Here is a 115,343-nt window from a genome sequence, read left to right as displayed (position 1 = left end):
GGCGACGAAGTCCTGCTCGCGGTAGTTGATCAGGATGTCCGCGCCCAGTTCGGCGCAGCGTTCCAGCTTCTCCTTCGTACCGGCCGTCACCGCGACCTCGGCCCCGACGGCCTTGGCGAGCTGGATCGCCATGGTGCCGATGCCGCTGGACCCGCCGTGCACGAGCAGCGTCTCGCCGGGCCGCAGATGGGCGATCATGAACACGTTGGACCAGACGGTGCACACCACCTCGGGAAGTGCGGCCGCCTGCTTGAGATCGACGCCCTCGGGCACGGGCAGCAGCTGCCCGGCGGGCACGACGACCTTCTCTGCGTACCCGCCGCCCGCGAGCAGCGCGGCGACCTCGTCGCCGACGGCCCAGCCGGACACTCCGGGGCCGAGCGCGGCGATCCTGCCGGAGCACTCCAGGCCGGGATAGGGATCGGCGCCGGGCGGCGGGTCGTAGAAGCCCTGCCGCTGCAGGATGTCGGCACGGTTGACGGCGCTGGCCACCACCTCGACCAGCACCTCGCCCTCGCCGGGCACCGGGTCGGAGACCTCCGCCCACACCAGTGCCTCGGGACCACCAGGTTCGGGAATCGTGATCGCATGCATGCCTGTGACGCTACTCCCCGCAGATGCCGTCTCCAGGGCAGACCCGCTCGCTCCCGGAAGTCCGGCGCGCCGTGTCAGCCGCGGGGCAACGGCCGTATGCCCGGGGTGCCCCGGGTCCCCGGGCTCGCCCGCACGATGGTGATCAGCCGGTCCGTCAGCTGCAGCGTGCCGACCGCCGGGTCGTCGTATCCGAGCACCCGATGCCCTCGTAGGACGCTCACCACCAGGTCGTCGGTCTCGCGCGCCCGCTTGCCCACCTCGCCGCGCACCACCGGACGCTCGACGAGGTCCAGTCCGCTGCCCTGCTGGATCAGGTCCTCCATCACCATGCCGGCGGCGGGGCTGAGCACGGAGAGACCGAGCAGCCGGCCGGCCGCGCTGGCGGAGGTGATGACGGCGTCGGCACCGGACTGCCTGAGCAGCGGGGCGTTCTCCTCCTCCCGCACGGCCGCCACGATCTTCGCGGTCCGGTTGAGCTGCCGTGCGGTCAGCGTGACGAGGACGGCGGTGTCGTCGCGCTGGGGGGCCACGATGATCTGGCGGGCCTTGTGCACCTCGGCACGCTTGAGCACGTCGCTGCGGGTCGCGTCGCCTATGACCCCGGCGTAGCCCTCGGCGGTCGCGGCGTCGACCGCCTTGGCGCTCGGGTCGACCACGACGGCCTGCTCCTTCTTCAGCCCCGTCGCGCAGATGGTCTGGATCGCCGACCGTCCCTTGGTGCCGAAGCCGATGACGACGGTGTGATCGCGCAAGGCGGACCTCCAGCGGTTCACGCGCCATTCCTCCCGGGTGCGTTCGGTGAGGACCTCCAGCGTGGTGCCGACCAGGATGATCAGGAACAGCACGCGCAGGGGAGTGATGACGAAGATGTTGGTGAGCCGGGCGCCGTCGCTGACCGGGGTGATGTCGCCGTATCCGGTGGTGGAGAGCGTCACGGTCGCGTAGTAGAAGGCGTCGAGCAGATCGACCGAACCATCGGCGTTGTCGTGGTAGCCGTCGTGATCGGCGTAGACGACCAGCGCGGTGGCGACCAGCACGAACAGGGCCATGAGCAGCCGTTTGGCGACCTGGCGGATCGGGCGCTCCACCACTTTCCTCGGGAGTTTCACCCCCTGGGTCACCAGATGCTCGCCCGCTTGGCGGGCGATGGCGTCATGGCCCGGAAGTTTCACGTGAAACACACCTCGATACCGGCCGCCGCCCATGGCAGGTCCAGTAGCTCCGTCTCCTCGCCCTGCCGGGCCCCGCCGGGCGGTACGACGGCCAGCGCGTCGGCGGCGGCGATGCCGCGGAGCATGGCCGGACCGTTGTAGTGCAGCGGTACGGCACGGTCGCCGCGCAGCACCACGGGGATCAGCCGGGTGTCGTGCGGGTGGCCCTGCACCGCCTCCTGCAGGGGCAGCGTGTACGGCTCGGGGGCCGGGTGGGCGGCCAGGGTGCGCAGCAGCGGCTCGGCGAGCGTGAGCAGGCCGGAGACGGCCGCGAGGGGGTTGCCGGGCAGGCCGACGAGGTGCCGGTCGTCCTTGGTGCGGGCCAGCAGCATGGGGTGACCGGGTCGCACCTTGACGCCGTCGACGAGGAGTTCGGCGCCGATGCGTTCCAGGACGGGATGGACATGGTCGACGGGTCCGGCCGCGGTGCCGCCGGTGGTGACGATGAGGTCGGCCTCGGAGCCGGTGACGGCCTTGCGCAGGGCCTTGGCGTCGTCCCCGATCCGGCGCACCGCGACGACCTCGGCGCCGAGCGCGCGCAGCCACGGCGGCAGCATGGGGCCGAGCGCGTCCCGGATCAGCCCGTCGTGCGGCCGTCCCTCGGTCAGCAATTCGTCGCCGAGCACGAGGACTTCGGCACGCGGACGCGGTACGGCGGTGAGGGTGTCGTACCCGGCCGCCGCGGCGAGTCCCAGCACGGCGGGGGTGACCCGGGTGCCGACGGGCAGCAACTGATCGCCGGTGCGGCATTCCTGGCCACGCGGGCGGATGTCCTGGCCGTGCACGATCTCCCGGGTGGCGTGGAGCCGGCCCTGTGTGTCGGTACGGCCGTGCTCGCTGCGCAGGACCGCGGTGGTGTCGGCCGGGATGCGGGCACCGGTGGCGATGCGGACCGCCTCGCCGTCGATGAGCGGCTCGGGCTGGGCGTGCCCGGCGAGCACTCCCTCGTCCCGCACCTCCCAGGGACCGGGCCCGGCGACCGCCCAGCCGTCCATCGCGGAGGTGTCGAAGGAGGGCAGGTCGGTGAGCGCGTCGAGAGGGGCGGCCAGGACCAGGCCGAGGGCGTCGCCGAGCGGCACGGAGACGGGGGCACGGCGGACCCGGGCACGGGCGGCGCGTGCGGCGATCTCACGGGCCCGGGGCCAGGGGGTGGCCCGGTGCCGCTCGCCGTGTGCCGCGGGCGCCGGGGCGGGCACCTGGCCCGGGTGGTCGCCCCGGGGCTCTCTCACGAGGGCGAGGGCCTCCTCGACGTCGAGTTCGTCGCTGTCCTGGGCGGGCGTCCCGGCCCGGGTCACGCGGGCGGTCATCCGGCGTCCGGGGCGCCTGGGCCCCCGCTGTTCTCTGCGCTGTTTCCGCTGTTCTCTTCCTCCCAGCGCAGCGCGAGCGCGGCAGCCTTGCGGGCGGCCTCGGCGACGGCCTCGGGGCCTCCCTTGCCCTGGGCCGCGGCGTATCCGACGAGGAAGGTGGTCAGCGGGGCGGCGGGCCGGGCCACGCCGTGCGCTGCGTCACGGGCCAGGTCGAGCAGAACGCCGGTGTCGACGTCCAGGTCGATGCCCAGCTCGTCCTTGACTGCGGAGATCCATTCATCCAACACGTGCCCATGCTCCCTGATGCGTGCCCTGGCGTTGACGAGGTCGTCCCAGGTGTCGCAGTCGAAGGACGCGAGCGGGTCCGGGACGCGGGTGAGGCGGAGGGCGCCGGTCAGCCGGCGCAGGGGCAGTCCGGTCAGGCCGTCGGGTCCGGCCCCGAGGACGGTCAGCTCGCGGCGGAGCGCGGCGGTGCGGTAGGCGGCCACGAGCGGCTGGTCGCGGCCGTCGGCGTCGGTGAGCAGCGCGCCGTCGGCCCCGGTGTCGCCGAGGGCGGTCAACAGGCGGTGAAGGGTGTCCGGCCGGAGGAAGGGCAGGTCGGCGGAGAGAACCACGGCGTACTCGGCGGTGGTGAGCCGCAGGCCGGCTTCCAGCGCGGCGACCGGTCCGGCGCCGGGCGGTTCCTCGCGCACCCAGCGCACCGGCCGCGCGATGGGCCGCCGGTCGGCCACCACGACGGTCGTCCCGGCGCCCGCACAGGCGGTGAGCACCCGGTCGATGAGCGCCCGGCCCCCGACCCGCAGACCGGGCTTGTCGGCCCCGCCGAGCCTCCGGGCGGCGCCGCCGGCCAGCACGACGGCGTCGTACGGCACCGGCGTCCCGGGGGCGGCGTTGTCAGTCACCCCCCGAGTATGTCCCGAGGGGTGCCGCTTGTATCGTCCGCGGGGCCTTGCTCACGGGCCCCGCGTGCGTCACAGGGTGCGCAGGAGCACCGCCGGCTGTTCCACGCAGTCCGCCACGTACCGCAGGAAGCCGCCTGCCGTGCCGCCGTCGCACACCCGGTGGTCGAAGGTGAGCGAGAGCTGGACCACCTGGCGCACCGCCAGCTCGCCTTCGTGCACCCAGGGTTTGGGCACGATCCGTCCGACGCCGAGCATGGCCGCCTCGGGGTGGTTGACGATCGGGGTGGAACCGTCCACGCCGAAGACCCCGTAGTTGTTCAGTGTGAAGGTGCCGCCGGTGAGTTCCCCGGGCGTCAGCGTCCCGGTGCGGGCGGCCTCGGTGAGCCGGGCGAACTCGGCGGTCAGTGACTCCGCGTCGCGCGCGTGGGCGTCCCGGACGACCGGCACCACCAGCCCGCGCTCGGTCTGCGCGGCGAACCCGAGGTGGACGTGGTCGAGCTGGACGACCTCGCGGGCCTCGACGTCGACATAGGAGTTCAGCTCGGGGAACCGGGCGAGGGCGGCCGTGCAGACGCGGGCGAGCAGCGCGAGGAGGGAGATCTTCGGCCCTCCGGCCGCGTTCATGGCGGCACGCGCACGCATGAGTTCGGTCGCGTCGGCGTCGACCCAGCAGGTGGCGTCCGGGATCTCCCGTCGGCTGCGGGAGAGCTTGTCGGCGACGGCGCCCCGTATGCCCTTGAGGGGGATGCGAAGACCGCCCTCGGGGGTCGTGGCGGGGCGCACCGGCTCGTGCGCGGTGAGGGCGCCGGCGGACTTCCCCCGCCGCAGGACGTCCTCGACGTCGGCACGCAGGATCAGCCCGTCGGGGCCCGAGCCGGACAGCTGCCTGAGGTCCAGGCCGTTGTCCCGGGCGAGCCTGCGGACGAGCGGGGAGATCACCGGGACCGGTCCCTCGGCGGGCGCCGGTGCCGTCACGCGCGCGGGGGGCGCGGCGGCGGCCACGGGCTGCCGGGACCGTTCGTTCCGCTCGGTCCGCGCCTCACCGGTGGCCTCCGCTCGCCGGGCCCGACCGTTCAGCTCGGCCGGGCCCAAGGACGCGGCGCGTACCCGGCGCCGCCGGGCCGCGGGGGCCTGCGTGCCGTAGCCGACGAGGACGTTTCCGGAGCCGTCCGGCTCGGCGGCGGGCGCCGATTCGCCCACGGCCACCGTCAACAGCGGTGCACCGACCGGCAGTTCGGTGCCCTCCTCGCCGAAACGTGCGGTGACCACACCACCGTACGGACAGGGCACCTCGACCGTCGCCTTGGCCGTCTCGACCTCGACGACCGGCTGGTCGACGGCCACGACGTCACCGACCTGGACCAGCCAGCGGACGATCTCCGCCTCGGTGAGCCCCTCACCGAGGTCGGGCAGCTTGAACTCCAGCACCTGTGCCATCAGCCCTCGGCCTCCCACTGCAGCCGGGCCACGGCGTCCAGGATGCGGTCGACGCCGGGCAGGTGGTGCCGCTCCAGCATGGGCGGCGCATAGGGGATGTCGAAGCCGGCCACCCGCACCACCGGCGCTTCCAGGTGGTGGAAACAGCGCTCGGTGATCCGGGCCGCGATCTCGCCGCCCGGCCCGCCGAACCCGGTGGACTCGTGGACGACGACCGCGCGTCCGGTGCGTCGTACGGCCGCGCAGACCGTCTCGTCGTCGAACGGCACCAGGGAGCGCAGGTCGATCACTTCCAGGTCCCAGCCCTCGGCCTGCGCGGCCTCGGCGGCCTCCAGGCAGACCGGCAGGGAGGGGCCGTAGGTGATCAGCGTGGCGCTGCGGCCCTGGCGGCGCACCACCGCACGGCCGATGGGCTCCACGTCCGTGGGCTCTTCGGGGTTCCAGGAGTCCTTGGACCAGTACAGCCGCTTGGGCTCCAGGAAGACGACGGGGTCGTCGGAGGCGATGGCCTGGCGCAGCAGGCCGTAGGCGTCGGCGACCGTCGCGGGCGTGAGGACGTGCAGTCCCGGCGTGGCCATGTAGTAGGCCTCGGAGGAGTCGCTGTGGTGCTCGACGCCGCCGATGCCGCCGCCGTAGGGGACACGGACGGTGATCGGCAGGGGCATCCTGCCGCGGGTACGGTTGCGCATCCGGGAGACATGGCTGATGAGCTGCTCGAACGCCGGGTAGGCGAACGCGTCGAACTGCATCTCCACCACCGGGCGCAGGCCGTACATGGCCATGCCGACGGCGGTGCCGAGGATGCCGGCCTCGGCGAGCGGGGTGTCGGTGCACCGGTCCTCGCCGAACTCCTTGGCGAGGCCGTCGGTGACCCGGAAGACACCGCCGAGGGTGCCGACGTCCTCGCCCATGACGTGCACGGCGGGGTCGGCGGCCATCGCGTCGCGCAGCGCGCGCGTGAGGGCCTGCGCCATGGTGGCGGGCTTGACGGCGACGGTGGTCATCGGGCGCCGCCTTCCTGCACGCCGTGCTGCTCCTGCTCGGCTTCCAGCTCGGCCCTGAGCAGGGCGCGCTGTTCGCGCAGTTGGGCGGTGGTCTCGGCGTAGACGTGGTCGAAGAGGGCCATGGGGTCCAGTTCGGGGTCGCGGTTCATGTGCTCGCGCAAGGAGGCCGCCATCTCCTCGGCGTCCTGCCGGGCGGCCTGGATGCCGGCCTCGTCGAGCAGTCCACGCGCGGTCAGCTCCGCCTCCAGCAACTCGATCGGGTCGTGGGCGCGCCAGGCCTCGACCTCGGCGTCGCCGCGGTAGCGGGTGGCGTCGTCGGCGTTGGTGTGGGCGTCGATGCGGTAGGTCACCGCCTCCACCAGGGTCGGGCCGCCGCCCGCGCGCGCGTGTCGTACGGCGTCGCTGAGGACCTCGTGCACGGCCGCCGCGTCGTTGCCGTCGACCAGCCGGCCCGGCATGCCGTATCCGACGGCCTTGTGGGCCAGGGAGGGCGCGGCGGTCTGCTTGGCGAGCGGGACGGAGATGGCGAAGCCGTTGTTCTGCACGAGGAAGACGACCGGGGCCTGCCAGACGGCGGCGAAGTTCAGCGCCTCGTGGAAGTCGCCCTCACTGGTGCCGCCGTCGCCGACCAGGGCGAGCGCGACCACGTCGTCGCCCTTGAGGCGGGCGGCGTGCGCGAGACCGACGGCGTGCGGCAGCTGGGTGGCGAGCGGGGTGGAGAGGGGGGCCACGCGGTGGGCGTAGGGGTCGTAGCCACTGTGCCAGTCGCCGCGCAGCAGGGTGAGGGCCTCCACGGGGTCCACGCCCCGGGCGACGACGGCGAGCGTGTCGCGGTAGCTGGGGAAGAGCCAGTCGCGTTCTTCCAGGGCCAGGGCGGCGGCGACCTCGCAGGCCTCCTGGCCGGTGCTGGAGGGGTAGACGGCGAGGCGGCCCTGCTTGGTGAGCGCGGTGGCCTGCGTGTTGTAGCGGCGGCCACGCACCAGCTGGGCGTAGAGCCGGCGCAGCAGGTCCGGGTCGGCCTTGGCCGCCGCCTCGGTGCCGAGGACGCGGTAGGGCTCGGCGTCGGGCAGCAGCGGCGCGGGATCCATGCGGGGCTGCCAGGCGGGCGGCGGGGATGGCCGGTAAGCGCCCCGCTGCTCCATGACCGTCATGACGGCACCTCCTCGTGGGAGCGGCTACGGGAGACGGGTCGTCTGTGACTCGCCTCACCAACCGATTGTTCGGTCGCCGGCACATTTTGGCTACAGCCCCCTTCAGGCTGTGGACAAACGGTTCTCCACAGCCTGGAATGAATGCAGGACGTCCACGGCGAGGGAGCGGGGGGCAATGGCAGCTGAACAAATGGCCGACGGACCGCAGGACGGACCCGCGCTGCCGCCTCCACGCCCGCTGGACGCCATCGACCAGGACATCCTGAAGATGCTGCAGGCGGACGGCCGTGCCTCGATACGGTCCGTCGCCGAACGCGTCCACGTCTCGCGCGCCAACGCCTACGCGCGCATCAACCGGCTCGTCGAGGACGGCGTCATCCGCGGGTTCAGCGCGCGCGTGGACCACGAGCGGGCGGGGCACGGCACGTCGGCGTACATCACGCTGAAGATCGTCCAGAACAGCTGGCGCACGGTCCGCGAGCAGCTCAGACAGCTGCCCGGCGCCTCCCACATCGCTCTGGTGGGCGGTGACTTCGACGTGCTGCTGCTGGTGCACACGCCCGACAACAGGGCGCTGCGCGAGCTGGTGCTCACCCGGCTCCAGGCGATCCCCGAGGTGCTCAGCACCCGCACGCTGCTGGTGTTCGAGGAGGAGGACCTGGAGCCGGAGGCGTGACCGTGGGGGTGCCGTCGGCGTGACGTGCCTCAGGTCTGCTTGAGACCCGCGAAAACCAGGCGGACCACCGCGTCGGCCACCTCGCGTTCGCCGGCGCCCCGCGGATCGGGCCGGTACCACTCCACGATCGAGTTGATCATTCCGAAGACCAGCCGGGTGGCCAGCCGGACCTCGACGTCGCCGCGTACGTCCCCGTCGGCCGCCGCGGCCTTCAGCAGTTCCGCGACCCGGTGATCGAAGTCACGCCGCCGTTCCAGCGCCCACCGCTCGGTCGCGGTGTTGCCGCGCACGCGCAGCAGCAGCGTCACGTACGGCAGCTCGCCTATGAGCACCTCGACCATGCGCCGTACGACGTGCTCCAGCCGGTCGACGGACCGCCCCACGCGCGCGTGCTCCTCCTCCAGGATGGCGAACAGGCCGTCCAGGGCACGGCTGACGGCCCGGCGCAGCAGTTCCTCCTTGCCGCTGACGTGGTGGTAGATCGACGACTTGGAGATACCGGCCGCCTTGGACAGGTGCTCCATGGAGGTGCCGTCGTAACCGCGCTCGTTGAAGACCTGGACGGCCACGGCGAGCAGCGTCTCGGGCGTGTACGTGTCGCGCCTGGCCGTGGTCATGGAGTGCCCTCCCGCTTGTCTTCGATGGCGCATGCGTGGCGGTAGAGCGCGAGGGACGGCGCATAACGGCCGGAGGGGTCGCGCTCGTGCATCTCGTCCAGGACGTCGAACGCGAACTCGCGGCCGAGCCTGCGGTCCCACTCGAACGGGCCGAGCGGGTAGTTCACGCCGAGGCGCATGGCCGTGTCGACGTCCTCCTCGGTGGCGACGCCCTTGGCGACGGCGTCGTGGGCGAGGTCGATGATCCGGGCGACGGTGCGCGCGACGATCATGCCGGGGACGTCGCCGATGACGCTGACGTCCTTGCCGAGGGCCTGGAAGAGGCCCGTGGCCTCGGCGAGGGTGCGCGGCGAGGAGTCCTGGGAGGCGGACAGGGCGATGCGGGTGGCGGTGCGGTAGTCGAGGGCGAGGTCGAAGTAGACGACGTCGCGGAACTCCACGGCGGTCTGGCCGTCGGCGAGCGCCAGCCGGCCGCCGCTGGGCAGCACCAGCCGGGTGCCGTTGTCCTCGTCCTCCTCGCGGACCTGGATGCCCGCCTCGCGGATCAGCGTGAGCAGCTCGGCGGCGGGGCCGAGGCGGCCCTCGGCGACGACGTAGGCGGGCGGCTGCTCCTTGTCGGCGGTGTGCGGCTCGGGCCGCTCGGCCCCTTCGGAGTGGTCGTACCAGCCATGGCCGGTCTTGCGGCCGAGGCGGCCGGACTCCACCAGGCGGCGCTGGGCGAGGGACGGGGTGAAGCGCACGTCCTGGAAGAAGGCCTGCCACACGGAGTGGGTCACGGACTCGTTGACGTCCTGCCCGATCAGGTCGGTCAGCTCGAAGGCGCCCATCCTGAAGCCGCCGGACTCGCGCAGGACCGCGTCGACGGTGGCCGGGTCGGCGGCCTGGGCCTCGTAGACGGCGAAGGCCTCGGCGTAGAACGGCCGGGCGATCCGGTTGACGATGAAGCCCGGGGTGTCGGCGCAGGCCACCGGGGTCTTCCCCCAGGCGCGGGCGGTCTCGTACGCGCGCGTGGCCGAGGCGACGTCGGTGGCGAACCCGGAGACGACCTCGACCAGCGGCAGCAGCGGGGCCGGGTTGAAGAAGTGCAGGCCCACGAAGCGGCCGGGATGGCGCAGGGCTCCGCCGATGGCCGTCACCGACAGCGAGGAGGTGTTGGTGGCGAGCAGGCAGTCCTCGGCGACGATCTCCTCCAGCTCGCCGAAGAGCTGTTGCTTGACGTCGAGCCGCTCCAGTACGGCCTCGATGACCAGCCCGCAGTCCGCCAGCTCCGCAAGGCTCTCCGCGGGATCGAGGCGGGCGCGGGCCGCGTCCCGGTCGGCGCCGGTGATCCTGCCCTTCTCCGCGAGCCGGTCCAGGCGGGCGCCGATCGCCGCGGCCGCGTCCCGGGCACGCCCGGCGACGACGTCGTACAGCCGCACGGGGTGTCCGGCGACCAGCGCGACCTGGGCGATGCCCTGGCCCATGGTGCCGGTGCCGACGACCGCCACGGGGCTGCTGAGGTCGAGTGCTGTCATGTCCGCGATCCTCCCGCACGACGTTTTCCACAGATGCGGCGGACCCCCTTGTCCCGACCGATCGTTCGGTTACTCTAGCTCTGACCGCCCGATTCCGCTGCCCTTCCCGCAAGGTCACGAACTCGACGACGAGTTCTCCAGACGAGGAGTTGGTCCCGCATGGCCGCCGAACTGACCGCCCACGACCTGCTCGCGAAGCACCGGCCCACCCTTGACCAGGCCCTGGAAGCGATCCGCACGCGCGCGTACTGGTCCCCGCACCCCGAGCATCCGAAGGCCTACGGCGAGAACGGCAGCCTGGACGCGGCGGCGGGCAAGGCCGCCTTCGACGCCCTGCTGAACACCCGCCTCGACCTCGGTCAGCCCGGCACGGACGACTGGGTGGGCGGCGAGGTCTCGCCGTACGGCATCGAGCTGGGCGTCAGCTATCCGCACGCGGACGTGGACGTGCTGATCCCGGCGATGAAGGCCGGGCAGCGGGCGTGGCGGGAGGCGGGCGCGGAGGTCCGGGCGATGGTGTGCCTGGAGATCCTCAAGCGGATCAGCGACCGGACGCACGAGTTCGCGCACGCGGTCATGCACACCAGCGGCCAGGCCTTCATGATGGCGTTCCAGGCGGGCGGCCCGCACGCCCAGGACCGCGCCCTGGAGGCGGTGGCCTACGCGTACGCGGAGCAGGTCCGCACGCCCGAGACGGCCGAGTGGACCAAGCCTCAGGGCAAGCGCGACCCGCTGGCCCTCACCAAGCAGTTCACGCCGGTCCCGCGCGGCCTCGCCCTGGTCATCGGCTGCAACACCTTCCCGACCTGGAACGGCTACCCGGGCCTCTTCGCCTCGCTGGCCACCGGCAACGCGGTCCTGGTCAAGCCGCACCCGCGCGCGGTCCTGCCGCTCGCGCTGACCGTGCAGGTCGCGCGCCAGGTGCTCACCGAGTCGGGCTTCGACCCGAACCTGGTGGCGCTGGCCGCCGAGCGCCCCGGCGAGGGCATCGCCAAGACCCTCGCCACTCACCCCGAGATCCGGATCATCGACTACACCGGGTCGACGTCCTTCGGCGACTGGCTGGAGGCCAACGCCCGGCAGGCGCAGGTCTACACCGAGAAGGCCGGCGTCAACACCGTGCTCGTGCACTCCACCGACAACTACAAGGGCATGCTGTCCAACCTGGCGTTCTCGCTGTCCCTGTACAGCGGCCAGATGTGCACCACCCCGCAGAACCTGCTCGTCCCCCGGGACGGCATCCGCACCGACGAGGGCCCCAAGACCTTCGACGAGGTCACCGCCGACCTCGCCCGCGCGGTCGACGGCCTCCTCGGCGACGACGCCCGCGCGAACGCCCTGCTGGGCGCGATCGTCAACCCGGACGTCAAGGCACGCCTGGAGGCCGCCGCAGGCCTCGGGGAAGTCGCCCTCGCCTCGCGGGAGGTCACCAACCCGGACTTCCCGGGCGCGGTGGTCCGCACACCCGTGATCGTCAAGCTGGACGGCGCCAAGCCGGACGACGAGGCGGCCTACATGAGCGAGTGCTTCGGCCCGGTGTCCTTCGCCGTGGCGGTCGACTCGGTGGGCGACGCGGTGGAGTTGCTGCGCCGCACGGTCCGGGAGAAGGGCGCGATGACGGTCGGCGCCTACACCAGCGACAGCGAGGTGGAGCAGGCCGTCGAGGAGGTGTGCCTGGAGGAGGCGGCCCAGCTGTCGCTCAACCTGACCGGCGGGGTGTACGTGAACCAGACCGCCGCGTTCTCCGACTTCCACGGATCAGGGGGCAACCCGGCGGCGAACGCGGCCCTCACCGACGGCGCGTTCGTGGCCAACCGGTTCCGTGTGGTCGAGGTGCGCCGGGAGGTCTAGGAAGCCGGGACCGCGCCCCCGGTCGCACTCCAGTGGTACAGCGTCATCGCCACGCTGGTGGCGAGGTTGTAGCTGGAGACCTGGGGGCGCATCGGCAGCCGCAGCAGATGGTCGGCACGCGCGCGCAGTTCGGCCGACAGGCCGCTGCGCTCCGATCCGAACGCGAGCACGGCGTCGTCGGGGAGCCTCACGCCCCGGATGTCGTCGCCCTCGGGGTCCAGTGCGAACACCGGCCCCGGGGGCAGTTCGTCGACGCCCAGCCGCACCACCGCGGTCGCGAAGTGCAGGCCGGCGCCGCCGCGCACCACCGTGGGGTGCCAGGGGTCGAGCGTGCCCGTGGTGACCACCCCGGTCGCCCCGAAGCCGGCGGCCAGCCGGATCACGGCACCGGCGTTGCCGAGGTTGCGCGGGTTGTCCAGGACCACCACGGGCGCGGTGCGCGGGGTGTGGGCGAGCCTGCGCAGACCGGCCTCGCGGGACGGCCGTACGGCGAGCGCGGCCACGCCGGTCGGGTGGGGCCGCGGGACGAGCGAGGCGTACGTCTCCGCGGGCACCTGTGCGAGCAGCGCGTCCAGGGCGTCGCGGACGTCCCCGGCCAGTTCCTCGGCGAGGGCGAGCGCCGCCCCTCGGTCGGTGGTGACGGCCACCGGGACCTCGGCCCCGAAGCGCAGCGCGTGCTTGAGGGCATGGAAGCCGTCGAGCAGCACGGAGTCATCGGCGTGCGCGCGCCAGCGGGCCAGCGGGTCGGTCATGCGGTGAACCCTTCCCCACGCTCTGCTGCGCTCGCACGAGGCGACTCCCATCGGCCCTGCGGGCTCTCCTCCGGGGTGCGCGGCGCGGGCACCGTACTGTCCGCACGCCGGACGGACCGTTCACACGCGCGTGCGACGAGCGCGCCCAGCCGGCGCAGGAACCCCGTCGGCAGGAAAACGGCGTCCGCGCTGATCATCGCCAGCGAGAAGAACGGCAGGCCGAGCACGACCGCGATCACCGAGTGCTCGATCATCAACAGCACCAGCAGGACGTTCTTGACCCGCCGGTTGAACAGGGTGAACGGGAAGGCGACCTGCACCATGACCGTGCCGTAGGCGACGACCATCATGATCGTGCCGCTGGAGGACATCAGGTCGGCGAGTCCGGGCCAGGGCGAGAAGTAGTCCAGGTGGAGCGGGTAGTAGACGGCCGTGCCGTCCTGCCAGCGCGAGCCCTGGATCTTGTACCAGCCGGCCGTCGCATAGATCAGGCAGGCCTCCGCCATGATCACGAGCAGGGCACCGTTGTGCAGGACGTTGGCGACGACGTCCAGCAGGATCCGCGGCTCCGGCGACGTCGCCCGGCGGTCGGCGGCCCACCACAGGCCGAGCCCCACCCACGCCGTCCACAGCAGCGCGGGGATCAGCCAGCCGTTGTCGAACCGGCCGGTGAACGTCACCAGGACGAGCGCCAGACCGCACACCGCCCACAGCGCCGGCCCCACCCTGTCGGCGGAGACCCGCTGCCCGCGCGCGCGTGCGGCCTCGACGCGCGCCGCCCGTCGCGCGTCCAGGGACCACACCTGCCCGCAGCGCGTGAAGACGAGATAGAAGGACATCAGGTGCAGGACGTTGTCGCCGCCGTCGCCCACGAAGACGCTGCGGTTCTGCAGCGACAGCACGCCCACCATGAACAGCACCGACGCCGTCCGGGTGCGCCACCCGAGCAGCAGCGCGGCGCTCGCGAGGATCGCCAGCAGGTAGAAGCACTCGAACCACGGCTGCCCGTCGGACCACAGCAGGGCCGTGAAGGCGTGGTTGTCGGCGGTGAGCTGCTTGGCGAGATTCCAGCCCCAGGGCCCCGCCGGACCGTACAGCTCCTGGCGGTGCGGGAACTCGCGCAGCAGGAACAGCAGCCACGTCCCGGCGAACCCGATGCGGATCACGGCGCTCTGGTACGGCCCGAGAGCCGCCTCGGTGACCTTGGCGATGCCGCGCGAGAGGGTCAGGGAGAACCTGTTCACTTCACACCTCCCGCTGCCTCGTCGGCCGTCACGGTCCACCAGGGCAGCACGCGGTAGACAGGCTTGTCGGACACGCGCTCACCGCTCCACCCGGGCGGCTGCACATTGGTGGTGCTGGAACGGATCTGCACACGCTGGATGACGCCGTCCCGGCCGGCCGGATACGTCCGGTACAGGCGCATCACCACGGTCCGGCGCAGGTACTGCTCGGAGAGGGAGCCACGCAGGCCCACGGGACGGTTGTCGGCGCTGTGCGTGGCGGTGAAGAAGTCCCAGGCGCGGCGCAGCTCGTTCTGCTGGGTGTGGCTCGGCACCAGGTTGCCGTCTATCGCGGCACCGTCCTGGGCGGACAGGTCGGTCCACCCGATGGTGCGCAGCCCGCCGTCCCTGGCCCGCACCACGGCGCGCACCTGGACGGCGATGTTCTGCTGCAGCGGGTTGGGCGCGAACAGCTTCCAGTTCTGCTCGAACTCCGGGTACACCCACTCCTCGACCGCCTTGCCGTGCTGCTTGGTCACGGTGTTGGCGGGGGCGAGGCTGAGGAACACCATCAGCAGATGCACACAGGCGGCGACCCCGACCACCGCGAGCGTCACGGCGGCGACGACCTGGTAGCGGGGGGAGAGGGCGGCCACTCCGGTACGGGGCCGCGGGGGCGGCGCGGGTGCGTCGCGCCCTGGGGCCCCCGCGGGTGCGTCGGGCTCGGGGGCCGTGACCGGCGGGGCGGCCCTGCCCGGACCGGCCGGCCCCTCCGGCGCGGCTGCCTGGGCCGACCCCGCGCCGTCGGGGCCCTCAAGGCCCTCGTCCGCCGCCGCGTCCGCGCCGCCCGTGGCATCCGTGCCAGTCGGGGAAGCCACGTCAACCGGTGAGGCCTCCGGGAGACGCGCCCCGGCCGATCCGCCGGGGTCGGGCCTGACCCCCGGGTCCTCGTCGTACGCGTCCATTCCGCCCCGTCCCCCGTTTCGGCTCAGTCGTTCGGCTCAGTGATGCGGCGCCGCCACGGGCGTCCCATGCTCCACGTACGCCGCTCCTCGGCGTAGCACGGAACGGTACTCAGCCCCGGCCACCGGGCGCAGCCCCGGGTACACGCGACGGCCGTGGTCCTCGCCACGCGGCACGGCGCCGGTGCCGGTCGTACCCGCCTCCCGCACCCCTCCCGCACGTTGTCCACAGCCTGCCCGCGGGAGTTTTCCACAGCGGTTGGCGCCTCCCGCCGCCCCGGCACAGCAGGACCACACACGGGCCGAACGATCGATCGGTCGGTCGGTCGGTCGAGGCGGCTCCACGGAGTCCGGACAGGGGGATCGCATGACCACGGCGGCGGGCCGGGTGCCCGGCGGCCGGCTGGATCACCCGCGCACTCCCTGCCTGCGCCGCAAGGCGACCCTGGGGGCCAAGGCCCAGGAGGATGAGAGGCTCCCGGGAACACCGAGACCCCGCACCATTCCCTTCTCCTAGAACCTGTTCTATCTTGACGCCCCGTCAGCTCACCGACCCCGTCGGAAGGACAGGCCGTGGACTTCACCTTCACCGAGGAGCAGCGGGCGGCGGCCGAGGCGGCGCGCGGGGTGTTCGCCGGCGTGGTACCGGACGCGGTGCCCAGCCCGGCGCTCACCGCCGGCGCCGTGGCCGATGGCTTCGACCGGCAGCTGTGGTCCCGGCTGGCCGAGGCGGACCTGCTGAGTCTGCTGCTCGACGAGGCGTACGGCGGTTCAGGTCTGGACGCGATCGCGCTGTGCCTGGTGCTCAGGGAGTCCGCCAAGGTGCTCGCCCGGGTGCCGCTGCTGGAGCACAGCGCGGCGGCAGTTGCCGTACAGGCCTTCGGTGGCCCGGAGTTGGCGGAGCGGCTGCTGGCGCGGGCCGGCCGGGGCGAGCTGGTGCTGACCGTCGCGGCACACGGGCGCAGCGGCCACGACCCGGCCGAACTGGCCGTCGCCGCACGGCGGGACGGTACGGCATGGGTGCTGGACGGGATGCAGACGGCGGTGCCGTGGGCGTACGACGCGGACCTCTTCGTGGTACCGGCGCATCTGGAGGGGACGACGGCCGAGCGGACCGTGCTCGCGCTGGTCCCGCGCGATGCGGAGGGGTTGGTGCCGGCCGAGCAGGTGTCCACCAGCGGGGAGCGGCTGGCGGAGCTGCGGCTCACGTCCGTACGGATCGACGCGGGCGATGTCATCGAGGCGGACGGCGCCTGGGAGTGGCTGCATGCACTGCTCGCCACCGGTATCTGCGCGCTGGCGCTCGGGCTGGGCGAGCGGGTGCTGGGCATGACCGCCGAGTACACCGGCAGGCGCGAGCAGTTCGGATTTCCGATCGCGTCCTTCCAGGCGGTGGCCGTGCAGGCCGCGGACCGGTACATCGATCTGCGGGCCATGGAGGCCACTTTGTGGCAGGCCGCGTGGCGGATCGCCTCGGGTGCGCCGGGGGCGCTGCCCGCCGCCGGGGACGTCGCCGTGGCGAAGATCTGGGCGGCGGAGGGGGTGCGCCGGACGGTGCAGACGGCACAGCATCTGCACGGCGGGTTCGGCGCCGACACCGACTGCCCGCTGCACCGCTATCACGCCTGGGCCAAGCACCTGGAGCTGGCGCTCGGTCCGGCGGCGGCGTACGAGGAGCGGCTCGGGGACCTGCTGGCGGCCCATCCGCTGGGCTGACCGCGCCCCCGGACACGGCAGCGACGACGGCGACGAGCTGCCGGCCGGACTCGGCGTGCTCACCGCCCCGACGCGTTACAGGACGAAGCCGGGCTGACCGTCGTCCGTGATCACCTGGCGGCCCGCGGCCTGCCAGACCTGCATGCCGCCGTCGACGTTCACCGCGTCGATGCCCTGCTGGACCAGGTACATGGTGACCTGCGCCGAGCGGCCTCCGGAGCGGCAGATGACGTGGACGCGGCCGTCCTGCGGGGCGGCCTCGGTCAGCTCGCCGTAGCGCGCGACGAACTCGCTGATGGGGATGTGCAGGGCTCCTTGGGCGTGGCCCGCCTGCCACTCGTCGTCCTCGCGGACGTCCAGCAGGAAGTCGCCGTCCTTGAGGTCCGCGACCTCGACCGTGGGTACACGAGCTGCGAAGTTCATGTCCCCGACGCTACCCGAAGGCGCCGGGGTCACCGGTCCTGTCCCAGCAGGGCCGCGAGCTCCGCCTCACGCTGGGCGATGTCGGCGCGCAGCCTGCCGGCGATCTCCTCGAGGAGCCCGTCGGGGTCGTCCGGGGCGAGGCGGAGCATGCCGGCGATGGCGCCGTCCTCCAGTTCCCGTGCGACGAGGGTGAGCAGCTCCTTGCGCTGGGAGAGCCATTCCAGCCGGGCGTACAGCTCCTCGGCCGGGCTCGGGCGCCGCTCGGGCGGCAGCGGGCCGGCCGCCCATTCCTCGGCCAGTTCCTTCAGCAGTGCTTCGTCGCCGCGGGCGTAGGCGGCGTTGACGCGGGAGAGGAATTCCTCGCGCCGCTTCTGCTCCTCTTCTTCCTGCGCGAGGTCGGGGTGGGCCTTGCGGGCCAGCTCGCGGTAGAGCTTGCGGGCCTCCTCGCTGGGCCGCACCCGCTCCGGGGGGCGTACGGCCTGGTCGGTGAGCATGGCGGCGGCTTCCGGGAACAGGCCCTGGCCGTCCATCCAGCCGTGCAGCAGTTCCTCCACGCCGGGGATCGGCAGGACCCGGGCGCGGGCCTCCTCGGCGCGGCGGATGTCCTCCGGGTCGCCGGTGCGGGCGGCCTTCGCCTCGGCGATCTCGGCGTCCAGCTGCTCGATGCGGGCGTAGAGGGGGCCGAGCCGCTGCTCGTGCAGCCGGGCGAAGTTCTCGACCTCGACGCGGAAGGTCTCCACGGCGATCTCGTACTCGATCAACGCCTGCTCGGCGGCCCGTACGGCCTGCTCGAGCCGTTCTTCGGGCCGCGGTGCCTGTTCGGCTTCCGGAGTCGTCACCACCCGGCCAGCGTAGCCGCTGCGCTCGGCCAGGTCCGGGGGTGCGGAGTCTCGCCGTTGGGCCCTCGGGGGATCAGCGGGGTGGGTCCCCTTGTGGTTTCTCGCGCCCACGCGGCGAAGCCGCACCTCGCTGCCCCGCGTGCCGCGACGGACTGCGGTGCCGCGGCTTCACACCCCCAGCTCGGCCGCGACCCGCCCCGCCCTGATGCCCGCCACCAGCTCGGCGTGGTCCGCCTCGGTGCGGTCGGCGTAGGCGACGGCGAAGGCGGCTGTCGCCTCGTCCAGTTCCTCGTTCTTGCCGCAGTAGCCGGCGATCAGGCGGGGGTCGGCGCTGTGGGAGTGGGCGCGGGCCAGCAGGGCGCCGGTCATACGGCCGTAGTCGTCGATCTGGTCTGCGGCGAGGGCGGCCGGGTCGACGCTGCCCTTGCGGTTGCGGAACTGGCGTACCTGGAAGGGGCGTCCGCCGACGGTCGTCCAGCCGAGCAGGATGTCGCTGACCACCTGCATGCGCTTCTGGCCGAGGACCACCCGCCGGCCTTCGTGTTGCACCGGTGGGGTGGTGAAGCCGGCGGTGGCCAGATGGGGGACGAGCGCGGAGGGCCGGGCCTCCTTGACCTGGAGCACGAGGGGCTGCTCACGGTGGTCGAGGAGCAGCACGACGTAGGACCGGGTGCCGACGCTGCCGGTGCCGACGACCCGGAAGGCCACGTCGTGCACGGCGTGCCGGGCGAGCAGGGGGTGCCGGTCTTCGCTGAGCGTGTCGACGTAGGCCTCCAGGGAAGCGGCGACGGCCGCGGCCTCGGCGTCCGGGATACGGCGCAGGACCGGTGAGGCGTCCACGAACCGGCGTCCGCCGTCGGCCACCGTCTCCGTCGCCTTCGCGGCGAACCGGCCGCTGGTGTTGGCACGGGCCTTTTCCGAGACCCGCTGCAGGGTGCCGAGCAGATCGTGGGCGTCGGTGTGGGAGACGAGTTCCTCGTCCGCGATGGCGTTCCACGCGTCCAGTACCGGCAGCTTGGCCAGCAGCCGCATGGTGCGGCGGTAGGCGCCGACCGCGTCCTGGGCGGCCGCGCGGCAGGTGTCCTCGTCGGCACCGGCCTCCCGCCCGGCGAGCACCAGGGAGGCGGCGAGCCGTTTCAGGTCCCACTCCCAGGGGCCGTGGACGGTCTCGTCGAAGTCGTTGAGGTCGATGACGAGGTCGCCGCGGGGGCCGCCGTACAGGCCGAAGTTGGCCGCGTGCGCGTCTCCGCATATCTGGGTGCCGATCCTGGTCATGGGGGTGCGCGCCAGGTCGTAGGCCATGAGTCCGGCCGAGCCGCGCAGGAACGCGAAGGGGGTCGCCGCCATCCGTCCGACGCGGATGGGGGTCAGCTCCTCCATGCGGCCGGCGTTGGACTCGATGACCGCGGTCACCGCGTCGGGGCGGGAGGCGTCCAGGTCGAACGTGCGGTGGGCGCCGCGCGGGACGCTCGACCGCAGCGCCTTGCCCTCCTCCTTGGGCGAGCCCTGCCGTGGCCACTGGGCGAACCCGCGCACCCACGGCAACCGGCGCTTCTCCCGGTCCACCGCGTCCGCCACCACTTCCACACCGGCTCCGGTCACCGCGACCGCCTCCCCCACCCGTCGGCACGAACATCAACTCGTGCAGACCGTACAACCGGCGCCCGGAACGCGTCAGACCCTGTGGATAACCCTCTGTGGACAACCCGTGCCGCTCAGCGAGCCACCGCCACCGGGCCGGGCGGACGTGTGAGGAAGCTCTCGTCCGGCCGCCGACGTCGTCTGTACTCCGTCCGGCTCGGAGGCGAGCACGAGGAGGCGGTGTGCGGCAGCCTGGCGGCAGGGGGCAGCAGCCACCTGACGGGAGGCCGGCATGGGACCGGTACGAAGGGGCGCCGGCGCCGCCCCGGACCAGGAGTGTCCGCACGGGGAGACGGCTGGGGTGGGTCCGAGCCGCCCCCGGGTCTCCCGTCGGAGTGTGCGCCGTGCCTGAGCTGCCTGACGTCGAGGGTTTCCGCAGGGTGCTCGTGTCCTGCGCGAAGGGCAGGGTCATCCGCCGCGTCGACGTGCGCGACACGGGCGTCCTGCACGGAGTGGACGCGCGGCGACTGCGCGACGCGCTGGAGGGCCGGCGGTTCACCGAACCGGAGCGGCACGGCAAGTGGCTGCTCGCCCACACCGGTGGCCCCACCCTGCTGCTGCACTTCGGCATGACCGGCCGGCTCCTCTGCGCCGGTCCCGACGACGCCGTCCAGGCCCACGACCGCGTCCTGTTCGACCTGGGCGGCGACCGCCGGTTCCGCTACCGCGACCAACGCAAGCTGCAGGGCCTCTGGCTGGCCGACGACGACTCCGCCGTTGCCCGGCTGCTGGACCGTCAGGGCCCCGATGCGCTGGCCGTGGACCGTGAGGACTTCGAGGCCGCGCTCTGCGCACGCCGTGGTCACATCAAGACCGCGCTGACCGACCAGTCCGTGCTGGCCGGTCTCGGCAACCTGCTCGCCGACGAGATCCTGTGGCGAGCCGGGCTGCACCCCGGCACCCGGGCCGCCGATCTGACGGAGTCCGAGCGGCGGCATCTGTACACGCAGATGCGACGCACGCTGCGTTCCGCGGTCACCGCCGGCTGTGTCCCGCCGCGCGATTCCTGGCTCACCGGCCACCGTGACGATCCCGACCCGGCCTGCCCCCGCTGCGGCACCCACCTGCGCCGCACCCGCCAGGCGGGCCGCGGCACGGTGTGGTGCCCGCGATGCCAGCCGGACGGAGGCTGAACCCCGGCTCCCCGCAGGGGCGGCGCGATCAGGGCGGGCGGGGCAGGGCGGCGGGCGCCAGGACTGGCCGCCCGGGCGTCCCTGGATCGCCATGACCGCTGCGTCGGCGTCGTCCCGCCCGACCTCTGGGCGGGGCCGGTGACCTGACGGGCCGTCCGAGACAAGCGGCCGAGCGGGGCGCCCGTGAGATACCTCACCGAAGGGGGGTGGCCACGCCTCGCCGCGCGGCTGTGCGATCCCTCACAACGCCCGATACATGCGAAACGGGCCCCTGCCGTGACTTCCGTCACCGGCAGAGACCCGTCTCGTCTCTGTGCGCGAGGGGGGAGTTGAACCCCCACGCCCTTGCGGGCACTGGAACCTGAATCCAGCGCGTCTGCCTATTCCGCCACCCGCGCATTGGGTGCGTCTTCCGGTCCCGGCCCTTTCGGGCTGGCCCCTTCCGACACCCAGAACATTAGCACGTCGTAGGGGGTGGGTTCACATCCCTTCCCCACCGCCCCGGACCGGCCAGGGAGCGGGCAGGGAGCGGCCCGTGACCGTCCAGGACCGGCCGCCGTCCTCGCCCCCCGTTCCCGCTTTCCCGTGCGCGCCCGGCGGCCGAGCCGCCCTCTCCTACCCGGCCTGTGCGCCGCGCACGTATCAAGGAGACCCGCCTCACGTATCAACCTCGTACCGGTACCCGGCATCTGCCCAGGAGGCGGGGCAGGTCCACAGCCAGGTGCGGGACACTGGTCTTCGCCCCCCTCTACGATCCATGGCAACAGCAGTGCGCACCGGGAGTTCGAAGGGGAGCCGCTGGGGGAACCGGCTGATTGCCCGGCGCGTAGATACGATCAGTGAGCGGTACCCGCACGACCGGGCAAGGCAGCGCACACAACAGGCAACACAACGGCAGGGACGGAGGAGGTGCCCCATGGGAGTTCTGAAGAAGTTCGAGCAACGTCTCGAAGGTCTGGTGAACGGCACCTTCGCCAAGGTCTTCAAGTCCGAGGTCCAGCCCGTGGAGATCGCCGGCGCGCTCCAGCGTGAGTGCGACAACAACGCGACCATCTGGAACCGCGACCGGACCGTCGTACCGAACGACTTCATCGTGGAGCTGAGCGCGCCGGACTACGAGCGCCTCAGCCCCTACTCGGGCCAGCTCGGCGACGAGCTGGCCGGCATGGTGCGCGACTACGCCAAGCAGCAGCGCTACACGTTCATGGGACCGATCAAGGTCAACCTGGAGAAGGCCGACGACCTCGACACCGGCCTGTACCGGGTGCGCTCGCGCACCCTCGCCTCCTCCAGCAGCCAGCAGGCCGCCCCGGCCCCCGGCCGCCCCGCGCAGGGCGCCCCGGGCGGCGGCTACGGCTACCCGCCCGCCGCGCCCGCCGGCGCGCCCCCGATGCCGTCCGCGCCGCCGCCCGGCGCCCGCCCCGGCGGTTACGGCTACCCCCAGCCCGCCACCCAGCGGCCCGCGGCCGCTCCGATGAGCGGCGGGCGCACCCGCTACTGGATCGAGATCAACGGCACCCGCCACCAGATCTCCCGCCCGACGCTGGTGCTGGGCCGCAGCACCGACGCCGACGTGCGGATCGACGACCCCGGCGTCTCCCGCCGGCACTGCGAGATCCGGACCGGAACGCCCTCGACGATCCAGGATCTCGGTTCCACCAACGGCATCGTGGTGGACGGGCAGCACACCACCCGCGCTACGCTCCGCGACGGCTCGCGGATCGTCGTGGGCAGCACCACCATCATTTACCGGCAAGCCGAAGGGTGAAGCGGGGGCAATGTCAGAGCTGACCCTCACGGTCATGCGGCTGGGTTTCCTGGCCGTACTGTGGCTGTTCGTGATCGTGGCCGTGCAGGTCATCCGCAGCGACCTGTTCGGTACGCGCGTCACCCAGCGCGGATCGCGTAGGGAGGCCGGCCGCCAGCAGCAGGCACCCCGGCAGCAGGCGGCCGCGCCCCCGCAGCAGCGCAACCAGCAGCGGGCCCAGCAGGGCGGTGGCCGGCGCGGCCGCAACGCCCCCACCAAGCTGGTGGTGTCCGAGGGCACACTGACCGGCACCACGGTCGCGCTGCAGGGCCAGACGATCACGCTGGGCCGGGCGCACGACTCCACGATCGTGCTGGACGACGACTACGCCTCCAGCCGCCATGCCAGGATCTACCCGGACCGCGACGGTCAGTGGATCGTCGAGGACCTCGGCTCCACCAACGGCACCTACCTGGACCGGTCCCGGCTGACGACTCCCACGCCGATCCCGCTGGGCGCCCCGATCCGCATCGGCAAGACCGTCATCGAGCTGCGGAAGTAGTACGACAATGAGCGAGCGGAGCGAGCACGCAGCGGCAGGCCGCCACCCGGCCGCCGGCGCGCTCCCGACCGGAGGGTGGGCAGTGTGGCTCGACACGACCGGCTGCATTCGGAGCCGACGGGCGAGGTGCGCATGAGTCTGTCACTGCGCTTTGCCGCCGGTTCGCACAAGGGCATGATCCGCGAGGGCAACGAGGACTCCGGTTACGCCGGTCCCCGCCTGCTCGCCATCGCCGACGGCATGGGCGGTCAGGCGGCCGGCGAGGTCGCCTCCTCCGAGGTCATCTCCACCCTGGTCACGCTCGACGACGACGTGCCCGGCTCCGACATCCTCACCTCGCTCGGCACCGCCGTGCAGCGCGCCAACGACCAGCTGCGTGCCATGGTCGAGGAGGACCCCCAGCTGGAGGGCATGGGCACCACGCTCACCGCCCTGCTGTGGACCGGGCAGCGGCTCGGCCTGGTGCACGTCGGCGACTCGCGCGCCTATCTCCTGCGTGACGGAGTCCTCACCCAGATCACCCAGGACCACACCTGGGTGCAGCGGCTCGTGGACGAGGGCCGGATCACCGAGGAAGAGGCCACCACCCACCCGCAGCGCTCCCTGCTGATGCGCGCCCTCGGCAGCGCCGAGCACGTCGAGCCCGATCTGTCGATCCGCGAGGTGCGGGCCGGCGACCGCTATCTGATCTGCTCCGACGGGCTGTCCGGGGTCGTCTCCCACCAGACGTTGGAAGAGACCCTCGCCAGCTACCAGGGCCCGCAGGACACCGTGCAGGAGCTGATCCAGCTCGCGCTGCGCGGCGGCGGCCCCGACAACATCACCGTCATCGTCGCCGACGTCCTCGACCTGGACACCGGTGACACCCTCGCCGGTCAGCTGTCCGACCAGCCGGTCGTGGTCGGCGCCGTCGCCGAGAACCAGCACCACCTGCACGACAACGGCATCATGCAGACCCCGGCCGGCCGCGCCTCCCACCTCGGCCGCCGGCAGCCCGGACACGGCGGCGGCGAGTTCGGCCCGCCCGGCTCCGGCGACACCACCGGGTACGTCCCGGCGGGCAGCTTCGACGACTACGCCGACGGCGACTTCACCAAGCCGCGCGGCGGACGCAGGTGGCTGAAGAGATCCCTGTACGGCGCCCTCGCCCTGGCCGTCGTCGGCGGCGGCCTCTACGGCGGCTACCGCTGGACGCAGACGCAGTACTACGTCGGTGCCCAGGGCGAGCACGTGGCGCTGTACCGCGGGATCAGCCAGGACCTGGCCTGGGTGTCGCTGTCGAAGGTGGAGAAGGACCACCCCGAGATCGAACTCAAGTACCTGCCGCCCTACCAGCAGAAGCAGGTGAAGGCCACGATCGCCGCGGGCGGCCTGCAGCAGGCCCAGGCGAAGATCGAGGCACTGTCCGTCCAGGCCTCCGCGTGCCGGAAGCAGGCGGAGCGCACGGCCGCCGAGTCCGAGCGGAACGCGCAGACGGGCCAGGGCGAGGCCGGAGGCACCACGGGAACCACCCGTACCGCCTTCACGTCCAAGGCATCACCGACGCCGAACCCGTCGACGTCGAAGAAGCCCCCGACATCGTCCTCGAAGCCCCCGACCCCGACCGCCACTCCGAACCCCGGCCCGAGCCTCTCCGAGGATGAGCAGAAGGTCGTCGATCAGTGCGGCAAGCAGTAGCGACGCCGCGAGAGGCCCTGTCACACGATGAGCAGTACGACTAACTCGCCGACACACCACACCTCCACGATCGGCGCGATCGGCGCGCCGAGCCGCCGCAACACCGAGCTGGCCCTGCTGGTCTTCGCCGTGGCCATCCCGGTGTTCGCCTACGCCAACGTGGGCCTGGCCATCAACGGCTCGGTGCCCGCCGGGCTGCTGGAGTACGGCCTCGGCCTCGGTCTGCTGGCCGGCGTCGCCCATCTCGCCGTACGGAAGTTCGCGCCGTACGCCGACCCCCTGCTGCTGCCGCTGGCCACGCTGCTCAACGGTCTCGGGCTCGTCGTCATCTGGCGGCTGGACCAGTCCAAGCTGCTGCAGTCCCTGCCCCACTTCGCCCCGGCCGCGCCCCGCCAGCTGCTGTACACCGCGCTGGCCATCGCCGTGTTCGCCGTGGTGCTGATCTTCCTGAAGGACCACCGGGTCCTGCAGCGCTACACCTACATCTCGATGTTCGGCGCGCTGGTCCTGCTGCTCCTGCCGCTGGTGCCGGGCCTCGGCGCCAACATCTACGGCGCCAAGATCTGGATCCGGATCCCCGGCCTGGGCTCGCTCCAGCCCGGTGAGTTCGCGAAGATCGTCCTCGCGATCTTCTTCGCCGGCTACCTGATGGTGAAGCGGGACGCCCTGGCCCTCGCCAGCCGCCGTTTCATGGGCCTGTACCTGCCGCGCGGCCGCGACCTCGGTCCGATCCTCGTCGTCTGGGCGATGTCGATCCTCATCCTGGTCTTCGAGACGGACCTCGGCACCTCGCTGCTGTTCTTCGGCATGTTCGTGATCATGCTGTACGTCGCCACCGAGCGGACCAGCTGGATCGTCTTCGGTCTGCTGATGTCCGCGATCGGTGCCGTCGGCGTGGCGAGCTTCGAGCCGCACATCCAGACGCGTGTCCATGCCTGGCTCAACCCGATGCGCGAGTACCAGCTGAGCCGTCAGGTCACCCACGACGGCATCCTCCACTCCGACCAGCTCCAGCAGTCCCTGTGGGCGTTCGGTTCCGGCGGCACCCTGGGCACCGGCTGGGGCCAGGGCCACTCGGACCTGATCAAGTTCGCCGCGAACTCCGACTTCGTCTTCGCGACCTTCGGCGAGGAGCTGGGCCTCGCGGGCATCATGGCGATGCTGCTGATCTACGGCCTGATCGCGGAGCGCGGCATGCGTACCGCCCTCGCCGCCCGCGACCCGTTCGGCAAGCTGCTCGCCGTCGGCCTGTCCGGCGCCTTCGCGCTGCAGGTGTTCGTCGTCGCCGGCGGTGTGATGGGCCTGATCCCGCTGACCGGTATGACGATGCCGTTCCTCGCGTACGGTGGTTCCTCCGTGCTGGCCAACTGGGCGCTGATCGCCATCCTCATCCGCATCAGCGACACCGCCCGCCGCCCGGCGCCCACCCCCGCGACGAACCCCGACGCCGAGATGACTCAGGTGGTCCGCCCGTCATGAACAAGCCCCTGCGCCGAATCGCCGTCTTCTGCGGCCTCCTCGTCCTGGCCCTGCTCATCCGCGACAACTGGCTCCAGTACGTCAAGGCCGACCAACTGCGCACCGACCCCGCCAACCGCCGTGTCGCCATCGAGCGGTACGCGAACCCGCGCGGCGACATCATCGTCGACGGCAACCCGATAACCGGCTCGGTCGAGGCCAAGAGCGGCGACTTCAAGTACAAGCGGACGTACAAGAACGGGGCCATGTGGGCCCCCATCACCGGCTACTCCTCCCAGGCCTACGGCAGCAACATGCTGGAGGGCGTCGAGGACGGCATCCTGACCGGAACCGACGACAAGCTCTTCTTCCGCAACACCCTCGACATGCTCACGGGCAAGCCGAAGCAGGGCGGCAATGTCGTCACCACGCTCAACTCCGCCGCGCAGAAGGCGGCGTTCGACGGCCTGAAGGCGCAGGGCGGCAAGGGCGCCGTGGTCGCCCTCGAGCCGTCCACCGGCAAGATCCTCGCACTGGCCTCCTACCCGTCGTACGACCCGTCCTCCATCGCGGGCGGCTCCGACGGCCAGACCTGGAGCAGCCTGACCAAGGACAAGGCCGAGCCCATGCTGAACCGGGCCCTGCGCGAGACCTACCCGCCGGGCTCGACCTTCAAGGTGGTCACCGCGGCCGCGGCGCTGCAGAACGGCCTGTACAAGTCGGCCGACGAGAAGACGAACTCACCGCTGCCGTGGATCATGCCGGGCACCACCACCCCGCTGAAGAACGAGGGCAACATCCCCTGCGAGAACGCCACGCTGCGGGAGGCGCTGCGCTGGTCCTGCAACTCGGTCTTCGGCAAGATCGGTTCTGACCTCGGCAACGACAAGATGCTGGCCGAGGCGAAGCAGTTCGGCTTCGACTCCGAACAGTTCACCCCGATCCGCTCCAGCGCGTCCGTGTTCTCGGACAACATGAACCAGTCGCAGACCGCGCTGTCCTCCATCGGCCAGTACAACACCGCCGCGACCCCGCTGCAGATGGCCATGGTCGCCTCGGCGGTCGCCAATGACGGCAAGCTGATGAAGCCGTACATGGTCGACTCGCTCCAGTCCTCCAACCTCGACCCGGTCGAGAAGACCGAGCCGAAGGAGATGAGCCGGCCGCTGTCCCCGTCCAACGCACAGATCCTGCAGCAGATGATGGAGACCGTCGTCAAGCAGGGCACCGGTACGAAGGCGCAGATCCCGGGCGTCACCGTGGGCGGCAAGACAGGTACCGCACAGCACGGCGTGGCGAACAGCGCCAACCCGTACGCGTGGTTCATCTCCTACGCCAAGCTGCCCGACGGCAGCTCGCCGGTCGCCGTGGCCGTGGTCATCGAGGACGAGAGCGCCAACCGCGACGACATCTCCGGTGGCGGCCTGGCCGCGCCGATCGCAAAGAACGTCATGGAGGCAGTCATCAACTCCAAGAAGTGACCTGGCCCACACCAGAAAGTGACGCCGCTCACGTCGCCTTCACATCGCCGCACGTTGCGATACCGGTCCTGTATCGGGTTCCGGGCTTGGCCAGGTCATACAAAGCGAGCCGGGTACCGTAGGCCCGGACGGCAGCCTCCGGCCGCACACCACTGTGCGGCCGAGACCGACGGAGAGGGCTGGTAGGTAGCTATGGAAGAGCCGCGTCGCCTCGGCGGCCGGTACGAGCTGGGCCAGGTGCTCGGCCGTGGTGGCATGGCGGAGGTCTACCTCGCGCATGACACCCGCCTCGGCCGCACGGTGGCAGTGAAGACGCTGCGCGCGGACCTCGCGCGCGACCCTTCCTTCCAGGCCCGGTTCCGCCGGGAGGCCCAGTCGGCCGCCTCGCTCAACCATCCCGCGATCGTCGCGGTCTACGACACGGGCGAGGACTACATCGACGGGGTCTCGATCCCGTACATCGTCATGGAGTACGTCGACGGCTCCACGCTCCGTGAGCTTCTTCACTCCGGTCGCAAGCTCCTGCCCGAGCGCGCGATGGAGATGACCATCGGCATCCTCCAAGGCCTGGAGTACGCCCACCGCAACGGCATCGTCCACCGCGACATCAAGCCGGCCAACGTCATGCTGACCCGCAACGGTCAGGTCAAGGTGATGGACTTCGGTATCGCCCGCGCCATGGGCGATGCCGGCATGACCATGACCCAGACGGCAGCGGTGATCGGCACGGCCCAGTACCTCTCACCGGAGCAGGCGAAGGGCGAGCAGGTCGACGCCCGCTCGGACCTGTACTCGACGGGTTGCCTGCTCTACGAGCTGCTGACGGTGCGGCCCCCCTTCGTGGGCGACTCCCCGGTCGCGGTGGCCTACCAGCACGTACGCGAGGAGCCGCAGCCCCCGTCCGTCTTCGACCCGGAGATCACGCCCGAGATGGACGCGATCGTCCTGAAGGCGCTGGTCAAGGACCCGAACTACCGCTACCAGTCGGCCGACGAGATGCGCGCCGACATCGAGGCCTGCCTGGACGGCCAGCCGGTCGCGGCGACGGCCGCGATGGGCGCGGTGGGCTACGGCGGCTACCCCGACGACCAGCCGACGACGGCGCTGCGCCAGGACCCGGGCGCCGGGGCGACCACCATGCTCCCGCCGATGAACCCGGACGACGGCGGCTACGGCTACGACGAGCCCTCCGGCCGCCGCCGCCAGCAGCAGAAGAAGTCCAACACCTCCACGATCCTCCTGGTGGTCGCGGGCATCCTGGTCCTGATCGGCGCGATCCTGATCGGCAAGTGGGTCGCCAGCGGCGGCAACAACGGCGACGGCAAAGTGCCGGTACCGAACTTCGTCGGTGTGTCCGCGAACACGGCCAGCAAGATGGCCGACAACGTCGACCTGAAGGTGTCGATCACCAGGAAGCCCTGCGACAACCAGGCGAAGGGCAACGTCTGCACCCAGGACCCGACGGCCAAGACCGAAGTGGACAAGGGCAGCACGGTCAATCTGACCGTGTCGACCGGCGCGCCCCAGGTCACCGTACCCAGCGTGATCGGCCTGACCCTGGACGAGGCAAAGGCGAAGCTGGAGGGTGACGACTACAAGTTCACGGTGAAGACGCAGAGCCGTGTCTCCACCGAGGACCCGAACACCGTGCTCGACCAGTTCCCCGTCGGCGGCAAGCAGCGTCAGAAGGGCTCCACGATCACGCTGACGATCGCCAAGCCCGAGGACAAGGTCACCATCCCCGGCGACGTCGTCGGCAAGTCCTGCGACGAGGCGAGGACCGAGCTGCAGAACCTGGGCCTCTCCGCGACCTGCAACAACACCCCCACCACCAACCAGGACGACAACGGCAAGGTGCTGTCGACAACCCCACAGGTGGGTACGCAGGTGGCCAAGAACCAGGCCGTCACCGTCAACGTGGGCGCGTTCCAGGGCCAGCAGCAGACGCAGGTGCCGCAGATCCAGGGCAAGAAGCTCAAGGACGTCAAGCAGCTGCTCCAGCAGGCCAACCTGCAGGTCGGCAACATCCAGGGCTCCCAGGACGACAACGCGATCGTCTTCACCTCGGACCCGCCCCAGGGCTCGACGGTGAACCAGGGCACCCCGGTCAACCTGATCACCGTGGGCCAGGGCGGAAACGGCGGAAACAACGGAGGCACCAACCTCTTCGGTGGCGTCGGCGGCTGACGCCCCATCCCACCCCGCACACACGAGTGGGCCCCTGCCGGTACTCCGGCAGGGGCCCACTCGCATGTCCGGCGCGATTCAGCGCAGCTCCGCCGGAGGCGTCCGCTTGCTGTCCACCTTCTGCACCCGGACCAGCTCGCCCCACACCACGTACCGGTACTCCGAGGTGTACACCGGCGTGCAGGTCGTCAGGGTGATGTAGTGGCCCGGCTTCCTCTTGCCGGACTCCTTCGGGACCTGGTCGATGACCTTGACGTTGTACTTCGAGGTCTCCGGCAGGATCGAGAAGACCTTGTAGACGTACCAGTCGTCCCGCGTCTCGAAGACGATCGGGTCGCCCTTCTTCAGCTTGTCGATGTTGTGGAACTTCGCGCCGTGGCCGTCCCGGTGGGCGGCGAGCGTGAAGTTTCCGTCCTTGCCGGTCATGGGGAGCGCGGCCTTGACCGGGTCCGTGTAGTAGCCGGCCACACCGTCGTTCAGGACGTCCGTGCCCGTGCCCTTCTCGACCAGGACCTCGCCGTTCTTCATCGCCGGCACGTGCAGGAAGCCGATGCCGTCCTTGGTGTCCAGCGCGCCCGGCCCGGAGTCCGTGGAGTGCGCCCAGTGCTGGCGGACCTTGTCTGCCTGCTTGTCCGCCTTGCGGTCCGCTATCACGTTCGTCCACCAGAGGGAGTACACGACGAACAGGGCGAGCAACAGCCCCGCCGTGATGAGGATTTCACCGAGGACGCTGATCGCCATGGCGATTCGGCCGGAACGCCGGCCCCGCCCGGCGGGAGCCGGACCGGACGCGTCCGTGTGTTCTTCGGTGTCGTCGGCGGTCGCTGCCACAGTTCCCTCTGCCCCTACTCGCTTACTCGCTCGGCCCCGCTCGATGCCCTACTCGATGAGCGCGTCCGGCTTGCCCTTGCTCCGCGGGCGTTCCTCGACCATCTTGCCCCAGACGATCAGCCGGTACTTGCTGGTGAACTCCGGCGTGCAGGTGGTGAGGGTGATGTACCGGCCGGGACGGGTGAAACCCGAGCCCTTCGGAACGGGGTCCAGCACGCTCGTGTTGGACGGCGAGGTCACCGGCAGCATCGAGGTCACCTTGTACACGTAGTACGTGTCCTGCGTCTCGACCACGACCGCATCGCCGGCCTTGAGCTTGTTGATGTACCGGAACGGCTCGCCGTGCGTGTTGCGATGGGCGGCGAGCCCGAAGTTGCCGGTCTTCGCGTCGGGCATCGCCGTCCTCAGCGGGGCCTCGCCGTAGTGCCCGACCATGCCCTTGTCGAGCACCTTGGCGTTGCTGACGCCCTCCGCGATCGGCGCGACCACGTCCAGCTTGGGGATGTGCAGGATGGCGAAGCCCTGCCCCGGCTCGAACACCCCGGGGCTGCGTTTGCCGCTGGCCCAGTCGTCCTGGAGCTGGTGCGTCTCGCTGCCCGCCTGCGCATGGGCGCGGACGTTGGTCCACCACAGCTGGTAGGTGACGAACAGCAGCATCAGCACACCGGTGGTGATGAACACCTCTCCGATCACCCGGCTCGCGATGACGGCCGGACTCGGCCTGCGCAGTCGCTCCTGCCGCCGCGCCTCCACCCGGGTCAGCGGCCGGCCCGGCTCCGGTGCGCCGGCGGGCGCCGCCTCCCCGCCGCCGCCATGACGCCCACCGCGCCGCCTGGCGGCCTTCCTGCGGGCAGCACGGCCACCGACCGCGGTTCCGGTGGCGGAGGAGCCGGAGAGGGCCGCAGAGGACCGTGTGGGCGCGCCCTGCACGCCGGGCGGCGGATCCGGGACCCGCAGCGCCATCGTCTCGTCGTCCAGCCCAGGCCGGTACGGCTCCTCGAACGACGACCCCGACGGCACCTCCGACGACGCCTCGTACGACCCGCTGTACGCCCCCTCGAACGGCTCCCGCTGCGCGGCGCCCGTCGCGCCCCAGTCCCCAAGCGCACCGGAAGCCTCGTACGACTGATCCCCGTACGAGGCATCGGTCTCGCGCTCCGGGCGCAGCGCGGTCACGCCGTGGCCCTGCCCACCACCGGGGCCAGCCCCGTCGACCTCGCCACGGCACCTTCGTCGCCGCACTCCACCAGCCAGTTGGCCAGCATTCGGTGACCGTGCTCGGTCAGCACCGACTCGGGGTGGAACTGCACGCCCTCGACCGGGAGTTCACGGTGCCGCAGGCCCATGATGATGCCGTCGTGCGTGCGGGCGGTCACCTCCAGCTCCGCCGGGACCGTCGCCGGCTCGGCGGCCAGCGAGTGGTAGCGAGTCGCCGTGAAGGGCGAGGGCAGGCCGGCGAAAACGCCCTTGCCCTCGTGCTCCACCGGCGAGGTCTTGCCGTGCAGCAGCTCGGGCGCCCGGTCCACCACACCGCCGTACGCCACCTGCATCGACTGCATGCCCAGGCACACCCCGAAGACCGGCACCCCCGTCGAGGCGCAGTGCCGGACCATCTCCACGCACACGCCCGCCTGCTCCGGCGTACCCGGTCCGGGCGAGAGCAGCACCCCGTCGAAGCCGTCCTGGGCGTGCGTCGTCGACACCTCGTCGTTGCGCAGCACCTCACACTCGGCACCCAGCTGATACAGGTACTGGACGAGGTTGAAGACGAAGCTGTCGTAGTTGTCGACGACGAGAATCCGCGCACTCACTGGTTGTTCACCGTCACATCGTTGAAGGGCAGCAGCGGTTCGGCCCAGGGGAAGACGTACTGGAAGAGGACGTAGACCACAGCCAGGACCAGGACGAGCGAGATGAGTGCCTTCACCCATGCGCTACCCGGCAGATGCCGCCAGATCCAGCCGTACATGCCGTTCCTTCCGTATCCCCACGGCACCTGACTCACGCCGCACGCCACCAGACTAACGGCGCAGAGCCCTCGGTTCGCCTGCCTCCACAGACTGTGTGGAATCCAGGTGCGCCCAGACGATCAGCCGGTGACTGTGCCCCCATTCCGGATCGCACGTGGTCAGCGTCAGATACCGGCCCGGACGCGTATACCCGGACTTACGTGGGACAGGGTCGATCACCTCAACGTCCGTCGGCACGGTTTTGTAGGGCCCTTTGTCGATCCGATACGTGAACCAGGTCGTCCCGTCCGTGAGCACCACCGCGTCCCCCGGCCGCAGCTTCGGGAAGTCCTTGAACGGATCCCCGTACGTGCGCCGGTGACCGGCCACCGCGAAGTTGCCCTCCTGGCCGAGCTCGGCGGTCCCGGCGTAGTGGGCGAGGCCCTTCGCCAGCACATCGCGGCCGGTGCCCTCCAGAACCGGCTTGTTCCACGTGAAACCGAGCCGCGGGACGTACATGATCGCGAAAGCCCTGCCGTAGTGGTACGGCGCCGGTTTCGTCACGGAGACCGTCTGTTCGCCCGCGTCGGAGGGCGCCGGGCGCACGCTTCCCTTCGACCACTGCTGGTGCAGCCGATCGATCTGGTCGTCCATGGCGCCGTCGGCTCGCACTCCCGTCCAGAACAGCACGTAGGCCACGAAGAGCACGATCAGTGTGCCGACGGTGATGCACAGCTCGCTGACGGTCCGGACGATCACGCGCACCGGCGCCTCCGGGACGGACGGCTACTGCACAGGCTTGGCGTAGTGCAGATCCACTGTGCCCGAGTAGCCGGGAAGAGTCACCGTCCCGTCGTCGGTGACTTTCCACCCCAGGCCGTACACATTGACGTAGACCATGTAGGTCTGGATCGCCTTGCTCGCCGCCAGCGCCTGCTGCAGCTTGCCCGGGTCCCCCACCGCCGTGATCTTGTAAGGCGGCGAGTACACCCGGCCCTGCAGGATCAGGGTGTTGCCGACGCAGCGCACCGCGCTGGTGGAGATCAGCCGCTGGTCCATGACCTTGATCCCCTGGGCGCCGCCCTGCCACAGGGCGTTCACCACGGCCTGCAGGTCCTGCTGGTGGATGACCAGGTAATCGGGTTGCGGCTCGGGATAGCCCGGCAGCTTGGCGGTGGCGTTGGGCGGGGCGTCGTTCAGGGTGACCGTGAGAGCGTGACCTGTGAGCTTCTGGGTACCGGCGCTCTTCTCCAGCCCGCTGAGCTTCTGATCCTGCGCCTTGGAGCTGCCGTCATCGCTCTCGGCCAGGGACTCCACGCTCCCACGCAGCGCCGCGTTGGACTCGTCCAGGTCCTTGTTCTTGCGGCTGCGCTGCTGGATCAGGTCGGAGAGCTTCAGCAGGGAGCCGTCCTGGCGGATGTCGGTGCCCTTGGCCGTGTTGAAGCTGGTGAAGAAGATCAGCCCCGCGAGCGCGAAGACGGCCGCGGTGAGCATCCGCACGGGGCGGACACGCAGGCGACGGTCAGGGCCGGAGCCCGTTGATTGTGTCCCGGGGGAGTCGGCAGAATTGCTCAACGTACCCTTATCTCCTTCTGCGCCACGGAAGCACTACGCTAACGGACGCCCGGGGGAGCACACAGAGTCGTCATGGTGGCCCCTTGTACGCTGCCCCGAGCCCCGACCCAGTTCCCTGCGCGGCCACGCAGCGCATCGACAGGAGAGACCCTCGTGCCGAAGTCACGTATCCGCAAGAAGGCCGACTACACGCCGCCGCCGGCGAAGCAGGCACAGGCGATCAAGCTGAACAGTCGTACCTGGGTCGCCCCCGTCATGCTGGCCATGTTCATCATCGGCCTGGCCTGGATCGTCGTCTTCTATGTGACCGACGGCTCGCTGCCCATCGACGCGCTGGGCAACTGGAACATCGTGGTCGGCTTCGGCTTCATCGCCGCCGGCTTCGGTGTCTCCACGCAGTGGAAGTAGCCCCGAGTTATCCACAGGCCAGGGGTGCTGTCCACATGCCCCTGGGGAAAAGAAACTACGATCTGTGGATAACCCATCGGGCGTTGACGCCGGTGTGACTGGCCTACCGGCCCCCGCTACATCCGTTCGCCCCCTGTCTGACCTGCGGAAACACATCCGAGCGACAGGGGGCACAGCTGTGCCCACACGGCATGCACAAGATCCGCCACGGGCTGTGGACAACGGTTCGGTATCAGGTGAGCTGTGCGGTCCTGACCAGCGTGAGAACCACCACGACGGCCAGGACGACCGCACAGGTGCCGTACTGGATCAGAGTCCGCTTCTGCCGCGGGGCGTGGACCATCGCATAGCCGACGGCGACACCGGCGACCAGGCCGCCGATGTGGGCCTCCCAGGCGATGTGCATGGCCGGGGTGAAGGTGATGATCAGGTTGATCACCAACAGGGCGACGAGCGGGCGCAGGTCGTAGTTGAGCCGGCGCATCAGCACACCGGTCGCGCCGAAGAGGCCGAAGATCGCTCCGGAGGCGCCCAGGGACTGCTGGGTGGGGTCGGCGATCAGATAGGTGAGCGCGCTGCCGGCCAGGCCGGAGACGAAGTACAGCGCGAGGTAGCGGGCGCGGCCCAGGGCGGCCTCCAGGGGGCCGCCGATCCACCACAGGCTGAGCATGTTGAAGAGGATGTGGGCGTAGCCGCCGTGCAGGAACATCGCGGTCAGCATGCGGTAGTACTGGCCTTCGGCGATGCCCTCGATCGGGCCGAAGAGGGTGAACTGGGCCCGGCCGATCAGCTCGAACCGGTCGGTGAGGGTGCTGCCCACGGCGAGCTGCGCCAGGAACACGGCGAGGTTGATGCCGATGAGGGCCTTGGTGAACAGCCGTGGGTCGTCGGTGACCGCGCCGCCGGCGACCGTACGCGGTTGTGACGCGGCCGGTGCGTGTCCCGTGCCGCTGCCGCCGCGCACGCACTCGGGGCACTGGAAGCCGACCGAGGCGCTGACCATGCACTCGGGGCAGATGGGGCGCTCGCAGCGGGCGCACCGCACGCCGGTCTCGCGGTCCGGGTGCCGGTAGCACACGGGCACGCGGTGGGCGGCGTTCTGCGTGCTGCCTTCGGCGTGGTCCATCGGTTCCCCTTGCTCGTCGTGGGACTGCCCCTGGCAATGCCCCGCCCCGCTCATCCTTGGTACGGACGAGCGGGGCGTTTGGTTCCCTGCGGGACGTTCCGGCTCGGAGCGGCGGGTTGTCCCGGCGGGTGCGCGGGAGGTCCCGTCGGGTGACGGGTTGTCCCGGCGTGAGCGGTGGGCTCAGCCCTGGCGCTTCTCGATGACGACCGATTCGATGACGACGTCGTTGACCGGGCGGTCGTTACGGCCGGTGGGCACGCCGACGATGGCGTCCACGACCTTCTGGCTGGCCGGGTCGCTGACCTCGCCGAAGATGGTGTGCTTGCGGTTCAGCCAGGTCGTCGGGGCGACGGTGATGAAGAACTGGGAGCCGTTGGTACCCGGGCCGGCGTTGGCCATGGCGAGCAGGTACGGCTTGCTGAAGGAAAGGTCGGGGTGGAACTCGTCCCCGAACTTGTAGCCGGGGCCGCCGATGCCACTGCCGAGCGGGTCGCCGCCCTGGATCATGAAGCCGCTGATGACACGGTGGAAGATCGTGCCGTTGTAGAGCGGCTTGTTGCTCTTCTCGCCGGTGCCGGGGTGCGTCCACTCGCGCTCACCCTGGGCGAGCTCGACGAAGTTCTTGACCGTTTCCGGCGCGTGGTTCGGGAAAAGCTCGATCACGATGTCGCCGTGGTTGGTCTTCAGGGTGGCGTAAAGCTGCTCAGCCACGATCTGCCTTCCGTTGTCTTCCTGTGACTCCCCGATCCTCGCATGGCCGGGCCCGTACGTCGCCCGGCAGCCACGAGTTCCGCCCGGAAGGCAGCGCGCGGCGGGGTTTCGTGGCAGTGTCGAGACAGCGGAGGTTGCCCGGTAATCACCTGGAATTGAGCTGAACGGAGTGATCGGCACCCATATGCCCGTCCTCGCATGCCGCACGGACCGTCGGCAGGCATGATCCGTAAAAGGGTGGAAAGTCGAAATACCGTACGCCACCGAGGAGGAGGAACCCGTGACCCGCATCGACAGCGTGCGCGCCGCGACCGGCTCGGCGAAGGACAGCGTGCTGCACGCCGCGGAAGTGGTGGCGCCCTACGCCGACACGGCCAAGGAGCGTGCCGCGCTCTATGCGCAGGAGGCACGCGTACGGCTGGCGCCCGTGGTGTCGCAGGCCGCCGAACAGGCCCGCGTGCAGTACGACGCCCGGCTCGCCCCGCGTCTGGAGCAGGCTCGTGCGCATGTGCCGCCGAAGATGGACCTGGCGGCGCAGGAGGCCGCCGTCCGTGCCCGCAAGGCGGCCCGGCAGGCCGCCGAGTACTCGCGTCAGGCCGCCGAATACTCGCGTCCGAAGATTGAGCATGCCGTGGCCGCCACGGCGCCGGTCCGCGACGAGGCCGCCGCGCGTGGCGCGGCCGCCCTGGCCGCGCTGCGCGGTCAGGTCTCGGCGGAGGACATCCACAAGCTGGTCCGCAGGAACGAGCGGCGGTGCAGGGCCGGCCGTGCGGTGAAGGCGCTGGCGCTGCTGAGCATGCTGGCCGGCGGTGCCTTCGCGGCCTGGAAATGGTGGGACAAGCAGGCCAACCCCGACTGGCTGGTCGAGCCGCCCGCTGCGACGGAGGTGCCCGAGTCGGGTGGCCGGCTCAGCTCGGTGGACGGCAGCGGCACCTCGGTCCTGGACCCCGAGGTCCAGGCGAAGCAGGCCGAGGAGGATTCCGTAAACCACGACGACGAGGAGTAGCCCGGTACGAGTCGGCGGGTGCTGCAACATCCAGCCGTGTGTCTTGGGCTCTCAAGCGGGCCGTGGGCAGGGCGAGTTGACGCTCTCCGTGCCTGCGGCTCGTTTCACGTGAAACCGCCGCTCTCCTGCCCTTGCGGGCTGCTCAGCGAGCGCCGCTGAGAACGGCCTGTACTCGTTCCTCCCTGTCGCAGCGGACCGTGTCCCGGTAGCGGCGGCTCGCCTGTGATGCGTCTTCAGGACCGTTCGGTGCGGGCCTGTGAGGATCGACGGCATGACCGGCAGCGAACGGGACCGGCAGGAGCCCGCCGAGGGCTGCGTGCGCTGGGACGACGAGCAGGACTCGGCGATGCGGGCCATGGGTTCATCGCACGCCTGGAGCCGGGCGTGGTGCGGGACGCGGACGGCCGGGTCGTGTGGGACGCGGATGCCTCCGGATTCCTGGACGTGGCCTGCCCGCCGACCGCGCATCCCTCCCTGTGGCGGCGGCGAGCGAGAACGTCTTCACGGGCACGGCGACGGCCCACCACGCGGGCCGCAAGTGCGGAGCCGGGCTTCCCAACCGGCCGGGCAGATCGGGCCGGGGCCGCCACCTCCACCGGGAGCGCCGGGTTGATCGCCCCGCCCCTCGACGTCACGGCCACCGGGCAGGAGGAGACGCTCGACGGGGGGCGGATGGTCTTCCAGCCGACGCCGGGTACCGAGGACCCGGCGGAGATGAAACGCGCGTGCCTCGACCGGAAAGCCCCCGTGACCACGTTTACGCAGGTCACAGGGGCTCCTGGGAAGTGGAGCCTAGGGGAGTCGAACCCCTGACATCCGCCATGCAAAGACGGCGCTCTACCAACTGAGCTAAGGCCCCGGGAAGCAGCGGCCGACCGGAGAAATCGCGTTCCGGTGGGCGCCGCAGACCAGAGTACCGGGTCGCCCCCGGTATCCCGCAAAAAGATTGGGGGTCCCCGCCGATGACCACGCTCCGTAAGATGCTCGACGTGGTTCGCTACAGCGAACCGCGGTTTTCAGGGGAAGCGATGGGGAGACGCAATGGACGCCGCACAGCAGGAAGCCACCGCGAGAGCGCGGGAGCTGCAGCGGAACTGGTACGGGGAGCCGTTGGGGGCGCTCTTCCGTAAGCTCATCGACGATCTCGGGCTCAATCAGGCCCGTCTCGCGGCGGTCCTGGGGCTGTCCGCTCCGATGCTCTCGCAGCTGATGAGCGGGCAGCGCGCGAAGATCGGCAATCCTGCCGTGGTCCAGCGGGTGCAGCTGCTGCAGGACCTGGCCGCCCAGGTCGCGGACGGCAGTGTGAGTGCTGCCGAGGCGACCGAGCGCATGGACGAGATCAAGAAGTCGCAGGGGGGCTCCGTGCTCAACAACACCACCCAGACCACGAGCGGTTCGGGGGCGCCGACGGTCAAGCGCGTGGTCCGCGAGATCCAGTCGCTGCTGCGCTCGGTGGCCGCCGCGGGCGACATCATCGACGCCGCGGACAGCCTCGCCCCGGCCCATCCCGAACTGGCGGAGTTCCTCCGTGTCTACGGCGCCGGCCGCACCTCCGACGCCGTCGCGCACTACCAGTCCCACCAGAACTAGGACCCACGGCCCGGTCCCGGAGGGGGTCCGGGGCCGGGCCGGGGCCGGGTTCCGGCGAGGAGGCGGACCAGGATGCGCGGCGCGGCACCGCGCAGGGGGCGGCTGGCCATGCGGCGTCGGTCCACGGGGGTGGACCGGACCTTGATCGTGGCGGGGTCGTATCACTCATCGCGGGGAGAAGCGGGGAACGAAACGGGTAGGGAGACTGGCGCGGGTCCAGGGGGAGGAGTGACGGGCTGCCATGGGTGAGGTCTTCGCTGGTCGGTACGAGCTGGCCGATCCGATCGGACGCGGGGGTGTGGGCGCCGTATGGCGGGCCTGGGACCACCGTCGGCGGCGCTATGTGGCCGCCAAGGTGCTCCAGCAGCGCGACGCCCACTCGCTGCTGCGCTTCGTGCGGGAACAGGCCCTGCGCATCGATCACCCGCATGTCCTCGCGCCGGCCAGCTGGGCCGCCGACGACGACAAGGTGCTCTTCACCATGGACCTGGTGGCGGGCGGCTCCCTGGTCCACCTCGTCGGCGACTACGGCCCGCTGCCCCCGGCGTTCGTGTGCACCCTGCTCGACCAGCTTCTGTCCGGGCTCGCCGCCGTCCATGCCGAAGAGGTCGTCCACCGGGACATCAAGCCCGCCAACGTCCTGCTGGAAGCGACCGGCACCGGCCGGCCGCGGCTGCGGCTGTCCGACTTCGGCATCGCCATGCGGCTCGGTGAACCGCGCCTGACGGAGACCAACCTCGTGGTGGGCACGCCCGGTTACCTCGCGCCCGAGCAGATGCTCGGCTCCGAACCCGACTTTCCCGCCGACCTGTTCGCCGTGGGCCTGGTCGCGCTCTACCTCCTCGAAGGCGCCAAGCCTGACGCCAAGGCGCTCGTGCAGTACTTCATGGAGAACGGGACACCCGGCCCTCCCCAGGGCATCCCGGAGCCCCTGTGGCAGGTCGTCGCCACCCTCCTCCAGCCCGACCCGGAGGCGCGGTTCCGCACCGCCACGGGTGCGCGCAAGGCCCTCGCCTCCGCCGCTGAACTCCTGCCGGAGCCCGAACCGGACGACGAGCTGATCGAGGTCTTCGACCAACTCGGCCCGCTCCCCCCGGGGTTCGCCCCCGACGGCCCCCTCAAGCGGGCTTCCGGAGTGGCCTCGGACCTGATCGAGGGCGCGGACACGGGTCCGGCCACCGGTACCGAGACCGGCGCCGGGGGCCGGGCGCCCGGTGCCGGGGCCGGCTCGGGTGCGGGTTCGGCCACCGGCGCCGGTGTGGCTCCGGCTGCCGACGCGGGCACCGGCTCGCTCTCGGACACCGGCAGTTTCCGTCTGCCGCCGCCCCAGGAGCCGTCGGTCCCCGAGCCGTACCACCCCCGGCCGGTGCCCGGGCCCGCCGTCGAGCAGAGTCGGCACCGCACCGAGCAGGCATCTCGGGCCGTGGATCCCTCCCCTTACCCTCCCTACGCCCAGCAGTTCCCACCGCCCACCCCGCTCCCGCCCCACGGGCCGTACGTCGCCCCCCAGGCCCACGACCCGCGGGTCGACGCCTCCACCGCTTCCTACACCGCTCGGGACACCCGGATTCCGCCTCCGGACCAGCCCTTTCCCGGCCCGCCCGCGCACGGCCGCAGAGCGCGCCGGGGCGTGCGGAAACGGCGGCCGGGGCCACCGGCCAAGGCCGCGGTCCCGCTTCTGCTGCTGGCGCTGGCCTGCTACGCCGTGGGCTTCTGGGCGTTGACCCGCGTCTGAGTCCGCCGGGCCGCGAGCGTCCACCCGGCCAGCACCAGCAGCAGCACGGTCCCCAGGCCGATCCCGCCGAACGCGATCAGCTTCAGCACCGGTTCGTCCCCGTCCCCGGCGCTCCCGGTGAACGCCGCCTCCCGGTCCTGCGCGGGGACCGCGAACACATCACCCGGCACCGGGTGTCCGGCGTACTCGGGCCCCGCGTGCGCCCGGCCGGCCACCCTGACCTGGAGCTTCACCTCGAAAGGTCCCCGCCCGAAGGTACCGGCCAGCTGCTCGCTGAGGTGCAGGACCAGGTAGTAGTCGCCGGCGAAGCGGACGGAGCTCACCCCGGCGGGCGCGGCGTAGCGGTTGGCGTACTCCACCGGCGGGACGGGTGCGAGTACGGCGGATTTCGGGGTGCCGGTGTAGCCGAGGGCGGCGTCCTCGACGTAGCCGCGGACGGGGTTGTAAAGGGAGAGGTTCAGGGCGCCGCCGACATAGCCGTGGCCCTGGGCGCCGGCCAGCTCGGCCGAGGCGTGCAGCTGCCGTCCCCAGTCGACCGGGACCTCGTAGAACCGGGTCTCACCGGGCACGAGCGCGGTGCGGAAGACGCCCTGGCCCAGTGGGCGAGCCGAGGCGAACCCGGTGCCGCCGGAACGGTCGCGGGGCGTCCCGCCGAGCGGTGCGGGCGTGGCGGAGTCCCAGGTCTGCGGCGCGGAGGTGGACCCGGCCCGTGCCGGGCGGGGTTCCGTGGCGGGCGCGATCTCCAGATCCCAGCGCTGGGCAGGGGCCGTACCCAGAGCCCCGTCGTCGAGACGCTGGACGAGCACGTAGTACGTCCCGCCGCCCTGGCACAGCGCCTTGCCGGCGTCCCGCTCCGCCAGCGCGGTGACCGGGCGCGGGCTGAGCCCGGCGCCGAAGCGGGCGGCGGCGTAGGCGCAGGGCGTGCCGTGCGCGTCCTGGACGGACACCCTGACGCCGTCGGTGGCGGAGACGGTGGCGTCGGCCGGGGGTACGGCGGTGACCGGGACGTAGGCGGTGTCGGCGGCCGTGAGGTCGAGCCGGTAGTAGAGCCTGCCGTGCCTGGGGAGGGAGCTGCGGTAGGTGCGGCCGGGTTCCAGCCGTTCGGCCGTGGCCGGGTTCGGCGCGCCGGCTACGGTGCGGTCGCCGGGCGCGAAGGCGTACGACCGCGGCCGCGTGTCCCCCGCGGTGGCCGGCGTCCCGTAGGCGGGCGTGGTGGCGACGGACAGAACGAGCAGCGCGCACAGTCCCGGCAGCGGAGCGGTCCGCGCGGCGCGGGCGCCTGAGACCGCCAGGGGACCGTACCGCCGTCGCAACCGCCACCACCAGGCCGTTCGTCGCCCTCGCCCCCGCACGTGCCGCCCTCCCCCAGTCGTCGGTGCGCATCCGGCGCCCCTCGGCCGCACCGGCCTGCCCCATCCTGCCCCGGGCGCCCTTGCGCCATCAGGGCAACGCCTGGGGCCGTCCGAAACGCGCGGCGTCCCGGCGGGGGTGCCCGCGCGACGGCCGGGCGCCTCTCGAACGCCTACAGGAACCGGCGGGCCCTCCGCAACAGCGGGCTTCCGCAGCAGTGGCGGAAAACGGGGCAACACAAAACCCCGACCACGAAGGCGGCCGGGGTCTGTATCAGTTTCTGGTATCGGCACTCACGAACCCGTGGGCACGGAGTCAGTCGCCTCCGTCCACAGGTCCTGCTCGGCGCGATCCGCCTGGATCTGGCGGTACACGAGGAGCCCGCCGATGGCGGCCAGTGCGACCAGGAGCAGCTTCTTCACCGCGCGACCTCGTCTTTCCTTGACGTAGGGGACCTCTGCCGCCCGACTATACACACCGACCGATATCGATCGGTGACCTGCGTCGGGGCTCAACTCCCGCCTCCGGAAGCGCAATAGACCAGGTCGGAAGCCGTTCCGATCGGAGGGTGATCACACCCGCACGGACGGTTACTTTGCTCCCTCTTCGCTCACTCTCACCAGGTTTGGGGAGATTTCCGGGCTTCTTGCGCCCATCCGAGTGGTGTTGATCTGAACATCGACGCGCCACGGGCGAAGGTCCACCACTTCGCGACCCACATACACATCATGAGGAAAGTACGCAAATCGCCCAACCCGAAAGTGAGGGGTTATGGCCCAGAACAAGGTCATGAAGCTGTGGACCACCATCGTCACCGCCTTCTTCGCGCTCTGCTCGGCGCTCGGTCTCGTCGCCACCTCGACCGCCACCGCCTCGGCGGCCACTCCCGGAAACGAGAACCCCAGCAGCACCGGCACCGCGCACAAGACCATCCCGACGATCCCGGCACCACGCCACTGGTCACGATCACACGCCAGTGCCCTGCCCCCCACGATGAAGCAGCGGATCCGGGCCGAGGCCCATGGAAAGTCCCCCAGTTGCCGGCAGCGCCCCCTCGATGAGACCCAGGCCGAGACCGCGACCAGCCCCGAAGAGCACTCGGCCACCTCGCTCGACTGCTGACCGACCGCCCCACGCAGTACCGCAACGTCTCGACCTCACGGCGACTTGCGTACGCATCAGTCGACACGGAAAGACCCCCGGCCGGGTTCGGCCGGGGGTCTCGCGCTTTTGTCACCTGGGAGCATGGCCGAGGAAACGACAACGCCTCCGGAAAGGTGGTGAGTGCCGCCGTGATCCGGCGCATCACCGTTGTCACCGCCGTCCACGGCCCGTCCGCGCGCTTCCTGCCGGACGCCTACGCGTCCCTCGGCGAGCAGCGGCTTCCCGATGACTGGGAGTGGGAGTGGGCGATCCAGGAGGACGGCACGACGGACGAGGTCCGCCCGTACGTCCCCGAGGACCCGCGCCTGAGCTTCCGGCAGGGCCGTCCGGGCGGTCCCGGGGTCGCCCGCACGATCGCGCTGGCGCGCGCCACGGGCGCGTACGTGAAGGTCCTGGACGCCGACGACCGGCTCACACCGGGCGCACTCGCCCGTGACCTGGCCGTGCTGGAGGCGGACCGCACCCTCGGCTGGACGACGTCACGGGCCCTCGACCTGCTGCCCGACGGCTCGACCATGGGCTTTCCCGGCGATCCGGAGGAGGGACCGCTGGAACCCGGTGTCGTACTCGACCACTGGAAGCGGAACGACTTCCGGGCACCGGTCCACCCGGCCACCCTGTGCGTCCGGCGGGAGCTGCTCACCGCGCTCGGCGGCTGGATGGCCCTGCCGGCGTCCGAGGACACGGGCCTGCTGCTGGCGCTGGACGCCGTGAGCCGAGGCTGGTTCTCGGCGGAGGCCGGCCTGCTGTACCGCAAGTGGGAGGGCCAGGTCACGGGCCAGGTGTCCCATGCCGATCCGGTCGAGCGCGAGGCCCGGATGGCGGTCGCCGAGGCTCGGGCCCGCGCGCTGGCGGACCTCGGATGGGCCTACCCGGGCGGTGCGCCCGCCCCGTGAGTCGGCGCGCGAGCACGATTGCCTGTGCAGGGCGCCTCCAGGCCGCTTCGCGGACCCCCGGCCGTCGGACTCCTCGTGCCCTGCCCGTACGACGCCGTATCCGTGCTCGCACGCGAACACGGTCGGCGCCGGTGGGCTCCTTCGTCGCTTCCCGGCGAACGGCGCCCTGAAGCAGCCCTGTTGGCGCTACCGCTGCCCGCCCGCGGCCGACAGCCAGTGGGCCACCCGGCGGACCGTCGGCTCGTCGAGCAGGTCGGCCATCGCCCGCACCGCCGCGCCGTCCTCCTCGCTCAGGTCGTACAGGCCCGCCCTGCTCAGACCGGCCAGGAGCACCTGGTGCCGGCGACCCGTCATGCGTTCCGCCAGCCTGGCCGGTTCACCGGCGCCGACTGCCGGCACGCCGGCCGGAGCCGCGGGAGCGGACGCCTTGGCGGCCGGGGCGTCGAAGAGGTGCCAGCCGCCGTCCTGGGGCCCCCACAACGCGACCGTCACCTCCTCGCCGCGCGCCCGCAGGGTCTGGGTCATGTCTCCCACGGCGTACAGCACCGGCTCCCGGTCCGGTGACTCGGCGCCCACCGTCCAGGAGTCCGGCGAGGGCCGGTGGAACATCGCGACCCAGCGCGGGGGACCGGGCGGTCGCGGGCACGGGGGACGCTTCAGCATGACACTCACCCCTTCGGGAACAACCGGCGGACCGAGACCGTATATGACGGACCGTCAGATGACCAGTGCGCACGGGCACCAGTCCCTGGTTCTGGCCTCTTCACGGCCGGCGTGGCACCCTGCCCGCACCCCGGAGCAGGGGGTGCGGTGTCGTCCCGGACGAGGGAGGCCGAGGATGAGCGGACGGGAAGAGACAACGACCGGAGCGGCCACGGAGGCCGCGGCACTGCGCAGGCTTCACGAGGCGCGTGCCCACAGCGCCTACGACCGCGCGGTCGCCGCGTGCCGGTACGCCGGTGTCGGCCGGGACCTGGCGCAGGTCGTACCGACGGACCCCGTCGGCCGGGCCGCGAACGCGCTGCGCCTGTCGGCCGAGTCGCTCGCCACGCTGAGCGCGAGCGCCCCGGACCCGGCTGCGGACGCCCGCTGCGCCCGCAACGCCGCCGCCACCGCGGCGCTGGCCGCCCAGGTGGCCGCGGCCCAGGACGGCGGCGCGCCGGCCCCGGCCACGGAGTCCGCCCCCACCTCGCTCACAGCGTCCGCCAGCGCCCTGCGCGCGGCACTGGCGGCGTCCCAGGCCGCCGCGGTCGCGGCCGGTGGCCGAGCGCGGGGGCGGGACGCGACCCTGAACGCCTCCGCCGAGGAGGCCGAGCGCCACGCCGTTGCCGCGGCCCGCGCGGCCGGATGGCTCCAAGCGCTCGGAAGGGCCGACTGAGTCGGAGGGCTGACTGAGGAAGCGAACACGACGGTCGACTCGGGCATAGCGCGCCGAACATGCGTCACCGGTGATGTTTCACGTGAAACGCCACCCCGCCCGACAGAACGCACCATTCCTCGCCCCGGCCGTTCGGCACCGGTCCCTCCCCTCGTGGGGACCGGTGCCGAACGGTGCGGAGTGTCGACCCGCGCCATGTCGGCTGGGCGCGGGTCGAGGAAGGGAGCCGACCGGGAGTGCTCGCGGGCCCTCTCGGCGGTCGGAGGGAAGTTGGCTGGGACCGCTCGGTGTTCTGTGCCGTCTCTCCAGGCACAGAGCCGTGGCCTGTCCGGACGGTGGGTGACGGGTTCGCTACTGCGTCCGGATCCTGCCATCTGTTGCCCGTCAGAGAGGAGGCCACTGCCTCCGGTCCAGTGCTTATCCGCAGGTCAGCCATATAGGGTGGGTTTTCCGGTCCGGACGTCCAGATGCGGGGGGAAGTAAAGGGGTGGGACCTTGAGTTCCGACTCAGGGACACGTACGGCCTTCGCCGAGCGGCTCGCGCTGCTGTACAAGGAGGCTGGAAACCCTCCCCTGAAGAGCGTTGCCGAGGCGGTCGTACGGCTGCAGCGGGTCGACGAGCGTGGGCGGCCCGTTCGGGTGTCCGCGCAGCGGATCAGCGACTGGCGCCGGGCCAAGAACGTGCCGGCCCAGTTCACCGCCCTCGCGGCGGTGCTGCACATCCTGATCCCGGAGGCGCGGCGTCTGCGGCCCGCGCCGGTGTCCACCGGACTGTACGACCTCGCGCACTGGCAGCGGCTCTGGGAACGCGCGCTGGCCGATCCGGTGGCGGGCGAACGGCCCGCCCCGCCCGCCGAGGAGAACCGGCGGCCGCCCGCCCAGGCCCCACCGGTCGCCGGAGGCGTGTGCCCGTACCGCGGGCTGGCCCCGTACCGGCAGGAGGACGCCCGGTGGTTCTTCGGACGGGAGCGCAGCACGAGCGCGCTCGTCGCCCAGCTGCGCGACGCCGAGCGGACCGGCGGTCTGGTGATGCTGGTGGGCGCCTCGGGCGCGGGCAAGTCCTCCCTGCTGAACGCCGGTCTGGTGCCCGCCCTCCGCGGCGGCGCGCTGCGCGACGGAGCTGCCACCGGCGTACCGAACACCGCTGCGGCACCCTCCCAACCCTCCCCGCAGACGGCCGCCGACCTCGTCCTGCAGCTCGTCCCCGGTGCCGACCCGCTGGGTGAACTGGTCCGCCGTATCCCCGATCTCAGCGCCGTCGCCGCCGAGGCGCGCCGGGCCGAGGAGGAGGCGACGGAGAACCCGGCGATTCCCGGCTCGGACTCCCCCCGGCTGACCCGGGCCGCCCGCAAGGCCGTGTCGGAGTGGGCCCGCCGGAAGGGGCCCGCCGAGAGCCGGCCGGTCGTCATCGTGGACCAGTTCGAGGAGGCGTTCACCCTCTGCCCCGACGAGGCGGACCGGCGTACCTTCATCCAGCTCCTGCACGCCGCCTGCACCCCACCCGCCGGCTCGGACGAGGCCGCCCCGGTCCTCGTCGTCCTCGGCATCCGCGCCGACTTCTACGAGCAGTGCCTCGGCTACCCCGAACTCGCCGACGCGCTCCAGCACCGGCACATGGTGCTCGGCCCGCTGACCAGCACCGGGCTGCGCGAGGCAGTGACCGGTCCGGCCAAGGCGGTGGGTCTTGAGCTGGAACCGGGGCTCGCCGAGCTGATCGTCCGCGAGGTGAGCGCCGATGGCCCGCGCGGAGCACACGACACGGGTGTGCTCCCCCTGCTCTCGCACGCCCTGCTCGCCACCTGGCAGCGCCGCAAGGCAGGACGGCTGACGCTGGCCGGCTATCGCGCGGCGGGCGGGATCCAGGGGGCGGTCGCGGCGACCGCGGAACGCGCCTGGTCCGGGCTCGACCCCGCGGCCCGCACGGCCGCCCGGCTGCTCCTGCTGCGCCTGGTCCGGCTCGGCGAGGACACCCAGGCCACGCGCCGGCGAGGCACCCGGCGGCAGCTGGCGGAGGAGTCGGCGGATCCGGGGAAGACAGAGGAGTCCCTCGAGGCGCTCGTACGGGCCCGGCTGGTGACACTCGACGCGGAGACCGTGGAGATCACCCACGAGGCGCTGCTGCACGCCTGGCCCCGGCTGCGGCACTGGATCGACGACGATCGCAACGACCATCTGCTGCGCCAGCGCCTGGAGGAGGACGGCCGCGCCTGGGAGGACTCGGGCCGGGACAGCTCGCTGCTCTACCGGGGCTCCCGGCTGGAACAGGCGCGCGGCTGGGCCAGGTCGGCCGGGGACACGTATCTGACCCGCAGCGCGGTGGAGTTCCTGGCCGCGGCCGTCCGGCTGCGCAAGCGCACGGTGTGGATCAGCCGCGCCGCCGTGGCCGCGCTGGTGGTGCTGGCCCTGGTCGCGGGCGGTTCCTCGGTGATCGCCCGGCAGCAACGGGACGAAGCCGTGTTCGAGCAGGTGCTCGCCGAGGCCGACCGGGTCCAGCGCACGGACCCGTCCCTGGCCGCCCAGCTCGACCTGGTCGCCCATCAGCTGCGCCCGGACGACGAGGGCACATACAGCAGGCTGATCTCGATCGTCAACGCACCGCTGGCCACCGCCCTGTCCGGCCATACCGGTGCCGTCTACCTCACCTCGTTCAGCCCCGATGGCAAGACGCTGGCCACGGCCAGCTACGACCGGACCATCCGGCTGTGGAACGTGGCCGACCGCAGCCACCCCCGGCCCCTCGGCAAGCCGCTCACCGGCCACACCAGTTGGGTGAGCAGCGCCGTCTACAGCCCGGACGGCCACACGCTCGCCAGCGCCGGCGACGACGGGACGATCCGGCTGTGGGACGTGACCGACCCCGCCCGCCCCAAGTCCCTGGGCAAGCCCCTCACCGGTCACCGGGGCACGATCTACCTGGTCGCCTTCAGCCCGGACGGACACACCCTGGCCTCGGCAGGCGAGGACAGCACCGTACGGCTGTGGGACGTGGCCGACCCGCACCGGCCGAGGAAACTCGAGGCCCTGCGCGGCCACACCGCACCAGTGCGCAGCGTCGCCTTCAGCCCCGACGGGCGCACGCTCGCGGCGGGTGGTGACGACGACACGATCCTGCTGTGGAACACGTCCGACCCGCGCCACCCGAAGGCGTACCGCACGGCGCTCAAGGGCCATACGGACCTCGTCCACTCGGTGGCCTTCAGCCCCGACGGGCACACCCTGGCCAGTGGCAGCGCGGACGACACGATCCGCCTGTGGAACGTCGCCGACCCGGTGCACCCGTCCGCGCTGGGATCCCCGCTGACCGGCCACACCGGACCGATCTGGTCGGTGGCGTTCAGCCCGGACGGCACCAGACTGGCCGCCGCGAGTGCGGACAGCACGGCGAGCCTGTGGAACGTGACCGACCCGACGGCCCCCTCACAGGTCGGCGAGCCGCTCGCGGGCAGCAGCGGCGAGATGTACGCCCTGGGGTTCAGCCCCGACGGGCGGACCCTGGCCACCGGCAGCGGCGACGCCAAAGTGCGCCTGTGGTCGATCCCGACCTCGGACGTGATCGGCCGCAGCGCGGCGTTCCGCCCGGACGGCCGGGTGCTGGCCACGGCGGCACAGGACGGCGGGATCCGGCTGTGGAACGTGGCGCGGCCCGGCCGGCCCGTGCTGCTGGGCCAACCGTTCATGCGCGGGAAGGACGGCCAGCGAGTGGGCTTCTCTCCCGACGGCCACACCCTCGCCGTGCTCACGGGCCGCCGGACGGTGCAGTTGTGGAACGTCACCGACCCCGCCCACCCGATCGCCGCGGGAGCACCCCTCACCCTGCAGAGCCGCTTCATGGGCGACAACGCGCTGGCCTTCAGTCCCGACGGCCACACCCTGGCCACCGCCTACGACAACCACAGTTTCCAGCTGTGGAACGTCACCGACCCCGCGCACGCCGTTCCCCTCGGGGGGCCGGTCACCAGCCACCGGGGATACATCAACGCACTCGCCTTCAGTCCGGACGGGCACACCCTGGCCAGCGGCAGCGCGGACAGCACGATCCGCCTGTGGAACGTCACCGACCCGGCCCGTCCGACCGGGCTCGGCACACCGCTGACCGAGCACTCCGGGCCGGTCAACGCGCTCGCGTTCACGCCGGACGGACACACCCTGGCCAGCGGCAGTGACGACGACACGGTCCGGCTGTGGAACGTCACCGACCCCACCGCGGCGATCGCGCTCGGCTCGCCGCTCACCGGCCACACCGAGGCGGTCACGTCACTGACGTTCGGCCCGGGCGGGCGCACCCTGGCCAGCGGGGGCGACGACAACACGATCCGGCTGTGGAACGTCACCCATCCCGACTCGGCGACGCCCATCGGCCAGTCGATGAGCCCCAACGGCCAGACGGGCAACTTCCTGTCCTTCAGCCCCAAGAGCCGGGTCCTCGGGGTCTCCAGCGGTGCCGACACGGTCCGCCTGTGGAGCCTGGACGCCGCCCCGGCGATCGACCACATCTGCTCGGTGACACGAGGTGTACTCACCGCGCAGAAGTGGCACGAGTACCTGCCCCGCCTCTCCTATGACCCGCCTTGTGGTCACTGATCGGCCAACCTGACCTGTTCTCGGCCGACTTGGCCCCGCGAAGCGCCCGGTCTTGTTACCCTTGGCCACAGCCCGATCGCTGGTGCATCCCCCGTCGCCAGCGATCGGGCCTTTTCGTCGGCTCGGAGCCCTGCCTCAGGCGGCGAGGGCGTGCCCAGGATGCAGGACCACCTTGGTGTAGCCCTCGATCCGCTTGTCGAACTTCTCGTAGGCCAGCGGTGCCTCCTCCAGCGGCAGTTCGTGGGAGACCACGAAGCTGGGCTTGGCCCGCCCGGCGATGATCAAGTCGCGCAGCTGGCGGTTGTACTGCTTGACGTTGCACTGGCCGGTGCCCATCTGCTGGCCCTTCTCGAACATCCGGCCGATGGAGACCAGCAGTTGACCGTGCTTGGCGTGCTCGTCGGGGCCGCCCGGGTCGGAGGGCACGTACAGGCCCGGTACGCCGAGCATGCCGGTCGGCCGTACCGTCTCCACCAGGGAGTTGAGGACGACCGCCGGCTCCTCGTGGCTGGCGTCGTGTGCCTGGGCCTGGTAGCCGACGGCGTCCACGCCCTTGTCGGTGCCCTCCCCGGCCGTCTGCTCCTTGATCTGCTCGGCCGGGTCGCCCTTGGTGAAGTCGATGGGGATCGCCCCGATCTCCTCCGCCTTGGCGAGCCGTTCGGGCACCCGGTCCACCGAGAACACCTTCGCCGCGCCACGCAGCAGCGCGGAGTAGGCGGCCATCAGCCCCACGGGCCCGGCGCCGAAGACGGCCACGCTCTCGCCGGGGGACACCCGGGCGAGTTCGCAGCCGTGGTAGCCGGTCGGGAAGATGTCGGCGAGCAGTACGAAGTCGGTCTCGAAGTCGTTGCCCGGCGGCAGCTTGAGACAGTTGAAGTCGGCGAAGGGCACCCGCAGCAACTCCGCCTGACCGCCCTTGTACGGGCCCATGGCCACATAGCCGTAGGCTCCGCCGGCGAAGCCCGGGTTGACCGTCAGGCAGAAGCCGGTCTTGCCGGCGAGGCAGTTCTTGCAGAACCCGCAGGCGACGTTGAACGGCATCACCACGCGGTCTCCCCGGGCCAGGGAGGTCACTCCAGGGCCGGCCTCCTCGACGACGCCGAGGTTCTCGTGCCCGAAGACGATGCCCGCCTCGGCCGCCGTACGGCCCTCGTACATGTGCAGGTCCGAGCCGCAGATCGCGGTCGATGTGACCCGTACCAGCACATCGTTGGGATGCTGGATCCGCGGATCGTCGACATCCCTGACCGTCACGCTGAAGGGCTTCTCATAGACGACGGCTTTCAACTCGGCCACCTCCGCGTAGAGCGCTGGACGACGGCGGCGAGGAAACCGCGGCCGGGGGACGCACGCTCGCTGCACCGCCGGTACTTCCAGGGAACGCCCACCGCTCAGCGATGTCAAAAGACGCCCGCCGGACCCGCGGCGGCGCTGCTAGTCCCCCTCCCCGGCCGCCTCCGCCCGGAGCTTGCCCGCCCGCTCCCGCGGGTCGTATCCGGGTCCGACGCCGTCGACCAGCACGACGTCCCCGTCGATGTGGTCGGTGCGCAGCCGAAGGATCTCCTGATAGGCGGAGGACGCGTACCAGGCGCGGGCCTCGGCGAGACCGGGGAACTCGATCAGCACCATGCTGCCCGGCCAGTCCCCCTCGACCACCTCGGCCGGCGGACCATGGACCAGGAAGCGGCCGTGAAACGGGTCGAGGGTGGCCTGGATGCGTTCCAGGTACTCGAGGACGTCGGGATGGTGGCGGCGCTCCCGCAGGTGCGCACAACCGTAAGCGGGCACGTCCGGCTCCTTCGATCGCTCGCTACGACGACTCGAACGTAGCCACGCGTGCCGCGGCCGCGATTACCTCTGAGGTAAGCCCGCCGAGGCACCCGCCACCCCGCCCCTGCCCGCTGGTGGTGCTGTCAGGCGCCGATGTCAGCGCCTCGCGCCCTCGCCGCAGCCGCTGAACTGCCGACCCGCCGGGCTGGACACGGGGTTCTCACTGACGCCGTCGGCCAAGGACACAGAACTCGTTGCCCTCGGGGTCGGCCATGACCACCCACGGCTGGTCACCCTGGCCGATGTCGACACGCCTGGCGCCCAGTGCCTCGAGACGAGCCACCTCGGCGTCCTGATCATCTGGCACGAAGTCGAGATGCAGTCGGCTCTTGCCCTTCTTGGGCTCATCAAGGAGGACGAACTCCAGCCCCGGCACGCGATCCGGCTCCGGGCGGATCGCGAACTCCACATCGGAGGTGTGGACCACAACCCAGCCAAGGGCCTCGGCCCACCACTGCCCCAGGGCCGCCGGATCTGCCGAATGAACGATTACATGGCGCCATTCCAAGGTCATTTGCCGAGCCTAGACCCGCCGCGACTTCGAAAACCAGTGCTGTGAAGCGCACCGGCGTCCGTCGCGAGCGCGAAGCCGTCGCGAGGCTTTCCGAGCTTCTGAACCTGTGGCCTCATCCTTGTCAGGTCGATCACGGGGCCCGCCGACGTCGGCCAGGCGCGCCTACGCCACGGCCGGTGATCCACTGGAGTCCGGCGCCGGGGCCCGCTCGGTGGTCCGGCCGGTGCAGCAACCGTCGCCGGTGGCGTCGGGGGCGGCGCTCTTGCCGAGGGTGTCGGCGTCGGCCTTGACCACGTACACCTCCCAGGGCTCCTGGCCGGGGCCGTGCACCCAGACCTTGTCCTGGAGGGCGTAGCAGCAGGAGGTGTCGTTCTCCTCGAAGGTGGCGAGGCCGGCGTCCCTGAGGCGGCTGGTGGCCGCGTTCACCTGCTCGGTGGACTCGACCTCCACACCCAGGTGGTCGAGGCGCGTCTCCTGCCCTGGCTCGCCCTCGATCAGGACGAGCTTGAGCGGGGGCTCGGTGAGGGCGAAGTTGGCGTAGCCCTGGCGCCGCTTGGCCGGTTCGGTGCCGAAGAGCTTCGAGTAGAAGGCGATCGACCCTTCGAGATCGCTGACACGCAGGGCGAGCTGAGCACGGGACATGGCAAGGGCTCCCATCCGCTTGCATTGACGTCTGTCTATGCAAGGTTGTGGCTTGAATCGAAGGATGTCAAGATAGACGCATGTCGAAGCAAGAGCTTGTGGTGCTCGGACAGAGCGGCGAGAACACTCCGTGCTGCCCAGGGCTGGTGACCGCGCCGCTGGACGAGGACCAGGCCGTCGAGCTGGCGAAGCTGTTCAAGGCACTGGGCGACCCCGTACGGCTGCGCCTGCTGTCCATGATCGCGTCACGGGCGGGTGGCGAGGTCTGCGTGTGTGACCTGACCCCGGCTTTCGACCTGTCCCAGCCGACGATCTCGCATCACCTCAAGCTGCTGCGCCAGGCCGCTCTGATCGACTGCGAGCGCCGGGGCACGTGGGTCTATTACTGGGCACTGCCCGCCACCCTCGACCGGCTCGCCGCGTTCCTGAAGACGTCGCAGACGGCCGAGGCGACCGCGTGAGCGCCTCGCTGCGCCGCCGGGCTCTTGCCGAGGCGGTGGGGACGGCCGCCCTGGTCGCGGTGGTCGTCGGCTCCGGCATCCAGGCCGCCGAGCTGAGCCGGGACGTCGGCGTGCAGCTGCTTGCCAACTCGCTGGCCACGGTCTTCGGCCTAGGCGTGCTCATCGCGCTGCTCGGGCCGGTCTCCGGCGCGCATCTCAACCCCGTCGTCACGCTCGCGGCCTGGCTCACCGGCCGCCGCGGCAAGGGCGAGCTGACCGCGCGGGACGTCGCCGCCTACCTCCCGGCCCAGATCACCGGAGCCATCGTCGGTGCCGTCATGGCCGATGCCATGTTCGGCAAGCCGCTCGTGCACTGGTCCACCCACGACCGCTACGCCGGTCACCTGTGGCTGGGCGAGGCGGTCGCGACCGCCGGCCTCGTCCTGCTGATCTTCGGTCTGGCCCGCACCGACCGCGCCCGCCTCGGCCCCGTCGCCGTGGCGTCCTATATCGGCGCGGCCTACTGGTTCACGTCCTCCACATCGTTCGCGAACCCTGCGGTCACCATCGGCCGGGCCTTCACCGACACATTCGCCGGTATCGCGCCCGGCTCGCTCGGCCCGTTCATCGTCGCCCAACTGCTCGGCGGCGCACTGGGGCTGGGGCTGGTGGCTGCCGTGTTCGGGCGCCCCGCGCCCGAGCAGAACGGGACCGTCCCGCTGCAGGGCGAACCCGAACTCGCCGCCCCCTCCCTCCCCTGACCGGCTTCGGCCCAGAAAGAACGCTCGCCATGACCACTCCCGCTGCCGACCGCCCGTCCGTGCTCTTCGTCTGCGTCCACAACGCCGGGCGCTCCCAGATGGCCGCCGCGTTCCTCACCCACCTGGCGAGCGATCGCGTACAGGTCCGCTCCGCCGGATCCGCCCCCGCCGACACCGTCAACCCGGCCGTCGTCGAAGCGATGTCCGAGGCAGGCATCGACATTTCGGCCGAGGTGCCCAAGGTGCTCACCGTCGAGGCCGTCAAGGCGTCCGACGTAGTCATCACGATGGGCTGCGGCGACACCTGCCCCGTCTTCCCCGGCAAGCGCTACCTCGACTGGGAACTCCCCGACCCGGCCGGACAGGGCGTCGACGCCGTACGCCCCATCCGCGACGAGATCGAAAAGCGCATCCGCGGCCTGCTCGACGAGATCGCGCCTACGAGTCACGCCTGAGCGCGACGAACGAGGTTCGCGTCGTGATCACCGGCCCCGAACACGCCAAGCAACGGCGCCGCTCCGGCTGACCCACCCCGATCCGCACACACCGTGGAGCGGGCGTGGTTCCCGGCGTCCGAACGATTGACGCTTTGAGCTGTCCTCTCCAGGAACCGCCGGCCGGCTGGGCGGCGCCTACGTAGGAACCGCGCGCACCGCCTCTACGCGGCCTGCGTCCTGGTGCTTGTGCTCGGCCGCCGCCGCAGCGAGTTCCTGGGCCTGCGCCGGCAGGACACCGACGGGAAGCGCGCCGGCGTCCGCCGCATCACGGCCCGGCCTGCCCGGCACACCTGCGGGGCCCTGCTTGCTTCATGACCATGGATGTCCACACGTGTCAGCCGCTGGCGCCGAAAAAAGACCCCCGGCCCTAATGGACCGGGGGTCTTTTCGCTGGTGGGGCTAACAGGATTTGAACCTGTGGCCTCATCCTTATCAGGGATGCGCTCTAACCAACTGAGCTATAGCCCCGCCGCGCTGTGCGGTGTGTGTCCCGCGCGCTGACTCCTGAAGATTAGCGCACGACCACGTCAGTCCCAAAATCGGTTGTCGGGGGACCGTCAGGTCAGGGACCCGCAAGGCGTCGGGAGCGCCTCACTCGTCCTCCGCCAGGGTCAGCTCGATGCCGCCCACGAAGCCCGCGGAGAGGTTGTAGATGAACGCGCCGAGCGTCGCGAGCGCGGTGGCCAGGACCACGTCGATGACCGCGATGATCGTCGTGAACGTCAGGACGTGGGGGAGCGAGAGGAACGACTGCAGGTCGAAGCCGTTCGCCTCGTTCGAGCCGGTCGCCTCCGAAATCGTGCCGCCCACCGTCGAGAACACGCCCATCGCGTCCATGACCATCCACAGCACCGCCGAGGCGACGATCGTGCAGATGCCGAGTGCGATGGAGAGCAGGAAGCTGACCTTCATCACCGACCACGGGTCGGCCTTGGCCACCCGCAGCCGTGCCTTACGGGTGCGCGGCGCCGTCCGGGCCCCCGTGCGCGGCCGCCGGACGGCGTCGGCCGGGGGCTGCGCCGGATAGGCCTGCGGCGGGTGGTACGGCCCTGCGGGCTGCTCCGGGCGCCGCTCCCCGGGGAGCGGCGACGACGACTGCGCCTCGCCGGCGGCGGCCTGGCCTCGGGTGTCCGTCACAGTTCCCCCCTGGGATCCAGACGTGCCGGCGGAGCCCTTCTCGGCCACCTTCACCGGCTTCAGGTTGGTCGTGTGCGGGTCGGTCACGCTGCCCGCATCCGCCCCGTGCGCGGCGGAGCCACGGCCGCCGCCGTCCGTTTCGGCACCCGTGGAGGTACCGGCCGATCCGGCGCCCGTGGCTCCGCTCACGATGACTCACTCCTCGTGCTACTCGGCCGAGGGCGCCTCACCCTCGTCCGTGCCGGTGGTCCCGGCATCCTCGGCGGTCTCGTCGACAGCATCCTCGCCGTCGACCTCCTCCGCTTCCCGCCCCGCCTCGGCGTTACGTGCGATACCGACCACGGCATCGCGCTTGCCCAGGTTGATCAGTTGGACGCCCATGGTGTCACGGCCCGTCTCCCTGACCCCGTTGACTCGCGTACGAATCACACCGCCAGAGAGAGTGATCGCGAGGATCTCGTCAGTCTCCTCCACGACCAGCGCCCCGACGAGCGAACCACGGTCTTCCACGATCTTGGCGGCCTTGATGCCGAGGCCACCGCGGCCCTGGACGCGGTACTCGTCGACGACGGTCCGCTTCGCGTACCCGCCGTCGGTGGCAGTGAACACGAACGTACCGGGTCGCACCACATTCATCGACAGAAGTTCATCGCCCTCGCGGAAACTCATGCCCTTCACACCGGAGGTGGCGCGGCCCATCGGGCGCAGGGAGTCGTCGGTGGCGGTGAACCTGATCGACTGTGCCTTCTTGCTGATCAGCAGCAGATCGTCGTCGGCCGAGACCAGCTCGGCGCCGATCAGTTCGTCGTCCGTTCCGTCCTCGCGCTCGCGCAGGTTGATCGCGATCACGCCGCCGGAACGGGGCGAATCGTAATCCTTCAGAGGCGTCTTCTTGACCAAGCCCGACTTCGTGGCCAGCACCAGGTACGGCGCCGCCTCGTAGTCGCGGATCGCGAGGATCTCGGCGATCGCCTCGTCCGGCTGGAAGGCGAGCAGGTTCGCCACGTGCTGGCCGCGCGCGTCCCGGCCGGCCTCGGGGAGCTCGTACGCCTTCGCCCGGTACACCCGGCCCTTGTTGGTGAAGAAGAGCAGCCAGTGGTGGGTCGTGGAGACGAAGAAGTGGTCGACGATGTCGTCTTCCTTCAGCTTCGTGCCGCGCACGCCCTTGCCGCCGCGCTTCTGCGCCCGGTAGTCGTCCGTCTTGGTCCGCTTGACATAGCCGCCGCGCGTGACCGTGACGACGATGTCGTCCTCGGCGATCAGGTCCTCGATGGACATGTCGCCCTCGTACGGGATCAGCTTGGTCTGGCGGTCGTCACCGTACTTCTCGACGATCGCGGCCAGTTCCTCGCTGACGATCCCGCGCTGGCGGACCGGCGAGGCGAGGATCTCGTTGTACTCGTTGATCTTCGCCTGGAGTTCGTCGTGCTCCTGGACGATCTTCTGCCGCTCCAGGGCCGCCAGGCGCCGCAGCTGCATCTCGAGGATCGCGTTGGCCTGGATCTCGTCGATCTCCAGGAGGCCCATCAGGCCGTTGCGCGCGACCTCGACCGTCTCACTGCGCCGGATCAGCGCGATGACCTCGTCGATGGCGTCCAGGGCCTTCAGCAGACCGCGCAGGATGTGCGCGCGCTCCTCGGCCTTGCGGAGCCGGAAGCGGGTCCGGCGGACGATGACCTCGATCTGGTGCGTCACCCAGTGGCGGATGAACGCGTCCAGGGACAGCGTGCGCGGCACGCCGTCGACCAGCGCCAGCATGTTGGCGCCGAAGTTCGTCTGCAGATCGGTGTGCTTGTACAGGTTGTTCAGCACGACCTTGGCGACCGCGTCCCGCTTCAGGACGATGACGAGGCGCTGGCCCGTACGGGAGCTGGTCTCGTCGCGGACGTCCGCGATGCCGCCGATCTTGCCGTCCTTGACCAGGTCGGCAATCTTCTGCGCCAGGTTGTCCGGGTTGACCTGGTACGGCAGTTCGGTGACGACCAGGCACTGCCGGCCCTGGATCTCCTCGACCTCGACCACCGCGCGCATCGTGATGGAGCCGCGCCCGGTGCGGTACGCCTCCTCGATGCCCTTGCGGCCCACCACCAGGGCGCCGGTCGGGAAGTCGGGGCCCTTGATGCGCTCCATGAGCGCATCCAGCAGCTCCTCGTGCGAGACCTCGGGGTTCTCCAGGTACCACTGGGCGCCGGCCGCGACCTCGCGCAGGTTGTGCGGCGGGATGTTGGTCGCCATGCCGACCGCGATCCCGGCCGAGCCGTTGATCAGCAGGTTCGGGAAGCGGGCCGGCAGAACGGTCGGCTCCTGGGAGCGGCCGTCGTAGTTGTCCGTGAAGTCGACGGTCTCCTCGTCGATGTCGCGGACCATCTCCATCGACAGCGGCGCCATCTTGCACTCGGTGTACCGCATGGCGGCCGCCGGGTCGTTGCCCGGGGAGCCGAAGTTGCCGTTGGAGTCCACCAGCGGCATCCGCATCGACCACGGCTGGGCGAGGCGCACCAGGGCGTCGTAGATCGAACTGTCGCCGTGCGGGTGGTAGTTGCCCATGACGTCACCGACGACACGGGCGCACTTGTAGAAGCCGCGGTCGGGGCGGTAGCCGCCGTCGTACATCGCGTACAGCACGCGCCGGTGGACGGGCTTGAGGCCGTCCCGGACGTCGGGCAGCGCACGGGACACGATGACGGACATCGCGTAGTCCAGGTACGAGCGCTGCATCTCCGTCTCGAGCCCGACGGGCTCGACGCGCATGGCGAGTTCGCCGCCCTCGGTCTCGGGAGTCTCTGGAGTGTTCTCGTCGGCCATTGCTGGTGAAGATCCTTCCTGGTGCGGTCAGCTGAGACCGACTCAGATGTCGAGGAAGCGGACGTCCTTGGCGTTGCGCTGGATGAACTGGCGGCGCGCCTCGACGTCCTCGCCCATGAGGACCGAGAACAGGTCGTCGGCCTGGGCGGCGTCGTCCAGGGTGACCTGGCCGAGGACCCGGTGCTCCTGGTCCATCGTGGTCACGCGCAGCTCCTCGGCGTTCATCTCGCCGAGGCCCTTGAAGCGCTGGATCGAGTCCTCGCGGACGCGCTTGCCGCGCTGGCGGCCCATCTCGATCAGGGCGTCGCGCTCGCGGTCGGAGTACGCGTACTCCACGTCGTCCCGGCCCCACTTGATCTTGTACAGCGGGGGGCGGGACAGGTACACGTGCCCGGCCTCGACCAGCGGCCGCATGAAGCGGAACAGGAAGGTCAGCAGCAGGGTGCTGATGTGCTGGCCGTCGACGTCGGCGTCCGCCATCAGGATGATCTTGTGATAGCGGAGCTTCTCGATGTCGAAGTCCTCGTGCACACCGGTGCCGAAGGCCGAGATCAGCGCCTGGATCTCCTGGTTCTGCAGGATCTTGTCGATCCTGGCCTTCTCCACGTTGAGGATCTTGCCGCGGATCGGGAGGATCGCCTGGTACTGCGGGTTCCGGCCGGACTTGGCCGAGCCGCCGGCGGAGTCACCCTCGACGATGAAGATCTCGCACTTGGTCGGGTCGTTCGACTGGCAGTCGGAGAGCTTGCCCGGCAGGGACGCCGACTCCAGCAGGCCCTTGCGGCGGGTCAGGTCGCGGGCCTTGCGGGCCGCCACGCGCGCGGTGGCCGCCTGGATGCCCTTGCGGATGATGTCCGCCGCCTCGACCGGGTTGCGGTCCAGCCAGTCGTTGAGGTGCTCGTAGACCGCCTTCTGCACGAAGGTCTTGGCCTCCGTGTTGCCCAGCTTGGTCTTCGTCTGGCCCTCGAACTGCGGCTCGCTCAGCTTGACCGAGATGATCGCGGTCAGACCCTCACGGATGTCGTCACCGGTGAGGTTGTCGTCCTTCTCGCGCAGCAGCTTCTTGTCGCGCGCGTACTTGTTGATCAGCGACGTCAGCGCGGCACGGAAGCCCTCTTCGTGCGTACCGCCCTCGTGGGTGTGGATGATGTTCGCGAAGGAGTACACGCCCTCGCTGTAGCCGCTGTTCCACTGCATCGCGACCTCGAGGGACAGGCTCTTGTCCTTGTCCTCCGCCTCCAGGTCGATGACGGTGGGGTGCACCACCTCTCCCTTGCGGGAGTTGAGGTACTTCACGAAGTCGACGATGCCGCCCTCGTAGTGGTACGAGACCGCCTTGACCTCGGCCTTCTCGTCCGCGCCCGCCTCGTCCGCGCCGGCGACGGCCTTCGCCGACTCACGTTCGTCGGTGAGCCTGATGGTCAGGCCCTTGTTGAGGAACGCCATCTCCTGGAAACGCCGGGACAGCGTCTCGAAGGAGTACTCGGTGGTCTCGAAGATGTCCGGGTCGGCCCAGAAGGTGACCGAGGTGCCGGTCTCGTCCGTGGCCTCGTGCTGGGCGAGGGGCGCAGTCGGGACGCCGAGCTTGTAGTCCTGCGTCCAGCGGTGGCCGTCCGTCCTGATCTCGACGGACACCTTGGTCGACAGGGCGTTCACGACGGACACACCCACACCGTGCAGACCGCCGGAGACGGCGTAACCGCCGCCGCCGAACTTGCCGCCCGCGTGCAGCACGGTCAGCACGACCTCGACGGCCGGCTTGCCCTCGGAGGGCACGATGCCCACCGGGATACCGCGGCCGTTGTCGACGACGCGGACGCCGCCGTCGGGGAGGATCGTGACGTCGATCGTGTCCGCGTAACCGGCCAGCGCCTCGTCGACCGAGTTGTCGACGACCTCGTACACCAGGTGGTGCAGGCCGCGCTCGCCCGTGGAACCGATGTACATGCCGGGCCGCTTGCGGACCGCGTCCAGCCCTTCGAGCACGGTGATGGCGCTGGCGTCGTAAGAGGCGGAAGCTGCGGCCTCGCTGCTCACAGGGCCCTCGGCGGGCTCGCCGTTCACGCCGGCGTCGGTGGACGGGATGTTCTCGTTGGGGTTGCCGGAATCGGCCACGAAGCGCCCTTTCTGGCACAGCACGAGCCGGGCTCGTCGGCGGGTTGCCGGAGCGGCTGCGGCATGTTGCGGTGGTAAGCCTTGATCAGCGTTGCTCAGCTTTTCCCGGGCGGTCCCCACATTGGGGCGGGATTGTCTTCCAGTCTACCGGTAGCTCTGACATCGATGGGGGTTTGCCGGTACCTGAGTCCCCATGTGCCGCCCTGAACCGGCCTCGATCGGGTCCCGATATGCGGATGGGGGCTCCAAGGGGCTCACAGCGGCACTCAGCGCTTCGAGGCGTCAACCCTTGGCTACTGGGGGGTCAGATGGCGATCCGGCCGCCGTCCAGGGGCCGTCCGCACCCGTGCACGCGGGCGCGCCGGCACCCCCGTCCGATCCCTCGACGTGAGGTACGTCACCCGTACGTATCGCCGGGTCCGGTGCTGCCCGGAGCCCGCAGCGGGCCGTAGCGACGGGCCGGGGCGCCCGGATTGAGCACCTTGATCATTCGTACGGTGCCGTGCCCGAGGTCCTCGTTGAGACGGGCGACCAGCGCGGGCGCGAGGTGGCGCAGCTGGGTCGCCCAGGCCGTCGAGTCGCAACTCACGACCAGCACCCGCTCGTCCTCGTCGTACCGCTGCGGCACGCAGTGCTTGGCCAGGTCCTCGCCGACGATCTGCGGCCAGCGGCCCATCACCCCGCCCACCGCCGCGGGTGTCTCCCAGCCGCGCTCGGTCAGCAGCCGGTTGATGGCGGCACCCAGGGCCATCGGGTCACGGCCGTCGGCGCGCGCGCCGGAGCGCAGCCCGCCACCGCGCCGGGCCTGCTTCTTCTGCCGCGCCGCGTCGCCACGCGCGCGTGCCTGCTCCTTCGCCGCGCGCAGCGCCACGCGCGCGAGATCCACACCGGAGGGTTCGTCCGTGTTCTTCGCGTTCCGGGGGGCGGGTTCGTCGGTGCTCATACGCGCTCCACCGTTCCCCCGGCCACGGTGTACCGCGCCCCGGCCAGTACATGCGGTACGTCGTCGTCCACGGCGGCGGTGACCAGCACCTGCTCGCCGGGCGCGACCAGTTCGGCCAGCCGCTCCCGGCGGCGCGCGTCCAGCTCGGCGAACACGTCGTCCAGGACCAGCACCGGCTCGTTGCCCTCGGCACGCAACAGGTCGTACGAGGCCAACCGCAGCGCGAGCGCGTACGACCAGGACTCGCCGTGCGAGGCGTATCCCTTGGCGGGCAGCTGGCCGAGTTTGAGAATCACATCGTCCCGATGAGGGCCCACGAGGGTGACACCGCGCTCGATCTCCTGCTTGCGCGCCTCCGCCAGGGCCGCCATCAGCTGGACGTAGAGATCCTCGCGCGCCTGGGCCTCACCGGGCGCCGACGGCTTGTACTCCAGCGCGAGCGGCCCACCGCCGGGGGCCAGCTGCTCGTACGCCTTGTCGGCCAGTGGCTGCAGCGCGGCGATCAGGTCCAGCCGCTGGGCGAGCAGTTCGGCGCCCGCACGCGCGAGATGCTGGTCCCACACGTCCAACGTGGACAGATCCATCGACCGTCCGCCGTGCCGACGCGCGAGGGCGGCCGTCTTCAGCAGGGTGTTCCGCTGCTTGAGGACGCGCTCGTAGTCGGAGCGCACCCCGGCCATGCGCGGCGACCGGGCCGTGATCAGCTCGTCGAGGAACCGCCGCCGTTCACCCGGGTCGCCCTTGACCAGGGCGAGATCCTCGGGCGCGAACAGCACGCTCCGCACGATCCCCAGTACGTCCCTGGGCCTGACCTGCGAGGATCTGTTGATGCGGGCGCGGTTGGCCTTGCCGGGGTTCAGTTCCAGCTCGACCAGCTGCTGCCGCTCGCCCTGCCGGACCTGCGCCCGGATGACGGCGCGCTCGGCGCCCATGCGGATGAGGGGGGCGTCGGAGGCGACCCGGTGGCTGCCCAGGGTGGCCAGATATCCGACCGCCTCCACCAGGTTGGTCTTGCCCTGCCCGTTGGGGCCGACGAAGGCGGTGACGCCCGGGTCGAGCGGAACCTCGGCCCGGGCGTACGAGCGGAAGTCGGCCAGCGAAAGATGCGTGACGTGCATGGTCGTTTCGCCGGCCTTCCCCAGAGTGCTGATGAGCTGTGCGTCCACAGACCCGCGGGGGCGGCCCTGTGGATCTGTGGATTACTTCTTCTCTACGGCGTGCCCGCCGAACTGGTTGCGCAGCGCGGCGATCATCTTCATCTGCGGCGAGTCCTCCTGGCGGGAGGAGAACCGCGCGAACAGCGACGCGGTGATCGCCGGGAGCGGCACCGCGTTGTCGATCGCGGCCTCCACAGTCCAGCGTCCCTCACCGGAGTCCTGTGCATAACCGCGCAGGCCCTCCAGGTGCTCGTCGTCGTCCAGCGCGTTGACCGCGAGGTCGAGCAGCCAGGAGCGGATGACCGTGCCCTCCTGCCAGGAGCGGAAGACCTCGCGGACGTTCTCCACGGAATCGACCTTCTCCAGCAGCTCCCAGCCCTCGGCGTAGGCCTGCATCATCGCGTACTCGATGCCGTTGTGGACCATCTTCGCGAAGTGGCCCGCGCCGACCTTGCCGGCGTGCACCGAGCCGAAGCCGCCCTCGGGCTTGAGCGCGTCGAAGACCGGCTGCACCTTGGCCACGTTCTCGGCGTCGCCGCCGTACATCAGCGCGTAGCCGTTCTCCAGCCCCCAGACGCCGCCGGAGACGCCGCAGTCGACGAAACCTATGCCCTTGGCCGCCAGCTCCTCGGCGTGCTTCTCGTCGTCGGTCCAGCGGGAGTTGCCGCCGTCCACGACCACGTCGCCCGGCTCCAGCAGCTCGGCGAGCTGGTCGATGGTCGACTGGGTGGGCTCGCCGGCCGGGACCATCACCCAGACCACGCGCGGACCGCTGAGCTTGCCCACAAGCTCTTCCAGGCTGTGGACATCCGCGAGGTCCGCGTTGCGGTCGTATCCGATGACGGTGTGGCCCGCGCGGCGGATCCGCTCGCGCATGTTGCCGCCCATCTTGCCGAGGCCGACGAGACCGAGCTCCATCAGTTGTGTTCCTTAGGTCGCTGTGGCGGGACAGGCACCTTGGTGCCGAGCCGAGCCTAAACCGCCCTCTTCACGCACAGTTGTGGGCATACGCGCTCATGCGTAGGGACTGCGACCTGCACTTTTCCAGGGGCCGCCGCGACCGAGCCGACCAGCGGCCGCACCCCGCCCCGCCACAGTGCCGGGCACCCACAGCAGGTGCCCGGCACTGTGCACAGCTGTGGACGAAGGGTCAGCCGCTCAGCCGCACCGGCATGATCAGGTACTTGTACGCGTCGTCGGCCTCGGCGTCCACCGCCGGCTTCCCGCTGAGCAGCGCCGGCTTCGTGGACGTCGTGAAGGACAGCTGGGCCACCGGGGAGTCGATCGCGCTCAGACCGTCCAGCAGGAACGTCGGGTTGAAGGCGATGGAGATGTCGTCGCCGTCCAGCTGGGCGTCGACCCTTTCCACAGCCTGTGCGTCGTCGCTGGACCCGGCCTCGAGGATCAGCACACCCTGCTCGAAGCTCAGCCGCACCGGGGTGTTCCGCTCGGCCACCAGCGCCACGCGCTTGACGGCCTCCACGAAGGGCGCGGTCTCGATCACGGCGACGGAGTTGAACTCGGTCGGGAACAGCGTGCGGTACTTCGGCAGGTCGCCCTCGAGCAGTCGCGTGGTCGTACGCCGCCCCGCGCCCTCGAATCCGATCAGGCCCTCGCCCGCGCCGGAGCCGGACAGCGCGAGGATGACGCTGTCGCCGCTGGTCAGCGACTTGGCGGTGTCCTGGAGCGTCTTGGCGGGCACCAGGGCGACGGCGGAGACGTCCGGGTTCTCCGGCTTCCACAGGAACTCGCGGACGGCGAATCGGTAGCGGTCGGTGGAGGCCAGGGTGACCGTGTCGCCCTCGATCTCGATGCGCACACCGGTGAGGACGGGCAGCGTGTCGTCACGGCCGGCGGCGATGGCCACCTGGGACACGGCGGCCGCGAAGACCTCGCCGGGGACGGTGCCGGTGGCGTTCGGCATCTGGGGCAGCGCCGGGTACTCCTCCACAGGCAGTGTGTGCAGGGTGAACCGGGAGGACCCACAGACCACGGTCGCCCGTACACCGTCTGTGGAAATCTCCACCGGCCGGTTGGGGAGGGCACGCGAGATGTCCGCGAGCAGCCGGCCGGAGACGAGGACGGTGCCCTCCTCCTCGACCTCGGCTTCCACCGAGACGCGCGCGGAGACCTCGTAGTCGAAGCTCGACAGGCTCAGCTGGCCGTCCTCGGCCTTGAGGAGGAGGCCGGCGAGGACAGGCGCCGGCGGACGGGCCGGGAGGCTGCGTGCCGCCCACGCCACTGCCTCCGCGAGTACGTCGCGTTCCACCCGGATCTTCACCGTAAGCCGCCTCCTGCTGTTGCTACTGAGTCCTCCGACTCGGTGTCACCGCCCACTGCGAAGGGAAGGACACCGGGGACCAGTCTGACGCACCGCACTGACAGTAGGTGCCCGTCGGGGTCAAGTCGCTCCGGGAGGCAGCCGAGCGCGAAACGGCGAGTTGTGCACAGCCCCCGCTTCAAAGCGATTGCCGAACTCTCTCTAGTCGGGAGTAGTAGTAGGGCCTGTGGATACCGTGGATAACCACGTTTACCCAGCTCAGAGGCCGAATTTTGTCCACTGGCCCTGTGGGCGGAGGCGGTGGACAACCGGGTGTCTCTGTGGAGAACGGAAAGTTCTGCACACACCGCCCACAGCCCGAGGGCAGTTCTCCCCAGCTGCGTCCCCAGGTTTACCCACGTTTCCCACACCCCAATCCGGCACCTTCGTGTGACGGCTTTCACTCGACGCGGTGAGCTCGTGCGTCGCGTTGCCGAACAGTGGACAGCCGTGTGGAGAAGCACGGGATCGCTGGGGACAACCGGCTGCAGCCTGTGGGTCGTCCGTGGAAAACCTCATGCACAGCCTGTGGAACTTCGCCTCGTCCACAGCCTGTGGAGATCATTCGTCCACGATTCCACAGGCGGCTGAGCTGGGCGGACGTCGTACGGACAGGCTCCCTGTGGACGCCGTTCGGGACAACTCCACAGTCCCCAGGATGTGGACGGAAGAAACTCAGCGAATCTGTGGAGAGTGGCCGTAACTCGGCAGGTAATCGAACACAGGGTGGCGAACGGGAAACACCGCCCGGCCCACGTAACGGCCTCCCGCGGTCACCGGAGGGTGCGCGGCCGGCACCTCGTCGGCGCGGGCAAGCGATGCGCCGGCCCCGCCCGGGCATCGGCGCCGGGCCTTCACCAGGCGCCCGTCGCTGTGCACAGCGACCATGCCGAAGGGCGCCCTCAGGAGTCGTATCCCGAAGGCGCCCTCAACGTCGGCGTCGGCCCGGCGCGGCCTGCGTCAGCCGTTCTTGATGCGGTTCGTCAGCTCGGTGACCTGGTTGTAGATGGACCGCCGCTCGGCCATCAGCGCACGGATCTTCCGGTCGGCGTGCATGACGGTCGTGTGGTCGCGCCCGCCGAACTGCGCCCCGATCTTCGGCAGCGACAGATCGGTCAGCTCACGGCACAGGTACATGGCGATCTGCCGCGCCGTGACCAGCGCGCGCCCGCGCGAGGTGCCGCACAGGTCCTCCACCGTCAGCCCGAAGTAGTCGGCGGTGGCCGCCATGATCGCCGTGGCCGTGATCTCGGGCGCGCTGTCCTCGCCGCCGGGGATCAGGTCCTTCAGGACGATCTCGGTCAGGCCCAGGTCCACCGGCTGCCGGTTCAGGGAGGCGAAGGCGGTCACCCGGATCAGCGCCCCCTCCAGCTCGCGGATGTTCCGCGAGATCCGGGAGGCGATGAACTCCAGCACCTCGGGCGGCGCGTTCAGCTGCTCCTGCACCGCCTTCTTGCGCAGGATCGCGATGCGCGTCTCCAGCTCCGGCGGCTGGACGTCGGTGATCAGACCCCACTCGAAACGGTTCCGCAGCCGGTCCTCCAGTGTGACCAGCTGTTTCGGCGGCCGGTCCGAGGAGAGCACGATCTGCTTGTTCGCGTTGTGGAGCGTGTTGAAGGTGTGGAAGAACTCCTCCTGCGTCGACTCCTTGTCCGCGAGGAACTGGATGTCGTCGACGAGCAGGATGTCCATCTCGCGGTAGCGCTTGCGGAAGCTGTCGCCCTTGCCGTCGCGGATGGAGTTGATGAACTCGTTGGTGAACTCCTCCGAGCTCACGTACCGCACGCGCGTGCCCGGATAGAGGCTGCGCGCGTAGTGCCCGATGGCGTGCAGCAGATGCGTCTTGCCGAGCCCCGACTCCCCGTAGATGAACAAGGGGTTGTACGCCTTCGCCGGTGCCTCGGCGACGGCCACCGCGGCCGCGTGCGCGAACCGGTTCGAGGCGCCGATGACGAACGTGTCGAAGAGGTACTTCGGGTTCAGCCGCGCCGTCGGCTCACCGGGGCCGCTCGCCGGTGCCGGCTGCGCGGCCAGCGGGCCGGGGGCGCCGGTCGTGGGCAGGTCCGGGCGACCGGGGCCGCCGCGGTGCGCCGGGCCGCCGCCCGTCGGCTGCTCGGGCAGCTCACGGCGGACCGGGTCGCGCTGGTCGTACTCGGTGCGGGACGGGTCGTACTCGGGACGCGGGGTGTCGTAGTCCGGGCGGCCGGAGTCGTACTCGGCGCGGGGACTGTCGTACTCGCCCCGCTGCTGATCGTAGGACGGCCGGTCCCTGCCCTGCGAGCGGTAGTCCGAGGACGGCGGGCCGTAGGCGTCCGGACCGGAGCCGTAGGCGTCCTGCGACGACGGCGACGCATAGGGGTCGCGCTCGGGAAAGCCGAGCCGGGGCTGCTGCCAGCCGTACTCGTCCTGTGTGGGCCGCGGCCAGGCACCGGGCTCACGGCGCTGGTACTCGGCGGGGTACGCCGGGCGTACCACGGGGAGTTGGTCGGCGCGGCCGGTGGGCAGCTGGTCGCCGCGGGGCTGCGGCTCGGCCGGCGGCTGCTCGGAGCCGCGGTGGCGGCCGTAACCCTCGTAGGGACGGCTCTCGTACGACCGTTCCTCGTACGACCGTTCCTCGTACACCGGGCCGGAGGGCAGTTCCGGCTCCTCGTAGCGCTGCTTGGGGGCCTGCTGCACCGGTGCCGCGGGAGCCGGCGGCTCGCCCGCGGAGTCGTCCACGGTGATCGCGATACGGATGGGCCGGCCGCACTCGCGGCTCAGGGTCTCGCTGACGATCGGCGCGAGACGGCCCTCCAGTACGCCCTTCGCGAATTCGTTCGGCACGGCGAGCAGAGCGGTGTCCGCCACCAGTGCGAGCGGCTGGCAGCGCCGGATCCAGTGCTCGTCCTTCGCCTCGACACCCTGTCCGCGGCCCTCGCCGAGGAGCTGCTCCAGTACTCGCGGCCACACTGCGGCAAGATCGGCAGGTACGTCAGCCACAGGGCACGCTCTCTCACAGGTCCCACGAACGTGTGATCGCGGGACGGGTCGGGGTGTATTTCGGGTGGTCGGTGGGTCAAACCCGCCGGGGCGGGGGACAAAAGAACGAATCGGAGTTCAGCCACGGTAGTCAGCGCGGCGGGTACGGTTCAAGTTGTTGTCCCCAGCCTGTGGATAGTGTCTCTCCGTGACCCTCGGTTTGACCGGATGGCGTAGCCCCGCGTACCGTAACCAGGTCGAGTTGTCGATGGCTGCTGCCGCCTGCCTCCGATGGGCACAGGTCACGTCAGGTGATCGGGAAGCGGTGCACTCGGGCGTGACGCGAGCTACTCGTGGGCGCACGGTGACAGCCAGGACGGCACCCGCCACCACCGAGTTGATTTCTGGAGCCCCCGAGTGAGCAAGCGCACCTTCCAGCCGAACAACCGTCGTCGCGCGAAGACCCACGGCTTCCGGCTGCGTATGCGCACCCGTGCCGGCCGCGCGATTCTCGCGTCCCGCCGTAGCAAGGGTCGCGCCCGCCTGTCCGCCTGATCCCGATCAGGTCATGACGTCGTGCTGCCCCCCGAGAACCGGCTGAGGCGGCGCGAGGACTTCGCGACCGCGGTACGACGGGGGCGCCGGGCAGGACGCCCGTCTCTCGTCGTCCACCTTCGTAGCGGTGCCACGGACCCGCACGCGCCCGGGGAGAGCGCTCCCCCGACGCGTGCGGGTTTCGTCGTGAGCAAGGCCGTGGGTGGCGCGGTCGTGCGCAACAAAGTGAAGCGCAGACTGCGTCATCTGATGCGTGACCGAGTCGCCCTGTTTCCCCCCGGTAGCCTGGTAGTCGTACGAGCGCTGCCCGGAGCGGGCGACGCAGACCATGCACAGCTGGCCCGAGACCTGGATGCCGCTCTTCAGCGGCTGCTGGGAGGGGGCGCGCGATGAAGTACCCACTGCTGGCTCTGATCAAGTTGTACCAGTGGACGATCAGTCCACTGCTGGGGCCGGTGTGCAAGTACTACCCGTCGTGCTCCCATTACGGCTACACGGCCATCGACCGGCACGGTGCGATCAAGGGAACGGCACTCACCGCCTGGCGCATCCTCCGGTGCAATCCGTGGTCGCTGGGCGGTGTGGACCATGTTCCGCCGCGCAAGCGCCCGCGGTGGCACGAAATGCTGCGCAACGCTTGGCGCGCACGCAAGGGCGGGCCCTCCGCCGCCGAACCGGCCACCGAAGAGAAGCCTCTTTCCGGGCTTCCTTCGAGCCCGGCCGCAGAGACCTCGTCCCATGCCCAAGGAGCATGATTAGTGGACACGATTGCCAGCCTCTTCAGCTTCATCACGACACCCGTTTCATGGGTCATCGTCCAGTTCCACACGGTGTACGGCGCCCTCTTCGGGCCCAACACCGGATGGGCCTGGGGCCTGTCCATCGTGTCCCTGGTGATCCTGATCCGCATCTGCCTGATCCCGCTCTTCGTGAAGCAGATCAAGTCGACGCGCGCGATGCAGACGCTCCAGCCGGAGATGAAGAAGATCCAGGAGCGCTACAAGAACGACAAGCAGCGTCAGTCCGAAGAGATGATGAAGCTGTACAAGGAGACGGGCACCAACCCGCTCTCCTCGTGCCTTCCCATCCTGGCGCAGTCACCGTTCTTCTTCGCCCTGTACCACGTGCTCAACGGCATCGCCTCGGGCACGACCATCGGCGTCATCAACGAGCCGCTGCTCGCCAGCGCCCGTAAGGCCCACATCTTCGGCGCGCCCCTCGCCGCGAAGTTCAAGGACGGCGCCGCCACCGTCCACGCCCTGGGCGCCACGGTCACCGATGTGCGGGTCGTCACGGCGCTCATGATCGTCCTGATGTCGGCGTCGCAGTTCTACACGCAGCGCCAGCTGATGACGAAGAACGTCGACACGACGGTGAAGACGCCCTTCATGCAGCAGCAGAAGATGCTGATGTACGTCTTCCCGGTGATGTTCGCCGTCTTCGGTATCAACTTCCCGGTCGGTGTCCTCGTCTACTGGCTGACGACGAACGTGTGGACCATGGGTCAGCAGATGTACGTCATCCGCAACAACCCGACCCCGGGTTCCAAGGCTCAGGCCGCCTACCTGGAGCGCCTGACCAAGCACGTCACGCACGCCGGCAAGGTCCGCCGCCGCAGCGAGAAGACCATCGTCAAGGCGATCGTCGCCAAGGGCCGCGACCGCAACGAGTTCGAGCGCAAGTTCATCAACGCCCTGAACAAGGCCGGTCTCGCTGCCCAGACCGACGGCACCGTGGTGAACAGCACGGCCCAGGCCGCCGCGCAGACCGCGGACGGCCTGGAGACCACTTCGGCGGCCGACACCAGCGCCGGCGCCGCGGGGCGGCGTCAGCAGCCCAAGCGCCAGTCCAAGGCCCAGCGCCAGTCCGGCGGGCCCAAGCCGGCGGGCGGGTCCACCTCGTCGACCTCGCTGGAGAAGTCCGACGAGCCGCAGGACGCCAAGCCCGCCGCTGCCCAGCAGGCCCCGAAGCCTGGTTCCGGCACCCGCAGCAAGGCCCAGTCCGGCCAGCGCAAGGGTGGCCCGCAGCGGCCCAAGTCCCCGTCCAAGAAGTAAGAAGGAGCCCATCCCGTGACGGAAGGCACCACCTCCGCCGCTGCCGACGGTGCAGACACCCTCACCCGCCTGGAGCAGGAAGGTGAGATCGCGGCGGACTACCTGGAGGGTCTGCTGGACATCGCCGACCTGGACGGCGACATCGACATGGACGTCGAGGCCGATCGCGCCTCCGTGTCGATCATCAGCGACACCGGCGGCCGGGACCTGCAGAAGCTGGTCGGCCGGGACGGCGAGGTGCTGGAGGCCCTGCAGGAGCTGACGCGCCTGGCCGTGCACCGGGAGACCGGCGACCGCAGCCGGCTGATGCTGGACATCGCGGGTTACCGGGCCAAGAAGCGGTCCGAGCTGTCCGAGCTGGGCGCCAAGGCCGCCGCTGAGGCGAAGAACACCGGCGAGCCCGTCAGGCTCAAGCCGATGTCGCCGTTCGAGCGCAAGGTCGTGCATGACGCGGTGAAGGCCGCGGGACTGCGCAGTGAGTCCGAGGGCGAGGAGCCGCAGCGGTTCGTCGTCGTGCTGCCCGCCTGATCGGCCCCCACGTTTTACCGGCCCCGTCTGTAGAGCAGACGGGGCCGAACTTTGTCAGCCTGGTAGTTCTGGTGGCCGGTGCGCGAAGCGCCGGCGCTGTACGGAAGGACGGTCCCCGTGACGGAGGCAGCGGAGCTTCCCCCCGCGCCCGAGCAGGCGCGGGAAGTGTTTGGTGATCGCTTCGCCGATGCGGTCCGCTACGCGGAGCTGCTCGCCGAGACGGGCGTACAGCGTGGCTTGATCGGCCCGCGGGAAGTGCCCCGCCTGTGGGAGCGGCATCTGCTGAACTGCGCGGTGCTCTCCGAGGCCGTCCCCGAAGGAGTGACGGTCTGCGATGTCGGCTCCGGCGCCGGTTTGCCGGGTATCCCGCTGGCTCTGGTCCGGGAGGACCTGAACATCACTCTGCTGGAGCCGCTGCTGCGGCGCACCAACTTCCTCACCGAAGTCGTCGAGCTGCTCGGCCTGGATCACGTCACAGTCGTGCGGGGTCGCGCCGAGGAGGTCCTGGGCAAGCTGCCGCCGGTGCATGTGGTCACCGCCCGGGCGGTGGCCCCGCTGGACCGACTGGCCACCTGGGGCATCCCGCTGCTGCGTCCCTACGGTGAGATGCTTGCCCTCAAGGGGGACACCGCCGAGGAGGAGCTGAAGGCGGCGACCACGGCACTCAGCAAGCTCGGTGCCGTGGAGACGTCGATCCTGCATGTGGGTGAGGGGGTGGTGGACCCGCTCTCCACCGTCGTGCGGGTCGAGGTCGGCGAGAGCCCGGGTGGTGTGCGCTTCGCGGCCAAGCGGGCGAAGGCGGCCCGGACCGGTCGTGCCCGCCGCCGCCGGTGAGTTCACAGGATCGACTCCTCTGATCCGTCCTGCGGACGAGACGTACTCCACACAAGCTGCCAAACCTACGCAGGCCGGAGTGTCGCAAAGGCGCGGTCGCCGCGGCTGTGCATCGTGTTTCACGTGAAACGTCGCTCACTGCTGCACGGCATCATCAGTCGCGGCCGCGCTGCGGCCGAACCCCGCGACCGCAAGCCCCTCGGTTCTCTGGGAGAGGATCCTGTGTCCCGGGGCATTCCGCCCCTCTCCAGGGGCACGGAGTTGTCCACAGAGGTGGATTTCTCCACAGAACACCAGGCCTCACTGGTTCACGACCCCGAAGACATGGGAGGCTCTGTTCATTGCGAGCCTGAAGTCGAGGAGAGTGAATCCTTGCGGTCCGACGCCAACATCGCGGGACCGATGACCGATCCGGTCCCCGGTCCCCGTACCGAATCGATGGGGGCGGATGTTTCACGTGAAACACCGCCTCCGATGGACGACACTCCGATCGGTCGTGCGGCCCAACTGGCGGTTGAGGCTCTGGGCCGCGCCGGCGAAGGTCTGCCGCGGCCGGAGCAGACCCGAGTCATCGTGGTCGCCAACCAGAAGGGCGGCGTGGGAAAGACGACGACGACTGTCAACCTCGCCGCTTCCCTGGCCCTGCACGGCGGCCGCGTCCTGGTGATCGACCTCGACCCGCAGGGCAACGCGTCCACTGCTCTGGGGATCGATCACCACGCAGAAGTTCCTTCCATCTATGACGTGTTGGTGGAGAGCAAGCCTCTCGCCGAGGTCGTCCAGCCGGTCCCGGACGTGGAAGGGCTCTTCTGCGCCCCTGCCACCATCGATCTCGCCGGTGCGGAGATCGAGTTGGTGTCCCTGGTGGCCCGTGAGAGCCGGCTGCAGCGAGCCATCCAGGCATACGAACAGCCGTTGGACTACATCCTCATCGACTGCCCGCCCTCGCTCGGCCTGTTGACGGTCAACGCGCTCGTGGCGGGCCAGGAGGTGCTCATCCCGATCCAGTGCGAGTACTACGCACTCGAGGGACTGGGCCAGCTGTTGCGCAACGTCGACCTGGTGCGGGGGCACCTCAACCCCACACTGCACGTGTCGACCATCCTGCTCACCATGTACGACGGCCGGACGCGTCTCGCCTCCCAGGTCGCGGAAGAGGTGCGCACCCACTTCGGCGACGAGGTCCTGCGGACGAGCATTCCCCGCTCGGTCCGTATCTCCGAGGCGCCGAGTTACGGGCAGACGGTACTGACTTACGATCCTGGATCGAGCGGTGCCCTCTCGTATCTTGAGGCGGCACGAGAAATCGCGCTGAAGGGCATCGGTATCAGCTATGACGCGAGCCAGGCCCATATCGGTGCCCAGAACGACCCGAGCATGGTGGAGGGGATCCAGTGAGTGAGCGACGGAGGGGGTTGGGCCGTGGTCTCGGCGCACTGATCCCCGCTGCCCCGACCGAGAAGAATGCGGCTCCGCCCGCGCTGGGCGGCGGAGCCTCCGCCTCCCCCGCAGCGGTGCCGGTACTGACGACCGACCGCGGCGTGGCCGCTGCGAAGGTGGCCACGCTGCCGCCGGTTTCACATGAAACCGAAGAGGACCCGGCGGCCCCTGTCATGGAGACGCCGGCTCCTCCGATGGGTGCCCACTTCGCCGAGATCCCTCTCGACGCGATCTCGCCCAACCCGCGCCAGCCGCGTGATGTCTTCGACGAGGATGCGCTCCAGGAGCTGGTGACCTCCATCAAGGAGGTCGGTCTCCTGCAGCCCGTCGTCGTACGGCAGCTGGGGCCCGCCCGCTATGAGCTGATCATGGGCGAGCGCCGCTGGCGGGCCTGCCGCGAGGCGGGCCTGGAGGCCATCCCGGCGATCGTCCGGGCCACGGAGGACGAAAAGCTCCTCCTGGACGCGTTGCTGGAGAACCTCCACCGCGCGCAGCTGAACCCGCTGGAAGAGGCGGCCGCCTACGACCAGCTGCTGAAGGACTTCAACTGCACGCACGACCAGCTGGCCGACCGCATCGGGCGCTCCCGGCCCCAGGTCTCCAACACGCTGCGCCTGCTGAAGCTCTCACCGACGGTCCAGAAGCGGGTCGCTGCCGGAGTCCTCTCCGCCGGTCATGCTCGGGCGCTGCTCTCCGTCACGGACCCCGAGGAGCAGGACCGTCTGGCTCACCGCATTGTGGCCGAGGGACTGTCGGTGCGCGCCGTCGAGGAGATCGTGACCCTCATGGGTTCGCGGCCCCAGAAGCCTCAGCGCCCCAAGGGGCCGCGCGCCGGCTCCCGGCTCTCCCCGGCCCTGAACGAGCTGGCGACCCGTCTTTCGGACCGCTTCGAGACCCGGGTGAAGGTCGATCTCGGCCAGAAGAAGGGCAAGATCACCGTTGAGTTCGCCTCCGTGGATGATCTCCAGCGGATCCTGAGCACCCTCGCTCCTGGCGAGGGTCCGGTACTGCACCAGGAGCTCCAGGAGGACGCGACGGAGGACCAGGACGACTGATCCTGGCCCGACCCACCTGGTCGTGCGGGAATCGGGCCGTGTCCGGTGTGTACCGGACACGGCCCGCTCTTTGCTGTGGTGCGGTATCGAGTGAATCGCATCGTGGATACGATGCGAACGGGTATGGCGCATCCACCGGACAGCATCTGTATCTCTGAGTGGGGAGTCGGGGGCCATGCGATCGATGAGCCGCACCGGACTGGTGAGCGCGGGTCTGAGTCTTGGAGCGGTCGGCGGATTCGTCGGCAGCCTGCTCAGGGAACGAAGCGCTTTGACAGCCGCTCGTGATGCGGCGGGCGAAGGAAGCGAGGAACAGCCTTCATGGGGCGTCGGCTCGTGCCGCTCACGCTGGACAACCTTCAGGACCTTCCCTCACGCTGTCGCTCGTGTGTCTTCTGGGAGCTGGATCCCGTCAGCGGAGAAGCGGCGATAAAAGCAGGTACCGCAGCACTGGAGAAGGAAGCCTGGATCTCCGCCGTCCTGCTGGACTGGGGGTCGTGCGGCCGTGTGGTGTACGTCGATGACGTGCCGGTGGGCTTCGTGCTCTACGCCCCTCCAGCCTATGTCCCGCGCTCGACGGCGTTCCCCACAAGTCCTGTCTCGCCGGACGCCGTACAGCTGATGACGGCGTTCGTCATGCCCGGCTATCAGGGCCAGGGACTGGGCCGAGTGCTGGTGCAGACAGTCGCCAAAGATCTACTCCGCCGAGGCTTCAAGGCGATCGAGGCCTTTGGCGACGCCCGCTGGAAGGAACCCGCTTGTCTGCTGCCGGCGGACCATCTGTTGTCCGTGGGCTTCAAAACGGTCCGTCAGCATCCCACACATCCCCGGCTGCGGCTGGAGCTGCGGTCGACGCTCTCCTGGAAGGAAGACGTGGAGATGGCGCTCGACCGGCTTCTCGGGGCGGTTCAGAAGGAACCGGTGCTGAGGCCGCTGTAGCCGCGCGCCGCGGAGGGACATAAGCGAATGGGCCAACCCTTGAGGGTTGGCCCATTCGTGTTTCACGTGAAACGTCACTCAGCGATGAACTCTTCGAGGTCGCGGACGATCGCGGCCTTCGGCTTGGCGCCGACGATGGTCTTGGCGACCTCGCCACCCTGGTAGACGTTCAGGGTCGGGATGGACATGACGCCGTACTTCGCGGCCGTACCCGGGTTCTCGTCGATGTTCAGCTTGACGATCTCGATCTTGTCGCCGTACTCGGCAGCGATCGCTTCCAGGGACGGGGCGATCTGCCGGCACGGACCGCACCAGGCGGCCCAGAAGTCCACCAGAACGGGCTTGTCGCTCTTGAGGACGTCCTGCTCGAAGGAATCGTCGGTCACATTCTTCAGGGTGCCGGCCACGGCGGGCTCCTTAACTCGATCGTGCGGTGGGGCGGGGAGGGGGAAGGTCAGACGGCGGCGGTCTTCTCGGGCTCCGCCTTGTCCTCATCCGCGAGGGCGGAGAGGAAGCGCTCGGCGTCCAGAGCGGCGGAGCAGCCGGTGCCGGCCGCGGTGATCGCCTGGCGGTAGGTGTGGTCGACCACGTCACCGGCGCCGAAGACGCCGGTCAGGTTGGTGCGGGTGGAGGGAGAGGCGACCTTCAGGTAGCCCTCCTCGTCCAGGTCCAGCTGGCCCTTGAACAGCTCGGTGCGCGGGTCGTGGCCGATCGCGATGAACAGCCCGGTGGCGGGAAGCTCCGACAGCTCGCCGGTCTTGACGTTGCGCAGCTTCAGACCAGAGAGCTTCTGCTCGCCCTGGATCTCGGCGACCTCGCTGTCCCAGACGAACTTGATCTTCGGGTCGCCGAAGGCGCGCTCCTGCATCGCCTTGGAGGCACGCAGCGTGTCCCGGCGGTGGACGATCGTCACGGACTTGGCGAACCGCGAGAGGAAGGTGGCCTCCTCCATCGCGGTGTCACCGCCACCGATCACAGCGATGTCCTGGTCCTTGAAGAAGAACCCGTCGCAGGTCGCACACCAGGAGACACCGCGACCGGAGAGCGCGTCCTCGTTCGGCAGGCCCAGCTTGCGGTGCTGGGAGCCGGTGGTGACGATGACGGCCTTCGCCTTGTGGACCGTACCGGCGGTGTCGGTGACGGTCTTGATCTCACCGGTGAGGTCGACGGTGACGACGTCGTCCGGGATGAGCTCGGCACCGAAGCGCTCGGCCTGCGCCCGCATGTTGTCCATGAGGTCGGGGCCCATGATGCCGTCGCGGAAGCCCGGGAAGTTCTCCACTTCGGTGGTGTTCATCAGCGCGCCACCGGCGGTGACGGCTCCCTCGAACACCAGGGGCTTCAGCGACGCGCGCGCGGTGTAGAGCGCCGCCGTGTAGCCGGCGGGCCCGGAGCCGATGATGATCACGTTACGGACGTCGCTCACGGCTTGATTCCTCGTCTCTGGTCTGCGTCAGTCGACCGGTGGGAGCCCGTTTCCGGACTCTCACCCCACCCAACGGATCCTACGGGGCGCGCATTCCCGGTGTGTCAGGGCACACGCATGCGTCGAAGCGACGGACGGAGGGGCCCAGCTGGGCCAGTCAGCGCTTCAGGTCTGCACCCAGGCCTATCAAGATCATCAACGGGAAGGTTGCGCCTCTCCACATGCATGGCAGTGTGGCGACGAAGTACCTGGCCGTGGGGGCTCACCGCACAGGAGTGCGTCGGCGCCACCGGTTCATCGGTGGCGCCGCATTCGCGGTCACGAGCGGGGATAGGACTTCTTCAACAGCACGGTGCCCGAAGACGCGGGCTGCTGCCCGATACAGGCCGCGTCGACGATGTAGACCGTGACATGCGCGCTGTCACCGGCATTGGGCACTACGACCAGATAGGCGGACTTACCGTCGTACGTTCCCGTCTTGGCACCGAGGACATCATCACCCCGGTGGAGCGCGGCCCGGACGCAGTCGGGGACGGCGACGTCGGTCTGCAGCAGTGTGTGTGCTCCGCCGCTCGAGGCGGGCGTGTTCTGCTCGGACTTGAGGCCCGATCGGGACCGCTGGTTGTCGGAGCCCCCGTGCTTCTTGTTGTTGGTGATCAGCAGGTCCTTCACCTGGCTCTGGACGCTCTCACCGGAGAAGGGCGCCACGGAAGGGGTCGGCTTTCCGTGTGCGGTGTTCGTGTCGGAGGAGTGATCTCCGAGTGACTGCAGCACCAGCGATCCCGCTCCGAGGACGGCAGCCGTGAGGACAGCCCCGAGCACCACGCGCCTGCGCCGTCGCGCGCGCTCGCGTCCCTTGCGTCCCGGACCGGTCGCTGCCTGAGAACGACCGGTGGGCCGATCCGAGGGGGGCGATGTTTCACGTGAAACATGCCCCTCACGTTCCCCGGAGTCTGCTCGGCCGGGCTTGGTCGTCGGAGCGGATGCGCTGAGCAGTGCCTCGGCGGCGAGAGCGGCATCGATGCGACCGGCCACGTCGGCCGGCATGCGCTCCGCTCCCGACACGGAGCCCAGCAGCCCGCGGATCTCCTCCAGTGAGGCATGGACGTCCGCACACAGCTCGCAGGCGTCCAGGTGCTGTCGTATGTCCCTGGTGCGGTCCGGAGGAAGAAGGCCTTCGGTGAGGTCCGAGATGTCCTCGACGTCCGGGTGCCCGGCTGTGTCTGTCGTGGAAGTCACGCTCGCCCACCTCCGCCCTTCACTACGGCTGAATCGCTCGGTCCGGTCTTCTCGGGGCTCCCGCTGGTAGGCCCCGTTGCAGGTGGGACGGATGTCCCCTGCACCCGGTTCCGTCCCGCGCCGGGTTCTTCGGCGCTTCCGGAGCCTTCGGGCCGTAGATGGGCGAGGAGAGGCATCAGCCGGGCTCTGCCCCGGGCGCACCGGCTCTTCACCGTGCCTGTCGGCACGTCGAGAATCTGGGCGGCCTCGGCCACGGGATAGCCCTGCATGTCCACGAGTACCAGAGCGGCGCGCTGGTCGTGCGGGAGGGTGCCGAGCGCCTCGAGGAGCTGGCGGTGCACGTCGTTCCGCTCGGCCGGCTCGGAGGCTGACTCATGCGGCTCCAGCAGCTGCTCCAGCCGCTCGGTGTCGTCGACCGGAGAGGTTTTCCGGGAGGCCGCTTTGCGGGCACGGTCCAGGCAGGCGTTCACCGTGATCCGGTGCAGCCACGTTGTGACGGCCGACTGCCCTCGGAAGGTGTGGGCAGCCCGGTAGGCCGACACCAGGGCGTCCTGGACGGCGTCGGCGGCCTCCTCACGGTCCCCCAGCGTCCGCAGAGCGACCGCCCAGAGCCGGTCCCGATGCCGCCGCACGATCTCACCGAAGGCATCGGGATCGCCTTCCACGTGGCGGGCGAGCAGATCCTTGTCGCTCACCGCGTCGTATCCGGCGCCCTCCGCCATCTGCCCCCTCCGGTTCGGGTGAGACGTCAGCCCGTGAACTGCACTTCGCTGATGCCCTGCTTGTAGCCGGCCTCGGCGTACGCGGCGGTGTCAGGACCCGAGTACGGCACAGCCGTCATCCACACAAGGACATACCGCGTCTTCACGGACTTGGTGACCTTCACCGTAGCGGTGGTGCCCGTGGTCGTGACGTTGCCGATCTTGTCCATCGAGTCGAGTGACGGCGGTGTCAAAGAGCCAGCCGCGTACAACTCGATCGTCGTGTGGTTGCCCGGGTAGCGCAGCCCGATCGTGGCAGCGTTGATCTGCTTGGCCGAACCCAGGTCGTAGACGATGCCGACGCCAGGCTTGTACGGCGCGAGCGGAGGACCCTCGTTGAAGGTCTTGGTCCGCCAGTAGGTGCTTGTGTCGCCGTCATAGGTCTTCTGGACGTCGCCGGGGTGCTGGGGGTCTCCCTGGGCGACGAACTCCTGGCTGCCCTTGATGCTTATCGGCGCCGGCTTGGGCTTCGCGGCGCCCTTGTCACCGTCGTCCGTCTGCTGGCTCTTGTTGGTGTCCTCCGACTTGCCGCTCTGGTCCATCAGGGCGTCCGCCAATTGCCAGCTGCCCAGGCCGAGGGCGGCGATGAGGAGAGCCGACACCGCCCACTTCAGGGCCTTGCCGGTGCGGCTCTGCAGCGGAGGCGGCGGGGCGGTGACCGGCTGAGTGACACCGGGGTGCGGCGCCGGGCGGCCGTACGTGCCCTGCTGGTAGGTCGTGCGCTGGTACTCCGGCGGGGCCGTGAACGCCGGCTCCGGCGGGCGGATGCGCGGCATCTCGCCGATCGCCTTCACCAGCTCCTCCGGCGTGGTGCACGGAGCCTCGTGACGGGAGGCCGTGGCCCCGTCGTTGACGAGTGCGCGCATGGCGAGTTCGGACAGACCCCGGTGAACGCCCGCCCGCACCTGGTCCGGTGCGATGAGGCCCACGCCCTTGGGGAGGCCGGACAGGCCGTACGCGTCGCTCTCGTAAGGCCAGCGCTGGGTCAGCGCCGCGTACAGCAGAGCGCCGATCGCCTCGGTGTCGGTGCGCTGCGGGGTGTCGGAGCTGATGCCGCGCAGCGCGGCGTTCACGGCGAGGCCGCGGAGGCGCCACTGGCCGCTGGAGGTGCGCAGGACGGCGTTCGGGTTCAGCCGGAGGTGGGCGAGCCCCTCGCGGTGCGCGGCGGCCATCGCGGAGGCCACCTGACTGACCATCTGGTAGGCGTCGTGCGGCTCCAGCGGGCCCGGAGCGAGGAGCGCGGTCAGCTCGGTGGCGTCGGGCAGCCACTCGTGCACGACGTAGACGAGGTCGTTCTCCTCGACGGCGTCCAGGACCTGGACGAAGCGGGGATCGCCCAGCAACGCGGAGGAACGGGCGGCAGCCAGCACGGAACGTGCCCGTGTGTGGTCCGCGGGCAGGATGTGGACGCCGACGGCCCGACGGAGTTTCTCGTCGACCGCACGCCAACTGCTGAACCCGTCCAGACGGGTGACGCACTCCTCCAGTCGATAGCGTCTGGCGAGCTTGTGCCCGCTGTGCAGCTCCGGAGGCGAGGCCTTCTTTCCGGGACTCTCCGTCCTACCGCTCCCCTGTGCCTCGTCGCTGTCCGTGTCCCGCTCCGGGTTCTTGGCCACCCCGTCGGCCGTGGACTGGTCCGCCTTGGCGGTCAGCGGCTCGTCACCGCTGTTGTCTGCCACGTCGACGGCAGCCGTGCTCCGTTCCGCCACCGTCGTCCCTGCCTCCCCATCCGTTGCACGCTGTCCGACGCCGAAACCAATTGTGCCCACAGTCGGCCGCTATGCACGACACACGGCGGCGGACGATGGTTGTGCGCCTACCCCCGCCTCAGCGGCCCAGACGCCCGCGAACCATGCCCACGAGCGAGTTGAGTTCCTCGATACGCATACGGCGAGCGGCGACGAAGAAGATGCCGAGAAGAACGGCACCGCCGACGACCAGCGCGGCGAAGGAGCCGACCACCCCCTGACCGAGGCTGTGCCCGATGCTGTAGCAGGCCACTCCGCTGAGCAGAGCCGCCGGCACCGAGGCGATGCACAGGCGCGCGTACGTCCGCATCACCCGGACACCGTCCAGGTCGCCGCCGAGCCGCTTGCGCAGCCGCCGCCAGGCGACGCCCACACCGATCGCGTAGGCGAGGCCGTACGCGGCCGCCATGCCGGCCACCGCCCAGCGCGCCGGCAGCAGGAAGTAGCAGAGCGCCGAGGCGCCCGCGTTGACTGCGGCGACGATGACGGTGTTGTAGAAGGGCGTGCGGGTGTCTTCGTAGGCGTAGAAGGCCCGCAGGACGACGTACTGCACCGAGTACGGGATCAGGCCGAGGCCGAAGGCCATCAGCATGTAGCCCATGTTCGTGGCCTCGCCGGTGCCCGAGGAGCCGAAAATCAGCGTGCACATCGGAATGCCGAGCGCGAGGAAGCCGAAGGCGATCGGGACGATGGCGACGGCGGTGGTGCGCAGGCCCTGGGAGATGTCGTCGCGGACGGCGCCGCCGTCGCCCTCGGCGGCCGAGCGCGAGATGCGCGGCAGCAGGGCGGCCATCAGGGACACCGTGATGATGGCCTGCGGCAGGCCCCAGATCAGCTGCGCGTTCGCGTAGGCGGCGAAGCCGGTGCCGGCGACGCCGGAGTCCTTGCCGGCCGCCGTGGACAGCTGGGTGACGATCATGGCGCCGGCCTGGTTGGCGAGGACGAACAGGACCGTCCACTTGGCGAGCATCGCGGCCTTGCCCAGGCCGTGGCCCCTCCAGTCGAACCGCAGCCGTACCCGGAAGCCCGTCTCGCGCAGGTAAGGGATCATTGCCAGCGCCTGGACGACCAGGCCGAGCAGCACACCGACGCCGAGCAGGCGCTGACCCTCCGGCGGGATGTTGGTGACCGTCATGTGGGAGTTCGCGGCGGTGCCGTAGACCCAGATGAACATGCCGAGCGTCACGATGATGACGATGTTGTTCAGGACCGGGGTCCACATCATCGCGCCGAACTTTCCGCGCGCGTTGAGAATCTGACCCATCACCACATGGATGCCCATGAAGAAGATCGAGGGCAGGAAGTAGCGGGTGAAGGTGACCGCCACGTCGTTGGCCGCCGGGTTGGTGGCGACCGGGTTGGACAGCATGCGCACCAGCAGGGGCGCCCCGAACATCGCGAGACCGGTCAGCGCGGCCAGGGCCACCATCACGAGGGTCAGCAGACGGTTGGCGAAGGCCTCGCCCCCGTCTTCGTCCTCCTTCATCGCCCGCACCAGCTGCGGCACGAAGACGGAGTTCAGGCCACCGCCCACGGTGAGGATGTAGATCATGGTCGGCAGCTGGTAGGCGACCTGGAAGGAGTCGCCGAGGAAGCCGAGGCCGAGCGCCGAGACGATCAGTGCCGAGCGGACGAAACCGGTGAGGCGGGAGACCATCGTGCCCGCGGCCATCACGGCACTGGACTTCAGCAGCCCACCGGCCTTGCCGCCCTTCTTCGCCGGCGCGGCGGGAGCCCCGGCAGCGGCAGCCGCCTCGGCTTCCGCGCCCCCCTGCGGGCCGGCGGGATCCGGGGCCGCGGCGGGGGCGGGCACCGGCGGCTGCGCCGGGCTCCCCGGGGTGGCCGGGTAGGAGGCGGCGACGTACGGGTTGTGCTGCTGCCGGCCCTGTCCCGGCGCCTGCGGGTAGGGGTCGGCGTGACCGTACCCGCCGCCCGGAGCGGCACCGGGAGCGGAGGCCGGCCGGGTGAAGCCCGGCGGATCCATGGGCGCGTGTCCGCCGCCCTGCTGCTGGTCCTTGAAGAGGTGCGCGAAGGCGTCCGGCTCGTGGTACTCCTCGCCGGAGTGCGTGACCAGGTCGTCCACGCCCACGTACTGGGTGGTGCGCGGATCGTCGCCGTACGGCATGTACGGGGTCGCACCCTCCGGCTCCGGCGCCGGCGTCTGCGCCCACACACGCGGGTCGGGCGCGTACGGCGACTGAACGGGCCGGCCGTACAGCGGCTGCTGCTGGTCGTAGCTGCCCGGCGGGGGCGGCGGGTGCGCGGCGCGGTCGTAGAGCGCCTCGGCGACCGGGTCCTGAGAGGCCAGGTCGTGAGCGCGGTAGGGGTCCTGGCCGTAGGCGTCCTGGAGGTACATGTCCGCCGGCTGCTGCGGCGGTACCTGGCCGGGCTCCGGCGGCGTCTCGGGGTAGCCCGAGCCGGCCGCGCCCTGGCCGCGATCACCGTCGTACGGCGCGTTCATGTACCCCACCTCATCGTCCCTGGCCCATTGGCCACGACATCGCTCAACGGTCCACTCTCTCACCCGTCCCGGACGGGTCGGTGCTTTCCGGTGCGGTGTCCGGCGCAGGGTCACTCGGGTGCTCCGGGTCGTCTTCCCGGGCGGGAGAGACCGATTCCGCCGGCTCCTGCGGGAGACGATCCGCAGGGGCGTCGGGGTTCCCGGGCTGGTCGCCGGCCTCCTCCGGCGCACCGGGATCATCGTCCTCCGCCTGGCGGGCTGCCGCGCGCTTGCGCTGGGTGTACATCCGGAAACCGGCGAGGACGAGGAGAAGCACACCGCCGCCGATGACCAGCATCACGGTGGGGGTGATCTCGGTGACCTTCACGTCGAAGGTGACGGCGTCGCCGTACTTCTGGCCGGCCTGGGTGTACAGCTGGGCGATCACCGTGACGCGGCCGTTGGCGTTGGCCGAGGTGGTGAACTTCACGGACTGGCTGTGCCCGCCGGAGATCTCGACCGGCTGCTCGTAGTACGCCTTGCCGCCGATCTTCAGACGGGTCGGCATGGTCGAGGTGAGACGCAGGACCAGGTGTCCGACCGGCTGGACGAGGTTGTTCTGGACGGTCACCGGGATGGTGGCGCTGCGGCCGGAGAGCTTGGTCTCCGACTTGTCGATCAGCTTGACCTGGTCGGCCAGATCGTCGAGCCACCTCTCCACGCCGTCCCGGTAGCTGCCGGCCTCACCGCTCCTGCCGCGCCACGACGTGGACATCTCGCGGTTTATGGCCCGCCCGAAGGGCGTGACGACGCGGGACTGGTCCGAGAGGATCACCTGGAAGCTGCCGAGCTTGTCCTGGGTGCGCGCGATCTGCTCGAAGGCCGTTCGCGGCAACTCCTGAGAGCGCAGCGAGGAGGGGTAGGCGGATCCCGACGGGATGCGGGTGGTGGCGTTCGGGTCGGGCTTGTCCTTGGCTGCCGCGCTGAGGTCCTGGGACTGCGACCAGTTCCCGCCCTCGAGCGTCTTCAGGGCCTCCGCCATCGCCTGCGCCTGGCTCGCCGTGGGCATCCGCTGCGGGGCGACGACGATGCTGCGCTGCTTGTCCGTCTGAGCGTTCACCTCGAGGCTCTGCGCCAGGAACTCCTGCACGGCGAGTGTGGCCGAGTCGGCCTTCGTCAGGTCTCCCTCGAAGGCGGTGGACAGCCGGGCGTCGGAGACCACCGCCGTGGTGCCTCCGCCGACCGGGCGGGCGGCGGAGGGCGTGTACGGCAGCCCGGCGGTCTCCTGGAGGCTGTCGCTGCGGGCGATCACGCGGTCGGCTCCGGCTGAGGTCGCGACCTTCATGATCGACGGATCCACGGCTCCCTCCACCGGCCAGGCGAAGTCGGTGGTCGGTGTGACGTGGAGCACGGTCTTGACGGTGGTGGCGGCGACGTCGGTGGCGTCCTTGAGGTGGCTGAGGGAGCCGGTGACGCTGGTGCCGTTGTGTGCGAGGGAGGCCAGGTCGGGGTCGGCGAAGGGCAGGGCGACTACCTCCTTGCCCGCCACTGCCTGCTGCAGGTCCGCCAGCCACTGCTTGGCGATCGCCTGGTGCTGCTTGGGGCCGGGTGTGGTGGCGTCCCCGTCACCCTGCAGCCGGTAGTTGCCGGTCGCCATCGCGTCCACCGAGGCCAGCAGGTCCGGGTCGATCACCCAGGTGACGTCCAGGTCCTTGCCGAGATCCACCATCTGGGCCAGCCGACCGCCCGGCGCGAGTTCCTTGGCCAGGTCGTCGTTGAGGAACACCGGTGTCTGGAGCTCGCCGGCGCCCGTCTTGGCCGTCATGTGGACCGTGGAGATCAGCGGCCACAGGAATGTCGTCTTGGTCTTGGTGCCGGCCTCGGACGGCTGCCACGGCAGGAACGTCCGCTGGACGCCCAGGTCCCGCTCCCAGGGCTGCGCCGCGGTCTGGCCGGAGACGGAGACGTCGAACTCGTACACGCCGTCGTCGCCGAGGTCGAGCTTGTTCACAGGGACGGAGATGCTGAAGTGCTCGGAGACGCCCGGGGACAGCTTGGCGAACTTCTCCTCGTACTTGCCACCGACCTCGGAGCCGCTGCCGCCCTGCAGGTCGTCGGAGTGCTGGGCGACGGTGTCGATCGCCGACCGGGTGGTCAGCATGGGGCCCACGCGCAGGCCCACGTGGGCGCCGGTGACCGTCTGCTTGCCGTTGTTGGTCACCGTGCCCGACACGGTCAGCGTGTCCCCGTCCGTGGGAGCGCTGGGACTGAGTGAGTCAAGGGCGACGGACACCCTGTCCGAGGAAGCGGCCTGGGCGGGCGACGCGGCGGGCAGCTGGAGCAGCCCGGCCAGCACGGGCGCAGCGGCGAGCAGCGCGCCGGTGCGCCGCAGCCACCGGCGGGCAGGTGAGGCACTGGTCCCCTGGAAGTCAGCCGCCTCGGCCACGCGCTCGCCCGTCCCTCGTCGTCAGTGGTCGTCGGAATGTGCGTCCACGCATGGTAACGATGTGCGCTGAGGGGAAGTGCCGCGGTCTACATCACAAGATCGAAGAACAGCGGCGACCTGTCCTCTATATCCAGTATCGAGGGGAGAGCTTCCGTACGCCGTAAGGGCAGCCCTTGCACGGGTATGCCGAGAGCTGTCCGTGATCCCTTTCACCGGGCCGTCCCGCGATCTTCACCCGGCCGCCCCCGGACGAAATCGAGGCCGCCCCTGGGCGCCGGGGCACGTACCCTCTTCTGTTGTGCCGAACCCCAACGAAGACACTCCCTCTGCCCTGAGTCAGGCGCAGCAGCGCGCGGTCGCCGAACTGCTGCGGGTGGCCCCCGTCGCCGACGATCTCGCCCGCCGATTCCAGGAGGCCGGGTTCTCCCTGGCCCTGGTCGGCGGATCGGTCCGCGACGCGCTGCTCGGCCGGCTCGGCAACGACCTGGACTTCACGACCGACGCCCACCCCGAGGACGTACTCAAGATCGTCCGTCCCTGGGCGGACGCCGTCTGGGAGGTCGGCATCGCCTTCGGCACCGTTGGCGCGCAGAAGGCCGCCCGTGTCGGAGACACCGACTGGCAGTTTCAGATCGAGATCACCACGTACCGGTCGGAGGCCTACGACCGCACCTCGCGCAAGCCTGAGGTGTCGTACGGCGACTCCATCGAGGAGGATCTCGTTCGCCGGGACTTCACGGTCAACGCGATGGCCGTGGCGCTGCCGGAGAAGGAGTTCATCGACCCGCACGGTGGCCTGGAGGATCTCGCGGCGCACGTGCTGCGGACGCCGGGAACTCCTGAGGAGTCGTTCTCGGACGATCCCCTGCGGATGATGCGGGCCGCCAGGTTCGCCGCTCAGCTGGATTTCGACGTCGCCCCCGAGGTCGTCATCGCCATGACCGAGATGGCTGGACGCATCGAGATCGTCTCGGCCGAACGGGTCCGGGACGAGCTGAACAAGCTGGTTCTCTCCGCGCATCCGCGCAAGGGGCTGTCTCTGCTCGTCGAGAGCGGACTTGCCGATCATGTATTGCCCGAACTGCCGGCGCTGAGCCTGGAGCGGGACGAGCACCACCGGCACAAGGACGTCTACGAGCACACGCTGATCGTCCTGGAGCAGGCGATCGCGCTCGAGCAGGATGGCCCCGATCTCACGCTCCGGCTGGCCGCGCTGCTGCACGACATCGGCAAGCCGCGTACGCGCCGCTTCGAGAAGGACGGCCGGGTCTCGTTCCACCACCACGAGGTGGTCGGCGCCAAGATGACCAAGAAGCGCATGACCGCCCTGAAGTACTCCAATGAGCTGGTGAGGGACGTCTCACGGCTGGTCGAACTCCACCTGCGCTTCCACGGCTACGGCACCGGGGAATGGACGGACTCGGCGGTGCGCCGTTACGTCCGTGACGCCGGCCCGCTGCTGGACCGCCTGCACAAGCTGACCCGCTCGGACTGCACCACCCGCAACAAGCGGAAGGCGGCCGCGCTTTCGCGGGCCTACGACGGTCTGGAGGAGCGCATCGCCCAGCTCCAGGAGCAGGAGGAGCTGGACGCGATCCGCCCGGACCTCGACGGAAACCAGATCATGGAGATCCTGGGTGTCGGCCCCGGCCCTGTCGTCGGCAAGGCGTACAAGCACATGCTGGAGCTCCGCCTGGAGAACGGTCCGATGGAGCACGGTGCGGCTGTGGCGGCACTCAAGGAGTGGTGGGCCGAGCAGAGCTGATCTTCGCTGTGCCGGGATCGGCGATGTTTCACGTGAAACACTCCGTCCGGGCCGAACGCACCGAGGGGCGATGTTTCACGTGAAACATCGCCCCTCGGTGCGTTCTGATGCTACTTGTTGTCTCCCAGGCAGAGGACGAACGAGTCGCTGCCTTCCTTCCACTCGATGGCAGCGGTCGTTCCCTGGACCGACTGGCAGGCGAGCTGCGCGATGCTGGTGCTGCCGTCCTTCTTGAGCACCTTGTAGTCCGCCTTCGAGTCGCCGCAGTCCAGCTGCTCGATCTTCGGATCGCTGTCGGATCCCTTGTTCGTCAGGCAGTCACCGACTGCCAGCTTCTTGGTGTCGTCGTTGTGGTTGAAGTACCAGCCGCCGGCCACGACGATGAGGCCGACGACGATGCTGGCTATGCGCAGGTACTGCCTGACACTCCGCTTTGGCCGCTGAGGAGGCACCGTTGCATACGGCGCTGTGCCCGGCGGGGGGAACGCGGGCTGGCCCGGCTGCTGTGGGTAGCCGCCCTGGGGTGGGTAGCCGCCCTGCTGGGGGTAGCCCCCCTGGGGTGGATAGGGGGCCTGGGGTGGATACGGGGCCTGGGACTGGGGCTGGCCGTACGGCTGCTGGTCCTGGGGTGGCGTGGTGGTCACTAAGGGGTCCCCCTAGAGGTGCTGGGCGCCTGCAATAAGAAGCGCATAAGACGCGGGAAAGTTACCGGGCGCCACGGAGGTGGCTGAAGTCCAGGGGGACTCTGTGGCTTTGATGTGACACTTACCGGAGTTCAAAGCGGGCCATAGCCCCAGCAACTGCCCCGTAGATGAGGGCGGTTGTGACGACCAGCGCTGCCGAGCGGCCGTCCGGCGGCAGCATCAGTGCCGCCACTCCGGCGGCGCCGACGAAGGCCACGTTGAACAGCACGTCGTACACCGAGAAGATCCGGCCGCGGAAATCGTCGTCGACGGAGGCCTGGACGATCGTGTCCGTGGCGATCTTGGCGCCCTGGGTGATCAGGCCCAGGACGAAGGTGGCCACCAGGAGGGGCCCGGTGGCGAAGGGCAGACCGAGAGCGGGCTCCAGTACGGCGGCGGCGCCGGAGCACACGACGATCCAGCGCCCGGGACCGAGGCGTCCTGCCGCCCACGGCGTCACCGCGGCCGCCGCGAAGAATCCCGCACCCGACAACGCCAGAGCGAGACCGAGCAGCCGGAGGCCCTCCTCGGACGTCGTCGTGAGGGCGTAGCGGCACAGCATGAGCAACAGAACGAGGAGCGCTCCGTAGCAGAAGCGCATCAGCGTCATCGCGGCCAGCGCCCAAGCGGCTTCCCTGCGCCGGGGAGCGGTCAGATGGCGGACGGCCGCTATGAGCGCGCGTGCAGTGTCGGCGAGAGCGGTGCCCATCTGGGGTCGTTGGGGTTGGCGGTCGGGACCGAGGAGCGCGGGCGCGATGGTCAGGGATACCAGGCCGGCACACAGGTAGAGGAAGGCGCCGAGGACCACCACCGCCGCGTCGGAGCCGGACGCCACGAGCCGTACGCCGAAGGCCAGGCCGCCGCCCGCGGTCGCGGCGAGCGTCCCCGCTGTCGGGGACAAGGAGTTGGCGAGCACCAGCCGCTCGGCGTCCACCACGCGGGGCAGGGACGCGGACAGCCCGGCGAGAACGAAGCGGTTGACGGCTGTGACGCACAGTGCGGAGACGTAGAAGAGCCAGGCCGGGACCTGGCTGACCATCAGCGCTGCGGTGACCGCGGCTAGCAGGGCGCGCAGCAGATTGCCGTAGACGAAGACCTGCCGGCGGCGCCAGCGGTCCAGCAGGATGCCGGCGAACGGGCCGACCAGTGAATAGGGGAGCAGGAGGACCGCCATGGCCGAGGCGATGCCGGTGGCGGAGGTCTGCTTCTCCGGCGAGAAGACGACGTACGCGGCGAGCGCGACCTGGTAGACGCCGTCGGCGCCCTGGGACAGGAGGCGGATGTACAGCAGGCGTCGGAAGTACCGCAGGCGCAACAGGACGCGCAGGTCACGGACGACGGGCATGGGGCACAGCCTCACACATGCGGAAGGTCCCCGGGTCAGGGAACCCGGGGACCTTCACAGCCCTGGCAGGAGCGTTCTCGTGCGAGCGATCGGCCGCGGGGCGCCTCAGCGCACTGCGCCGTGCCGGGTCAGCGCTCGACGTCGCCGCGGATGAACTTCTCGACGTTCTCGCGGGCCTCGTCGTCGAAGTACTGAACCGGCGGGGACTTCATGAAGTAGGAGGAGGCCGACAGGATCGGGCCACCGATGCCGCGGTCCTTGGCGATCTTGGCGGCGCGCAGGGCGTCGATGATGACACCGGCGGAGTTCGGGGAGTCCCAGACCTCGAGCTTGTACTCCAGGTTCAGCGGAACGTCACCGAAGGCGCGACCCTCGAGGCGGACGTAGGCCCACTTGCGGTCGTCCAGCCAGGCCACGTAGTCGGACGGGCCGATGTGGACGTTCTTCTCGCCGAGGTCCCGGTCGGGGATCTGGGAGGTGACGGCCTGCGTCTTGGAGATCTTCTTGGACTCCAGGCGCTCGCGCTCGAGCATGTTCTTGAAGTCCATGTTGCCGCCGACGTTCAGCTGCATCGTGCGGTCGAGGATGACACCGCGGTCCTCGAAGAGCTTCGCCATGACGCGGTGCGTGATGGTCGCGCCGACCTGGGACTTGATGTCGTCACCGACGATCGGCACACCGGCCTCGGTGAACTTGTCGGCCCACTCCTTGGTGCCGGCGATGAAGACCGGGAGGGCGTTGACGAAGGCGACCTTCGCGTCGATGGCGCACTGGGCGTAGAACTTCGCCGCGTCCTCGGAGCCGACCGGCAGGTAGCAGACCAGGACGTCGACCTGCTTGTCCTTCAGGATCTGGACGACGTCGACCGGCTCGGCGTCCGACTCCTCGATGGTCTGGCGGTAGTACTTGCCGAGGCCGTCGAGGGTGTGGCCGCGCTGGACGGTGACACCGGTGCTGGGCACGTCGCAGATCTTGATGGTGTTGTTCTCGGAGGCGCCGATCGCGTCCGCGAGGTCGAGGCCGACCTTCTTGGCGTCGACGTCGAACGCGGCGACGAACTCGATGTCGCGCACGTGGTACTCACCGAACTGCACGTGCATCAGGCCGGGGACCTTGGACGCCGGGTCGGCGTCCTTGTAGTACTCGACTCCCTGCACGAGCGACGCGGCGCAGTTGCCCACGCCGACGATGGCTACGCGAACCGAACCCATTCCGGTTGCTCCCTGTGTGTACGAGTGAGGCCCTGAGTGGGTCTCACGTGGCGGTGTCGCCGGGCGTATCCGTCCGGGGGGTGTCCCCGCGACGGGGCAGGTCGCCCGTCGATCCAGTGATGGTGTCCTGCGGAGCGGACCCCCCGGACGCGGAACCTCTCAGGTACCGCCCGGCCCGCTCGCTCTCGATGAGCTCGTTCAGCCAGCGCACTTCGCGCTCCACGGACTCCATTCCGTGGCGCTGGAGCTCGAGTGTGTAGTCGTCGAGGCGCTCCCGCGTGCGCGCCAGGGAGGCGCGCATCTTCTCCAGGCGCTCCTCCAGGCGGCTGCGCCGACCCTCCAGCACACGCATGCGCACATCGCGCGACGTCTGCCCGAAGAAGGCGAAACGCGCGGCGAAATGCTCGTCCTCGTACGCGTCGGGGCCGGTCTGCGAGAGCAGCTGCTCGAAGTGCTCCTTACCTTCTGCCGTCAATCGGTACACGATCTTCGCTCGGCGTCCGGCGAGGGGAACGGCGTCCTCGTGGGTGCTGCCCGGCTCCTCGATCAACCAGCCGTTGGCAACCAGCGTCTTGAGGCAGGGATAGAGGGTTCCGTAGCTGAACGCCCGGAACACACCCAGGGACGTGTTGAGCCGTTTGCGCAGCTCGTAGCCGTGCATCGGGGACTCGCGCAGCAGGCCGAGCACGGCGAACTCGAGGATGCCGGAACGTCGGCTCATCGTCGCCTCCTCTCGTCCCGCTGATCGCTGACGCGGGTCTCACAGTGCCTCTCAGCGTCTTTATCTCGCGCTGATGTATCGACTCGATACATCACGACGATAGAACGGCCTTGCTCAGGCGACAAGGGGGACGACCGTGAACGGGATCACATCACCGATTCATCCGAGGCGGGTTGCCTGTTTTGGGGTGAACTTCGGGGCTCGGCGGGTTTTGGCGGTGCGTAGTCTGTGCGGCATGCAATCCACCGGGAACCAAGTGGCGCCCGGGGAGCGTCGTCATCCCCGGTGCAGTACGGGTGAATACAGAACCGACCACATCCGTACTTCGGGGGGACCGGAAATCAGCCGCCGTTCCAGGCGCGCACGGGTGCGCCTGCCCGAGGAGTAATCGTTCGATGAGCGAGCACCGTCGCAAACCGCCGCAGCCGCAGGGAGGCGGACGTGCCGCGGCCCGACGCGGCCAGTCCGGTTCGTCCCCCGGTCGCCGTGCGGCACCGCGAGGCGCCACCGGGTCTCCCGCCGACTCGTACGGCTACGCACCTTACGGGTCGGAAAACGAGGCAGGGCCCTACGGTGGCCGAGCCGAGGCCCGGCGCGCGGCGCAGAGAGGTGGCCGCCGCCGAGCGGCCGAGCCCGCCGGCCGTGGTGGTCGGCGCGGCGGTCCGGGCGGCCCCAGCGGGCCTGGCCGCGGCGCGGGCCGTGCGGCTCCCCCCGGCAGGAAACGGATCATCGACTATCCGCGTGCCGACAGGTATGGCTGGCGCCGCTGGATGCCGTCCTGGAAGCTCGTCACCGGTCTGTTCATCGGGTTCGTCGGAAGCCTCGTGGCGGTGGCGGGCATCGCGTACGCGATGGTCGTCATTCCCAACGAGGCCGCGGTCGCCAAGGCGCAGAACAACGTCTTCTACTGGTCCGACGGCTCGGTGATGGTCGCGACCGGCGGTGAGGTCAACCGCCAGAACATGAACTTCGCCAGCATCCCCAAGGAGATGCGCTACGCGGTCATCTCGCAGGAGAACAAGACCTTCGAGACCGACAGCGGCGTCGACCCGAAGGGCATCGCGCGTGCCGTCCTGAACATGGCCCGCGGCGGTCAGACACAGGGTGGCTCGACCATCACTCAGCAGTACGTCAAGAACGCGATGCTGAACGACCAGGCACAGACGTTGTCCCGGAAGTTCAAGGAGATCTTCGTCGCGATCAAGGTGGGAGCCCAGGTCCCCAAGGACAAGATCATGGAGGGCTACCTCAACACCACGTACTTCGGCCGCGGTGCCTACGGGCTTCAGGCTGCGTCCCGGGCGTACTTCAACAAGGACGCGACGAAGCTGAACCCGGGTGAGTGCGCCTTCCTCGCGGCGATGGTCAAGGGTGCGACGTACTACGACCCGGCAGGGGCGACTTCCCTCGACGCCTCTGCGACTCCGGAGGCCAACAGCAGGCGGGCCCTGGCGCAGATGCAGGACACTCTTGACAAGATGGTCAAATACGGCCATCTGAGCCCTGCGGAGCGTGCCAAGTACACGACCCTCCCCAAGATCCAGAATCCGCGGTCCAACGGCCAGCTGGGGGGTCAGATCGGCTATCTCGTCGACCTCGCAAAGGCGTACCTGGTCAACAACCCGCAGTCGCACATCACGGCCGACGATCTGCAGAAGGGTGGCTACCAGATCTACACGACCTTCGACAAGAAGAAGGTCAACGCGCTGGAGGCCGCCGTGAAGAACGTCCAGAAGGCGAACATCAAACCCAAGCAGCGGCCCAAGACGGACACCTACGTCCAGTTCGGCGGGGCTTCCGTGGATCCGACCTCGGGTGCCATCAAGGCCATCTACGGCGGTGAGGACGCCACCAAGCACTTCACCGACAACGCCGACTCGACCGGTGCCCAGGTGGGTTCGACGTTCAAGCCGTTCGTGCTGGCGGCGGCCATGCAGTGGGGCGTACGCAACCCGGACGGCCCTGAGGAGCAGCCTCAGGACGAGCGCACGACGGCCTCCCCCAAGAGCCTGTACAGCGGCAAGAACAAGCTCAAGATCAAGCAGTACAACGGACAGGTCTGGACCGACAAGGACGGCAACGAGTGGCTGCAGACCAACGACGGCGGTGAGTCCGTCGGAAAGGCGCCGAACTACAAGATCGACCTTCGCGAGGCGATGCAGTTCTCGGTCAACTCCGCCTATGTCCAGCTGGGCATGGACGTGGGGCTGGACAAGGTCAAGGAGAGTGCCATGGACGCGGGCATTCTCAAGGGCAGCCTGGCCAGCGCCAATTTCCCGTCCTTCTCGATCGGTACGTCGGACCCCAGTGCCATCCGCATGGCCTCCGCCTACTCCACGTTCGCGGCCAGCGGTCAGCAGCGTGATCCCTACTCCGTCGTGAAGGTCAGCGACAAGGACGGGGTGGTCTTCACGCACCAGGACAAGTCCACCGAGGCCTTCACCCCGAACGTCGCCAACAACGTCACCGACGTGCTGAAGACCGTGGTGGACAAGGGCACCGGCACCAAGGCCCAGCTCCCCGGCCGCGACGTCGCCGGTAAGACCGGTACCACGGACGGCAACAAGTCCGCGTGGTTCGTCGGCTACACCCCGCAGCTGTCGACCGCGATCAGCATGTTCCGGTTGGACGACAACGCGAAGAACAAGAACCGGACGTTCCTGGAGATGTACGGAACGGGTGGCCAGGAGAAGATCCACGGTGCCTCGTTCCCGGCCGAGATCTGGCACGACTACATGGCTGAGGCGTTGCAGAACGCGCCGGTCATAAAGTTCCCGGCCCCCCAGCCCATCGGCACGGTGCTCAACGCCGACCCGAGTCCCACACCGACTCCCTCGGTCACTCAGAGCCAGACGACGAGCCCGTCGCCGAGCCCGTCGCCGAGCCGGACCGCTCCGTCTCCGTCCCCGTCCACGAGCGACACCTGCCAGTGGAGCTGGGGCAACCCCTGCAATGGCAACGGCAACGGCAACGGCGGTACGGACACGGGTGGCGTCGACGGAGGCACGGATCCGTCGCCCACTGTCACGGACACGACCGGGACCGGCGGCACTACGCGAGGCAATGGCAACGGAGGCATCTTCGGAGGCCAGACCGGTTAGCCGGCAAGCCTGACCGGTTGGCACCCTTTCGCCCGCCGCGGGTGTTTCACGTGAAACATGGGCCGTCGCACTCCACCAGGTGCGGCGGCCCTCGGCGCTTTCCCAGACAGGTACGGCAGGATGTGCCCCATGCCCAGTGCAGAGATGACGCCCGCGAGCATGCACGAGCCCGAGCGTGTGCGGCCCGCCGCGGCAGAACCGGTGCGACCGACCAGTGAGGACGAGATCGCCAGGGCCGGCAGTGAGCTGATCGGCGGTCCCCTGGGGCGGCGTGCCCTGCTCGGGACCTCCTGGTGGACGCCTGTCCGGGTGGTGGCGCTCGTGGCGATCGGCATGTTCGCCCTCGGCCTGGTCCAGAAGGCACCCTGCTACAACAGTGCCTGGTTCTTCGGTGCGAGCAGTCAGTACACGCACGCCTGCTACTCGGACATCCCGCACCTCTACCAGGGGCGCGGGTTCGCCGACCATCTCGTGCCGTACTTCGACAGGCTCCCGGACGACATGTCCGGCGGCATGGGCTACCTCGAATACCCGGTGCTGACCGGCGTGTTCATGGAGGTGGCGTCCTGGCTGACCCCGCACAGCGGCACCATTCAGCACCAGGAGCAGTGGTACTGGTTCGTCAACGCCGGAATGCTGATGGTGTGCGCGGTCGTCATCGCCGTCTGCGTCGCCCGCACCCACAACCGGCGCCCCTGGGACGGCCTGCTGATCGCCCTCGCACCGGCCTTCGTGCTCACCGCGACCATCAACTGGGACCTGCTGGCGGTGGCTCTCACGGCCGCCGCGATGCTGATGTGGTCCCGGAGCCGTCCCCTCGCCTTCGGCGTCCTCCTGGGCCTCGCCACAGCCGCCAAGCTGTACCCCGTTTTCCTGCTGGGCCCTCTCCTCGTGCTGTGCTGGCGGGCCGGAAAGTGGCGGGAGTTCTTCCAGGCCGTGGGCGGCGCCGTGATCGCCTGGCTCGTGGTGAATCTGCCGGTGATGCTCTTCGCTTTCCAGGGCTGGTCGAAGTTCTACACGTTCAGCCAGGAAAGGGGCGTCGACTTCGGCTCGTTCTGGCTGATCTGGGCGCAGAACTCCAGCAACCCGCCCAGCACCGGCTTCGTGAACACCGCTGCCATGGTGCTGGTGGTCCTGTGCTTCCTCGGCATCGCGGCCCTGGCGTTCACCGCCCCGCGCCGCCCGCGCTTCGCGCAGCTGGCCTTCCTGGTCGTAGCGGCCTTCATCCTGACCAACAAGGTCTACTCCCCGCAGTACGTGCTGTGGCTGGTGCCGCTGGCGGTCCTCGCCCGGCCCAAGTGGCGGGACTTGCTGATCTGGCAGGCGTGCGAGGTGGCGTACTTCCTGGGCATCTGGATGTACCTCGCCTACACGACCAGCGGGGACGCCCATAAGGGTCTGCCGACGCAGGGCTATCACTGGTCGATCGTGCTGCACCTGGCGGGCACGCTGTACCTGTGTGCCGTCGTCGTACGGGACATCCTCATGCCGGAGCGGGACGCGGTGCGACGGTCGGGCGACGACGACCCGTCGGGCGGCGTGCTCGACGGGGCCGAGGACGTCTTCGTGCTCGGAGCGGCGGCCCATCCGCCGCGCCATGCCGCCCACTTCGAGGGGCCATCGGTGGACTGGGGCAAGCCCGCCCCGCCGTCCCCGGAGGAGCGTTCGCTCTGAGCGAACGCACAGCCGGACGGGCATCGAGAAGGCCGTACACGCGCGCTGCGTGTACGGCCTTCTCGCTGTCCTGGGCCGGTCTCGGCGTCCTGCGCCGCCGGGCTCAGCGGTCCACGAGCCGGTCGAACTGCGTGGTGGTGTGCCGCAGATGGGCCACCAGCTCGTCGCCGACCTTCGGCTCCGGTGCGTCCGACGGGACGAACAGGATCGACACCTGCATGTGCGGCGGCTCGGCGAACCAGCGCTGCTTGCCGCCCCAGACGAACGGGGAAAGGTTCCGGTTGACGGTGGCGAGGCCGGCCCGTGCTACGCCCTTGGCGCGCGGCATGACGCCGTGCAGGGCCTTCGGGGCCTCCAGACCCACCCCGTGCGACGTTCCGCCCGCCACGACCACCAGGAAGCCGTCGGAGGCCGCCTTCTGCTGGCGGTAGCCGAACCGGTCGCCCTTGGACACGCGCGTGACGTCCAGCACGGCGCCGCGGTACTCGGTGGCCTCGTGGTCCCCCAGCCACAGCCGCGTGCCGATGCGGGCGCGGAACTGGGTCTGCGGGAACTGCTGCTGGAGGCGGGCGAGTTCGTCGGCCTTGAGATGGCTGACGAACATCGTGTGGAGCGGCAGCCGGGCCGCGCGCAACCGGTCCATCCAGCCGATGACCTCCTCGACGGCGTCCGAGCCGTCGGTGCGGTCCAGCGGCAGATGGATGGCGAAGCCCTCCAGCCGGACGTTCTCTATGGCGTGGTGCAGCTGCGGCAGGTCCTGTTCGCTGATGCCGTGGCGCTTCATCGAGGACATCACCTCGATGACGACACGCGCGCCGACGAGGCCGTACACGCCGTCGACCGACGACACCGAACGCACCACCCGGTCGGGCAGCGGCACCGGCTCCTCGCCGCGCCGGTACGGCGTCAGCACCAGCAGGTCACCGCCGAAGAAGTCCTTGATGCGCGCGGCCTCGTACGTGGTACCGACCGCGAGCAGGTCCGCGCCCAGCCGCGTGGCCTCCTCCGCCAGCCGTTCGTGCCCGAAGCCATAGCCGTTGCCCTTGCAGACCGGGACGAGTCCCGGGAACTGCTCCTGCACATGCTTGTGGTGCGCCCGCCAGCGCGCGGTGTCGACGTAGAGCGTGAGCGCCATGGCCGGACCCGGACCCTTTCTCGTGGCTGCCGTGTATCAGGGGTGTGAGAGCTGTGAAAGCTATGGAATCAAACGCCCGCGGCTCAACGGCGGGACATGTAGATGTCGAGCGCCTTGTGGAGCAGCTTGTTGAGCGGGAAGTCCCATTCGCCGAGGTACTCGGCGGCCTGCCCGCCGGTGCCGACCTTGAACTGGATCAGGCCGAACAGGTGGTCCGTCTCGTCCAGCGAGTCGGAGATGCCGCGCAGGTCGTAGACGGTGGCGCCGAGCGCGTAGGCGTCGCGCAGCATCCGCCACTGCATCGCGTTCGAGGGCCGGACCTCACGGCCGATGTTGTCGGAGGCGCCGTAGGAGTACCAGACGTGCCCGCCGACGATCAGCATCGTCGCCGCCGAGAGGTTCACGCCGTTGTGCCGGGCGAAGTACAGCCGCATACGGTTCGGGTCCTCGGTGTTGAGGGCCGTCCACATGCGCTGGAAGTACGACAGCGGGCGCGGCCGGAAGTGGTCGCGCACAGCTGTGATCTCATACAGCCGCTGCCATTCGGCCAGGTCCTGGTAGCCGCCCTGGACGACCTCGACACCGGCCTTCTCGGCCTTCTTGATGTTGCGGCGCCACAACTGGTTGAAGTTCTTGTGGACCTCTTCCAGCGAGCGGTTGGCCAGCGGCACCTGGAAGACATAGCGCGGCTGCACGTCGCCGAAGCCGGCGCCGCCGTCCTCACCCTGCTGCCAGCCCATCCGGCGCAGCTTGTCCGCCACCTCGAAGGCGCGCGGCTCGATGAAGTCGGCCTCCATGTCGCGCAGTCGCTTGACGTCCTGGTCCTGGATGCCCTTCTTGATCGTCTCCGCGGTCCAGCGGCGGATGATGACCGGGGGGCCCATCTTCACCGAGAAGGCGCCCTGCTGCTTCAGGTGCGCCAGCATCGGCTGGATCCAGTCGTCCAGATTCGGCGCGAACCAGTTGATGACCGGGCCCTCGGGGAGGTACGCGAGGTAGCGCTTGATCTTGGGCAGCTGGCGGTAGAGGACCAGGCCGGCACCGACCATCTCGCCGGTGCGTTCGTCGAACCAGCCCAGGTTCTCCGAGCGCCACTCCGCCTTCACATCGGCCCAGGCCGGGACCTGCATGTGGCTAGCCGCCGGCAGGCTCTGGATGTAGGCCAGATGTTGCTCGCGGCTGATGGTCCTCAGGGTCAGGCTCATGTCGGGGCGCTCCTCGGGCTGGTGTGTCCCCATGGGTACAGGGGCTCCGGCTCTCGCGCCGAAGCCTACTGCGCCTTGCCGGCGCCCCGACTGGGCGTATGGGCCTTGACCCCGGCCGGACGGGCGACCGGGGCGCCCGTGGTGTTCGAAAAGGGCGTCCGTCGGTCGGCCGCCCCTGACCGATCAGCTTCCGATGAGTCCGCCGAACAGTCCGCCGTGGGCCATGCTGATCAGGAAGCCCACTCCAGAGGCGCCGAGGCCGAGGATCAGCCCGAAGCGCTCCCGTGTGGTCACCGAGATCCACTGTCCGTAGATGCCGACGCCGAGGCCCACCAGGCCGGTCCACGAGCTCAGCAGGTGGAGACCGGGGAAGAAGGACGTGATGAAGGACAGGACGCCGAGGACGAACGTGACCCCCATCAGCGCGTCCTGAAGCGGACGGCGCTTGCCGTCCGTGGCGAAGAGGGAACCGGCGACGTTGGGATGCATTGCCTGTGCCATGGGCACCTCCTGCGGAAGGCGGCGCAGAGTAGCGCCGTACACACCCGACGTGTACAGGGTGACTGCCCTCCCGGCCGGATTTCAACCGGAAGCGGGTGTGCGGGTAGTCTGTAGCGTCTGCACCGGTGTCTGCCCAGACCTGTCCAGGTAACACTGCGGGATCCCCTCAGAGGCCCCCGATTGTCAGTGGTGGCCGATACCGTTGCGTACGCATCACAACCCTCCTGCCACGGAACGACCGTGGCCGCTGAGTCCAAAGGAGGTGGGTTCCACATGCGTCACTACGAGGTGATGGTCATCCTCGACCCCGATCTCGAGGAGCGTTCGGTCTCCCCGCTGATCGAGAACTTCCTGTCCGTCGTCCGTGACGGTGGCGGCAAGGTTGAGAAGGTCGACACCTGGGGCCGTCGTCGTCTCGCCTACGAGATCAAGAAGAAGCCCGAGGGCATCTACTCGGTCATCGACCTGCAGGCCGAGCCTGCGGTCGTCAAGGAGCTCGACCGCCAGATGAACCTGAACGAGTCGGTCCTCCGGACCAAGGTCCTCCGCCCCGAGACCCACTGAGCTTTCCCGCTCAGCTGATCTCGGGATTCGAGTAGCAAGCAAGCAGCCAGAGCAAACCCGCCGAGAGGTTCCCCATGGCAGGCGAGACCGTTATCACGGTCATCGGCAATCTTGTCGACGACCCCGAGCTGCGCTTCACCCCGTCCGGTGCGGCGGTCGCGAAGTTCCGCGTCGCGTCCACTCCCCGCACCTTCGACCGCCAGACGAACGAGTGGAAGGACGGCGAGAGCCTCTTCCTGACCTGCTCGGTCTGGCGTCAGGCGGCGGAGAACGTCGCCGAGTCGCTCCAGCGAGGCATGCGCGTCATCGTGCAGGGCCGGCTGAAGCAGCGGTCCTACGAGGACCGTGAGGGCGTCAAGCGCACGGTCTACGAGCTGGACGTCGAGGAAGTCGGCCCCAGCCTGCGCAACGCCACGGCCAAGGTCACCAAGACCGCCGGGGGTGGCGCTCGCGGTGGCCAGGGCGGTTACGGCGGCGGCGGCCAGCAGGGCGGCGGCTGGGGCGGTGGCCCCGGTGGCGGCCAGCAGGGCGGCGGCGCTCCGGCCGACGACCCGTGGGCGACCGGCGCTCCCGCCGGTGGCAACCAGGGTGGCGGCGGCTGGGGCGGCGGCTCCGGCGGCGGTGGCGGCTACTCGGACGAGCCCCCGTTCTAAAGGGCTCGCATCCCCACTTCTTGATCACACAGGAGAAACACCATGGCGAAGCCGCCTGTGCGCAAGCCGAAGAAGAAGGTCTGCGCTTTCTGCAAGGACAAGGTCACGTACGTGGACTACAAGGACACGAACATGCTGCGGAAGTTCATTTCCGACCGCGGCAAGATCCGTGCCCGCCGCGTGACCGGCAACTGCACGCAGCACCAGCGTGACGTCGCCACGGCCGTCAAGAACAGCCGTGAGATGGCGCTGCTGCCCTACACGTCCACCGCGCGCTAAGGGAAGGGTGACCGACTCATGAAGATCATCCTCACCCACGAGGTCTCCGGCCTCGGTGCCGCGGGCGATGTCGTCGACGTCAAGGACGGTTACGCTCGCAACTACCTGATCCCGCGGAAGTTCGCTATCCGCTGGACCAAGGGCGGCGAGAAGGACGTCGAGCAGATCCGCCGCGCTCGCAAGATCCACGAGATCCAGACCATCGAGCAGGCCAACCAGATCAAGGCCCAGCTCGAGGGCGTGAAGGTCCGCCTGGCCGTCCGCTCCGGCGACTCCGGCCGTCTCTTCGGTTCCGTCACCCCGGCCGACATCGCATCCGCGATCAAGGCTTCCGGTGGCCCCGAGGTCGACAAGCGTCGCATCGAGCTGTCCGCCCCGATCAAGACCCTGGGCGGCCACGAGACGTCGGTGCGTCTGCACCCCGAGGTTGCCGCCAAGGTCAACATCGAGGTCGTCGCGGCGTGACGCTGCGCTCGGTTTGAGCAGCTGAGAGAAGGGCCGTCCCCTATGGGGGCGGCCCTTCTTCGCGTCCGGCCTCCTATGCGGAGGCGGCATGTTTCACGTGAAACAGGGACACGTTGTGCCTCTGTCGAGTTGCTCAGCGGGTCGCGCCGGTGACGATCCAGCGACCCGAACGGGTTCGCAGCCACAGAGTCAGCATGCGGATGGTCATCATCAGCGTCATCGCGCCCCACAATGCGGTGAGCCCCCCGCCGAACGAGGGGATGAGCAGGGCGACGGGAGCGAAGACCGCGAGGGTGACCACCATGGCCCCGGCCAGGTACGGACCGTCGCCGGCGCCCATCAGCACTCCGTCCAGCACGAAGACGATCCCGCAGACGGGCTGCGAGAGCGCCACCATCAGCAGGGCGGGCAGGGCCGCATCCTTGACCACGAAGTCGCTGGTGAACAGCGGCAGGAAGAGCGGACGTGCGGCCACGACCAGAAGACCGAGGACCACGCCGGTCGCGACGCCCCACCGGACCATGCGGCGGCAGGCCTCACGCGCTCCGTGGGCGTCGTTCGCACCGAGATAGCGGCCGATGATGGCCTGTCCCGCGATCGCTATCGCGTCGAGTGCGAAGGCAAGCAGGCTCCACAGGGACAGGATGATCTGGTGGGCAGCGATGTCGGCGTCGCCCAGATGCGCCGCGACCGCTGTCGCGATCATCAGGATCGCCCGCAGCGAGAGTGTGCGGACCAGGAGGGGGACACCCGCCTGCGCCGAGGCCCGGATTCCGGCGGCGTCAGGGCGGAGGGAAGCCCCATGCCGACGGGCGCCGCGGACGACGACGGTCAGATAGACCGCCGCCATGCCGCACTGTGCGATGACGGTGCCCCAGGCAGAACCGGCGATGCCGAGCCCGGCTCCGTAGACGAGTCCCGCATTGAGCGCGCCGTTGGCGATGAAGCCCGCGCCGGCGACGACGAGAGGGGTTCTGGTGTCCTGCAGCCCGCGGAGCACTCCCGTTGCGGCGAGGACGATGAGCATGGCCGGGATGCCCAGCGAGGAGATGCGCAGATACGGCGTGGCGTAAGGCGCTGCGGTCGTGGAGGCACCGAAGAGCTCCACGATGCCGGGAGCCAGGGGGAGGACGACGGCGATGACTCCGATGCCGAGCAGCAAGGCCAGCCAGATGCCGTCCATGCCCTGGCGAATGGCGGCCTGCAGATTGCCCGCGCCGACGCGGCGGGCCACAGCGGCGGTGGTGGCGTAGGCGAGGAAGACGAAGACGCTCACCGCGGTGGTGAGGAGTGCTGAGGCAACGCCGAGACCGGCGAGCTGAGCAGTCCCGAGATGGCCGACGATCGCACTGTCCGCCATGACGAAGAGCGGCTCGGCGACGAGCGCGCCGAAGGCCGGCACGGCCAGCGCGACGATCTCTCTGTCGTGCCGCCGGCTGGTGGCCTTGGATACCGCGGGAGCCTGGGTCATGGGCGCTAATCTAATCGTCCACAGGTAAGTGATGCAAATACTCAATGACCCTTACTCTCCTTCGCGGTGCACGTCCTCTCGCGCGTCGTTCGAGGTGATCTTGGCCTGAGGGGGGAAGTTTTTCTTCTGCACAGCCGGTGGACGGTAAAAGTGCAGGTCAGATGGTTCCGTCCAGAGGGATGGAGGGCTTGTTCACAAGGCTGTCCACCGGGTCGTGCACAGGTTTCGAGGAGTTCTCCACAGCATCGGGGCCGTCGTCCACATGGCCTGTGGATAACCAGATTGGCTGACGGTGCCGAGGGGCCTACCGTGGTCCGGCGCCCGCTTCTTCCCCGGGCCCGGGGGACCTCTCTTTCCCGGCCCTGGAACCGTCACAAAACCGACGCACCGTAACCGGAGCAGGGCCTCTCAGTTGTCAGTGCCGTGCCGTACAAAAGAGGGCACGGCGAGGTCCGCCGTGCGGACGGGAGGAGGTGGCTCGGTGAGCATTTCCGAGCCCTTGGACGATCCGTGGGCCGACGCCGGACCCAGTGATCGTCTGCCGGCCTCCCGTCGCCGCGGTGACGGCGGCCGGGGTCGTGACGAACAGCACGACCGGGGCCGGGAGAACGCCTCCTGGGACGGCGGCGGCTCCTCCTTCGAGCGGGTGCCGCCGCAGGACCTGGACGCCGAGCAGTCGGTACTGGGCGGCATGCTGCTGTCCAAGGACGCCATCGCCGACGTCGTCGAGATCCTCAAGGGCCACGACTTCTACAAGCCCGCGCACGAGACGATCTACCAGGCGATCCTGGACGTCTACGCCAAGGGCGAGCCGGCCGACCCGATCACCATCGCCGCCGAACTCACCAAGCGCGGTGAGATCAACAAGGTCGGCGGCGCCGCGTATCTGCACAGCCTCGTCCAGACCGTGCCGACGGCGGCCAACGCCGAGTACTACGCGGAGATCGTCCATGAGCGCGCGGTGCTCCGCCGCCTGGTCGAAGCCGGCACGCGCATCACACAGATGGGATACGCGGCCGACGGCGACGTGGACGAGATCGTCAACCGCGCCCAGGCCGAGATCTACGCCGTCACCGAGCAGCGCACCAGCGAGGACTACCTGCCGCTCGGCGACATCATGGAAGGCGCCCTCGACGAGATCGAGGCAATCGGCTCGCGCAGCGGCGAAATGACCGGTGTGCCGACCGGCTTCACCGACTTCGACTCGCTGACGAACGGATTGCACCCGGGCCAGATGATCGTCATCGCGGCCCGGCCCGCGATGGGTAAGTCGACACTCGCGCTGGACTTCGCGCGCGCCGCCTCGATCAAGCACAACCTGCCGAGCGTCATCTTCTCCCTCGAGATGGGCCGCAACGAGATCGCGATGCGTCTGCTGTCCGCCGAGGCCCGGGTCGCCCTGCACCACATGCGGTCCGGCACGATGACCGACGAGGACTGGACCAGGCTCGCCCGCCGCATGCCGGACGTCTCGGCCGCGCCCCTGTACATCGACGACTCCCCCAACCTGTCGATGATGGAGATCCGCGCCAAGTGCCGGCGCCTGAAGCAGCGCAACGACCTGAAGCTGGTCGTCATCGACTACCTCCAGCTGATGCAGTCCGGTGGCTCCAAGCGCGCCGAGAGCCGTCAGCAGGAGGTCTCGGACATGTCCCGTAACCTCAAGCTGCTTGCCAAGGAGCTGGAGATCCCGGTCATCGCGCTCTCCCAGCTCAACCGTGGCCCTGAGCAGCGCACCGACAAGAAGCCCATGGTCTCCGACCTGCGTGAGTCGGGCTCCATCGAGCAGGACGCCGACATGGTCATCCTGCTGCACCGTGAGGACGCGTACGAGAAGGAGTCCCCGCGTGCGGGCGAGGCCGACCTGATCGTGGCCAAGCACCGAAATGGCCCGACAGCGACGATCACCGTCGCCTTCCAGGGCCACTACTCCCGCTTCGTGGACATGGCCCAGACCTGATCCGAGACCGGCCCGGGACGGCACATGGAACCCGGGGGAAATGCGCTCGACGTTCCCCGTCACAGCAGGTGGACTGGGCTCATGACGTCATCTCAGGAAGAGCTCCTCCCCGGAACGCGCCGCGCGCTGCTGCACCGGATCGCCGTGGCACAGACCGACGGGCGGGCGCCGTCACTGGTCGCTGCTGTCGTACGGGGCGGTCGGGCCGTGTGGCACGGGGCGCGGACCGCGGTGGACGGACACGGGCCGGACGAGACCGTGCAGTACCGGATCGGGTCCATCACCAAGACCTTCACGGCAGTCCTGGTGATGCGGCTGCGTGACGAGGGGCTGCTCGACCTCGGTGATCCGCTCGAGAAACACCTGCCGGACACCGGCGCAGGCGAGGCGACGATCGCCGAACTGCTCGCGCACACCGCAGGGTTGGCGGCCGAGTCGCCCGCGCCCTGGTGGGAGCGGACGCCGGGCACCCTGCGCCCCGAGCTGAGCGATGTGCTCGGCGAACACCCCCTACTGCACCCCGTCGGCCGACGGCACCACTATTCCAACCCCGGTTATACGGTGCTCGGCGCGCTGGTGGAGCAGCTGCGCGGCGCTTCCTGGGAGGAGGTGTTGCGCAGCGAGATCCTCGAGCCGCTCGGCCTGCGCCGCACGAGCTCGCAACCGCAGGACCCGCACGCCGGGGGATGGGCGGTGCATCCGTGGGCGGACGCGATGCTGCCGGAGCCGCTGGAGGACCTGGGCAGAATGGCGCCGGCCGGCCAGTTGTGGTCGACCACGGGGGACCTGGCGCGGTTCGCCGCGTTTTTGGCCGTCGGTGATGACCGGGTCCTGAGCGCGGAGTCGGTGCGGGAGATGCGCACGCCCGCGGCACCCGCCGAGGCGGCTGACGTCTTGGACGGGATCACCTACGGCCTCGGTCTGCAGATCCAGCGCCGTGACGGCCGTCTCCTGATCGGGCACTCCGGTTCGCTGCCGGGCTTTCTGGCCAACCTCACCATCAGCGTCGAGGACGACGTGGCGGCGGTGGTGCTCGCCAACTGCACCAGTGGACCGCTGCTGGGAACGGTGGGTGCCGACCTCGTACGGATCGTGGCCGAGGCGGAGCCGCGGATCCCTGAACCCTGGCGACCGCTGCGCGAGGTCGATCCGGCGGTCCTGCAGATGGCGGGGCAGTGGTACTGGGGGACCAACGCGTTCGGCCTGCGGGTGAACGCCGATGGCCTGCTCGCGCTCGCCCCACTGACCGGCAGTGGTCGGCGCGCCCGTTTCCGCTCCAACGGTGACGGTACCTGGACGGGCCTGGAGGGCTACTTCGCCGGAGAACTGCTGAGGCCCGTACGACGCGCGGACGGCGTCCTGAGCCACCTCGACCTCGGCTCCTTCGTGTTCACCCGGCAGCCGTACGACGCGGAGGCGCCGGTCCCCGGAGGAGTGGATCCGGAGGGGTGGCGAGGTATTCGCTAGCCCATGGGCGACGGGGTGCGTTTCACGTGAAACACACCCCGTCCTCTCGTGGTCTGCGGCCGTCAGAGCCGCAGTTTGAAGCCCTCGTGCGTGGCGCTGAAGCCGAGCCGTTCGTAGAAGCGGTGGGCGGCCGTGCGTGTCTTGTCGGAGGTCAGCTGCACCATCCGGCAGTCGAGCCGGCGAGCGGTGTCGATAGCCCACTCGATGAGCAGGCTGCCCAGGCCGCTGCCCCGTTCGTCGGCGTGGATGCGTACCGCCTCGATGAGCGCTCGGGTCATGCCCTTGTGGGAGAGCCCGGGAATGATCGTGAGCTGAAGCGTGCCGATCACGCGGCCGTCACGGACGGCGACGACGAGGCGCTGGTTCGGGTCGGCGACCAGGCGCTCCAGCGCGGCCCGATAAGGGGTCATGTCGTCGAGGCACTCGCGCTGAGCCCCCAGCGGATCGTCGGCGAGCATGGCGACGATCGCCGGAAGGTCGTCGGCGGTCGCACGTCGTATGTCAAGATCTCCCACGCTCGCACCCTACGCCGGTACGTTCAGGGACTCCACGACCTTGACGAGCGGGGTCAGTTCCGGGTTCCTGGAGGCTTCGTCCAAGGCCTCGCGCAGGGCGGCGTCGTTGGTGGGTCGAGCCTCCTCGAGTAGCCGCAGCCCCGCCTCGGTGACGTTCGTGTAGATGCCGCGCCGGTCAGTGGGGCACAGATAGCGCTCGAGCAGCCCCCGGTCCTCCAACCGGGTCACCAGGCGCGTGGTGGCGCTCTGACTGAGGACGACCGCGTCGGCGACCTGCTTCATCTGAAGATGGCCGCCCTCACCGTTGTGCTGGCGGCTCAGCACATCGAGCAGGGAGTACTCGCGCACGCTCAGGTCGTGCTTCGCCTGCAGGGCGCGCTCGATGTGCGCCTCGATTCTTCCGTGCAGCGCAGAGAGGGCGCACCAGCCCTGCGCGAGCGCGGTGAGCGCGGGGTCCGTCGCTGTCATTGGCGTTTTCCTCCGTCCCGGAGCGGCTGCATCAAGGGTAGAGCACGCCTGCAATAGTGCGCGCTTGCCATTAACCCGCGCCTGCAATTATTGTGAACGCACATAAAGCGCTCCTGCAATCGTCTGGGAAGGTGTACCCCTCCATGCCTCTCGCGCTTCTGGCCCTCGCGATCGGGGCCTTCGGAATCGGAACGACCGAGTTCGTGATCATGGGCTTGCTGCCCCAGGTCGCGGGCGACTTCGGGGTCTCCATCCCCACGGCGGGCTTGCTCGTGACGGGCTACGCGCTCGGCGTCGTCATCGGTGCCCCGCTGATGACCGTGCTCGGTACCAAGGTCGCGCGCAAGCGCATGCTGATGCTGCTGATGGGCCTGTTCATCGCCGGGAACCTGCTCTCCGCAATGGCCCCCGCCTTCGCGATCATGCTGATCGGACGCGTGGTCGCCTCGCTCGCGCACGGTGCCTTCTTCGGCATCGGCTCGGTCGTCGCGGCCGAGCTGGTGGCACCCCACAAGAAGGCCGGCGCCATCGCCATGATGTTCACCGGCCTGACCGTCGCCAATGTGGTCGGTGTTCCGCTCGGCACGCTCATCGGCCAGCACGTCGGCTGGCGCGTCACCTTCGCCATCGTCGCCGCCCTCGGGGTCATCGGGCTCGTCGGCGTCGCCAAGCTGGTGCCCGAGCTGCCGCGGCCCGAAGGCGTGCACCTGCGGCACGAGCTGGCCGCCTTCAAGAACGCCCAGGTCCTGCTCGCCATGGCGATGACCGTTCTCGGCTTCGGTGGTGTCTTCGCGGCCATCACCTACATCGCGCCGATGATGACGCACATCGCGGGCTTCGCCGACGGCTCGGTCACCTGGCTGCTGGTCCTGTTCGGCGTCGGCATGGTCGGCGGCAACCTCGTCGGAGGCAAGTTCGCCGACCGCGCCCTGATGCCGATGCTGTACGTCTCCCTGGGTGCCCTGGCCCTCGTCCTGGCCCTGTTCACGGTCACCGCGCACAACAAGATCGCGGCAGCCGTGACCATCGCCCTGATCGGCGCCCTGGGCTTCGCGACCGTACCGCCGCTGCAGAAGCGTGTCCTCGACCAGGCGCACGGTGCGCCGACGCTGGCGTCGGCCGTGAACATCGGCGCCTTCAACCTTGGCAACGCGCTGTCCGCCTGGCTCGGTGGCATCGTGATCGCGGCCGGCTTCGGCTACACGGCCCCCAACTGGGTCGGCGCCGCCCTCGCCGCGGCCGCCCTGGTCCTCGCCGTCCTCTCGGCCATGCTGGAGCGCCGTGAGGGTGCCCGCAGCACCGTCGTCGGTTCCCGGACGTCCGCCGGTCAGCAGACGCCGGTGCACCACTGAACCCGCGGACCACCGCGCGCCCCACCACCCGTATCCCACGGACCTCCGCACCGAGGACGATCTCCGGTGCGGCCAGCACCCCACACCAGCAACACCTGAGGAGAGAACCTCCATGAGCACCACCGCCCTCGCCCCGCTGTCCATCGAGGACGCCGAACTGCTCGTCACCACGGCCCGCCGCGCGGCCGAAGAAGCCGGGGTCACCGTCAGCATCACCGTTCTGGACGCCGGCGGCCATCTGCTCGCCTTCCGCCGGGACGACCGGGCCGTGCTGATCTCCGGCGAGACCAGCACCCGCAAGGCCTACACGGCACTCCAGCTGAACACCCCCACCGCCGAACTGGTCGACGCCGTTCAGCCCGGCGGCCTCTTCCACACGCTGCCCACGGCCCTCGACCGGCCTCTGCTGTTCATCGCGGGCGGTGTGCCCCTCCACCGGGACGGCCGGCTGATCGGCGCCATCGGCGTCGGCGGCGGCATGCCGGAGCAGGACCACGGCTTCGCCACAGCGGCCGTGCAGGCACTCGCCTGATCCCCGCCCGAGACGGGCAACGCCGGCCCCGCCGTCCGATGCGGCGGGGCCGGCGTTCGTCGTATGTCAGCTCAGCCCGCGGCCACCGTCAGCGGTGCGAAGCGCCGGGTCCAGTCCCCCGGAAGGTCCGTGATGCCGTACGTCATCACGGCGTTGATGGCCACGGAGGCGAGTCCCCGGGTCTTCGCCCAAGCGAGCAGCTTCTCGTGACGCATGTCGATGTCGGTGCGCAGTGGACGGTCCGTACGGGCCGCCAACGAGGTGATGAGAGCCTGAGCGGTCTCGGTGTCCCGTGCGATCAGCGGACCGATGACATGGGTGTCCATATTGGGCCATGCGGCCGTGTAGCCGACGATCCGGCCGTCCTCCTCGGCCACCCGCAACTGGTCGGCGAAGGCGGGCAGCCGGGTGATCAGGGGAGTGCGGTCGGCGCCGAACACCTCCTCGTCCAGGCGCAGGATCGCAGGAAGGTCCTCGGCGGTGGCGGCGCGCGTGAGCACGCCGGATTCCGGGCCGCCGGGGATGAAGCGGCCGGTCAGCATCTCTGCCCGACCCGTCACCTTGAAACCCAGTTCCTCATACAGGGGACGACCGTTGGGCGTGGCGTGAAGGGTGAGCGGGGTGGTCCCCATGGTCGATACGACATGGCGCATCAAGCGGCGCCCGACGCCCTGCCGAGCATGGCGTTCGGCCACCAGAACCATGCCGATGGCCCCGAGATCCAGGCGCTCCCACGAGCCGTACTCTGTGACGACGCACGCGGCGACGAGACCGCCCTGGGGATCGTCGATGCCGAAGCCCTTTCCTGCCGCGAGAAGGAACCCCCACTTGTGTTCCTCCCGTGGCCACCCCCGGTCCTCGGACAAGTCGGCGCAGGCGGTGAGGTCGCGAAGCGTCAGGCGGCGGATGGGCAGAGCAGCGAGGGAAGGAGTCGACACGCAGGTCAGGCTGTCCGACCGGCAGCCCCGACGTCCACCCGTTTCGGTGTAGACACACATGCTTTTGGCCATGCCGTGGCCATATGCACAACCTGTGGACAGCGGGTGGTGTTTCACGTGAAACATCGGTGGCCCGGCTAGCCTCGGGCCATGGCGAGACTTCATCTCTTCGATCTCGACGGCACCTTGCTGCACGGCAGTACCGCACCGGTGGAGATATCCCGCCAGTTGGGCCTGGAGGCGGAGACCGCGGCGCTGGACCGGGCGATAGCCGAGGGGCGGATCGATCCACCCGAGTACGCGGCGCAGGTGTATGCCTTGTGGGTCGACCTGACCGAGGCGCACGTCAGTGCCGCATTCGAGGCAGCTCCTTGGTTGGCCCGCATCCGAGAGGTCTGGGCCGAGATCAGGGACGCGGGTGAGTACTGTGCGGTGGTGTCGCTCTCGCCGTCCTTCTTCGTGGAACGCCTTCTCGCCTGGGGTGCTCACGCGGCGCATGGGTCCCGCTTTCCGGCCGTGCCGTTCACCGAGCCCGTCGATCCGGCTGGGGCGCTCAGCGCCGCGGCCAAGGTGACCGTCGCGGACCGGCTGTGTATGGAGTTCGGGGTGGCGCGGGCGGACTGCGTGGCGTACGGCGACTCGTTGTCGGACAAAGATTTGTTTGCTGCCGTACCGGTCTCCGTGGCAGTCAACGCGGACGCCCATCTGGCCGGACTCGCGACCCACACCTACACGGGACGGGATCTGTGGGAAGCCTATGAATTGGCTCGCCTGACGGGTAGTTGACGGACCTCATGGTTCGCACCCTTGCCCGATTCGTGAGGAAGGCAGGGGGGACTTGTGCACGTGGCGATGGCCGGTAGGGTCGACTTCGGTTCACGTCCGGGATGGATTCCATATCCCGTGCGGGCCGAGAGCAGGGCTAGCAGCCTAACGGGACGGAGTACACGAAACCCGCGTTTCCGGGTGCGCGCCCGCGGCGTCCGATCGGGATGGGAAGCTGCGGAGAGCGCGATGGCTGGCCGCTCGCCGGGGGAAAGCATGCACCTTGCGGTGATGAGGTGCGCAGACCGACCGAAAGACGTTCGAGGCGAGGGCACACCATGGACGCTCCGACCACCACGTCGGGGGAGAACGGCATGCCGGGCGGGGGCGGCTGGTTCACTCCGCGCAAGACAGCAACGGCTCCGCCTCCGGACGCTGACCGAGCGACGCACGACGACCCCCTCCCGGCGCCGGCCCCACGGCCGGTGGACCCGGTGGCCCCTCAGCCGTTCGAGGTGCCGGCGGCACAGCGCGTCCCGACTCAGCACCTGCCATTGGCCGTCGAGGAGGGGTCACCGGACGCCATCCTCATACGTCGCACACTCTCCGAGATAGGCCCGATAGCCGACAAGGTCACCTCCTATTTCTACGCGCTGCTCTTCGTCCGCCATCCCGACCTCCGGGCGCTGTTCCCGCCGGCGATGGACACCCAGCGGGACCGCCTGCTGAAGGCTCTGCTCACGGCGGCCGAGCATCTGGACAACACCCCCGTCCTCGTCGACTACCTGCGGAACCTCGGCCGCGGACACCGCAAGTACGGGACACGTGCCGAGCACTACCCGGCAGTCGGCGAGTGTCTGATCGGCGCGTTGAGCAAGTACGCCACCACCGTCTGGAGCCCGGAGGTCGAAGCGGCCTGGGTGCGTGCCTACACGACGATGTCCCAGGTCATGATCGACGCCGCGGCGGCGGACGAGCTGCGGTCCCCGGCCTGGTGGCATGCCGAGATCGTCACGCACGACCTCAGAACCCCTGACGTCGCGATCCTGACGATCCGCCCGGACCAGCCCTATCCCTTCCTCGCCGGCCAGTACGCGAGTGTGGAGACGCCGTGGTGGCCACGGGTGTGGCGGCACTACTCCTTCGCCTCCGCGCCCCGCTCGGACGGCCTGCTGACCTTCCATGTGAAGGCCGTACCGGCCGGCTGGGTCTCCAACGCGCTGGTGCACCGTGCTCGGCCCGGGGACGTCATACGTCTCGGGCCGCCGACCGGCTCCATGACCGTCGACCACACGACCGACAGCGGACTGCTCTGCCTGGGCGGCGGCACCGGCATAGCGCCCATCAAGGCCATGGTCGAGGACGTCGCCGAGCGCGGAGCACGCCGGCCTGTCGAGGTGTTCTACGGCGCCCGCACCGACCACGACCTCTACGACATCGACACCATGCTCCGGCTCCAGCAGAGCCACCCCTGGCTGTCGGTCCGGGCGGTCATCGACCAGCAGGCCCACCTCCAGCTCCCGGACGCCCTGCGCGGCTCCGGTCCCTGGACCGAGTACGACGCCTACCTCTCGGGGCCGCCCGGAATGATCCGTAGCGGAGTCGACACCCTCCGGGACATCGGCATCCCGACGAGCCGCATACGGCACGATTCGGTGGAGGAGCTCGTCGTCGGCGGCTGAGCGCGCTAACCGAGGTCGGGAGCGTGCATGGCGCGCACCCCCTCGATATTGCCGTCCAGGTAGTGGCGCAGGGACAGTGGGACCAGGTGGACGGATGCAATGCCGACGCGCGTGAAGGGGACACGGACGATCTCGTATTCACCGGCCGGCTCATCCACTTCGGGGCCATGTCGCAGGCCCGGGTCCATGGACTCCAGTCGGCAGACGAAGAAGTGCTGCACCTTCACGCCGGTCGCGCCGCCGTCCTCGCCGATGTGTTCGACGGTGTCCACGAAGCACGGCACCACATCGGTGATCTTGGCGCCGAGTTCCTCGGACACCTCACGGTGCAGGGCGTCCACGACGGTCGGATCTCCGGGCTCGACCCCGCCCCCAGGAGTGACCCAGTAGGGATCGACACCGGGCTTGGTGCGTTTGATCAGGATCAGGTCGTCACCGTCCAGAAGGACGGCACGGGCGGTGCGCTTGACCACGGGTCGGACGGTCATGGGAGAAATGTGGCCCGGCTGGTTCCACGTGAAACATCGCAAAGCGTCACTGCTCGACCGCTGTGCGTGGAGGGGGTGCTGAACGGCCTCAGCACCATGCCGTGGCCGCCCGCTGAAGCCACTCGTGGGCCCGCGCTATATGGGGCATGGCGAGGGTGCCGGTGCGGACCGCCAGGAAGTAGGTGCGCAGCGGAGGCACCGCCGGGTTGTGCAGGGCCGCGATCGTGCCGGCGCCGAGGGCCGTGGCGCACAGATAGCGGGGCAGCACCGCGAGTCCGGCACCTGCGACCGCGCAGGAGAGCACCGCTCGTAGATCCGGGACGATGATCGTGCCCGAGGCCGCCGGGCGGGAGTCGAAGACGGAGGCCCAGTAGCGGGCGACGAAGGGCAGCGACTCGTGGACTTCGACGACGGGCAGATCCTCCAGCGCCGGCGCTCCCTCAAGCCGCAAGGCCTCCGCACCGATCCGCTCCGCCCAGCGTGGAGCGGCGACCAGCACGTGTTCCTCGTCGCAGAGCGGAGTCGCGGTGAGCAGCTCGCCACGCGGGCGGGCCGTGGTGATGGCCAGATCATGATGTCCGGAGGCGAGCCCCTCCAGGGCTTCCTCCGCCGTGCCGAAGGAGGCGCGCAGCGCGAATCCCTGGCCGTCGTCGCCGGTCAGCTCCGTAAGGGCGGGCAGCGCACGTTCGGCGATGAATTCGGGCGGACCGGCGAGGTGCAGGGTCCTGAGCGAGGACTCGTCGTCCAGGCCGCTCTCGGCTATCTCCACCAGGGCGTCGAGATGGGGAGCGGCCTTGTGCGCGAGCTCGTCGCCGATGGTCGTCGGGGTCACTCCACGGGCCTGACGGAGGAAGAGAGGACTGCCCAGCTGCCGTTCCAGTGTGCGGATCTGTGAGGTGACGGCGGGCTGGGAGAGGCCGAGCAAGGCGGCGGCCCGGGTGAAGGAACCAGCCCGGTGCACAGTGACGAAGGTGCGCAGCAAGGCCAGGTCCATGGCGTGCCCTCCCCAATCCCTGCCTCCTCCGGCCCCCAGGCAGGTCCCAACTATAAATAAGTCGATAGGTCTCTGTCGCTAGCGTGATTGGACACTGACACAGAGTCAACTAGCCTTGTGCACGCGGTTCTCGGCGCGCGGAACCGATGACGGTCCGAGCCACGAGGGGGGAGGCTCGGACCGTCGTGCGCCGTCATCGGGAGGACACGCAAGGGCTCACTCGGCGGACTCGTCCAGCGCCCGGAGCACGTCAGCGATCAGGTCCTGGGGGTCCTCGGCGCCCACGGACATGCGGATGAAGCCCTCCGGGACCGCGTCCCCGCCCCAGCGGCGGCGGCGCTCGGCCGTCGAACGCACCCCGCCGAAGCTTGTCGCGTCCTCCACCAGGTGCAGGGCCTGAAGAAAACGTTCGGCACGCGCGCGTGTGGGCAGCGTGAAGGAGACCACGCAACCGTAGCGGCGCATCTGCTGTGAGGCGATCTTGTGCGAGGGGTCGTCGGGCAGTCCGGGATAGCGCAGGTCGGACACCTCCGGTCGCTGCTTCAGGGTCTCGGCGACCGCGAGGGCGGTGGCGTTCTGCCGCTCGACGCGCAGCTGGAGCGTGGCGATGGACCGGTGTGCGAGCCAGGCCTCCATGGGACCGGAGATGGCCCCAACGATCTTGCGCCAGCGTCGGACGGCGGCCATCGCCTCGGTGTCGCGGCCGGTGACGTAGCCCAGCAGCACATCGCCGTGGCCGGTGAGCTGCTTGGTGCCGCTGGCCACGGAGAAGTCGGCTCCCAGCTCCAGCGGGCGCTGCCCGAGCGGGGTGGCGAGGGTGTTGTCGACGGCCACCAGGGCGCCCTGCGCGTGGGCCGCCACCACCAGCCGCCGGATGTCGCACACGTCGAGCCCCGGGTTCGACGGGGTCTCGAGCCACAGCAGCCGGGCGCCCTCGAGGACGTCCAGCTGGGCGTCGCCACCGGTGGGGGCGGTGCGCACCTCGATGCCGTACGCCTCCAGCTGCGCGCGGACGAGCGGCAGGACCTGGTAGCCGTCGGACGGCAGCACGACCGCGTCGCCGGCACGCAGCTGGGAGAAGAGCACGGAGGAGATCGCTGCCATGCCGGATGCGAAGACGAGCGTTTCGACGTCGACGCGTCCGGGCGCCTCCAGCTCGCCGATGGCGCGCTCCAGCAGCGTCCAGGTCGGGTTGTCGTCACGGCCGTACGAGTACGGGCCCGTCACCTCGCCGGGCAGGTGGAAGTGCGCGGCGAACACCGGGCCGGGCAGGGTCGGCTCGTGCTTGACCGGCTCGGGCAGTCCTGCGCGTACGGCGCGCGTGCCTTCGCCGGTACGACCCTCGTCCTTGGTGGTGTCGCTCATGCGGCCCTACCTTCTTTCGCACGGCCCGGTCGTTCGCGACGATGGGGTCGCGCGAGCGGGGCAGGGATGGGTTTCATGCTGGCTGCCGTCGATGG

Annotated in this window: 102 protein-coding genes and 3 tRNA genes (1 of these 105 running past the window's edge); 43 read left to right on the top strand and 62 right to left on the bottom strand. The window is 69.9% G+C overall.

Annotated features, from left to right (window positions below):
• The 7 genes from AB0L59_RS13450 to pdhA all read right to left on the bottom strand — a co-directional run.
• Nucleotides 1-594, bottom strand: partial view of an NAD(P)H-quinone oxidoreductase gene (locus tag AB0L59_RS13450; RefSeq protein WP_365582384.1) — the 5' portion only. 387 nt of this gene lie to the left of the window's left edge; 594 of the gene's 981 nt are visible here — the first part of the coding sequence; the start codon lies at nt 592-594; the stop codon falls past the left edge of the window.
• A 74-nt stretch (nt 595-668) separates the two neighbouring features.
• Nucleotides 669-1,766 (bottom strand): potassium channel family protein, encoded by a 1,098-nt coding sequence (locus tag AB0L59_RS13445; RefSeq protein WP_365582383.1) that lies wholly within the window; start codon nt 1,764-1,766, stop codon nt 669-671.
• The gene (locus AB0L59_RS13440) at nt 1,763-3,112 is read right to left on the bottom strand and encodes a molybdopterin molybdotransferase MoeA (protein ID WP_365582381.1); all 1,350 of its coding nucleotides are present in this window, start codon (nt 3,110-3,112) and stop codon (nt 1,763-1,765) included. The genes AB0L59_RS13445 and AB0L59_RS13440 overlap by 4 nt, the downstream gene beginning before the upstream one ends.
• On the bottom strand, nt 3,109-4,014 hold the full coding sequence (locus AB0L59_RS13435; RefSeq protein WP_365582380.1) for an NTP transferase domain-containing protein: 906 nt from the start codon (nt 4,012-4,014) through the stop codon (nt 3,109-3,111). Before AB0L59_RS13435 ends, AB0L59_RS13440 begins: the two co-directional genes overlap by 4 nt.
• Before the next feature lie 69 nt (nt 4,015-4,083).
• On the bottom strand, nt 4,084-5,451 hold the full coding sequence (locus AB0L59_RS13430) for a dihydrolipoamide acetyltransferase family protein (RefSeq protein ID WP_365582378.1): 1,368 nt from the start codon (nt 5,449-5,451) through the stop codon (nt 4,084-4,086).
• Nucleotides 5,451-6,455, bottom strand: a complete 1,005-nt coding sequence (locus tag AB0L59_RS13425; RefSeq protein ID WP_365582376.1) for an alpha-ketoacid dehydrogenase subunit beta — start codon at nt 6,453-6,455, stop codon at nt 5,451-5,453. Before AB0L59_RS13425 ends, AB0L59_RS13430 begins: the two co-directional genes overlap by 1 nt.
• A complete protein-coding gene (pdhA, locus tag AB0L59_RS13420) occupies nt 6,452-7,606 on the bottom strand; it encodes a pyruvate dehydrogenase (acetyl-transferring) E1 component subunit alpha (protein ID WP_365582374.1) in 1,155 nt (384 codons plus the stop codon). Before pdhA ends, AB0L59_RS13425 begins: the two co-directional genes overlap by 4 nt.
• 190 nt (nt 7,607-7,796) lie before the next feature.
• Between pdhA and AB0L59_RS13415 the strand changes: the two genes are divergently transcribed.
• On the top strand, nt 7,797-8,282 hold the full coding sequence (locus AB0L59_RS13415; protein ID WP_365582735.1) for an Lrp/AsnC family transcriptional regulator: 486 nt from the start codon (nt 7,797-7,799) through the stop codon (nt 8,280-8,282).
• Between the two features lie 29 nt (nt 8,283-8,311).
• Here AB0L59_RS13415 and AB0L59_RS13410 read toward each other — a convergent pair whose 3' ends face one another.
• A complete protein-coding gene (locus AB0L59_RS13410) occupies nt 8,312-8,899 on the bottom strand; it encodes a TetR/AcrR family transcriptional regulator (protein WP_365582372.1) in 588 nt (195 codons plus the stop codon).
• Nucleotides 8,896-10,413 carry a 3-hydroxyacyl-CoA dehydrogenase gene (locus AB0L59_RS13405; RefSeq protein ID WP_365582370.1) on the bottom strand — a complete coding sequence of 506 codons (1,518 nt, stop codon included), beginning with the start codon at nt 10,411-10,413 and terminating at the stop codon, nt 8,896-8,898. The genes AB0L59_RS13410 and AB0L59_RS13405 overlap by 4 nt, the downstream gene beginning before the upstream one ends.
• Nucleotides 10,414-10,572: 159 nt before the next feature.
• Between AB0L59_RS13405 and paaN the strand changes: the two genes are divergently transcribed.
• Nucleotides 10,573-12,264, top strand: coding sequence for a phenylacetic acid degradation protein PaaN (paaN, locus tag AB0L59_RS13400; RefSeq protein ID WP_365582369.1), 1,692 nt, complete (start codon nt 10,573-10,575; stop codon nt 12,262-12,264).
• Here paaN and AB0L59_RS13395 read toward each other — a convergent pair.
• The 3 genes from AB0L59_RS13395 to AB0L59_RS13385 are packed head-to-tail and all read right to left on the bottom strand — an operon-like array spanning nt 12,261 to nt 15,117.
• Entirely contained in the window at nt 12,261-13,016 is a 756-nt protein-coding gene (locus tag AB0L59_RS13395) for a TrmH family RNA methyltransferase (protein WP_365582367.1), read from the bottom strand. The two genes, paaN and AB0L59_RS13395, sit on opposite strands and share 4 nt — an antisense overlap.
• Complete coding sequence (locus tag AB0L59_RS13390) at nt 13,013-14,260, bottom strand: HTTM domain-containing protein (protein WP_365582365.1); 1,248 nt, start codon at nt 14,258-14,260, stop codon at nt 13,013-13,015. Before AB0L59_RS13390 ends, AB0L59_RS13395 begins: the two co-directional genes overlap by 4 nt.
• On the bottom strand, nt 14,257-15,117 hold the full coding sequence (locus tag AB0L59_RS13385; protein WP_365582363.1) for a DUF5819 family protein: 861 nt from the start codon (nt 15,115-15,117) through the stop codon (nt 14,257-14,259). Before AB0L59_RS13385 ends, AB0L59_RS13390 begins: the two co-directional genes overlap by 4 nt.
• 657 nt (nt 15,118-15,774) lie before the next feature.
• Between AB0L59_RS13385 and AB0L59_RS13380 the strand changes: the two genes are divergently transcribed.
• Nucleotides 15,775-16,917, top strand: a complete 1,143-nt coding sequence (locus tag AB0L59_RS13380; RefSeq protein WP_365582362.1) for an acyl-CoA dehydrogenase family protein — start codon at nt 15,775-15,777, stop codon at nt 16,915-16,917.
• A gap of 75 nt (nt 16,918-16,992) precedes the next feature.
• On the opposite strand, the gene AB0L59_RS13375 is transcribed toward AB0L59_RS13380, so the two are convergent.
• The 3 genes from AB0L59_RS13375 to AB0L59_RS13365 form a co-directional block, all read right to left on the bottom strand.
• The gene (locus AB0L59_RS13375) at nt 16,993-17,340 is read right to left on the bottom strand and encodes a rhodanese-like domain-containing protein (protein WP_365582360.1); all 348 of its coding nucleotides are present in this window, start codon (nt 17,338-17,340) and stop codon (nt 16,993-16,995) included.
• 29 nt (nt 17,341-17,369) lie between these two features.
• Nucleotides 17,370-18,179, bottom strand: coding sequence for a hypothetical protein (locus tag AB0L59_RS13370; protein ID WP_365582733.1), 810 nt, complete (start codon nt 18,177-18,179; stop codon nt 17,370-17,372).
• Between the two features lie 168 nt (nt 18,180-18,347).
• Complete coding sequence (locus AB0L59_RS13365) at nt 18,348-19,781, bottom strand: DUF2252 domain-containing protein (protein WP_365582358.1); 1,434 nt, start codon at nt 19,779-19,781, stop codon at nt 18,348-18,350.
• Between the two features lie 383 nt (nt 19,782-20,164).
• Here AB0L59_RS13365 and AB0L59_RS13360 point away from each other — a divergent pair, with 383 nt between their 5' ends.
• Nucleotides 20,165-20,953, top strand: a complete 789-nt coding sequence (locus AB0L59_RS13360) for a DNA-formamidopyrimidine glycosylase family protein (protein ID WP_365582356.1) — start codon at nt 20,165-20,167, stop codon at nt 20,951-20,953.
• A gap of 314 nt (nt 20,954-21,267) precedes the next feature.
• Here AB0L59_RS13360 and AB0L59_RS13355 read toward each other — a convergent pair.
• Nucleotides 21,268-21,351, bottom strand: a tRNA-Leu gene (locus AB0L59_RS13355).
• A gap of 518 nt (nt 21,352-21,869) precedes the next feature.
• On the opposite strand from AB0L59_RS13355, the gene AB0L59_RS13350 reads away from it, so the two are divergent.
• The 6 genes from AB0L59_RS13350 (at nt 21,870) to pknB (ending at nt 30,065) form a co-directional block, all read left to right on the top strand.
• Nucleotides 21,870-22,721, top strand: coding sequence for a DUF3662 and FHA domain-containing protein (locus AB0L59_RS13350; protein ID WP_365582354.1), 852 nt, complete (start codon nt 21,870-21,872; stop codon nt 22,719-22,721).
• Between the two features lie 10 nt (nt 22,722-22,731).
• Nucleotides 22,732-23,262 (top strand): FHA domain-containing protein, encoded by a 531-nt coding sequence (locus tag AB0L59_RS13345; protein WP_365582352.1) that lies wholly within the window; start codon nt 22,732-22,734, stop codon nt 23,260-23,262.
• A 132-nt stretch (nt 23,263-23,394) separates the two neighbouring features.
• On the top strand, nt 23,395-24,939 hold the full coding sequence (locus AB0L59_RS13340) for a Stp1/IreP family PP2C-type Ser/Thr phosphatase (RefSeq protein ID WP_365582350.1): 1,545 nt from the start codon (nt 23,395-23,397) through the stop codon (nt 24,937-24,939).
• 27 nt (nt 24,940-24,966) lie between these two features.
• Complete coding sequence (locus AB0L59_RS13335; RefSeq protein ID WP_365582348.1) at nt 24,967-26,418, top strand: FtsW/RodA/SpoVE family cell cycle protein; 1,452 nt, start codon at nt 24,967-24,969, stop codon at nt 26,416-26,418.
• The gene (locus tag AB0L59_RS13330) at nt 26,415-27,878 is read left to right on the top strand and encodes a penicillin-binding protein 2 (RefSeq protein ID WP_365582346.1); all 1,464 of its coding nucleotides are present in this window, start codon (nt 26,415-26,417) and stop codon (nt 27,876-27,878) included. Before AB0L59_RS13335 ends, AB0L59_RS13330 begins: the two co-directional genes overlap by 4 nt.
• 192 nt (nt 27,879-28,070) lie before the next feature.
• Entirely contained in the window at nt 28,071-30,065 is a 1,995-nt protein-coding gene (gene pknB / locus AB0L59_RS13325) for a Stk1 family PASTA domain-containing Ser/Thr kinase (RefSeq protein ID WP_365582344.1), read from the top strand.
• A gap of 78 nt (nt 30,066-30,143) precedes the next feature.
• Here pknB and AB0L59_RS13320 read toward each other — a convergent pair whose 3' ends face one another.
• Genes AB0L59_RS13320 through AB0L59_RS13295 form a run of 6 tightly spaced genes read right to left on the bottom strand, consistent with a single transcriptional unit; the run spans nt 30,144 to nt 34,420 of the window.
• The gene (locus tag AB0L59_RS13320; RefSeq protein WP_365582342.1) at nt 30,144-30,896 is read right to left on the bottom strand and encodes a class E sortase; all 753 of its coding nucleotides are present in this window, start codon (nt 30,894-30,896) and stop codon (nt 30,144-30,146) included.
• 48 nt (nt 30,897-30,944) lie between these two features.
• A complete protein-coding gene (locus AB0L59_RS13315) occupies nt 30,945-32,072 on the bottom strand; it encodes a class E sortase (RefSeq protein ID WP_365582340.1) in 1,128 nt (375 codons plus the stop codon).
• The gene (locus AB0L59_RS13310; RefSeq protein ID WP_365582338.1) at nt 32,069-32,707 is read right to left on the bottom strand and encodes an aminodeoxychorismate/anthranilate synthase component II; all 639 of its coding nucleotides are present in this window, start codon (nt 32,705-32,707) and stop codon (nt 32,069-32,071) included. The genes AB0L59_RS13315 and AB0L59_RS13310 overlap by 4 nt, the downstream gene beginning before the upstream one ends.
• Complete coding sequence (locus AB0L59_RS13305; RefSeq protein ID WP_365582336.1) at nt 32,704-32,865, bottom strand: hypothetical protein; 162 nt, start codon at nt 32,863-32,865, stop codon at nt 32,704-32,706. Before AB0L59_RS13305 ends, AB0L59_RS13310 begins: the two co-directional genes overlap by 4 nt.
• Before the next feature lie 52 nt (nt 32,866-32,917).
• Nucleotides 32,918-33,610: a class E sortase gene (locus AB0L59_RS13300; RefSeq protein ID WP_365582335.1), complete on the bottom strand. Its 693-nt coding sequence runs from the start codon at nt 33,608-33,610 to the stop codon at nt 32,918-32,920.
• Between the two features lie 21 nt (nt 33,611-33,631).
• On the bottom strand, nt 33,632-34,420 hold the full coding sequence (locus AB0L59_RS13295) for a DUF881 domain-containing protein (protein ID WP_365582334.1): 789 nt from the start codon (nt 34,418-34,420) through the stop codon (nt 33,632-33,634).
• A gap of 153 nt (nt 34,421-34,573) precedes the next feature.
• On the opposite strand from AB0L59_RS13295, the gene crgA reads away from it, so the two are divergent.
• Nucleotides 34,574-34,828, top strand: coding sequence for a cell division protein CrgA (gene crgA / locus AB0L59_RS13290; protein ID WP_365582332.1), 255 nt, complete (start codon nt 34,574-34,576; stop codon nt 34,826-34,828).
• A 232-nt stretch (nt 34,829-35,060) separates the two neighbouring features.
• Here crgA and AB0L59_RS13285 read toward each other — a convergent pair whose 3' ends face one another.
• On the bottom strand, nt 35,061-35,954 hold the full coding sequence (locus AB0L59_RS13285) for a rhomboid family intramembrane serine protease (protein WP_365582330.1): 894 nt from the start codon (nt 35,952-35,954) through the stop codon (nt 35,061-35,063).
• A gap of 180 nt (nt 35,955-36,134) precedes the next feature.
• The gene (locus tag AB0L59_RS13280; RefSeq protein ID WP_365582328.1) at nt 36,135-36,665 is read right to left on the bottom strand and encodes a peptidylprolyl isomerase; all 531 of its coding nucleotides are present in this window, start codon (nt 36,663-36,665) and stop codon (nt 36,135-36,137) included.
• A 280-nt stretch (nt 36,666-36,945) separates the two neighbouring features.
• Between AB0L59_RS13280 and AB0L59_RS13275 the strand changes: the two genes are divergently transcribed.
• Nucleotides 36,946-37,671 carry a DUF5324 family protein gene (locus tag AB0L59_RS13275; RefSeq protein ID WP_365582326.1) on the top strand — a complete coding sequence of 242 codons (726 nt, stop codon included), beginning with the start codon at nt 36,946-36,948 and terminating at the stop codon, nt 37,669-37,671.
• A 786-nt stretch (nt 37,672-38,457) separates the two neighbouring features.
• Here the strand turns inward: AB0L59_RS13275 and AB0L59_RS13270 are convergent.
• Nucleotides 38,458-38,530 (bottom strand) — tRNA-Ala (locus AB0L59_RS13270).
• Nucleotides 38,531-38,712: 182 nt separating this feature from the next.
• Here AB0L59_RS13270 and AB0L59_RS13265 point away from each other — a divergent pair.
• Together AB0L59_RS13265 and AB0L59_RS13260 are read left to right on the top strand one after the other, a co-directional pair.
• Nucleotides 38,713-39,261: a DNA-binding protein gene (locus AB0L59_RS13265; protein WP_365582324.1), complete on the top strand. Its 549-nt coding sequence runs from the start codon at nt 38,713-38,715 to the stop codon at nt 39,259-39,261.
• Between the two features lie 241 nt (nt 39,262-39,502).
• The gene (locus AB0L59_RS13260) at nt 39,503-40,996 is read left to right on the top strand and encodes a serine/threonine-protein kinase (RefSeq protein ID WP_365582322.1); all 1,494 of its coding nucleotides are present in this window, start codon (nt 39,503-39,505) and stop codon (nt 40,994-40,996) included.
• Here AB0L59_RS13260 and AB0L59_RS13255 read toward each other — a convergent pair.
• Both AB0L59_RS13255 and AB0L59_RS13250 read right to left on the bottom strand, forming a co-directional pair.
• A complete protein-coding gene (locus tag AB0L59_RS13255) occupies nt 40,960-42,309 on the bottom strand; it encodes a hypothetical protein (RefSeq protein ID WP_365582320.1) in 1,350 nt (449 codons plus the stop codon). The genes AB0L59_RS13260 and AB0L59_RS13255 overlap by 37 nt on opposite strands.
• 330 nt (nt 42,310-42,639) lie before the next feature.
• Nucleotides 42,640-42,768: a DLW-39 family protein gene (locus AB0L59_RS13250; protein ID WP_003999697.1), complete on the bottom strand. Its 129-nt coding sequence runs from the start codon at nt 42,766-42,768 to the stop codon at nt 42,640-42,642.
• A 349-nt stretch (nt 42,769-43,117) separates the two neighbouring features.
• Between AB0L59_RS13250 and AB0L59_RS13245 the strand changes: the two genes are divergently transcribed.
• Together AB0L59_RS13245 and AB0L59_RS13240 are read left to right on the top strand one after the other, a co-directional pair.
• Complete coding sequence (locus AB0L59_RS13245) at nt 43,118-43,468, top strand: DUF6344 domain-containing protein (protein WP_365582318.1); 351 nt, start codon at nt 43,118-43,120, stop codon at nt 43,466-43,468.
• A gap of 170 nt (nt 43,469-43,638) precedes the next feature.
• Nucleotides 43,639-44,406: a glycosyltransferase gene (locus AB0L59_RS13240; RefSeq protein WP_365582316.1), complete on the top strand. Its 768-nt coding sequence runs from the start codon at nt 43,639-43,641 to the stop codon at nt 44,404-44,406.
• A gap of 186 nt (nt 44,407-44,592) precedes the next feature.
• Here AB0L59_RS13240 and AB0L59_RS13235 read toward each other — a convergent pair whose 3' ends face one another.
• On the bottom strand, nt 44,593-45,069 hold the full coding sequence (locus tag AB0L59_RS13235) for a hypothetical protein (protein ID WP_365582315.1): 477 nt from the start codon (nt 45,067-45,069) through the stop codon (nt 44,593-44,595).
• Between the two features lie 175 nt (nt 45,070-45,244).
• Between AB0L59_RS13235 and AB0L59_RS13230 the strand changes: the two genes are divergently transcribed.
• Nucleotides 45,245-45,784, top strand: a complete 540-nt coding sequence (locus AB0L59_RS13230) for a hypothetical protein (protein WP_365582313.1) — start codon at nt 45,245-45,247, stop codon at nt 45,782-45,784.
• A 495-nt stretch (nt 45,785-46,279) separates the two neighbouring features.
• Nucleotides 46,280-50,365 carry an AAA family ATPase gene (locus AB0L59_RS13225; RefSeq protein ID WP_365582311.1) on the top strand — a complete coding sequence of 1,362 codons (4,086 nt, stop codon included), beginning with the start codon at nt 46,280-46,282 and terminating at the stop codon, nt 50,363-50,365.
• A gap of 135 nt (nt 50,366-50,500) precedes the next feature.
• Here the strand turns inward: AB0L59_RS13225 and AB0L59_RS13220 are convergent, their stop codons facing one another.
• From AB0L59_RS13220 to AB0L59_RS13205, 4 genes are all read right to left on the bottom strand, one after another.
• Complete coding sequence (locus AB0L59_RS13220) at nt 50,501-51,652, bottom strand: glutathione-independent formaldehyde dehydrogenase (protein WP_365582309.1); 1,152 nt, start codon at nt 51,650-51,652, stop codon at nt 50,501-50,503.
• Between the two features lie 147 nt (nt 51,653-51,799).
• Nucleotides 51,800-52,153 carry a DUF1330 domain-containing protein gene (locus AB0L59_RS13215; RefSeq protein ID WP_365582308.1) on the bottom strand — a complete coding sequence of 118 codons (354 nt, stop codon included), beginning with the start codon at nt 52,151-52,153 and terminating at the stop codon, nt 51,800-51,802.
• A gap of 202 nt (nt 52,154-52,355) precedes the next feature.
• Entirely contained in the window at nt 52,356-52,709 is a 354-nt protein-coding gene (locus AB0L59_RS13210; protein ID WP_365582306.1) for a VOC family protein, read from the bottom strand.
• Between the two features lie 162 nt (nt 52,710-52,871).
• Nucleotides 52,872-53,351: an ArsI/CadI family heavy metal resistance metalloenzyme gene (locus tag AB0L59_RS13205; RefSeq protein WP_365582304.1), complete on the bottom strand. Its 480-nt coding sequence runs from the start codon at nt 53,349-53,351 to the stop codon at nt 52,872-52,874.
• Nucleotides 53,352-53,431: 80 nt separating this feature from the next.
• Here AB0L59_RS13205 and AB0L59_RS13200 point away from each other — a divergent pair, with 80 nt between their 5' ends.
• From AB0L59_RS13200 to AB0L59_RS13190, 3 genes are read left to right on the top strand one after another with little or no spacing between them, the layout of a single operon-like run.
• A complete protein-coding gene (locus AB0L59_RS13200) occupies nt 53,432-53,812 on the top strand; it encodes a metalloregulator ArsR/SmtB family transcription factor (RefSeq protein WP_365582302.1) in 381 nt (126 codons plus the stop codon).
• Nucleotides 53,809-54,552, top strand: coding sequence for an MIP/aquaporin family protein (locus AB0L59_RS13195; RefSeq protein ID WP_365582300.1), 744 nt, complete (start codon nt 53,809-53,811; stop codon nt 54,550-54,552). Before AB0L59_RS13200 ends, AB0L59_RS13195 begins: the two co-directional genes overlap by 4 nt.
• Nucleotides 54,553-54,581: 29 nt before the next feature.
• Nucleotides 54,582-55,007, top strand: coding sequence for an arsenate reductase ArsC (locus AB0L59_RS13190; RefSeq protein WP_365582298.1), 426 nt, complete (start codon nt 54,582-54,584; stop codon nt 55,005-55,007).
• 433 nt (nt 55,008-55,440) lie between these two features.
• Here AB0L59_RS13190 and AB0L59_RS13185 read toward each other — a convergent pair.
• From AB0L59_RS13185 to dnaA, 9 genes are all read right to left on the bottom strand, one after another.
• A tRNA-Ile gene (locus AB0L59_RS13185) sits at nt 55,441-55,517 on the bottom strand.
• A gap of 123 nt (nt 55,518-55,640) precedes the next feature.
• Nucleotides 55,641-56,375 carry a DUF3566 domain-containing protein gene (locus tag AB0L59_RS13180; protein ID WP_365582297.1) on the bottom strand — a complete coding sequence of 245 codons (735 nt, stop codon included), beginning with the start codon at nt 56,373-56,375 and terminating at the stop codon, nt 55,641-55,643.
• An 18-nt stretch (nt 56,376-56,393) separates the two neighbouring features.
• The gene (gene gyrA, locus AB0L59_RS13175; protein ID WP_365582295.1) at nt 56,394-58,991 is read right to left on the bottom strand and encodes a DNA gyrase subunit A; all 2,598 of its coding nucleotides are present in this window, start codon (nt 58,989-58,991) and stop codon (nt 56,394-56,396) included.
• Nucleotides 58,992-59,033: 42 nt separating this feature from the next.
• A complete protein-coding gene (gene gyrB, locus AB0L59_RS13170; protein ID WP_365582294.1) occupies nt 59,034-61,130 on the bottom strand; it encodes a DNA topoisomerase (ATP-hydrolyzing) subunit B in 2,097 nt (698 codons plus the stop codon).
• Nucleotides 61,131-61,503: 373 nt separating this feature from the next.
• Nucleotides 61,504-62,049: a DciA family protein gene (locus tag AB0L59_RS13165; protein ID WP_365582292.1), complete on the bottom strand. Its 546-nt coding sequence runs from the start codon at nt 62,047-62,049 to the stop codon at nt 61,504-61,506.
• Nucleotides 62,046-63,167 carry a DNA replication/repair protein RecF gene (gene recF, locus AB0L59_RS13160; RefSeq protein ID WP_365582291.1) on the bottom strand — a complete coding sequence of 374 codons (1,122 nt, stop codon included), beginning with the start codon at nt 63,165-63,167 and terminating at the stop codon, nt 62,046-62,048. The genes AB0L59_RS13165 and recF overlap by 4 nt, the downstream gene beginning before the upstream one ends.
• A gap of 81 nt (nt 63,168-63,248) precedes the next feature.
• Entirely contained in the window at nt 63,249-64,124 is an 876-nt protein-coding gene (gnd, locus tag AB0L59_RS13155) for a phosphogluconate dehydrogenase (NAD(+)-dependent, decarboxylating) (protein WP_365582288.1), read from the bottom strand.
• 232 nt (nt 64,125-64,356) lie between these two features.
• Nucleotides 64,357-65,487: a DNA polymerase III subunit beta gene (gene dnaN / locus AB0L59_RS13150; protein WP_365582286.1), complete on the bottom strand. Its 1,131-nt coding sequence runs from the start codon at nt 65,485-65,487 to the stop codon at nt 64,357-64,359.
• A gap of 999 nt (nt 65,488-66,486) precedes the next feature.
• The gene (dnaA, locus tag AB0L59_RS13145; RefSeq protein WP_365582284.1) at nt 66,487-68,505 is read right to left on the bottom strand and encodes a chromosomal replication initiator protein DnaA; all 2,019 of its coding nucleotides are present in this window, start codon (nt 68,503-68,505) and stop codon (nt 66,487-66,489) included.
• A gap of 396 nt (nt 68,506-68,901) precedes the next feature.
• On the opposite strand from dnaA, the gene rpmH reads away from it, so the two are divergent.
• The 9 genes from rpmH (at nt 68,902) to AB0L59_RS13100 (ending at nt 75,889) form a co-directional block, all read left to right on the top strand.
• On the top strand, nt 68,902-69,039 hold the full coding sequence (rpmH, locus tag AB0L59_RS13140) for a 50S ribosomal protein L34 (protein WP_003956500.1): 138 nt from the start codon (nt 68,902-68,904) through the stop codon (nt 69,037-69,039).
• 21 nt (nt 69,040-69,060) lie between these two features.
• The gene (rnpA, locus tag AB0L59_RS13135) at nt 69,061-69,432 is read left to right on the top strand and encodes a ribonuclease P protein component (protein WP_365582282.1); all 372 of its coding nucleotides are present in this window, start codon (nt 69,061-69,063) and stop codon (nt 69,430-69,432) included.
• Nucleotides 69,429-69,794: a membrane protein insertion efficiency factor YidD gene (yidD, locus tag AB0L59_RS13130; protein ID WP_365582281.1), complete on the top strand. Its 366-nt coding sequence runs from the start codon at nt 69,429-69,431 to the stop codon at nt 69,792-69,794. Before rnpA ends, yidD begins: the two co-directional genes overlap by 4 nt.
• Nucleotides 69,795-69,797: 3 nt before the next feature.
• Nucleotides 69,798-71,093, top strand: a complete 1,296-nt coding sequence (gene yidC, locus AB0L59_RS13125; protein ID WP_365582279.1) for a membrane protein insertase YidC — start codon at nt 69,798-69,800, stop codon at nt 71,091-71,093.
• A gap of 15 nt (nt 71,094-71,108) precedes the next feature.
• Complete coding sequence (locus AB0L59_RS13120) at nt 71,109-71,621, top strand: R3H domain-containing nucleic acid-binding protein (RefSeq protein WP_365582277.1); 513 nt, start codon at nt 71,109-71,111, stop codon at nt 71,619-71,621.
• Nucleotides 71,622-71,738: 117 nt separating this feature from the next.
• Nucleotides 71,739-72,455, top strand: a complete 717-nt coding sequence (gene rsmG, locus AB0L59_RS13115) for a 16S rRNA (guanine(527)-N(7))-methyltransferase RsmG (protein ID WP_365582275.1) — start codon at nt 71,739-71,741, stop codon at nt 72,453-72,455.
• Between the two features lie 324 nt (nt 72,456-72,779).
• Nucleotides 72,780-73,853, top strand: a complete 1,074-nt coding sequence (locus AB0L59_RS13110) for a ParA family protein (protein WP_079071013.1) — start codon at nt 72,780-72,782, stop codon at nt 73,851-73,853.
• Entirely contained in the window at nt 73,850-74,950 is a 1,101-nt protein-coding gene (locus AB0L59_RS13105; RefSeq protein ID WP_365582273.1) for a ParB/RepB/Spo0J family partition protein, read from the top strand. The genes AB0L59_RS13110 and AB0L59_RS13105 overlap by 4 nt, the downstream gene beginning before the upstream one ends.
• Before the next feature lie 321 nt (nt 74,951-75,271).
• A complete protein-coding gene (locus tag AB0L59_RS13100) occupies nt 75,272-75,889 on the top strand; it encodes a GNAT family N-acetyltransferase (protein WP_365582271.1) in 618 nt (205 codons plus the stop codon).
• A gap of 74 nt (nt 75,890-75,963) precedes the next feature.
• Here the strand turns inward: AB0L59_RS13100 and trxA are convergent, their stop codons facing one another.
• The 7 genes from trxA to AB0L59_RS13065 form a co-directional block, all read right to left on the bottom strand.
• Nucleotides 75,964-76,296 carry a thioredoxin gene (trxA, locus tag AB0L59_RS13095; protein WP_097217897.1) on the bottom strand — a complete coding sequence of 111 codons (333 nt, stop codon included), beginning with the start codon at nt 76,294-76,296 and terminating at the stop codon, nt 75,964-75,966.
• Between the two features lie 47 nt (nt 76,297-76,343).
• Entirely contained in the window at nt 76,344-77,315 is a 972-nt protein-coding gene (gene trxB, locus AB0L59_RS13090) for a thioredoxin-disulfide reductase (RefSeq protein WP_365582269.1), read from the bottom strand.
• A gap of 318 nt (nt 77,316-77,633) precedes the next feature.
• Nucleotides 77,634-78,554, bottom strand: a complete 921-nt coding sequence (locus tag AB0L59_RS13085) for a hypothetical protein (protein ID WP_365582267.1) — start codon at nt 78,552-78,554, stop codon at nt 77,634-77,636.
• Nucleotides 78,551-79,276: an RNA polymerase sigma factor SigM gene (gene sigM, locus AB0L59_RS13080; RefSeq protein ID WP_365582265.1), complete on the bottom strand. Its 726-nt coding sequence runs from the start codon at nt 79,274-79,276 to the stop codon at nt 78,551-78,553. The genes AB0L59_RS13085 and sigM overlap by 4 nt, the downstream gene beginning before the upstream one ends.
• A gap of 26 nt (nt 79,277-79,302) precedes the next feature.
• Complete coding sequence (locus AB0L59_RS13075) at nt 79,303-81,024, bottom strand: serine/threonine protein kinase (protein ID WP_365582263.1); 1,722 nt, start codon at nt 81,022-81,024, stop codon at nt 79,303-79,305.
• Nucleotides 81,025-81,142: 118 nt separating this feature from the next.
• Complete coding sequence (gene murJ, locus AB0L59_RS13070) at nt 81,143-83,524, bottom strand: murein biosynthesis integral membrane protein MurJ (protein WP_365582262.1); 2,382 nt, start codon at nt 83,522-83,524, stop codon at nt 81,143-81,145.
• Nucleotides 83,525-83,567: 43 nt separating this feature from the next.
• The gene (locus AB0L59_RS13065; RefSeq protein WP_365582261.1) at nt 83,568-85,949 is read right to left on the bottom strand and encodes a DUF6049 family protein; all 2,382 of its coding nucleotides are present in this window, start codon (nt 85,947-85,949) and stop codon (nt 83,568-83,570) included.
• A 298-nt stretch (nt 85,950-86,247) separates the two neighbouring features.
• On the opposite strand from AB0L59_RS13065, the gene AB0L59_RS13060 reads away from it, so the two are divergent.
• Nucleotides 86,248-87,714, top strand: a complete 1,467-nt coding sequence (locus AB0L59_RS13060) for a CCA tRNA nucleotidyltransferase (protein WP_365582259.1) — start codon at nt 86,248-86,250, stop codon at nt 87,712-87,714.
• A 110-nt stretch (nt 87,715-87,824) separates the two neighbouring features.
• Here the strand turns inward: AB0L59_RS13060 and AB0L59_RS13055 are convergent, their stop codons facing one another.
• The 4 genes from AB0L59_RS13055 to AB0L59_RS13040 all read right to left on the bottom strand — a co-directional run bounded on the left by AB0L59_RS13055 (nt 87,825) and on the right by AB0L59_RS13040 (nt 91,674).
• The gene (locus AB0L59_RS13055; protein ID WP_365582257.1) at nt 87,825-88,358 is read right to left on the bottom strand and encodes a hypothetical protein; all 534 of its coding nucleotides are present in this window, start codon (nt 88,356-88,358) and stop codon (nt 87,825-87,827) included.
• Between the two features lie 121 nt (nt 88,359-88,479).
• Nucleotides 88,480-89,742, bottom strand: coding sequence for an MFS transporter (locus tag AB0L59_RS13050; RefSeq protein ID WP_365582255.1), 1,263 nt, complete (start codon nt 89,740-89,742; stop codon nt 88,480-88,482).
• A gap of 128 nt (nt 89,743-89,870) precedes the next feature.
• Complete coding sequence (locus AB0L59_RS13045) at nt 89,871-90,953, bottom strand: inositol-3-phosphate synthase (RefSeq protein ID WP_365582253.1); 1,083 nt, start codon at nt 90,951-90,953, stop codon at nt 89,871-89,873.
• 43 nt (nt 90,954-90,996) lie between these two features.
• Entirely contained in the window at nt 90,997-91,674 is a 678-nt protein-coding gene (locus AB0L59_RS13040) for a helix-turn-helix transcriptional regulator (RefSeq protein WP_365582251.1), read from the bottom strand.
• A gap of 395 nt (nt 91,675-92,069) precedes the next feature.
• Here AB0L59_RS13040 and AB0L59_RS13035 point away from each other — a divergent pair, with 395 nt between their 5' ends.
• Together AB0L59_RS13035 and AB0L59_RS13030 are read left to right on the top strand one after the other, a co-directional pair.
• Nucleotides 92,070-94,775, top strand: coding sequence for a transglycosylase domain-containing protein (locus AB0L59_RS13035; protein WP_365582249.1), 2,706 nt, complete (start codon nt 92,070-92,072; stop codon nt 94,773-94,775).
• 129 nt (nt 94,776-94,904) lie between these two features.
• Entirely contained in the window at nt 94,905-96,449 is a 1,545-nt protein-coding gene (locus tag AB0L59_RS13030; RefSeq protein ID WP_365582247.1) for a glycosyltransferase 87 family protein, read from the top strand.
• Between the two features lie 103 nt (nt 96,450-96,552).
• On the opposite strand, the gene AB0L59_RS13025 is transcribed toward AB0L59_RS13030, so the two are convergent.
• The 3 genes from AB0L59_RS13025 to AB0L59_RS13015 form a co-directional block, all read right to left on the bottom strand.
• Nucleotides 96,553-97,584, bottom strand: a complete 1,032-nt coding sequence (locus AB0L59_RS13025) for an alanine racemase (RefSeq protein ID WP_365582245.1) — start codon at nt 97,582-97,584, stop codon at nt 96,553-96,555.
• An 83-nt stretch (nt 97,585-97,667) separates the two neighbouring features.
• Nucleotides 97,668-98,789, bottom strand: coding sequence for a peptidoglycan bridge formation glycyltransferase FemX (femX, locus tag AB0L59_RS13020; protein WP_365582243.1), 1,122 nt, complete (start codon nt 98,787-98,789; stop codon nt 97,668-97,670).
• Between the two features lie 183 nt (nt 98,790-98,972).
• Complete coding sequence (locus AB0L59_RS13015) at nt 98,973-99,290, bottom strand: hypothetical protein (protein ID WP_365582241.1); 318 nt, start codon at nt 99,288-99,290, stop codon at nt 98,973-98,975.
• 273 nt (nt 99,291-99,563) lie between these two features.
• Here AB0L59_RS13015 and rpsF point away from each other — a divergent pair, with 273 nt between their 5' ends.
• The 4 genes from rpsF (at nt 99,564) to rplI (ending at nt 101,251) form a co-directional block, all read left to right on the top strand.
• A complete protein-coding gene (gene rpsF, locus AB0L59_RS13010) occupies nt 99,564-99,854 on the top strand; it encodes a 30S ribosomal protein S6 (RefSeq protein WP_009189556.1) in 291 nt (96 codons plus the stop codon).
• A 74-nt stretch (nt 99,855-99,928) separates the two neighbouring features.
• Entirely contained in the window at nt 99,929-100,507 is a 579-nt protein-coding gene (locus AB0L59_RS13005) for a single-stranded DNA-binding protein (RefSeq protein ID WP_365582239.1), read from the top strand.
• A gap of 42 nt (nt 100,508-100,549) precedes the next feature.
• Nucleotides 100,550-100,786, top strand: coding sequence for a 30S ribosomal protein S18 (gene rpsR, locus AB0L59_RS13000; protein ID WP_003949403.1), 237 nt, complete (start codon nt 100,550-100,552; stop codon nt 100,784-100,786).
• A gap of 18 nt (nt 100,787-100,804) precedes the next feature.
• A complete protein-coding gene (rplI, locus tag AB0L59_RS12995) occupies nt 100,805-101,251 on the top strand; it encodes a 50S ribosomal protein L9 (RefSeq protein ID WP_365582238.1) in 447 nt (148 codons plus the stop codon).
• A 133-nt stretch (nt 101,252-101,384) separates the two neighbouring features.
• On the opposite strand, the gene AB0L59_RS12990 is transcribed toward rplI, so the two are convergent.
• Nucleotides 101,385-102,722, bottom strand: coding sequence for an MATE family efflux transporter (locus tag AB0L59_RS12990; RefSeq protein WP_365582236.1), 1,338 nt, complete (start codon nt 102,720-102,722; stop codon nt 101,385-101,387).
• 481 nt (nt 102,723-103,203) lie between these two features.
• Between AB0L59_RS12990 and dnaB the strand changes: the two genes are divergently transcribed.
• Entirely contained in the window at nt 103,204-104,682 is a 1,479-nt protein-coding gene (gene dnaB / locus AB0L59_RS12985) for a replicative DNA helicase (RefSeq protein ID WP_365582234.1), read from the top strand.
• 81 nt (nt 104,683-104,763) lie between these two features.
• Entirely contained in the window at nt 104,764-106,149 is a 1,386-nt protein-coding gene (locus AB0L59_RS12980; RefSeq protein WP_365582232.1) for a serine hydrolase domain-containing protein, read from the top strand.
• A gap of 62 nt (nt 106,150-106,211) precedes the next feature.
• On the opposite strand, the gene AB0L59_RS12975 is transcribed toward AB0L59_RS12980, so the two are convergent.
• On the bottom strand, nt 106,212-106,664 hold the full coding sequence (locus AB0L59_RS12975; RefSeq protein WP_365582230.1) for a GNAT family N-acetyltransferase: 453 nt from the start codon (nt 106,662-106,664) through the stop codon (nt 106,212-106,214).
• A gap of 9 nt (nt 106,665-106,673) precedes the next feature.
• Nucleotides 106,674-107,132: a MarR family transcriptional regulator gene (locus AB0L59_RS12970; protein ID WP_365582228.1), complete on the bottom strand. Its 459-nt coding sequence runs from the start codon at nt 107,130-107,132 to the stop codon at nt 106,674-106,676.
• 143 nt (nt 107,133-107,275) lie between these two features.
• Between AB0L59_RS12970 and AB0L59_RS12965 the strand changes: the two genes are divergently transcribed.
• Nucleotides 107,276-108,484: an MFS transporter gene (locus tag AB0L59_RS12965; protein WP_365582226.1), complete on the top strand. Its 1,209-nt coding sequence runs from the start codon at nt 107,276-107,278 to the stop codon at nt 108,482-108,484.
• Nucleotides 108,485-108,596: 112 nt separating this feature from the next.
• Nucleotides 108,597-109,016, top strand: coding sequence for a heme-binding protein (locus AB0L59_RS12960; RefSeq protein WP_365582224.1), 420 nt, complete (start codon nt 108,597-108,599; stop codon nt 109,014-109,016).
• Between the two features lie 71 nt (nt 109,017-109,087).
• On the opposite strand, the gene AB0L59_RS12955 is transcribed toward AB0L59_RS12960, so the two are convergent.
• Nucleotides 109,088-109,954, bottom strand: coding sequence for a GNAT family N-acetyltransferase (locus AB0L59_RS12955; RefSeq protein ID WP_365582222.1), 867 nt, complete (start codon nt 109,952-109,954; stop codon nt 109,088-109,090).
• 150 nt (nt 109,955-110,104) lie between these two features.
• Between AB0L59_RS12955 and AB0L59_RS12950 the strand changes: the two genes are divergently transcribed.
• Both AB0L59_RS12950 and AB0L59_RS12945 read left to right on the top strand, forming a co-directional pair.
• A complete protein-coding gene (locus AB0L59_RS12950) occupies nt 110,105-110,740 on the top strand; it encodes a haloacid dehalogenase-like hydrolase (RefSeq protein ID WP_365582220.1) in 636 nt (211 codons plus the stop codon).
• Between the two features lie 317 nt (nt 110,741-111,057).
• Nucleotides 111,058-112,401 carry a globin domain-containing protein gene (locus AB0L59_RS12945; protein ID WP_365582218.1) on the top strand — a complete coding sequence of 448 codons (1,344 nt, stop codon included), beginning with the start codon at nt 111,058-111,060 and terminating at the stop codon, nt 112,399-112,401.
• 5 nt (nt 112,402-112,406) lie between these two features.
• Here AB0L59_RS12945 and AB0L59_RS12940 read toward each other — a convergent pair whose 3' ends face one another.
• The 3 genes from AB0L59_RS12940 to AB0L59_RS12930 form a co-directional block, all read right to left on the bottom strand.
• The gene (locus AB0L59_RS12940) at nt 112,407-112,889 is read right to left on the bottom strand and encodes an NUDIX hydrolase (protein WP_365582216.1); all 483 of its coding nucleotides are present in this window, start codon (nt 112,887-112,889) and stop codon (nt 112,407-112,409) included.
• A gap of 88 nt (nt 112,890-112,977) precedes the next feature.
• Nucleotides 112,978-113,883 carry a LysR family transcriptional regulator gene (locus AB0L59_RS12935; RefSeq protein WP_365582214.1) on the bottom strand — a complete coding sequence of 302 codons (906 nt, stop codon included), beginning with the start codon at nt 113,881-113,883 and terminating at the stop codon, nt 112,978-112,980.
• A 216-nt stretch (nt 113,884-114,099) separates the two neighbouring features.
• A complete protein-coding gene (locus AB0L59_RS12930; RefSeq protein ID WP_365582212.1) occupies nt 114,100-115,248 on the bottom strand; it encodes a cystathionine gamma-lyase in 1,149 nt (382 codons plus the stop codon).
• Nucleotides 115,249-115,343 lie beyond the last annotated feature (95 nt).

Source organism: Streptomyces sp. NPDC052109 (assembly GCF_040680195.1).
In the GTDB taxonomy this organism is placed as follows: Bacteria; Actinomycetota; Actinomycetes; order Streptomycetales; family Streptomycetaceae; genus Streptomyces.
The sequence above is the reverse complement of the archived record's forward strand: the minus strand, read 5'-3'. Positions and strand labels throughout refer to the sequence as shown.

Excerpts from the sequence above, each read along its gene's own strand:
- rpsR (WP_003949403.1), top strand. The coding sequence starts at position 100,550 with ATGGCGAAGCCGCCTGTGCGCAAGCCGAAGAAGAAGGTCTGCGCTTTC.
- yidD (WP_365582281.1), top strand. The coding sequence starts at position 69,429 with ATGAAGTACCCACTGCTGGCTCTGATCAAGTTGTACCAGTGGACGATC.
- AB0L59_RS13110 (WP_079071013.1), top strand. The coding sequence starts at position 72,780 with ATGGGAGGCTCTGTTCATTGCGAGCCTGAAGTCGAGGAGAGTGAATCC.
- AB0L59_RS13395 (WP_365582367.1), bottom strand. The coding sequence starts at position 13,016 with ATGACCGACCCGCTGGCCCGCTGGCGCGCGCACGCCGATGACTCCGTG.
- AB0L59_RS13345 (WP_365582352.1), top strand. The coding sequence starts at position 22,732 with ATGTCAGAGCTGACCCTCACGGTCATGCGGCTGGGTTTCCTGGCCGTA.
- AB0L59_RS12965 (WP_365582226.1), top strand. The coding sequence starts at position 107,276 with ATGCCTCTCGCGCTTCTGGCCCTCGCGATCGGGGCCTTCGGAATCGGA.
- AB0L59_RS13415 (WP_365582735.1), top strand. The coding sequence starts at position 7,797 with ATGGCCGACGGACCGCAGGACGGACCCGCGCTGCCGCCTCCACGCCCG.
- AB0L59_RS13430 (WP_365582378.1), bottom strand. The coding sequence starts at position 5,451 with ATGGCACAGGTGCTGGAGTTCAAGCTGCCCGACCTCGGTGAGGGGCTC.
- AB0L59_RS13335 (WP_365582348.1), top strand. The coding sequence starts at position 24,967 with ATGAGCAGTACGACTAACTCGCCGACACACCACACCTCCACGATCGGC.
- pknB (WP_365582344.1), top strand. The coding sequence starts at position 28,071 with ATGGAAGAGCCGCGTCGCCTCGGCGGCCGGTACGAGCTGGGCCAGGTG.
- rpsF (WP_009189556.1), top strand. The coding sequence starts at position 99,564 with ATGCGTCACTACGAGGTGATGGTCATCCTCGACCCCGATCTCGAGGAG.
- AB0L59_RS13025 (WP_365582245.1), bottom strand. The coding sequence starts at position 97,584 with ATGGCGCTCACGCTCTACGTCGACACCGCGCGCTGGCGGGCGCACCAC.
- AB0L59_RS13100 (WP_365582271.1), top strand. The coding sequence starts at position 75,272 with ATGGGGCGTCGGCTCGTGCCGCTCACGCTGGACAACCTTCAGGACCTT.
- AB0L59_RS13330 (WP_365582346.1), top strand. The coding sequence starts at position 26,415 with ATGAACAAGCCCCTGCGCCGAATCGCCGTCTTCTGCGGCCTCCTCGTC.
- AB0L59_RS12990 (WP_365582236.1), bottom strand. The coding sequence starts at position 102,722 with ATGACCCAGGCTCCCGCGGTATCCAAGGCCACCAGCCGGCGGCACGAC.
- AB0L59_RS13340 (WP_365582350.1), top strand. The coding sequence starts at position 23,395 with ATGAGTCTGTCACTGCGCTTTGCCGCCGGTTCGCACAAGGGCATGATC.
- AB0L59_RS13425 (WP_365582376.1), bottom strand. The coding sequence starts at position 6,455 with ATGACCACCGTCGCCGTCAAGCCCGCCACCATGGCGCAGGCCCTCACG.
- AB0L59_RS12940 (WP_365582216.1), bottom strand. The coding sequence starts at position 112,889 with ATGACCGTCCGACCCGTGGTCAAGCGCACCGCCCGTGCCGTCCTTCTG.
- AB0L59_RS13230 (WP_365582313.1), top strand. The coding sequence starts at position 45,245 with ATGAGCGGACGGGAAGAGACAACGACCGGAGCGGCCACGGAGGCCGCG.
- AB0L59_RS13235 (WP_365582315.1), bottom strand. The coding sequence starts at position 45,069 with ATGCTGAAGCGTCCCCCGTGCCCGCGACCGCCCGGTCCCCCGCGCTGG.
- gyrA (WP_365582295.1), bottom strand. The coding sequence starts at position 58,991 with ATGGCCGACGAGAACACTCCAGAGACTCCCGAGACCGAGGGCGGCGAA.
- AB0L59_RS12935 (WP_365582214.1), bottom strand. The coding sequence starts at position 113,883 with ATGGACCTGGCCTTGCTGCGCACCTTCGTCACTGTGCACCGGGCTGGT.
- AB0L59_RS13050 (WP_365582255.1), bottom strand. The coding sequence starts at position 89,742 with ATGCCCGTCGTCCGTGACCTGCGCGTCCTGTTGCGCCTGCGGTACTTC.
- AB0L59_RS13405 (WP_365582370.1), bottom strand. The coding sequence starts at position 10,413 with ATGACAGCACTCGACCTCAGCAGCCCCGTGGCGGTCGTCGGCACCGGC.
- AB0L59_RS13305 (WP_365582336.1), bottom strand. The coding sequence starts at position 32,865 with ATGTACGGCTGGATCTGGCGGCATCTGCCGGGTAGCGCATGGGTGAAG.
- AB0L59_RS13265 (WP_365582324.1), top strand. The coding sequence starts at position 38,713 with ATGGACGCCGCACAGCAGGAAGCCACCGCGAGAGCGCGGGAGCTGCAG.
- AB0L59_RS13165 (WP_365582292.1), bottom strand. The coding sequence starts at position 62,049 with ATGAGCACCGACGAACCCGCCCCCCGGAACGCGAAGAACACGGACGAA.
- AB0L59_RS12960 (WP_365582224.1), top strand. The coding sequence starts at position 108,597 with ATGAGCACCACCGCCCTCGCCCCGCTGTCCATCGAGGACGCCGAACTG.
- AB0L59_RS13410 (WP_365582372.1), bottom strand. The coding sequence starts at position 8,899 with ATGACCACGGCCAGGCGCGACACGTACACGCCCGAGACGCTGCTCGCC.
- femX (WP_365582243.1), bottom strand. The coding sequence starts at position 98,789 with ATGAGCCTGACCCTGAGGACCATCAGCCGCGAGCAACATCTGGCCTAC.
- AB0L59_RS12970 (WP_365582228.1), bottom strand. The coding sequence starts at position 107,132 with ATGACAGCGACGGACCCCGCGCTCACCGCGCTCGCGCAGGGCTGGTGC.
- AB0L59_RS13030 (WP_365582247.1), top strand. The coding sequence starts at position 94,905 with ATGCCCAGTGCAGAGATGACGCCCGCGAGCATGCACGAGCCCGAGCGT.
- AB0L59_RS13350 (WP_365582354.1), top strand. The coding sequence starts at position 21,870 with ATGGGAGTTCTGAAGAAGTTCGAGCAACGTCTCGAAGGTCTGGTGAAC.
- AB0L59_RS13285 (WP_365582330.1), bottom strand. The coding sequence starts at position 35,954 with ATGGACCACGCCGAAGGCAGCACGCAGAACGCCGCCCACCGCGTGCCC.
- AB0L59_RS13035 (WP_365582249.1), top strand. The coding sequence starts at position 92,070 with ATGAGCGAGCACCGTCGCAAACCGCCGCAGCCGCAGGGAGGCGGACGT.
- recF (WP_365582291.1), bottom strand. The coding sequence starts at position 63,167 with ATGCACGTCACGCATCTTTCGCTGGCCGACTTCCGCTCGTACGCCCGG.
- AB0L59_RS12980 (WP_365582232.1), top strand. The coding sequence starts at position 104,764 with ATGACGTCATCTCAGGAAGAGCTCCTCCCCGGAACGCGCCGCGCGCTG.
- AB0L59_RS12930 (WP_365582212.1), bottom strand. The coding sequence starts at position 115,248 with ATGAGCGACACCACCAAGGACGAGGGTCGTACCGGCGAAGGCACGCGC.
- AB0L59_RS13200 (WP_365582302.1), top strand. The coding sequence starts at position 53,432 with ATGTCGAAGCAAGAGCTTGTGGTGCTCGGACAGAGCGGCGAGAACACT.
- AB0L59_RS13210 (WP_365582306.1), bottom strand. The coding sequence starts at position 52,709 with ATGACCTTGGAATGGCGCCATGTAATCGTTCATTCGGCAGATCCGGCG.
- sigM (WP_365582265.1), bottom strand. The coding sequence starts at position 79,276 with ATGGCGGAGGGCGCCGGATACGACGCGGTGAGCGACAAGGATCTGCTC.
- AB0L59_RS13190 (WP_365582298.1), top strand. The coding sequence starts at position 54,582 with ATGACCACTCCCGCTGCCGACCGCCCGTCCGTGCTCTTCGTCTGCGTC.
- AB0L59_RS13260 (WP_365582322.1), top strand. The coding sequence starts at position 39,503 with ATGGGTGAGGTCTTCGCTGGTCGGTACGAGCTGGCCGATCCGATCGGA.
- AB0L59_RS13440 (WP_365582381.1), bottom strand. The coding sequence starts at position 3,112 with ATGACCGCCCGCGTGACCCGGGCCGGGACGCCCGCCCAGGACAGCGAC.
- AB0L59_RS13245 (WP_365582318.1), top strand. The coding sequence starts at position 43,118 with ATGGCCCAGAACAAGGTCATGAAGCTGTGGACCACCATCGTCACCGCC.
- pdhA (WP_365582374.1), bottom strand. The coding sequence starts at position 7,606 with ATGACGGTCATGGAGCAGCGGGGCGCTTACCGGCCATCCCCGCCGCCC.
- AB0L59_RS13205 (WP_365582304.1), bottom strand. The coding sequence starts at position 53,351 with ATGTCCCGTGCTCAGCTCGCCCTGCGTGTCAGCGATCTCGAAGGGTCG.
- AB0L59_RS13045 (WP_365582253.1), bottom strand. The coding sequence starts at position 90,953 with ATGGGTTCGGTTCGCGTAGCCATCGTCGGCGTGGGCAACTGCGCCGCG.
- murJ (WP_365582262.1), bottom strand. The coding sequence starts at position 83,524 with ATGAACGCGCCGTACGACGGTGATCGCGGCCAGGGCGCGGCCGGCTCG.
- rplI (WP_365582238.1), top strand. The coding sequence starts at position 100,805 with ATGAAGATCATCCTCACCCACGAGGTCTCCGGCCTCGGTGCCGCGGGC.
- AB0L59_RS12950 (WP_365582220.1), top strand. The coding sequence starts at position 110,105 with ATGGCGAGACTTCATCTCTTCGATCTCGACGGCACCTTGCTGCACGGC.
- AB0L59_RS13375 (WP_365582360.1), bottom strand. The coding sequence starts at position 17,340 with ATGAACTTCGCAGCTCGTGTACCCACGGTCGAGGTCGCGGACCTCAAG.
- paaN (WP_365582369.1), top strand. The coding sequence starts at position 10,573 with ATGGCCGCCGAACTGACCGCCCACGACCTGCTCGCGAAGCACCGGCCC.
- AB0L59_RS13015 (WP_365582241.1), bottom strand. The coding sequence starts at position 99,290 with ATGGCACAGGCAATGCATCCCAACGTCGCCGGTTCCCTCTTCGCCACG.
- AB0L59_RS12945 (WP_365582218.1), top strand. The coding sequence starts at position 111,058 with ATGGACGCTCCGACCACCACGTCGGGGGAGAACGGCATGCCGGGCGGG.
- gnd (WP_365582288.1), bottom strand. The coding sequence starts at position 64,124 with ATGGAGCTCGGTCTCGTCGGCCTCGGCAAGATGGGCGGCAACATGCGC.
- AB0L59_RS13040 (WP_365582251.1), bottom strand. The coding sequence starts at position 91,674 with ATGAGCCGACGTTCCGGCATCCTCGAGTTCGCCGTGCTCGGCCTGCTG.
- AB0L59_RS13005 (WP_365582239.1), top strand. The coding sequence starts at position 99,929 with ATGGCAGGCGAGACCGTTATCACGGTCATCGGCAATCTTGTCGACGAC.